This is a genomic window from Streptomyces broussonetiae, assembly GCF_009796285.1.
Taxonomy (GTDB): domain Bacteria; phylum Actinomycetota; class Actinomycetes; order Streptomycetales; family Streptomycetaceae; genus Streptomyces; species Streptomyces broussonetiae.
This window is the reverse complement of record NZ_CP047020.1, coordinates 5,397,734-5,513,076: the sequence shown is the minus strand read 5'-3', so window position 1 is coordinate 5,513,076 and position 115,343 is coordinate 5,397,734. Positions and strand designations below refer to the sequence as shown.

Here is a 115,343-nt window from a genome sequence, read left to right as displayed (position 1 = left end):
TCCGAAGAAGAGGTGGTCACCGGTCGACGCCTCCCATCACGGGGTCGATGGACGCGACGGCGACGATCACGTCGGCGACCTGGCCGCCTTCGCACATCGCCGCCATGGCCTGCAGGTTGGTGAAGGACGGGTCGCGGAAGTGGACCCGGTAGGGGCGGGTGCCGCCGTCGGAGACGGCGTGCACGCCGAGTTCGCCCTTGGGGGACTCGACGGCCGCGTACGTCTGTCCCGGGGGGACACGGAAGCCCTCGGTGACGAGTTTGAAGTGGTGGATCAGGGCCTCCATGGAGGTGCCCATGATCTTCTTGATGTGGTCCAGGGAGTTGCCGAGTCCGTCCGGTCCCAGGGCGAGCTGGGCGGGCCAGGCGATCTTCTTGTCGGCGACCATGACCGGTCCGGGCTGGAGCCGGTCCAGGCACTGTTCGACGATGCCGAGCGACTGGCGCATCTCCTCCAGGCGGACCAGGAAGCGGCCGTAGGCGTCGCAGGTGTCGGCGGTCGGGATCTCGAAGTCGTAGGTCTCGTAGCCGCAGTACGGCTGTGCCTTGCGCAGGTCGTGCGGCAGGCCGGCGGAGCGCAGGATCGGGCCGGTGGCGCCGAGGGCCATGCAGCCGGCCAGGTCCAGGTAGCCGATGTCCTGCATGCGGGCCTTGAAGATGGGGTTCCCGGTGGCGAGCTTGTCGTACTCCGGGAGGTTCTTCTTCATCTTCTTCACGAACTCGCGGATCTGGTCCACCGCGCCGGGCGGCAGGTCCTGGGCGAGTCCGCCGGGGCGGATGTACGCGTGGTTCATCCTCAGGCCCGTGATCAGCTCGTAGAGATCGAGAATCATTTCACGATCACGGAATCCGTAGATCATGATGGTGGTGGCGCCCAGCTCCATACCGCCGGTGGCGATGCACACCAGGTGGGAGGAGAGCCGGTTCAGCTCCATCAGAAGCACCCGGATGATCTTGGCGCGTTCGCTGATCTGGTCCTCGATGCCGAGGAGCTTCTCCACGGCGAGACAGTAGGCCGTCTCGTTGAAGAAGGACGTCAGGTAGTCCATGCGCGTGACGAAGGTGGTCCCCTGCGTCCACGTACGGAACTCGAGGTTCTTCTCGATGCCGGTGTGCAGATAGCCGATGCCGCAGCGGGCCTCGGTGACCGTCTCGCCCTCGATCTCCAGGATGAGGCGGAGCACTCCATGGGTGGACGGGTGCTGGGGACCCATGTTGACGACGATGCGTTCGTCGTCGGCGCGGGTCGCGGACTGGACGATCTCGTCCCAGTCGCCACCGGTGACCGTATATACGGTGCCCTCGGTGGTCTCGCGCGCCGATGCGGCGTCGGCCGCGGATGCTTCCTGCGTGCTCACGAGTACGACCTCCGCTGGTCCGGAGCCGGGATCTGGGCGCCCTTGTACTCGACGGGGATGCCGCCGAGGGGGTAGTCCTTGCGCTGCGGGTGGCCCTGCCAGTCGTCGGGCATCATGATCCGGGTCAGGGCCGGGTGCCCGTCGAAGACGATGCCGAAGAAGTCGTAGGTCTCGCGCTCGTGCCAGTCGTTGGTCGGGTAGACGCCGACCAGCGACGGGATGTGCGGGTCGGCGTCCGGGGCGCTGACTTCGAGGCGGATCAGCCGGTTGTGGGTGATCGAGCGCAGGTGGTAGACGGCGTGCAGCTCGCGACCCTTGTCGTGGAGATAGTGGACGCCGCTGACGCCGGTGCACAGCTCGAAGCGCAGGGCCGGGTCGTCGCGCAGGGTGCGGGCGACGCGGACCAGGTGCTCGCGCTCGACATGGAAGGTCAGCTCGTCGCGGTCGACGACCGTCTTCTCGATGGCGTTGTCCGGGAGGAGCCCCTGCTCCTCCAGGGCGCCCTCGAGTTCGTCGGCGACCTCGTCGAACCAGCCGCCGTAGGGCCGGCTCGCCGGTCCCGGGAGGCGGACCGAGCGGACGAGTCCGCCGTAGCCGGAGGTGTCGCCGCCGTTGACGGCGCCGAACATGCCGTGCTGGACGCGGATCTCCTCACCGCCCTGGCCGCGCCGGCCGGGGAGGTTGGAGGCCGAGAGGTCCTTCTCGGGGTTGACGCCGTTGGCGTTGCCGTTCGCGTCGGTCACCGCAGCAGCCCCTTCATCTCGATCGTGGGCAGGGCCTTGAGCGCGGCCTCCTCCGCCTCGCGGGCGGCCTCCTTGGCGTTCACGCCGAGCTTGGAGGTCTGGATCTTCTGGTGGAGCTTGAGGATCGCGTCCATCAGCATCTCGGGGCGCGGCGGGCAGCCCGGGAGGTAGATGTCGACCGGGACGATGTGGTCGACGCCCTGGACGATGGCGTAGTTGTTGAACATGCCGCCCGAGGAGGCGCAGACGCCCATGGAGATCACCCACTTGGGGTTGGGCATCTGGTCGTAGACCTGCCGGAGCACCGGCGCCATCTTCTGGCTGACCCGGCCGGCGACGATCATCAGGTCGGCCTGGCGCGGTGAGCCGCGGAAGACCTCCATGCCGAAGCGCGCCAGGTCGTAACGGCCGGCGCCGGTGGTCATCATCTCGATGGCACAGCAGGCCAGGCCGAAGGTGGCGGGGAAGACGGACGCCTTGCGCACCCAGCCCGCGGCCTGCTCGACGGTGGTCAGCAGGAAGCCGCTCGGCAGCTTTTCTTCGAGTCCCATGTCTATAAGCCCCTCAGTCCCATTCCAGGCCGCCGCGCCGCCATACGTACGCGTACGCGACGAAGACGGTGAGCACGAAGAGCAGCATCTCCACGAGCCCGAAGATCCCCAGGGCGTCGAAGGTGACGGCCCAGGGGTAGAGGAAGACGATCTCGATGTCGAAGACGATGAAGAGCATCGCCGTCAGGTAGTACTTGATGGGGAAGCGCCCGCCGCCGGCCGGCGTGGGGGTCGGCTCGATGCCGCACTCGTAGGCCTCGAGCTTGGCGCGGTTGTACCGCTTCGGACCGATCAGCGTGGCCATGACCACGGAGAAGATCGCAAAGCCTGCCCCGAGGGCTCCCAGTACGAGGATGGGCGCATACGCGTTCACCGCTCCTCGCTCCTCTCAGTCGGCGCTGACTGCTGGCGGTTGCACAGGGCCCACACCCGCCTCACCGGTCCCACGAGCCCCGCTCGTCCCGGGCGAAGATCGAGAACATGTGAAGCAGGTCACAAGCCCAACTGCCTCGCATCTTATGCCCGCCGCTCTGTGATCTGCGACACGGGGTATTCCACAAGCTTTGTGATCTCCACCACCTGACGAAGGATCATGAAGTCGGATGATGAGTGATCTTCATACGCGAAGCGTTCAGTTGATCACCAGAAGTGACATTCTGGCTCGTCGTCGCAGGCCGGAAGGGTCGTCTCAATATCAAGAGACTTCGCTTGCATGCAAATTGGCACTGGGCGCCAGTCCCTGATAGTGGGACGCATTCACACATCAGAGGGAGCACGGAGCGGGATGTGGACGCGGGACCGGACGCGTGCACGCGTTCACTAGCTCCGCGAGCGCAGGACGCGGGCCTTCCGGTAACCGTTCCGTGACCTCCGCCACACTGGCGAGAGGCCTCCGGGAACCGGGCTTGGCCAATCATCCCAACCAGTGGTAGGTCGGGGGCAATTCGGGCGTAATGATCAAAGAGCGTGATCAAGGGCTTGATCGCGACCGTCCGCAATGTCCGTTACGGCGTCAATAAAGAGCGACACGCCCGGGTTTCTCGGTCTCGATTGAGCAACTGTGGCGCAGCACACGTTTCTTGAAGATATGAAGGAGCCCCTGATACCGGTTGTTCCCATGTCCCACACCGCTCACATACGCAGCCACCGGAAGCCCCGCCGCAGCGCGTCGACCCTCGCGATGCGGGCCGGAGTTGCCGGTGGCGTCCTCGGCACCCTGGCAGTCGCCGGTGCGTCCGGCTCGGCGAACGCGGCCGAGCCGGTGACGCAGACCCTCGAACTGCCCACCCTCACGGCCGACCTGGCCGCCCAGGCGGCTCAGTCCGCCGACGCCACGCAGCAGGCCGCCGCGAACTACCAACTGCAGGCCGAGCGTGACGCCGCCGCCGCGAATGCCGCAAAGCAGGCCAAGGCGGACCTCGCCGAGGCGAAGCAGAAGGCTGCCGACGCCAAGAAGCAGGCCGACGAGGCCGCTCGCAAGGAGGCCGCCGCGCGCGCCTCGCGCAACGCGGAGCGCACGACCCTCTCCGCGTCGTCGAGCACCGGCTCCTCCTCCACCTCCACCGGCTCCTCCACGGCGACCGGTTCGGCCGCGGCCGTGATCAGCTTTGTGGAGGCGCAGATCGGCAAGGCGTACGTCTCCGGTGCCACCGGGCCGTCCGCCTACGACTGCTCCGGGCTGGTGCAGACGGCCTTCAAGCAGGTGGGCGTCAGCCTGCCGCGCGTCTCCCAGGACCAGTCGACGGCGGGCACCCAGGTCTCGCTGAGCAACCTCCAGCCGGGCGACATCCTGTACTGGGGCAGCGCGGGCAGCGCGTACCACGTCGCGGTGTACGTGGGCGACGGCATGTTCGTCGGCGCGCAGAACCCCTCCAGCGGCGTCGGGGAGCACCCGCTGTCGTACGACCCGCCGACCGGCGCCGTGCGGGTGCTCTGAGCGCACCACGCACCACTCACGCGTACAGGGCCGCAGCCACTCGAGGGCAGCGGCCCTTGCGCCGTTTCCGGCCCGGCGGGCCGGTCCCTCCTGACATGCTCGGTTCGGGCCGTCGAACGGCGGTCCGTACACGAGTGAAGGAGACCGCGCGATGCCACGCGTGTTCGTCCAGGGAAGTCCCGCCGACCGCTACCCGCGCTACGCCCCCGAGTCCGGGCGTGGCGCGCTGCGCCGGATCACCGAGGTCGGTGAAGAGGTGCTGCACAAGCCGTGCCGGGACGTCACGGAGTTCGGGCCCGACCTCGCCGCGCTCATCGACGACATGTTCCGCACCATGTACGTCGCCGAGGGGGCGGGGCTGGCGGCCAACCAAGTGGGCGTCGATCTGCGCCTGTTCGTGTACGACTGCCCCGATGACGAGGGAATCCGACATGTCGGACACATCGTCAATCCCGTGCTGGAGTCGCTTGCGGTGGTCGGGCGTCGGCTGATCGACGAGGGCGAGGGCTGCCTGTCGGTGCCGGGCGCCGTGATGGCCGTACCGCGGCTGGACCGGGCCGTCGTGCGCGGGCAGGACAAGGACGGCAATCCGCTCGTCATCCGGGGAACGGGATACTTCGCCCGGTGTCTGGCCCACGAGACCGACCACACCCACGGGTACATCTACCTGGACCGGCTCTCCAAGCGGGAGAAGAAGGCCGCGCTGCGGCAGATGGCGGACCGGCGGGACGAGGTCTTCGCCCGCCGGTCCGAGCGAGCCGAGGAACTGAGCCGCTACTAGAGAGGGCTACGCCTTGGGGGCCACCTTGCTCAGGCCGTTGATGATGCGGTCCATCGCGTCGCCGCCCGTGGGGTCGGTGAGGTTCGCGAGGAGCTTGAGGGTGAACTTCATCAGCAGCGGGTGCGTGAGGCCGCGCTCGGCGGCGATCTTCATGACCTTGGGGTTGCCGATGAGCTTCACGAAGGCGCGGCCGAGGGTGTAGTAGCCGCCGTAGGTGTCCTTGAGGACGCGCGGGTAGCGCTGCAGGGCGATCTCGCGCTGGGCGGGCGTGGCCCGCGCGTGGGCCTGGACGATGACGTCGGCGGCGATCTGCCCGGACTCCATGGCGTAGGCGATGCCTTCGCCGTTGAAGGGGTTCACCAGGCCGCCGGCGTCACCGACGAGCAGCAGCCCGCGCGTGTAGTGCGGCTGGCGGTTGAAGGCCATGGGCAGGGCGGCGCCACGGATCGGGCCGGTCATGTTCTCGGGGGTGTAGCCCCAGTCCTCGGGCATGGAGGCGCACCAGGCCTTGAGAACCTCGCGCCAGTCCAGGTCCTTGAAGGAGGCGGAGGTGTTGAGCACGCCGAGGCCGACGTTGGACGTGCCGTCACCCATGCCGAAGATCCAGCCGTAGCCGGGCAGCAGACGGTCCTGCGGGCCGCGGCGGTCCCACAGTTCCAGCCAGGACTCCAGGTAGTCGTCGTCGTGACGGGGGGAGGTGAAGTAGGTGCGCACCGCGACGCCCATGGGGCGGTCCTCGCGGCGGTGCAGGCCCATCGCGAGGGAGAGCCGGGTGGAGTTGCCGTCGGCGGCGACGACGAGCGGAGCGTGGAAGGTGACCTCGCGCTTCTCCTCGCCGAGCTTGGCGGTGACGCCGGTGATACGGCCGGTGCGGTCGTCGATGACCGGACCGCTCACGTTGCAGCGCTCGTAGAGGCGGGCGCCGGCCTTCTGGGCGTTGTGGGCGAGCTGCTCGTCGAAGTCGTCGCGCTTGCGGACCAGTCCGTAGTTCGGGTACGCGGCGAGATCCGGCCAGTCCAGCTGGAGGCGGGTGCCGCCGGCGATGATGCGCAGACCCTTGTTGCGCAGCCAGCCGGCCTCCTCGGAGATGTCGATGCCCATGGCCACGAGCTGCTTCACCGCGCGCGGTGTCAGGCCGTCGCCGCAGACCTTCTCGCGCGGGAACTCGGTCTTCTCCAGCAGCAGGACATCGAGACCGGCCTTGGCGAGGTGGTACGCGGTCGTGGAGCCGGCTGGCCCCGCGCCGACGACGATCACGTCGGCGGTGTTCTCGGCGAGGGGCTCCTTCACGACGGTCACGGCGGGATCTCCCCAAGTTCGAATTCTGCGTGCCGACCGGCACTGGACATGGGCAGTCTATTCAGCAGAATTGATCACCCGGCTGAAGGGCTGCCCTGTGAACCGACCTCTCCCCGCGGTACGGCTGCGCGTCCCCACGCACGAGGACGCGGTCGCCTGGCACCGGGTCTTCGACGATCCCGAGGTCATGGAGTTCTACGGCGGCAGACGGGCCGCCCTGTCCGTCTACGAGGAACTCACCGCGAGGCAGCGGCGGCACGACGCCGAGCACGGCTTCTGCCTGTGGACGCTGCTGGACGAGGCCGGCGAGGTCATCGGTTTCACCGGCGCCCAGCCCTGGCGGCCGGACTGGGGCCCGGTCGGGGAGGTCGAGATCGGCTGGCGGCTCGGCCGGGCGCACTGGGGCAGGGGGTACGTCACCGCGGCCGCGCGCGAGACGCTGACGCGGGTGCGGGCGGCCGGGGTGCCGGAGGTGGTGGCGATGGTCCGGCCGGGCAACGAGCGGTCGATCGCGGTGACCCGGCGGCTCGGCATGCGGCCGGCGGAGACCTATCCGCACCCGACCCTGGACGAGCCGGCGCTCTGCTTCCGGCTCTCCCTCGGCTCCCGCCCCGGCGACCTCACCCTGGCGGCCACTGACGCAGAGTAGTCGTCTACTACAGAAAGACACCGGCGCCTTCCGGGTGGGGCAGGCAGGGGGTTACCCTTCCAGTACCGCTGGGGGTGACATCTGTGCGCATAACACCCAAAACACCTGAAGTGCGTGTACCACGGCTGGTCGGACTGATGGCCGTGGACGCGCGCGAAACGGCCCAGGCGCGGGGCCTGTTCCTCAACGCGCCGGACCGCCCCGACTTCCACCTCGCCGTCGTCGACTACGTCGTACGCCAGTATCCGCAGCCCGGTGCCGAGGTGCCGCCGGACTCGATGGTGTACGTGTGGTTCGACTTCGGCGAGGGCGAGGGCGGCGGAGGCGTGCGAGAGCCACGCATCCCGCGCCCGCCGAGCGGCGGGATGCAGCGTGAACTCGGCGAGCCGGGCGACACCTTCGAGATGATCGACCGCTAGGTCAGCTCTCCTTGAAGCCCCGGTGCAGCGCGACCACGCCGCCGGTGAGGTTGCGGTACGCCACCTTCGACCAGCCCGCCTTGCGCAGCCGTTCGGCAAGGGCGGGCTGATCGGGCCAGGCACGGATGGACTCGGCGAGGTAGACGTAGGCGTCCGGGTTCGAGGAGACCGCGCGCGCGACCGGCGGCAACGCCCGCATCAGGTACTCGGTGTAGACGGTGCGGAACGGCGCCCAGGTCGGGGTCGAGAACTCGCAGATCACCACGCGACCACCGGGCCGGGTCACCCGGTACATCTCGCGCAGGGCCGCGTCGAAGTCCTGGACGTTGCGCAGCCCGAAGGAGATCGTGACGGCGTCGAAGGTGTCGTCCTTGAACGGCAGCTTCGTCGCGTCCCCGGCCGTGAACGGCAGCCAGGTGTGCTTGTTCTTGCCGACCTGGAGCATCCCGACCGAGAAGTCGCAGGGGACGACGTACGCGCCGGTCCGGGCGAAGGGCAGCGAGGAGGTGGCCGTACCGGCCGCGAGGTCGAGGACCTTCTGCGCGGGACGTGCGTCGACCGCCCTCGCCACCTCCTTGCGCCAGCGCCGGTCCTGGCCGAGCGAGAGCACGGCGTTCGTCAGGTCGTACCGTTCCGCCACGTCGTCGAACATCGAGGCGACTTCGTGCGGCTGCTTGTTCAGGGAAGCGCGGGTCACCCACCCATTGTTGCAGCCCGGTCCCACGGGAAAGGCCGGGGCTTCCTGCGTGCCGCCGCGTCCTCCACCCAGCCGGGTTCGGGGGCGTTCGGGCAGAGGTGCTCCGGTCGAGCCCCGTCAGCGGCTCCGGTACACCAGCCGGCCGCCCAGTACGGTCGCCACGCAGGTCACCGCGCCGCGCTCCTTCAGGGCCGACTCGTCGGGCACGTCGAACACGGCCAGGTCGGCCCGGCCGCCGACGGTCAGGGGGCCGTGGACCGTGCCGGCGAGGTCGTGCCCCTCGGCGAACGGGTCGAGGTCGGGACGCTCGCCCAGCAGCATGCCGGGGGCACCCCGGACACCGACGACGGCCAGCCCGGACCGGGCGACGGCCGTGGCCACCAGCGGATCGGCGAAGCGTGCCCCCGGGGACGCGACCGCCGTCGTGCCGTACCGCAGCATCCGCTGCACACCGCGCCGGACACTGCCCGCCCAGCGGGTCTCGGTGAGGTCGCCCAGGGCGGTCAACCGCTCGCCCCACAGCGGCAGTTCGCCCAGCTCGTCGGCTTCGCGCGGGTCGGGGTGGTAACAGCGGCGCAGCAGCCACAGCGCGTGCCACTGGCGCAGGCCCGGTGTGAGCACACCCGGCCACCGCCGCACCCTGGCTTCCGGCGCCGCGGCGACGGCCACCTCGTACGGCCCGACGGCCGTGATCCGGTCGCCGTCCACCACGACGGCCCCGTCCGCGACGGGTGCCGCGCCCACCGGGAGTACCAGCGGGGCGGCGTGAATCGTCAGCACCGGCCGCTCAGTTGGACGTCAGCAGCTTCAGCTCGGGGTGGGCGGTGCCGCCCTCGATGGCCGTGGAGGAGATGTGGGAGACGACGCGGTCGTCGACGGGGTCGTTCGCCGGGTCGTCGTGCACGACGAGGTGCTCGTACGTCGTGGCGCGCTGCGCCGGGACGCGGCCCGCCTTGCGGATCAGGTCGATGATCTCCAGACGGTTGGAACGGTGCCTGGCACCGGCCGAGGAGACCACGTTCTCCTCCAGCATGATCGAGCCCAGGTCGTCCGCGCCGTAGTGCAGCGACAGCTGGCCGACCTCCTTGCCCGTGGTCAGCCACGAGCCCTGGATGTGCCGGACGTTGTCCAGGAACAGCCGGGCGATCGCGATCATCCGCAGGTACTCGAACAGCGTCGCCTGCGTACGGCCCTTGAGGTGGTTGTTCTCGGGCTGGTACGTGTACGGGATGAACGCCCGGAAACCGCCCGTGCGGTCCTGCACGTCCCGGATCATCCGCAGGTGCTCGATCCGCTCCGCGTTCGTCTCGCCGGTGCCCATCAGCATCGTGGAGGTCGACTCCACGCCCAGCCGGTGCGCGGCCTCCATGATCTCCAGCCAGCGCTCACCGGACTCCTTCAGCGGCGCGATCGCCTTGCGGGGCCGCTCGGGGAGCAACTCCGCGCCGGCGCCCGCGAAGGAATCGAGACCGGCCTCGTGGATCCGGGTGATGGCCTCCTCGACCGACACCCCGCTGATCCGGGCCATGTGCTCGACCTCGGACGCGCCCAGCGAGTGGATCACCAGCTGCGGGAAGGCGTCCTTGATGGCCTTGAAGTGCTTCTCGTAGTACTCCACGCCGTAGTCCGGGTGGTGGCCGCCCTGGAACATGATCTGGGTACCGCCCAGCTCGACCGTCTCCGCGCACCGGCGCAGGATGTCGTCCAGATCGCGGGTCCAGCCCTTCGCGGTGTCCTTGGGCGCCGCGTAGAAGGCACAGAACTTGCACGCCGTGACACACACGTTCGTGTAGTTGATGTTCCGCTCGATGATGTACGTCGCGATGTGCTCGCTGCCCGCGTACAGACGACGGCGCACCGCGTCCGCCGCCGCGCCCAGCGCATGCAACGGCGCGTCCCGGTAGAGGACGAGGGCTTCCTCGGGCGTGATGCGTCCGCCCGCTGCGGCACGGTCGAGCACGGCTGTGACATCAAAAGAGACGAGGTCGGCCTTCTCGGTCACCGGGCTCCCTTTCCTCAAGGGGTGTGGACGGACCGAACCAGCCTACGCCAGGCGTTTCGCCCGGCGGACGTCAGGCCGCGTGCGCACCGAGCAGCAGCCCGAGGAGGGCACCGGACAGCAGGAACGGACCGAACGGGATCGCCGATCTGCGCCCGGCCCGCCGGGTCAGCACCAGCGCTGCGCCGTACAGCGCGCCCAGCAGGAAACCGGCGAAGGCACCGAACAGCACGGTGGACCAGCCGTACCAGCCGAGTACGGCGCCCATGCCGACCGCCAGTTTCACATCGCCGAAGCCCATGCCGGCCGGGTTGATGCGGTACAGCGCGTAGTAGCCGGCGCCGAGCGCGAGGGCGCCGTAGAGCGCGGTGGGCCAGTGGCCGGCATGGCCGGGCAGCAGGGCGGCGAGGCCCAGCAGGGCGAGGGCGGCAGGGGCGAGCGGCAGGGTCAGTGGGTCGGGCAGCCGCCGCACCCGGACGTCCACCACGGCCAGCAGCACCCCGACGGGCGCGAGCAGCAGCCAGACCGCCAGTTCGGGACGGGCGCCGGTGGCGGCGCCGAGCACGGCACAGGTCAGGGCGGTGGCGAGCACGGCAGGCAGGAGCCCGGCACGCTGTCCCGCTCCCCCGCACGCGCCGCATCCGGTACGGCCGACCCAGCCCCGGACCGGGTGGCCGGCCGGGCACCGCTCCCGCCAGGGCTCGCCGGACGGTACGGCGAAACGGTAGGCGGCGCGGGGCAGCAGGGCCCCGGCCGGCCCGCCCCACAGCGCGGCGAGCGCCGCCGAGTCCACCGCGCTCACCCGGTCACGCTCCCCACCCCCGTCGACGCCCCTGACGGACGTGACGCACGCATCGCACCATGCCGGGTCCCTACCCCGCTCGGACGGCCGGCATGGCGTGGATCCCCGGCCCGCACCACCCACGCCACCCACGCCACGCGGACGAGGGCAGGGTGCCCGGTTCCGCTACGGCGTCAGCAGCTCCACCTTCACGTCCGCCGGGAAACCGGTCGACGGGCCGACCCGGCGGGCGAACTCGGCCACGGCCGTCAGCTGCGAGGCGCCGAAGCTGAAGTCGAGAGTGGTGAAGTACTGCGCCAGGGTCGCCTCGTCGAAGGTCTCCCAGCGGGCCGCCTGTTCGGCGACCTTGGTGACCTCCTCGAGGGAGACGTTGCGGGAGTCGAGGAAGGCCTCATGGACCTTGCGGGTGATGTGGGGTTCACGCTCGAGGTAGTCCCGGCGGGCGGCCCAGACCGCGAAGACGAACGGCAGGCCGGTCCACTCCTTCCACATCTGGCCGAGGTCGTGCACGGTGAGGCCGTAGCGCGGGCCGTCGTGCAGGTTGGCGCGCAGTGCCGCGTCCCCGATCAGCACGGCCGCCTCGGCCTCCTGCATCATCAGGCTGAGGTCGGGCGGGCAGGTGTAGTAGTCGGGCTGGACGCCGTAGCGCTCGGCGAGCAGGAGCTGGGCGAGCCGGACCGAGGTGCGCGAGGTCGAGCCGAGGGCGACCCGGGCGCCGTCCAGGCGGTCCAGGGGGACCTGCGAGACGATCACACAGGACATGACGGGGCCGTCGCAGCCGACGGCGATGTCGGGGAAGGCGACGAGGTCGTCGGCGTGCTTCAGATACTCGACGAGGGTGATGGGCCCGATGTCGAGGTCGCCGCGCACCAGCTTCTCGTTGAGCTTGTCGGGGGTGTCCTTGGTCAGCTCGAGGTCGAGGAGCGTGCCGGTTCGTGCGAGCCCCCAGTAAAGGGGCAGGCAGTTCAGGAACTGGATGTGGCCGACGCGCGGCCGGGTGCGGGAATTGTCCACATCGCGACAGTAGACCCCGTGCGGTACGGTGCTGAGACCGACCCACCCGTCGAACGGACCAGCAGAGGTTCAAACATCCGGGTGAAGTGATCTTGACCTCTATTGCATTCGGCTGCCTGCATGCTAGGCTCGCCGCAAGTTGCAGTTTGGTTTCCCTTGCAGTACAGAGCCTGCGGAGCATGTGACCGCGGGCTCTCGTCGTTTTCAGACGAATGCAGTTGTGCAGCACCGTTTCGCACGTGCAGGTTCTGGAGCAGGGCAACCCTTTTGAGCCCAAGGAGGGCTTATGGCTACCGGAACCGTTAAGTGGTTCAACGCCGAAAAGGGCTTTGGCTTCATCGCCCAGGAGGGCGGCGGCCCCGACGTCTTCGTTCACTACTCCGCGATCAACGCGCAGGGCTTCCGCTCGCTCGAGGAGAACCAGCAGGTCTCCTTCGACGTGACGCAGGGCCCGAAGGGTCCGCAGGCGGAGAACGTCACCCCCGTCTGATCACTGCCTGATCGCAGAACCTGAGTGCAGTACCCAAGGAGTCCCGCGCCGCAAGGCGACGGGACTCCTGCCTTTTCCGGCCGCAGCGCCGGCCGTGGGGTCCACCGTGGCGCCCGGTGAATTCCTGACGAATTCCCTACGTGTGCTGCATGATCAGAACGAACGTCGTGTCCGGTGCCAACGCCTGGTAGGAGTGGGCGACATCCCCCCGGTACGTCATGTAATCGCCGGGAGCCAGCTCGGCCTCTTCTCCGGAAGGGCCCGCCTTCACCCGCCCCGTGCCGACGATCAGATGCTCCACCGTGCCCGGGATGTGCGGCTCCGCCTCGCGGGCCGAACCCGGTTCCGCGCGGATCTGGAAGATGTCCCGCCGGGCCCCGGGCGGGCACGCCGACAGCAGCGTGCCGACGAAGCTGGCCTGTTCGGAGGCGACGCCCGGGCCCTCGCCGGCGCGGATCACCTGGACGCTCTGCGTCGGCGGCTCCACCAGCGTGCCGAACGGGACGCCCAGCGCGACGCCCAGCGCCCAGATCGTCTCCACGCTCGGGTTCCCGCTCCCGGCCTCCAGCTGGGACAGCGTGGACTTGGCGATCCCCGCGCGCTTGGCCAGTTCGGACAGGGACAGCCCGGCACGGGCGCGCTCGCGCTTGAGGGACGCGGCGATCCACTCCATCGGGAGCCGGTCGGGGGTCCGGGCGGGCGACTCGGTCATGATCGTTCGCTCCATCAGTACGATCGTTCGCCTTGACGAACAAGGGGTGTGCTGTCCATTGTAGGAAACATGCGTTCGGTACAACGAACATCGGGGGAACCCGGCACGCCCGACGACCGCGGCGGCGCCCGCGCCGGCGACCGTGCCGGCGCGCGCTCCTTCGGCCGGTCCCCCGACCGGTCCCTGCTCCGCGACAGCTCGCTCGTCTGGCTGGCCAGCGGCATCGTCGGCGTCTCCTTCGGCGCCGTCTCCGTCGCGGGCGGCCTGCCGCTGTGGGTGCCGGTACTGATGTCCCTGGTGGTGTACGCCGGCTCGGCCCAGTTCAGCGCGGTCGGTGTGCTGCTCGCCGGGGGCGGTCCGTTCGCGGCCGTGGCCACCGGGCTGCTGCTCAACACCCGCACGGCCGCGTTCAGCCTGGCCGTGGCGGAGATCCTCGGCACGGGCCGCGCGGCCCGCTTCCTGGGCGCGCACCTCGTCACGGACGAGACGGTCGCCTTCGCCCTCGCCCAGAGTGATCCGGTACGGCAGCGGCGGGCGTTCTGGATCTCGGGGCTCGGGCTGTTCGCCGTGTGGAACATCGGCGTACTGGCCGGAGCGCTGGCGGGCGGAGCGCTCGGTGACACCGCGCGCTACGGGCTGGACGCCGCCTTCCCGGCCGTCCTGGTGGCCCTGGTCCTGCCCGCGCTGCGCGCGGACGCGAGGGTACGGCGCTGCGCCCTGCTCGGCGCCGCCCTCGCCCTGGCGATCACGCCCGCCGTGCCGGCCGGGGTGCCGGTGCTGCTGGCGCTGGCCGGACTGTTCCTCCATCGCCGTCCGGCCCGGAAGGAGGCTGCCGTATGAACACCACGGTCGTCGTGATCCTGGCGCTCGCCGCCGGCACGTACGCCTTCCGGCTGGTGGGGCCGGTGCTGCATGGCCGGGTGACGGTCCCGCCGCGCATGCAGGAGCTGGCCTCGGCCGGGGCGGTGGTCCTGCTCGTCGCCCTGCTGGCCACGGGGGCGCTGACCGAGGGCGGCGGCTTCGCGGGGTGGGCCCGGCCGGCCGGGGTGCTGGTGGCGGGCCTGCTGGCGTGGCGGAGAGCACCGTTCGTCGTGGTGGTCGTGGGGGCGGCTGCGACGACGGCGCTGCTGCGGGTGGCCGGGGTCGCCTGACCTCTGCCCGCCCACCCGGCCAAGCCTGTCGACGACCGGGCAGGTTGACGGCCCGGCAGGTTGTCAGTGGGCCCCACTACGGTCCCTGCTCATGACCGACACCCAGGACTTCCTGACCTCCACGCGCACCTTCTACGACGCCATCGCCGACGACTACGCCGACCATTTCCAGGGGGAGTTGACGCACCGGCCGCTGGAGCGCACCCTGCTCGGGCTGTATGCCGAGCTGGTGGGGCCGGGCGGCGCGGTGGCCGACCTCGGCTGCGGTCCCGGCCGGACCACCGCGCGGCTCGCCTCGCTCGGACTCGACGTCTTCGGGCTCGACCTGTCCGCGTCCATGCTGGCGGTCGCCCGGCGCGAGAACCCCGGACTGCGGTTCGAGCAGGGCTCGATGCTGGAACTCGACCTGCCGGACGGCGCGCTCGCCGGGGTTCTGTCCTGGTACTCGTCGATCCACACCCCGACGGATCAACTCCCGGCTCTCTTCGCGGAGTTCCACCGGGTCCTCGCCCCCGGCGGCCTGCTGCTGCTCGCGTTCCAGGCCGGCCGGGAGCCGCTGCGCCTGGAGCGCCCCTTCGGCCACCCGGTGACCCTGGACTTCCTGCGCCGCCGCCCCGACGACATGGCCGAGCTGCTCACGGCCGCCGGCTTCACCCTCGTGTCCCGCACGGTCCGCGAGCCGGAGGAGCGCCTAGCCGAGAAGGTTCCCCAGGCCTTCCTGTTCGCCCGGAAAGCCGCCTAGCAGGGAGTCCGCGAAAGCCCGGGCCGGCGGGCTGAGCGCGTCCCAGCGGCGCACTGCCCAGCCGACCGGGAGCGGTCGCAGTCCCGGGAGCGGGATCAGGCGCAGGGGGCCCTCGCCGGGGACGGGCAGGCCGGGCACGGCGGGGACGACCGCCCGGCCCGCGCCCAGTTCGGCCAGCAGCAGCGCGGTGTCCCAGTCGGCCACCGAGGCGTCGTAGCCGAAGCGGACGCCCGACTCGGCGCAGGCGGCGTCCAGATGGGCGGCGGAGGCGGAGTTCGGCGGCAGCCGGATGAGCGGGACGTCGGCCAGGTCGCCGGGGTCCAGCCGGGACCGCGCGGCCAGCGGGTCGTCGGCCGGGACGGCGAGCACCCACGGCAGCTCGACCACGGCCCGCTGCTCGATGCCCCGCACCGGCGGGCCGAGGGTGATCCAGGCGAGGTCGAGGGTGCCGTCGGCGAGCGCGTCGAAGGTGCCCCGGCCCGAACTGACGGTCCGGAACTCCAGGTTGACCTTGGGATGGCGGCGGCGGAAGGCCACGACCGCGTCGGACATGAAGTGCCGCACGGTGGTGGCGCCGGTGGCCACGCGGACGTGCCCGCTGTGTCCGTCGAGCAGATCGCGCAGCTGCCGTACGGCGAGATCGAGCCCGGAGATGCCCTCGGCCGCCGCGGCCTCCAGGATCCGCCCGGCCTGCGTCGGCACGACCCCGCGCGGCTGGCGCTCCAGCAGGGTCACCGCGGTCTCCCGTTCCAGCCGCTTCACGTGCTGGCTGACGGCGGACTGGGTACAGCCGAGGTCACGGGCGACCGCGCTGAGGCTGCCCGCGCGGCACACGGCCACGAACACACGCAGGTCGTCGAGAGTCACAACACCCAAGCTAGCACTTGGGTTTGTTGAGGAAACCCAAGGATTGACTGGGCTCGAAGCCCGTACGAGGATCCATGGCGGGCCGCAACCGACCCAGGCGGCAACCCGCTCCCGCATCACGCCATGCGTCCGGACCGAGGCGTGAACCGGGCGAGGAGCGGGTGCCGACCCTTCGGCACACCGGCCGGTCAGCCCCCGTACAGCCCCTCCACCTCCGGTGCGAAGTCCCGCATGATCTGCTCGCGGCGCAGCTTCATCGAGGGGGTGAGGTGGCCCTCGTACTCGGTGAAGTCCCTCGGCAGTACGGCGAAACGGCGGATGGACTCGGGGCGCGAGACCAGTTTGTTGGCCTCGTCCATCGCGCGTTGCAGCACCGCTTCCAACTCCGGGTCCCCGACCAGCAGTTCCGGTGGCACCGGGTGCTTGCCGATCATCTGGCGCCAGTGGGTGACGCCATCGGGGTCGAGGGTGATCAGCGCGGAGACGAACGGACGGCCGTCGCCGACCAGCATGACCTGGGAGATCAGCGGGTGCTGGCGCAGCCAGTTCTCCAGCGGGGCCGGAGCCACCGACTTGCCGCCCGCCGTGATCAGCAGCTCCTTCTTGCGGCCGGTGATGGTGAGGTAGCCCTCGTCGTCCAGCTCGCCGATGTCGCCGGTCGCCAGCCAGCCGTCGCGGGTCGCGGGCACGACACCGCCGGCCTGCGGATCCCAGTAGCCGCGCAGGACGTGGTCGCCTGCGACGAGGATCTCGCCGTCGGCGGCGATCCGCACCCGGGTGCCGGGCAGCGGCCAGCCGACCGTGCCGAGGCGCGGCTTGAGCGGCGGGGTGACGGTCGTGGCGGCGGTGGTCTCGGTCAGCCCGTACCCCTCGAAGATCTCGATGCCGGCGCCTGCGTAGAACGCGGCGAGGCGCCGGCCGAGCGGGGAGCCGCCGCAGATGACGTGCCGGACGCGACCGCCCATGGCGGAGCGGATCTTGCGGTAGACGAGCGGGTCGTAGAAGCCGCGGGCCGTCTTCAGCGAGCGGCTCGGGCCGGCGCCGGCGCCGGTCTGCCGGGCTTCCAGCGCCTCGCCGTAGCGCAGGGCGACGGCCTCCGCCCGGTCGAAGACGGCGACCCGGCCGCCCGACTCGGCCTTCGCGCGGGCCGAGTTGTAGACCTTCTCCAGCATGTACGGAATGGTCAGCAGCGCGGTCGGCCGGAAGGCCGCCAGGTCCGGCAGCAGGTCGTCGGCGGCGAGGCTCGGGGCGTGCCCGAGGCGCACGCGGGCCCGCACGCAGGCGATGGCGACCATGCGCCCGAACACATGGGACATCGGCAGGAACAGCAGCACCGACGGGCTCTCGTCCTGCGCCTTGAAGACCGGGTGGAGCAGCTCGATGGCGTTGTCGACCTCGGCGAAGAAGTTGCCGTGCGACAGGGCGCAGCCCTTGGGGCGGCCGGTGGTGCCGGAGGTGTAGATGAGTGTGGCGAGGGTGGCCGGGCCCAGCATGCCGCGCCGAACGGCGACTTCACCGTCCGGCACCTGCACGCCCGCTTCCGCCAGCCGGGTCACGTGCTCCTTGTCCATCACCCACACATGGCGCAGGTCGGGCAGGTGCTGCAGCTCGGGTCCGATGGCGGCGGCCTCGGCGGCGGTCTCGGTGATCAGGGCGACGGCGCCGGAGTCGTGCAGGATCCAGCGGGTCTGGAAGACGGAGGACGTCGGATAGACGGGCACGGTGACGAGCCCGGCCGCCCAGGCGGCGAAGTCCAGCAGCGTCCATTCGTAGCGCGTGCGGGCCATGACGGCGATGCGGTCGCCCGATACCAGCCCCTCGGCGATCAGCCCCTTGGCCACCGCGAGCACCTGCGCTGCGAAGTCCGCGGCCGTCACGTCCGCCCAACGGCCGTCGGGCAGACGGCGGCTGAGCACGACGGAGGCCGGGGCGCTCTCGGCGTTCTCGAACGGCAGGTCCGCGAGGGAGCCATGGGTGACCGCCGGCGCGAACGGCGGTACGTGCACCTCCCGTACGACGCCGTCCAGCCGCTGCACCCAGGGTTCCACGAGGACCGGGCGGCCGTCGTAGTCGGTGGCGGAGACGGGCGCGGCGGAGGAGACGGGGGCGTTCGGGAACGGGCTGGACACGGGCGGCTCCTCTTGCGTGCGGCGGCGCGCTGCCGACTGCATGACGTACGTGCCTCACACGCCGACGCGTTCACCGGCGGCAGGCCGCAGAAGGGGGTTACCGACGGTCAGGCCAGGTGATCGTACGGGCCCACCGTGAGGGCCTTGTGTGGGTTCGGGAATGGTCCGGGGCCGGGGATGTGCAACCTCGTGGGTTTTATGACAGGGGCTCACGTTAGGTGGGTCACAACCCCTCCCTCCACCGTGTGACGTAGACTTACCGCCGGTAACCTTACTTCAGGGTAAGCAGCGGGGGCAGGCCATGGACGTCACAGGATCCGTCGCCCTCACCGGCGCGCCCGCGCTCGCACCCCTGCTGGCCCGCGGCGCCCTGCGCTCGCCGTTCAAGCATCCCAGCGCCGACGCGCCGTTCCCGCGCACCCGGCTGGTACTGCCCGGACTCCGCGTCGACCTGGCACGCCTGGCCGCCTACGAGCGGGTGTGCGGCTTCCCCACCGGCGAGACCGCCCTGCCCGTGACCTACCCGCACGTCCTGGGCTTCCCGCTGGCCATGCGGCTGATGAGCGCCCGCGACTTCCCGCTGCCGCTGCTGGGCCTGGTGCACACCTCGATCGGCATCGTCCGCCGCACCGCCCTGCCCGCCACCGCCGTCTACACCCTCGCCGTGCGCGTCGTGGGCCTGGCCCCGCACCGGCGCGGCACCGAGGCCACGGTGGTGACCGAACTGGTCCTGGGGGACGAGCCCGCCTGGGAGTCCCGCAGTACCTACCTCGCCCGGCACCGCACCGAAGGCACCGGCGAACCAGGGCAGGAGCACCGCCGGGAAGCACCCCTCCCGCTGCCCGTGCTGGCCGAGTGGCGGCTCGCCGGGGACGTCGGCCGGCGTTACGGCGCGGCCTCGGGCGACCGCAACCCCATCCACCTGCACCCGCTCGCCGCCCGCCTCTTCGGCTTCCCACGGGCCATCGCACACGGCATGTGGACGGTGGCCCGCTGCCTGGCCGCCCACGGCACCCCCGGCGCAGCCCTGGTCCGGGCCCGGTTCCAGGCACCCCTGCTGCTGCCGGGGACGGTGGCGTACGGCGCGGACGGCTCCGGCCGCTTCGAACTGCGCGGCGGCGGCGACCGGCTGCACATGACCGGCGAGGTACGTCCGCTGCCCGACGACACCCACCGACCGAATCCCTGGTGAACACCCGGCGCATCAAGATTCCTCGGACGGGCGTCCGTTGCCGGTGGCGCCTGTGGCGCGTGGAGGCATGCGGACGGTGGTCCGGCGGGCCGCCGGGCGAGGAGGGGAAGAGGCTGTAGGGGTGGGACGGACGCGGGTTGCACCCGCACTGCGAAAGCGGGGAGCCGCGGGCCGGGCGCCGTAGGCGGTTCCCGCCGTTGCCGGGCGCTGGTGGATCACGGCCGGTCGCACCCACGCGGCGCAGCCGCACAGCGATACGGCCCCGCGCCCCTCAGGCGTCCTGCTCCGACGGAGTCCAGTGGTGGCCCTGCATCAGGTTCCCCAGCCCCGCCCATGCGAAGTTCATCAGCGTGGCCGCCGCCTGCCGGGCCGTGACCCCCGGCGTGGCGTTGGCCCACGCGGCCAGGGACTCCGCCGCTCCCACCAGGGCCTGCGCCAGACCCGCGACCTCGTCCTCCGTCAGGTCGGGGTCGTGGTGGGCCTCGCGGGCGGCCACCGCGACCAGCCGGTTCACGAACGCGACGATCTCCGCGCGCATCGCCGCGACCTCGGCCGCGAAGGGCTCGCCGTGTGTACGGGCCTGCAGGTGCAGCACGGACCAGGCGTCGGGGTGCTCGGAGGTGTGCGCGAAGAAGGCCAGCAGGCCGTCCCACAGCTGGCGGTCGGCGGGCAGCTCCGTGCGCACCCCGGCACGCACCGCCTCGCTCAGCGCGGCGGCCTCCCGCCGGATGCAGGCGGTGAAGAGGTCTTCCTTGGAGTTCAGGTACAGATAGACCAACGGCTTGGAGACGCCCGCGAGTTCGGCTATCTCGTCCATCGAGGCGGCCATGTAGCCGCGCCGGCCGAAGATCTGCACGGCGGCGTCGAGCATCTGCTGCTCCCGCACCGCGCGCGGCATCCGCTTGGTCCTCGCCCCACCCATGGGGGCAAGACTAGTTGGACGCGGCGGCCTCGCCCTGCGCCCGGGCGGTGTCGTCGGCGATGTCCTCCTGGCTGCGGTTGGCCTCCAGGTTGGCCTTCATCCGGTCGACCCTGCCCACGATCTGCACCGAGGCCCGCTCACGCTCCCGGCGCAGCACCACCCAGCTGATCGGCGCCGACAGCACCAGCGCGAGCAGCAGCACCCAGAGGAAGTTGGAGTCGCCGAAACCGCGCGGGAAGATGCCGGAGTAGACGGCTCCCCAGACGACCACGAGGCAGCCGGCGAAGACGCCGAGGCGCATCAGCGTGTAGCGGAGCATCTCAATCCACTCGTCCGATTCCAAAAGGGTCAGCGTCCAGTGAAGCACGGGCGGGAGGAGATCTTGAAGGGGGGTCAGTCCAGTGGCCGCAGCATGATCACGTCATCGCGGTCGTCGCCGGGCGCGACCCGGATGGCGCCGGGTATCCGGCCGACCTCCTTGTAGCCGCAGGAGCCGTAGAACCGCTCCAGGCCGAGGCCGCCCCGGCAGGTGAGGCGGATCGCCCCGATGCCGTCGAAGGTGCGGGCGGCGTCCTCGGCGGCCGCCAGCAGGTCACGGCCGTACCCCTGGCCCTGGTGCCGGGGGTGGACCATCACCGTGTACAGCCACACCCAGTGCTTCTGGAGCCGGTGCGTGATGTGGGCGAAGAACGCGGTCGCGGCCGGCGCGCCCGTCTCGTCGCACCCGAGGAGCAGCCGGTGCCGGCCCTCGGCCATGGCCACGAGGTGCGTCACCAGGTCCGCCCGGACGTCCTCCCGGGTCACGGGCGGTACGAAGCCCACGGCGCCGCCCGCGTTCGAGACGTCCGTCCACAGGTCCAGGATGCCGTCGCGCAGCGCCGGGCTGATGGCCGGGTCCAGCGTAAAGGTAAGTGGCATGACGGCACCCTATCCATTACCCGAAGGTGCCGTCCGCCGTCAGCCGGCCGCCGGCCCTCAGACCCGCATGGGCTGCGGGGAGTCGCGGCGGGCCGGGTCGGGGCCGTCGTACTCGCGGATGATCTCGTAGCGCGTGTTGCGCTCCACCGGACGGAAACCGGCGTCCCGGATCAGGTCCAGCAGGTCCTCGCGGGTCAGCTTGTTCGGGGTGCCGTAGTTGTCCGCGTCATGCGTGATCTTGTACTCGACGACCGAGCCGTCCATGTCGTCCGCACCGTGCTGCAGCGCCAGCTGCGCGGTCTGCACACCGTGCATCACCCAGAACACCTTGACGTGCGGGACGTTGTCGAAGAGGAGACGGGAGACCGCGAACGTCCTGAGCGCCTCCGCACCCGTCGCCATCTGCGTACGCGCCTGAAGACGGTTACGGACCTTGCCGTCCTTCATGTCCACGAAGTCGTGCTGGTAACGCAGCGGGATGAAGACCTGGAAGCCGTTCGTCTCGTCCTGCAGCTCCCGCAGCCGCAGCACGTGGTCCACCCGGTGCCTCGGCTCCTCGATGTGCCCGTAGAGCATCGTGCACGGGGTCCTGAGACCCTTCTCGTGCGCCAGGCGGTGGATCCGCGACCAGTCCTCCCAGTGCGTGGCATGGTCCACGATGTGCTGCCGGACCTCCCAGTCGAAGATCTCCGCACCACCGCCGGTCAACGACTCCAGACCCGCGTCGATCAGCTCGTCCAGGATCTCCGACGCCGACAGCCCCGAGATCGACTCGAAGTGGTGGATCTCCGTGGCCGTGAACGCCTTGAGCGACACCTGCGGCAACGCGGCCTTCAGCTCCCGCAGCGAACGCGGGTAGTAACGCCACGGCAGGTTCGGATGCAGACCGTTGACGATGTGCAGCTCGGTCAGGCTCTCCGACTCCATCGCCCGGGCGAGCTTGACGGCCTCCTCGATCCGCATCGTGTACGCGTCCTTCTCACCCGGCTTGCGCTGGAACGAGCAGTACGCACACGAGGCCGTGCACACGTTCGTCATGTTCAGATGCCGGTTGACGTTGAAGTGGACGACGTCACCGTTCTTCCGCGTCCGCACCTCGTGCGCCAGACCACCCAGCCACGCCAGATCGTCCGACTCGTACAGCGCGATGCCGTCCTCACGGGTCAGCCGCTCACCGGAACGGACCTTCTCCTCCAGCTCGCGCTTGAGCCCGACGTCCATGCCCACACCTTTCTACGACAGCTCCCCCACGGTATCCCTAGACCTCTTCGGGCAGCTCTCCGACCCGGTTCTCCCACTTCGTGGAGAGCACGATGGTGGTGCGGGTCCGGGAGACGCCCTTGGTCCCGCTGAGCCGACGGATGGTCCGCTCCAGGCCGTCGACGTCCGATGAGCGCACCTTGAGCATGTAGGAGTCGTCACCGGCGATGAACCAGCAGTCCTCGATCTCCGGCAGGTCCCGCAGCCGCTGGGCGACGTCCTCGTGGTCGGCGGCGTCGGAGAGCGAGATGCCGATCAGCGCGGTGACGCCGAGGCCGAGGGAGGCCGCGTTCACCGTGGCGCGATAGCCGGTGATCACGCCGGCCGCCTCCAGCCGGTTGATGCGGTCGGTGACGCTGGGTCCCGACAGCCCGACGAGGCGCCCCAGCTCCGCGTACGAGGCCCGGCCGTTCTCCCTCAGGGCCTGGATGAGCTGCCTGTCCACCGCGTCCATGCGATCGAAGCCTTCCGCTGAAGAGTTCCTGAGTGATGAGAGGTACTGCGACCTGCCCGGCAGGTCCGCCGTCTGCTGCCGATCCGTCAGTCCACTGCCCCGCCGCCCAGCTCGCCGCGCCACCGCCGGTACAGGCCGTGCTCGACGCCCGCCGCGTCCAGCACCCGCCCGGCGACGAAGTCCACCAGATCCTGGATGTGGGTGGCGCCCGCGTAGAAGGCGGGCGAGGCCGGTACGACGGTGGCCCCGGCGTCGTCCAGCGCCACGAGATGACGCAGCGTCTGGCCGTTCAGCGGGGCCTCCCGTACGGCCACGACCAGCGTGCGGCGTTCCTTGAGGGTGACGCTCGCCGTGCGCTGGAGCAGGTCCTTGGACAGTCCGAGCGCCACACCCGCCACGCAGGCCGTGGAGGCGGGCACGATGAGCATGCCCTTTGCCGGGTACGACCCCGAGGACGGCCCGGCGGCGAGGTCCCCCGCGCTCCAGTGCCGCACCCCGCCGAGGTCCACGTCGAAGGTCCCCGGCTTGCCGTCGGCCCCCCGGGTCAGCCATTCGCGCAGGTCGTCCTGCCAGTGCGCGTCCCGGAACGAGATCCCCGTCTCGTCCAGCAGCGTCAGCCGCGAGGCCCGGCTGACGACCAGGTCGACCGCCTCCCCCGCCGCCAGCAGCGCCCGCAGCACGGCCGCCGCATAGGGCGTCCCGGAAGCTCCGGACACCCCCACGATCCAAGGCTCGCGCTGCGTTTCTCCTGCGTTCACACCTTGAGCGTACCGGTGGGTCGGGGAGTGTTCAGGACGGGCCGGACACCTCGGGGTCCCCGGCGGGCCGGCCCGCGGCGACCTGCGCACTCGATGGCAGGTCGCACCGTGGTCAGGCGGTCAGGCCCCGAACCAGCAGATCCAGCAGGGCACACACGAACAGGGCAATGCCGATGAAGCCGTTGACCGAGAAGAACGCCCTGTTCAGGCGGGACAGGTCATGGGGGCGGACGATGCGGTGCTCGTAGAGGAAGGCACCCGCGACGATCACCAGGCCCAGCCAGAAGAAGGCGCCCGCGTGGGTGGCCAGGGCGTACCAGACGAACAGGGCCGTCGTGATGGTGTGGCACACCCGCGCGCCCCAGATCGCGGCCGGGATGCCGAAGCGGGCCGGGACCGACAGCACGCCGATCCGGCGGTCGGTCTCGACGTCCTGGCAGGCGTAGATCAGGTCGAAGCCACCGATCCAGACGCCGACCGCGAGACCGAGGATCACCGCGTCCCAGGACCAGGAGCCCGAGATGGCGAGCCAGCCGCCGATCGGGCCCATGGACTGGGCGAGGCCGAGGATGGCCTGCGGGAAGTTCGTGAACCGCTTCCCGTAGGGGTAGACCACCATCGGGATCACCGCGACGGGGGCGAGGGCCAGGCACAGGGGGTTCAGCAGGGCCGCCGCGCCGAGGAAGACCACCAAGGCGATCAGGGCACCCGTCCAGGCGTGCCGGACCGACATCGCGCCGGTCACCAGCTCGCGGTGCGCGGTGCGCGGGTTACGGGCGTCGATCTCGCGGTCGATGATCCGGTTGACCGCCATCGCGAACGTGCGCAGGCCGACCATGCAGATCGTGACCAGCAGCAGCCGGCCCCAGTGGATGTTCTTGTCCCACTGGTACATCGCCGTCAAAGACGCGATGTAGGCGAAGGGCAGCGCGAAGATCGAGTGCTCGATCATCACCAGCCGCAGGAAGGCCTTCGTGCGTCCCGGCTGAGGGATCGCGGCAGAGGCGCTGCTCACAGGCCGTACTCCTTCCAGCGGCGGTCGACCAGCGCCGCCGTATCCGGGTCCGACAGGACCATGTCGGGCCAGCCCCCGTCTCGGGTGTAGCCCTCCTCCGGCCATTTCCTCGTCGCGTCGATCCCCGCCTTGCCGCCCCAGAACTGCTGGTAGGAGGCGTGGTCGAGGTGGTCGACGGGGCCTTCCACGACCGTGAGGTCACGGGCGTAGTCGGTGTTGCCGAGGGCGCGCCAGGCGACCTCGTGCAGATCGTGGACGTCGCAGTCGGAGTCCACGACCACGATCAGCTTGGTGAGGGACATCATGTGGGCCCCCCAGATCGCGTGCATCACCTTCTGCGCGTGCTTGGGGTACTTCTTGTCGATCGAGACGATCGCGCAGTTGTGGAAGCCGCCGGCCTCGGGCAGGTGGTAGTCCACGATGTCCGGCACGATGATCTTCAGCAGCGGGAGGAAGAAGCGTTCCGTCGCCCGGCCCAGCGGGCCGTCCTCCGTCGGCGGGCGGCCGACCACGATCGACTGCAGCAGCGGGCGCTTGCGCATCGTCACGCAGTCGATCTTGAGCGCGGGGAACGGCTCCTGCGGGGTGTAGAAGCCGGTGTGGTCGCCGAAGGGGCCCTCGGGCAGCATCTCGCCCGGCTCCAGCCAGCCCTCCAGGACGACCTCGGCGTTCGCGGGCACCTGGAGCGGCACCGTCTTGCAGTCGACCATCTCGATCCGCTTGCCCGCGATGAACCCGGCGAAGAGGTACTCGTCGATGTCGCCGGGCAGCGGGGCGGTGGAGGCGTACGTCACGGCGGGCGGACAGCCGAAGGCGATGGCGACGGGCAGTCGCTCCCCGCGCCGCGCGGCGACCTGGTAGTGGTTGCGGCTGTCCTTGTGGATCTGCCAGTGCATGCCGATGGTGCGCTTGTCGTGGCGCTGCAGGCGGTACAGCCCGAGGTTGCGGATGCCGCTCTCGGGGTCCTTGGTGTGGGTCAGGCCCAGGTTGAAGAAGGAGCCGCCGTCCTTGGGCCAGGTGAACAGGGCCGGAAGACGGTCCAGATCCACCTCGTCGCCATGCAGGACGACCTCCTGCACCGGAGCCTCTTTGATCTTCCTCGGCGGGACATGGGCCATCGCGCCGAGCTTGCCGAAGGCCTCGCGCACACCGACGAAGCCGTGCGGCAGTTCGGGGCGCAGCAGGCCGCCGATCTTCTCGGAGATCTCGCCGTACGACTTCAGGCCCAGCGCCTTGAGCAGGCGGCGGTCGGTGCCGAAGACGTTCATCGCGAGGGGCATCGCCGAGCCCTTGACGTTCTCGAAGAGCAGCGCCGGGCCGCCGGACTTCTGCACCCGGTCGACGATCTCTCCGACTTCCAGACAGGGGTCCACCTCGGCCTTGATGCGCTTGAGGTCTCCCTCGCGCTCCAGCGCCCGCAGCAGGGAGCGAAGATCGTCGTAAGCCATGCGTCCCAGTATCCGGCACGGGGGCCTGAGGCCGGTTCACCGGGGGCGCCGTGCAGTTCTCCGCGCCGCTTGGGACGCTTGCGGTCCAGCCCGCTAATCTGGCTCGGTCGTCGGGGTCGTCTCAGTGTCGTCGGGGGATCGCACCATGCTCAGGTATCTGCCGTTCCTGCTGGTCCTGGCGTTGTGGATCTATGCCTTCGTGGACTGCCTGAACACCCCCGAGGAAGAGGTGCGCCATCTGCCGAAGGTGGTGTGGGTGATCATCATCCTGCTCTTCGGCGAGGTGCTGGTGGGACCGGTGGCCTGGCTGATCACCGGCCGGGTGCGGCGGTCGGTCTCCGGCGGGGCGGCGCCCTTCGAGCGGCAGCGGGACACGGCCGCGCGGTGGATCGCGCCCGACGACAACCCCGAGTTCCTCAAGTCCCTCGACAAGGACGACCCCAAGGGCGGGTGACTGCCCCACAAGGACTTGCCATCCCCCAACTGACCTGTGGTTAATGGTCGTTGCGAGCCACGAGTAATCACCTGACCTCTGGGGGACACAGACATGCAGCCGGCCCAGGAGCCGCGGACCTCACCACCCTCCGCTCCACCACCCGCTCCGCCCGCGCCACCCGCCCCGCCCGCCTCCGCGCCGTACATGCCGGACGTGCCCGCGCCACCCCGGCAGCCGGCCCCCGTCGCCGTCGAGCTGCGGGTCAGCAAGCGGATCCTGTGGATCGGCGCGGCGGTGTACCCGCTGCACAACATCGCCCGCGTCTACACCTTCGTGATGCGTCCCAAGCGCAAGGAGGCGGTGCTGCGGTACCTGCGCAACACCGTCGGACTGCTGATCATCGGGCTCCTCGCGATGCTGCCCGGTCTGCTCGCGGGTACCGGCGGCGGGGAGAACTCCGGCGCGGCCGGATACGTCGCATTCGTCTGGACCGCGGTCGTCGGCCTCGAGATCTACTTCCTCGTCGAACTGTTCTCGGTCCTGCTGGCCTCCGACCACCACGTCCTTGCGATCGAGACCTCGGGCGCTTCCACGGCACTGGTGACCAGCCGGAACCCGCAGTATCTGGACCAGGTCGTCGGCCAGATCTCGTACGCCATCGACCATCCGGACGTCGAGTTCAAGGTGACGGTGGAGAGCCTGAGCTTCTCGCCCAAGAACTACTACTTCGGCGACAACGTCAACATGTACGGCGGCAGCGGAAACGTGGGGATCAGCGGATGACGAGCAACTACTACTACGGCGACAACGTGAACATGCACGGCGGCCGGGGCAACACGGGCATCGTCAAGAACTACGCGGCCGCCGGCCCCGGACAGCAGGACCCTGCGCTGGTCGCGGCCCTCGCCGAACTGAACCGGCTGGTCGGCGAGTTGCGCGCCCAGGTGGCGGCGCCCGACGCCCAGCTGCTGGACGACTCGCTGCCCGCCCTCAGCCCCGACGCCGACGTGCCCGCTCAGCAGCGGCGGGGCGCACTGATGGCGATCGCCGGGATCGCGAGCACCGTCGGCGCGGTCGGCCGGCCGGTCGCCGAGGCGGTGCGCGCGATCGTCGGCATGATCAGCGGCTAGCGGTCCTCACGAGGCCGGGGTCACGTCCTCGCCCAGCTCTGCGAGGACGCTCCCGACGCGCAGTTCGCCTCGGCCACGCCGCCACCGAAGGCGAGGTCGAGGCAGCCGCCGTCGAAGACCGTGCGCAGAAAGCCGCCGGAGCCCGCCGTCCACCGCAGATTGCTGCCGCCCTGCGCACAGTCGCCGACGAACACGGCCTGGCCGTTGCCGTTGGCGCTCAGGCAGGCGCCGGTCGAGACGTTGACGACCTTGACGCCGCCGCCGGCGGCACTGCGGAAGGTCCAGCGGGCGGTCGGGGCCGAGCAGGAGCCGAGGCCCGTGGAGCCGTAGACCTGGGTCAGGCACTTGCCGTTCTCGCCGTTCTGCAGGTGGAAGGACCCCGAGCCGGACCCGCCACTCCCGCCGCCCGGACCGCCCGAGCCGCTGGACCCACCGGAGCCGCCGGATCCACCGGGACTGCCGCCGGAGCTGCTCGAACCGCCCGGTCCGGAACCGGAGCCGCCGCTGCCCGTGGCACCGGTCGCCCCGCCCGAGGCGGAGCCGTGCGTCCCGGTCCGGTGTTCGCGGTCGCCCGCCGGTGGCTGTCCGGCATCGAGGACGTGGACCTGGCCGAGGCCACGGTGGGCCTGCCGGACAGGATCTGGCAGCCGGTCAGCGCAGAGCCGAAGTGAACGCGACCCAGGCGGAACGGGGGATCATCAGCACCGGGCCGTCGGGGCTCTTGCTGTCACGGACGGGGACGAGGGTGGATGTGAACCCGGGGGCGAATTCGAGGCAGTCGCCGCCGTTCGCTCCGCTGTAGCTGCTCTTGACCCAGGTCGCCGCGCTCAGCTCGTGGCTGTACATGATGTGCGTACCCTTCCATCAAGTCCCTGATCAGAGCGGCAGATTCGGGGGCCGACAGCACGTCCGCCCTCAGCACATCATAGGTCTGGGCATGGCGCGCGAGGACGGCCGGCTGGTTGCTGAAGTGGCCCAGATCCAGCGACTCCGAGTACACCCACCGCCGGCCGTCGGGCAGCTCGATCAACGTCAGGGAGGTGTCGGGGCGGTCGATATCGGGGCGATCCAACGGGGCCACCTGGACACGGAGGTTGGGAAGGCGGCCCACGCTCAGCAGATGTGCGCACTGGTCCCGCATGATCATCGAGCTTCCCACCATGTGGCGCAGGCAGGTCTCGTCCAGTACGACGACGTAAAGCGGGCCGTCATCGGCGTAGAAGCGCCGCTGACGACTCAGACGCGCGCGGACTCGCTCCTCGACATCATCCGGACTCGGGAGTCGGCGAGCGAAGAGCGCAGCGGCATAGTCGGGTGTCTGCAGTAACCCCGGCATCACCTGCGTCTGGTACGCCCGCACCGCGATGGCTTCCTCATCCATCTCCGCCCTGCGCTCGAACCAGTCCGGATGCTCCACCTGTCCGTACCAATCAATCTTCCCCCACAACCTCCCCAACGCCCCGCCCGTGCCCAGCACTTCGTCGCATCCCTTGGCGAACGCCTCCGCCGGCACCCGCCTCCCCGCCTCCACCTTGGCCACCAAGGACCGGTCGCAGTGGAGTTGCCTGGCCAGCCCTTCCTGCGTGAGCAGCGCGACCTCGCGGTAATGGCGGAGCATCTCCCCGAAAAGCACGGCATTGGTGGTCATGGGCCGTCGTCCCCCTCTGCGTCGATACCGATGTCCTCCTGCCACAACACCGGGTTGGCCTCGATGAACCCACGCATCAGCGCCACGCACTCCGGGTCGTCCAGCACAACGACCTCCACACCGTGCCCGGCGAGCCAGTCGTGGGCGCCGTGGAAGGTGGCGGCCTCCCCGATCACCACCCGTGGGATGCCGAACTGGCGGACCAGACCGGAGCAGTACCAGCACGGCGAGAGCGTGGTCACCATGGTCGTACCGGCGTAGGTGCGCCGTCGGCCCGCCGCGCGGAACGCCGCCGTCTCCGCGTGCAGGGTGGGGTCGCCGTCCTGGACCCGGCGGTTGCGGCCCTTCCCCAGGAGGGTGCCGTCGGGGCCGTAGAGCGCGGCGCCGACCGGGACACCGCCCTCGGCGAGTCCGGCTCGGGCCTCGGCGACTGCGGTGGCGAGCCAGCCACCGACCTGCTCCCTGTCCATGCCACCAGTGTCGCCCCGGTCACCCTCGGTTAATCAATTCGCCGTTCACCCCACCACCCGATCCGCTGAAATGCCCCGGACACGCATGTCCCCGCCCCGCCTCTCGGCATTGCCTTGAAGGGGGCCCACAACCAGGGCCCCCTTCTGTGATGGGAGACGCGTGCGAATCACTGACATCCAGCGCTGCGAGGTCCGGCCGGGACGGCTCGTCGAATGGACGCTGAGCCCGGCGACCGTCGCGGCGGCGACGGCGCTCCCGGAGGACACCCGGCCCCCCGCCTACATCCAGGAGTCGCACATCCGGACGGCCAAGGGTGTCCGGGAGGACGGGCTGTTCGTGCCGACCTGGCTCGGGACCGCCTTCGACATCCCGGGGCGGGTCGACCTCGATGCGCTCCAGGAGGCGCTGCGCGCCTGGACCGTCCGGCACGAGACGCTGCGCAGCGGCTTCCGCTGGGCCGGTGACGAGCTGCGCCGCTTCACCCTCGACGCCGACGACGTGTCGCTGCACCGGGAGGATGCCGGCGACTTCCCGGACGCCGACCGGCTCGTGAAGCACCTGCAGGGGCGCTTCGACTCCGTCGCGGACGCGCTGCGCTGGCCCAACCTCATCTACACCGCCGTCGTACGGCCCGACGGGGCCAGCGTGTACCTGGCCTTCGACCACAGCAACGTCGACGCCTACTCCCTGCACCGCATCCCCGCCGAGGTGCACGAGCTGTACACGGCGGGCCTGGCCGGTGCCGAGCCCGCCTCCGCCGGACCGGTCGCCAGTTACGTCGACTTCTGCGAGATCGAGCGGGCGGACGCCGACGGCATCGACGCCCGGCACGCGATCGTCGACCGCTGGCGCGAGTTCATCCACCGCTGCGACGGCGTGCTGCCGGGCTTCCCCGTCGATCTGGGGGTGGAGCCGGGCGGGCCGCTGCCGCGCCAGCGGATGCTGTGCGAGCCGCTGGCGGACGCGGCCGGGGCGGCGGCGTTCGAGGCGTACTGCCGGCCCTACGGCGGCAGCCAGGTCGGCCTGCTGGCCGCGACCGGGCTGATCGTGCACGAGCTGGGCGGGCAGTCGGTGTACCGGACGGTGGTGCCGTTCCACACCCGGGTGAAGTCGCGGTGGAGCGACTCGGTGGGCTGGTACGTCGGCGGCGCCCCGATCGAGGTGCCGGTCGGCCCTACGACGGAGTTCCGGGACGTCATGCGGGCGGTGCGCGACGAGCTGCGCGCCGGCCGGCCGCTGTCCAGGATGCCGCTGGCCCGGGTGCTGAGCCTGCTCGGCGCGGACTTCCGGCCGACCTCGCCGGACCTGTACTCGATCGTCTCCTACTGCGACGCCCGCACCATCCTGGGCGCCGAGCACTGGGCCGAACAGCGGGCGCACGGACTGATCCGGGTGTCCTACGGCGACCAGGTGTGCGTATGGGTGAACCGGCTGCACGAGGGGCTGTGGCTGGCCAGCCGGTACCCGGACACGGACGTGGCGGCGAAGAACCTGCGGCTGTACGTGGAGCGGCTGCGCGATCGGATCGCCTCCGTCGCCCAGGGCAGCCTCACTGCGGTCTCCTGACCCGGAACAGACATCGCCGCTTTTCGTAACCCAACGGACACCACTGGCCCTGGCCCGAAGCAACTCCCCCTTCTTACACTGCTGTTGAGGGGGCGGTCGTTGAGGGGGGCGATCGGGTGGGCAGACGGTTGCACGGACGCGGGGCGCTGTTCGACGTGGAACCCGCCGGTCTCGCCCCACGGCTGATCGGCCTGCGCCCCCACCACCACCGGGCCGGCCTCCTGGAGCACCCGGCCGAGCCGCCCTTCGTCGTGCTGACCGGCGCCCGGGGCCTGGGCAAGAGCGCGGTACTCGGCGAACTGCGCGACGCCTACCAGGGACACACCCCGGTCGCGCTGGCCGACTGTGCGGAGGAGCAGTTCGCCCGGCCGCCCGTGGACCGGCCCGCCGAGTCCTGGTCACCGCTCACCCAGGCGCTGCTGGTGATCGCCGAGCAGCTCGCGGAGCCCGTGACCGGCGCCCGCCGGATCACCTTCCCGCGGCTGATGGCGGGTCTGGTCGCGGTGGCGGCAGGCGGCTGGGGCGACGCCGACTCGGAACGGATCCGCCGGGAGGTGGAGCGGATCCTGCTGCTGAACGAGAGCGGCTCGCGGTTCGGCGGGTTCGCCGGGCGCTGGGCCGGCAAGGTGGCGGCCAAGGTGGTCTCCGCGGCCACCGGCACCGGCCCGCTGGTGTCGGGCGCGATCGAGGCGACCCTGGAGTCGATCGCCGAGGGGTTCACCGGCCGGCGCCACCAGAAGGCGTCCGAGTGGTACCGGACGTACCCGAACGCGGGCGGACACGCGCAGCGCGGACTGATCCTGCTCTCCCGGCACTTCCGCGAGGGCGGTCCCGCCCGGGAGCACGCCGAGCGGTATCTGGTGCGGGCACTGCTGGCCGACCTGACGGAGGCCTACACCGGGGTGCTGCCGCGGATGCAGCGCCTGGGCCGCCCGCTGGTGCTGCTCGACAACGCGCAGTCGGCGCCCGGCCCGGGACTCGTGGCCGCCGTGCTGCGCGACCGGGCCGAGGGCCTGTCCGACCAGGTGGCGTTCGTCGCGGCCCGGCGCGGCGAGGGCCGCGAGGAGCTGCGCAGCGCGGCCCGGCGGGAGCTGGCGGAGGTGACCCGGCGCACGGACTGGACGCCGAACGCGGCGCCCTCCTCGCGGGCGCTGCTGGTGGCGCTGGCGCCGCTGAGCGCGGACGACACCCTGCACATCGTCGGCTCGGTGTGCGGGGACCTGCCGGTGCCACCCCATCTGCCGCACGCCGTACACCGGTTGACCGGCGGCAACCCACTGGGCATCGCGCTGCTCGCCGAGTCGGCCGCGCAGAACCTGCCCGGGGCGTCCTCGCTGGGCGAGCTGCTCACCGCACCGGTACGGCCCGCCGAGGACCTGCCCGCCGTGCCCGCCTACGAGGCGCTGCTGGACCGGCTGGTGCCGGCCGAGCACCTCGCGGAGCTGACCGTACTGGCCGCCGCCCACGACCACGGCTCGGCCAGCGCGCTGGCCGCGGCGCTGCTGCCGGACACCTTCGGACCGGCGAGCGTACGGGAGCTGCGGACGCTGCTGGCCGCTGAGGGGCTGCCGGCCGTGCCGGGCCGGTTCGTCGGGGACCGGTTCGTCCGCACCCTGCTGCTGCTCCGGCTGCATCTCCTCGACGCCGATCACGCGTCCTGGCGTACGGCGCACGAGACGATGGTCGCCCACTACACCGCGCCCGAACACGCCCGCTACCGGCTGCACCACGAACTCGCCCTCGGCGACTCACAGTCCGCGGTCACCGAACTGCGCGACACCTTCGCCACCGCGGACACCCGCGCCTGGCTGCGCACCCTGCGCTTCGTGGCGTCCGCACCCTACTTCCACGCGCACGACGCCGAGGGCCGTGACTTCACCGGCCGCGGCGACCGGCGCACGGCGGTGGCCCTCGGCCGCACGGACGCCGCGCACGCCGTACCGGAGGGCGTGGACGCCGTCCTGCACCTACGGATACGGCGGTTGCTGCACGCGGTGTGGCAGCTGGCGGATCCGCTGGTGCTGCCCGATCCGCAGGTGTGCGACCGGCTCCGCTTCGAGCTGGAGCAGCTGTCCAACCTGCGGCCGGCGGCGGGCGCGCTGCTGTGGCGGGCCTCCCGGGACTGGCCGGCGGCGGCGCTCGCCGGGCGTCCGCTGACCGGCCCCGAGGACTCCGACGACCCCGGCGCCCCTGACGACGGCACCGGCGACAGCGACGACGGCCCGGGCGACGGGAGCGGGGAGGCGTGATGGCGCGCAGGGGGATGGGCACGTGGTTGCGCGAGGGCGTGTGGGAGATCCCGCTGCGCCGCTATCTGGCCCTGCTGCTGACGGCGGCCCTGGTGACCGGCCTGGTGTTCGCGGTGCGCACCCTCACCCACGACAACCGCTCCTGCGCGCCCGGGGTGTCCCGGCCGCAGGGCAGCGCCGAGTGCGTGGGCGTGGCGAGCGGACCGGGGCCGTACGACTTCGGGCAGGAGCGGCTGGCCGACGCCGTGCAGGCGATCGCGCGGGAGAACGCCCGTCTGAAGCCCGGGAGTTATGTGACGGTCGCGCTGATGCTGCCGTACACCTCCACCTCCGAGACGATGCTCAACGACATCCAGCACCAGCTCCAGGGCGCCTATCTGGCGCAGTACCAGGCCAACCACGACGCCAACGGCCAGACGCCGCAGATCCGGCTGGTGCTCGCCAACCCCGGGGCGACCGGCACGTACTGGCAGCAGACGGTGGACCAGCTGGACCGGATGACGACGACCGCGGACACGCTGCGCGCGGTCGCCGGCATCGGGCAGAGCACCGATGCCAACAAGGCGGCCGTCGCCGCCCTGACCAGGCTGCACATCCCGGTGATCGGCTCCTCCATCACCGCCGACGACCTCGCCAACGGCCAGGGCGGCAAGAACCCCGACCCCTACCCCGGGCTGGCCCGGGTGGCGCCGACCAACACCGACGAGGCCCGCGCCATCACCAAGTTCGCGCAGCTGAAGCAGGGCAGGGCGCTGCTGGTGTACGACAAGCCCGGCGACCCGTACACGCTCACGCTCCAGCAGTCGTTCTCGGCGCTGCTCAAGGGCTCGCGGTACGAGCCGCAGCCGTTCACCCCGCCGGACGACCGCAGCCAGGAGGGCACGACCCCGAACACCTTCCGGCAGATCACGAACCTGGTGTGCGACACCGACCCGGGGACCGACACGATCCTGTTCGCGGGTCGGCACGTGCAGCTCCGGCAGTTCATCAACGCGCTCGGCGCCCGCGGCTGCCAGGACCGGAAGTTCACCGTGCTCACCGGCGACGAGGCCTCCTACCTGACCTACGAGAAGGACCTGAACCGCGACGCCCTGCGGCACAACCTCTCCGTGCTCTACACCTCCCTCGCCCACCCGGACGCCTGGGTGAGGAACAACCCGCCGGCGACGGGCGGCTCGGCGGCGGACTTCGCCACGCTGCAGACCCTGCTGACGACCGCCTCGCGGGCGCCGGTTGGCCCGATCGGCTCGATCGCCCTGGACGACGGACAGCTGATCATCGGCTACGACGCCCTGCGGCTGGCCGTGCACGGCATCCGCGAGGCGGTGCCGCCCGGCAGGACGATTCCGGCGCTGGCGGACGTGGGACTGCAGTGGCCGCAGGTCAAGGGGAAGTCACTGCGGGTCAACGGGGCGAGCGGCTGGATCTGCCTGGACGCGCACGGCAACCCGTACGACAAGGCCGTGCCGATCGTCGAGCTGACCCCGCAGGGCGGCTCGCGCTTCGTGCGGATCGCCTGGCCGGAGGGGAAGCCGCCGTCGCAGGAGTGTCTGCCGCCGGCCTAGGAATGCCGCCCTATGTATTCGATCAGTCGCTCGAATCTGGTGCGCCAGCCGGACTCCGACTCGGCCTCGCCCCGGAACTCCCGGGTGAAGCGCAGCACGCTCGCCGCGTCCCCGTCCCGCTCCAGATGGAACCGGATCCGCCCGCCGCCCTCGAGGGAGTACTCGGCGACCCGGTCCACGTCCCAGGCCGTGACCCGCCCGGAGCCCAGCTCCCGCAGGACGACCACGCCGTCGAGGCGGGGCTGCAGCACCTCGACGGCGGTGCACCACGCGCCGAGCCCCTCGGGGGTGGCCACCGCCGGCCAGACGTCTTCCATGGACCGCGGGAGCCGCACCAGGAAGTGGAGTATGTGCGCGTTCCCCCGGGTCCGGCCGGTGCCCTGTGCGATGGAACCGCTCATGACACCAGCCTGCTCCCCCGCCCGGGGAAACGCACCCGGTCACGGCCGCCGACCGGCTCCTCGCGGGGAAGGACGAAGGCCGGTTCCCATGACCCGTGTCACAGGAACCGGCCTTTGCGGCGACGGTACTTACACGCCCGCGTAGGAGTGCTTGCCGCTGACGAAGATGTTGACGCCGTAGTAGTTGAACAGCCAGCAGCCGAAGGCGATCATCGCCAGGTAGGCGGCCTTGCGGCCCTTCCAGCCGGCCGTCGCGCGCGCGTGCAGGTAGCAGGCGTAGGCCACCCAGGTGATGAAGGACCAGGTCTCCTTGGGGTCCCAGTTCCAGTAGCGGCCCCAGGCGTCGCCCGCCCAGATCGCGCCCGCGATGATCGTGAACGTCCACAGCGGGAAGACGGCCGCGTTGATCCGGTAGGCGAACTTGTCCAGCGAGGCCGAGGCGGGCAGGCGCTCCAGGACCGAGGTCGCGAAGGCGCCCGGCTTGCCGCCGCTCTGGAGCTTGGTCTCGTAGGAGTCCTTGAAGAGGTACAGGATCGTGGTGACCGCGCCCACGTAGAAGACCGCGCCGCAGAAGATGGCGGTGGAGACGTGGATGTAGAGCCAGTACGAGTGCAGCGCCGGGACCAGCTGGTCGCTCGCCGTGTACAGGACGGTGACCGCGAGGCCGAGGTCGAGCAGGACCGCGGTGACCAGGAACAGCCCGAGCCAGCGCACGTTCTTCTTCAGCGCCAGCAGCCCGAGGTACACCCCGATGGCGACGGTGGAGAAGGTGATGTTGAACTCGTACATGTTGCCCCACGGGGCACGCTCCACGGAGGCCGCGCGGGCGACGACGCCGCCCAGCTCCACCAGGAACGCGACCACCGTGAGGGAGACGGCGATCCGGCCGAACAGGTCGCCCTGGGCGTCACCGCCGTGCGCGCCGGGGCCGTCCGGCACGTCCCGGGCGCCGGACGCCGAGCGCACGACGACCTTCGGCCGCTCCAGTACGGCGGTGCCGCCGGCCTGCTTGACGGCGACGGCGGGAGCGCTCGCCTTCGCCTCGCCGCCGGCGGTCAGCGCGTTGGCCGTACGGGCGACCTTGCTGCGGCTGCCGAAGATCCATTCGAGGATGTAGGTGAAGAAGGCCAGGGTGTAGACGGCCATGGACGAGTAGATCAGTGTGTTGCTGATACTCGCCAGGTGTTCGTTGGTTGCGGCGGCGAGAGTCACTTCTCAGCCCCTTCGGCAGGTACGACGGAAGATTCGGTGGATTCGTCGTCGGCGTCGGGGGTCCCCGGCGCCTGGTCGTAGAGGGTTCCGGCGAGGTCGCCCAGTTCATCGGGCACCTTGGCGGACTCGCTGCGCCCGAGCCCGGCCATCTCGACGACCGTCACGCCGTCGGCGCCGCGCACCGCGCGGACCCACACCCGGCGCCGCTGGATGAACAGGGACGCGGCCAGACCGAAGATCGCCGTGACGGCACCGCCGAGCGCCCAGGCGCTGCCGGGCTCCTGGACGATCTCGAAGCCGGCCCACTGCTTGACGTCCTTCTCGAAGGTGACCGACCCGGCGCCGTTCGGCAGCGTGAGGGTGTCGCCCGGCTGCAGGAGCTTCTTCAGCAGCTGGCCCTTGCCGTCCTTGAACGCCTGCATGTGCGTCTTGTCGAGCTGGTACACGCTCTGCGGGATGCCCGAGTCCACGCCGAGGTCGCCGTGGTACGCGTTCACCGCGAGCAGCGGGTTCAGCAGCGCCGGGAACGCGGAGAGCATCGTGCCGCTCTTCGGGTCGAAGGTCGGCACGAAGAAGGCCTGGAAGCCGAGCTGCTCCGACTTGCCCTGCGCGTTCTTGTAGCCGTCCATCACCTTGATCACGCCGTTGGAGGTGACGTTGCCGTCGAGCGGCAGCAGCGGCACGGCGTCGTGGTAGACCACGTTGCCCTTGCCGTCGCGGACGGTGATGACGGGCGCGTAGCCGTGGCTGACGAGGTAGACCTTGGCGTCGCCGATGTGCAGCGGCTCGTTGACCTTGATGGTGGTCGGCGTGTCCTTGCCGAACGCACCCTGGCTGTAGTCGATCTTCGCCTGGTAGGTGCGCGGTGTGCCCTTGTTGGGGCCGGTCAGCTCGTAGGTCCCCCTGAACTGCTTCAGGTTGAAGCTGAACGGCACCAGGTCGTCGTTGCTGAACAGGCTGCCGGACTTGAAGTCGTCGTACTGCAGGATCGAGTTGGAGAATCCGTCGCCCTCGACCACCAGCTTGGTGCCGTCGGACTTGTACAGCTGGCCCCAGGCGAAGGAGATCAGCAGCACGATCAGGGCGAGGTGGAAGGCCAGGTTGCCCAGTTCGCGCAGATAGCCCTTCTCCGCGGCGACGGCGTCACCGGCGACGTGCGCGCGAAAGCGGCGCTTCTTCAGCAGCGCCAGCGCGGCCTCGCGCACCTGCTCCGGGTCGGCCTCCGTGCGCCACGTGGTGTACGCGGGCAGCCGGGTCAGCCGCTTGGGCGCGGCCGGCGGGCGACCGCGCAGCTGGCCGACGAACTGCCAGGTGCGCGGGATGATGCAGCCGATGAGGGAGACGAACAGCAGGATGTAGATCGCGGAGAACCACACCGAGCTGTAGACGTGGAACAGGCCGAGCTTGTCGTAGACCGGCGCGAGCGTGGTGTGCGCCTTGCGGAAGTCGTCGACCTTGTTGATGTCGGCGCCGCTCTGCGGGATCAGCGAGCCCGGGATCGCGCCGAGCGAGAGCAGCAGGAGCAGCAGCAGCGCGACCCGCATGGACGTCAGCTGCCGCCAGAACCAGCGGATCCAGCCGATGACGCCGAGGCCGGGCAGGCTCGCCAGTTCCTCCTTGGGCGCGGTGGACAGCTGAGAGCCGGCCTCGCCGAGGTCCTCCTGGTCCTGGCTCGTGTCGGTTGCGGTCTTGGTCATCGATCAGATCCCCACAGTGAAGCCGTTGGACCAGGTCTGCATCTGCTGCACAAGGCTGTCCCAGGCGCCGGTCAGCAGGAGCACGCCGGTCACGATCATCATCGTGCCGCCGATGCGCATCACCCACACATAGTGGCCCTTGACCCAGCCGAAGGCACCGAGCGCCTTGCGGAAGGCGACCGCGGTGAGGACGAAGGGGACGCCGAGGCCGAGGCAGTACACGACCGTCAGCAGGGCGCCGCGCCCGGCACTCGACTCGTTCCAGGCAAGGAGGTTCACCGACGACAGGGTCGGGCCGAGACAGGGGGTCCAGCCGATGCCGAAGAGGGCGCCTATGACGGGCGCGCCCGCCAGGCCGGTGCTGGGCCGCTTGTGGAAGCGGAACTCGCGCTGGGTGAGCCAGGGCATCAGTCCCATGAAGAACACGCCCATGAGGACCATGAGTACGCCGAGCACCTTGGACAGGACGTCCTTGTACTCCTGCAGGGTCGAGCCGAAGTAGCCGAACAGCGCCCCGCTGGAGATGAACACGGCACTGAAGCCGAGCACGAACAGGGAGGCACCGGCGACCATCCGTCCCCGCCGGGCCTCGGCCAGGTCGGTGCCCGCCACGCCGGTGACGTAGGAGAGATAGCCGGGGACCAGCGGCAGCACGCACGGGGAGAAGAAGGAGATGAGACCGCCGAGCAGGGCCACCGGCGCGGCGACGAGCAACGCGCCGTGCAGCACGGTCTGGTTCTGGCCCGTCGCGGCCAGCGTCACGAGGGCGCTCACGTCACTTCTCCGCGAGGACCGGCTTGAGCATCTTGAGCAGGGCGGTGTCGTCGAGCGCCTCCAGAGCCCGCGCGGCGACCTTTCCCTGCCTGTCGATGACGAGCGTGGAGGGGATCAGCTGCGGGTTGAGCGTGCCCTTCTTGAAGCGGAGCATCAGCTTGCCCGTCGGGTCGTACAGGCTCGGGTAGCTGATCCCGTGCTCCTTCTCGAAGTTCACCGCGGGCGTGGTGCTGGTGTCGCGGGTGTTGATCCCGACGAACTGCACGCCCTTGCCCTCGTACTGCTGGGCCACCTTCGCGAAGTACTGAGCCTCTTCCCGGCACGGGCTGCACCACGAGCCCCAGACGTTGACGACGACGACCTGGCCCTTGAAGGAGGCGACGTCGAGGGTCTTGCCGTCGATGGTCTTGCCGGACAGGACCGGAGCGGCCTCGCGCCTGCCCTCGGGCGCGGTGTCGATGCCGTTGTGGCCGGTGACGAAGTTGGTGTTGCCACCGCCGCCGGAGGTGCCGCCCTTACCGCACGCGGACAGGGTCAGGGCCGCGACGGCGGCCACGGCACTGAGCAGGACGGCGCGGCTACGGGTACTCATGTGAAAAGTTTCGCATGCCGGTTCCGGGGATCTCGCGCACCCCCCTGCCGGGCGGAAAACCGCATTTCAGGGCGTATTTACACGGGACATTTCCGGCAAGGGGGCGCGCGTACGGGGCTGGGCCGGGCACCTAGGCGAGGAATGTCTTCCAGCCGCCGACGGGCGCCTGCCCGGGGGCCAGGGTGCGCAGCTTGGCGAGCACCTCGGGCTTCTGCACGTCGATCCAGTCGGCGAACTGCCGGAAGGAGACGAGCCGTACGTCGGCACCCTTCTCCTTCGCCTGCGCGATGTGCTTGAAGGCCTTCTCGACGGCGTCCATGTAGATGCCGCCGTTCCAGTGCTCGAAGTGGTTGCCGATGAAGAACGGCGCCCGGTTCGAGAAGTATGCCCGCTTGAATCCGGCGATGTAGGCCCCGGCCGCCTGCTCGCGCCAGCCCGGGTAGTTGTAGGCCGGCGCCTTGGTCGTGTTCTGCGACTGGTTGAACATCATGTTGTAGTCCATCGAGAGGACCTGGAACTTCTTGCCGGGGAACGGGATCTCCTGGAGCGGGAAGTCCCACAGCCCATGCTTCTTCACCGGCCACATCTGCAGACCGCCGGGCGAGGAGGCGTCGTAGCGCCAGCCCAGCTCACGGGCGGTGGGCAGCAGGTTCTCCTGGTTCAGCAGGCAGGGCGTACGGCCACCGACGAGTTCCTTCTCGTAGTCGAACGGCAGGGCCGGCATGTCCGTGAAGCCGGTGTTGGTCTTCCAGTTCTTCACGAAGGACTTGGCCTGGTCGATCTCGCTGCGCCACTGCTGCGGGGTCCACCACTTGACCGAGGTGTGCGCGTCGCCGCAGAAGTGGCCGTTGAAGTGGGTGCCGATCTCGTGACCCTCGAGCCAGGCCCGGCGGACGTTGGTCAGCGTCGCCTTGACGTGCTCGTCGTTGAGGTAGCCGATGTCGGAGGCGCCGATCCTGTTGTTCGGCGGGTTGTACATGCGCTTCTTCGACTCGGGCAGCAGGTAGAGCCCCGAGAGGAAGAAGGTCATGCTCGCGCCGTGCTCCTTGGCGAGATCCAGGAAGCGCGGGAAGAGCCCGTTGCCGACCTCGCCGGCGCCGTCCCAGGAGAAGATGACGAACTGCGGCGGGGTCTGGCCCGGCTCCAGCGGCACGGGCGCGTCGGGCTGGTGCGGCTGCTTGCCGGTGAAGGAGGTGGAGCCGTCACCGATGAGCTTGCCCTGGGGCGCGCCGCCCGCGTCGCCGCCCTGCCCGTTCTTTCCGTCGCCGGAACCGCCCGAGCCGCCGGCACCGTCGGATGAGGAGTGGCTCCCGCAGCCGGCGAGGGTGGCGGCAGCGGCCGCGCCCGCGCCGAGGCCGAGTATTCCCCTGCGGGAGAGGGAGCGGGAGACGGTGCGCATGGAAGATCCCCGATTCGTCGCGCCTGGTGGCTGTTCACCCAGACAGAGGGCACGAGGATCGGGGAGGTTCCGATGATTCTTATGTTTTTCGCAATAGTTGTGGCAATAGCGATCTAAGACCGGTCAAACAGACTGTCAGAAACGGTGCTCAGACGGTCTGCAATGGGCCTGCAGTCGGTCTTTGATCGGTATCCAGTCGGTCTTCGAGCGGTCCGCAGCCGGCCTTCGGCCGTTTGCCGGTCGGTCTTCGGCTGTTTGCCGGTCGGTCCCGGCCGGCCGTCAGGCCCCGAAGGCCTTCCCCTGAGCGGCGTTCTTGCCCTTCTGCGGCTTGGCCCCGGCCCGCAGATGAGCCGGGACGAGATCGATGGCGGGCTCGCTGTAGCCGACCGACACGATCTTGTCGCCGAGGTAGGTGAACGACGTCAAGGAGGCGAGAGTGCACTGCCGCTTGCGCGGATCGTGCCACAGTCGCCGCCGCTCCACATAGGACCGCACGATCCAGATCGGCAGCTGATGACTGACCAGCACCGCCTCGTGCCCACGCGCGGCGTCCTTGGCCGAGTTCAGCGCGCCCATCATCCGCACGACCTGGTCGACGTACGGCTCGCCCCAGGACGGCCTGAACGGGTTGACGAGGTGCTTCCAGTTCTCGGGCCGCTGCAGTGCCCCGTCCCCCACCCCGAAGGTCTTGCCCTGGAAGACGTTGTCGGCCTCGATGAGCCGCTCGTCGGTGTCCAGGTCGAGACCCTGCGCCTTGGCGATCGGGGTGGCCGTCTCCTGGGCCCGCTCCAGCGGCGAGGCGCAGACGTAGGTGATGTCCCGGGGCGCGAGGTGCTCGGCGACCCGGTCGGCCATCTGCCGCCCCAGCTCGGACAGGTGGTAACCGGGCAGCCGCCCGTAGAGAATCCCGGTCGGGTTCTCCACCTCACCGTGCCGCATGAGATGGACGACGGTGACGTCCTTGTCCCTGCTGGTCTCGCTGATGCTCACGCGGTGGCCTCCGCAGCCGCTCGGGCCGCCGCCGGAAGGGCGTCGGCGATCTTCTGGATGGCCCGCTCGTCGTGGGCCGTGGACACGAACCAGGACTCGAAGGACGACGGCGGCAGGTAGACACCGTTCGACAGCAGCGAGTGGAAGAACGCGGTGAAGCGGTACGACTCCTGCCGCTTGGCATCCTCGTAGTTGCTGACCCGGCGGTCGGTGAAGAACACCGAGAACATGTTGGAGGCGGTCTGCAGCCGGTGCGCGACGCCCTCCTTGTTCAGTGCCTCGGTGACGAGGGCCTGGATCTGCGCGGACACGGCGTCGACGGTGGCGTACGCGGCGTCGTCGAGCAGCCGCAGCTGGGCGAGGCCGGCGGCGGTGGCGACGGGGTTCCCGGACAGGGTCCCGGCCTGGTACACGGGACCGGCGGGCGCGAGGTGAGCCATGACATCGGCGCGCCCCCCGAAGGCGGCGGCGGGGAACCCGCCGCCCATGACCTTCCCGAAGGTCATGAGGTCGGGCTTGACACCGTCGATCCCGTACCAGCCGCTCCTGCTGGTACGGAAGCCGGTCATGACCTCGTCGGAGATGAAGAGGGCGCCGTTCTTCCGGCAGGCGTCCCTGAGTCCCTGGTTGAACCCGGGGTCCGGCGGCACGACACCCATGTTCCCGGGCGAGGCCTCGGTGATCACACAGGCGATCTCACCGGGGTGCCGGTGGAAGGCCTCCTGCACGGACTCGAGGTCGTTGTACGGCAGCACGATCGTGTCGCCGGCCTGGGCGCCGGTGACACCGGGGGTGTCGGGCAGCGCGAAGGTCGCGAGCCCGGACCCGGCGGAGGCGAGAAGGGAATCGACGTGCCCGTGGTAGCAGCCGGCGAACTTGATCACCTTGGGCCGCTGGGTGAACCCGCGGGCGAGCCGGATCGCGGACATGGTCGCCTCGGTCCCGCTGCTGACCAGCCGCACCTGCTCCACCGGCTCGATCCGGGCGACGATCTCCTCGGCGAGCGCGACCTCGCCCTCACCGGGCGTGCCGAAGGACGTACCACGCCCGACTGCCTCCTGGACGGCGGCGATGACCTCGGGGTGCGAGTGCCCCAGGATCATGGGCCCCCAGGAGCACACGAGGTCGACGTACTCGCGCCCGTCGGCGTCCGTGAGGTACGGGCCGCGTCCGGACACCATGAACCGGGGCGTGCCGCCGACGGCGCGGAAGGCGCGCACCGGGGAGTTCACACCGCCGGGCGTGACGACGCAGGCGCGGTCGAAGAGCGCCTGGGAGGCGGGCGCATCATAGGGATATGGGGTTTCGCTCAGGGCACTCATGACGTGCGACTTCTCCGACTTCTCGGACTCCGGTTGCGTGGTGACCTCCTCAGGGTAGGCCGCGGCGCACGAGAAGCGCGGCCCGCCTCGTGATCGACCACTGCCGGCCACCGTCGCCGTCCTCCATCGCCATCCGCCATCTGCGAGACTGAGACCTGATACACACAGCTCATTCGCACGTAATGATCAGAGGCCGGAAAGAACCCGTGGACTGTTGTTCCACCGCACGTTTCGGCGGGCGGCCGTGGGGGAGGTCACTGACACGATGATCGGGTTGCGCGGCGGGGGCCACGCGTCCTAGAAAAGCAGTCGGGTGGAGATATGCATCGCGGTGGCGGACTGGGCGAGGGGACTGATGACCTGGGTCCTCGACGTGCCCGGCGGGGAAGGCACCGGCGCGACGCGGAGGAAGCCGCCGAAGCACGTCAGACACAGGGAGTACCGGGCGAGCCCGAGCGGTACGACCGGCAGATCGACCGCCGGCTCGACCACCGGGCCGACCGCCTCAGGGCGGGGAGCAGGAATGGTGGTCGGGTGGGGGTGACGTACAAATACTTCGGCGCGCCGGACGGCGCGACCGCGGCCCGCGTCCCCATCTCGATGCGCCCCGAGGAACTCGGCGGCGACGAGCTGGGCATGAACGGCATGTTCACCAAGATCAAGCCGGAGACGATGGCCGCGATGGTCCTGACCGGCATCGAGGGCGTCCCCCTGCACAAGGTCCCGCCTCTGGAACTGGTCGTCCTGCACCCCGACTACGCGGTCGTCAAACTCCCCATGACGGTCGTCGACCCCCTGCGCGGCATCGGCGAGGAGGCGGTCGGCGCGGCAGCCTTCATCTGGTCGACGGTCCCGGACCGGGGCGGCCCGCGCGATGCGTTCAATGTGTATCAACTGCTGCACGAGTGGCAGGACTTCAGCCACCGGCTGCATGAGGCGGGGCATCAGCCTTATTGCCTTGTCTGGCCCTGAGCCGGGATTTCGTGGAGTTCGGACGGGACGTTCGGGCTCCGCCCCCGCCAGTGCCGTTTCGGGCTGCGTTGGCCCTACTCACGAGAACTTTGAGGAACTTGTCGGCGCCATTCTTGTCGTCCTCGACCCGCCGCGCAGCACTCGGTGCATGACCCAGGCCTGCGCGGCTGCGCCGCACCTGTCTTCGGCGGGCGTCAGCGCTTGATCGCACCGGCGACGAGTGCCTGCAGCTGCTCGGCGGTGCGGTCAGCGGCTCGGTGCTGGGTTTGGCCATCGAGGAGCCCCCGGCCGACGGCGGCACACCGAGAGACCGCTGCACACCTCCCTCACCAACCCACCGGTCACCGGTACCGCGGAGCTGGAACACCAGAAGGCGGCCATCGCGAAGCACCGTCCGACAACTACGCCGGCGACCACATATCGAAGTCCGATATCGGCCCCCGTAGGATGGCACCGAGTTCTGATTCTCCCCGGGGAGCCCGTGATGAGCAGACCGTCGGAGCCGGCCGCGGGCCCGGATGAGCTGGAGCGGCGGCTGGGTGTGCCGGACGCCGTGGTGATCGGGCTGGGGGCGATGATCGGCGCGGGGATCTTCGTCGCGCTCGCGCCCGCCGCACGCGCGGCCGGCTCCGGGCTTCTGCTCGGTCTCGGGGTGGCGGCCGTGGTGGCGTACTGCAACGCGACGTCCTCGGCACGGCTCGCGGCCCGCTACCCGGCCTCCGGCGGTACCTACGTCTACGGCCGTGAACGGCTCGGCGTGTTCTGGGGCTACCTCGCCGGGTGGGGCTTCGTGGTGGGCAAGACCGCCTCCTGCGCGGCGATGGCGCTCACCGTGGGCGCGTACGTCTGGCCCGGACAGGCGCACGTGGTGGCGGTCGCGGCCGTCGTCGCGCTGACCGCGGTGAACTACGCCGGGGTGCAGAAGGCGGCATGGCTGACCCGCGTGATCGTCGCCGTGGTGCTCGCCGTTCTCGCCGCGGCCGTCGTCGCCGCCCTCACCTCCCCGGCGGCGGACCCGGCCCGGCTCGGCATCGGTGCGGACGCCTCCGTCGGCGGGGTGCTGCAAGCCGCCGGCCTGCTGTTCTTCGCGTTCGCCGGATACGCGCGCATCGCCACCCTGGGCGAGGAGGTGCGCGACCCCGCCCGGACCATCCCCCGGGCCGTCCCGCTGGCCCTGGGCATCACCCTGGTCGTGTACGCGGTGGTGGCCGTCTCCGCGTTGACGGTGCTGGGCGCGCACCGGCTGGCCGGTGCCGGCGCACCGCTGTCCGACATGGTCCGGGCGGCAGGGGTGAGCGCACTGGCGCCCGTCGTGCGGACGGGGGCGGCCGTGGCGGCGCTCGGCTCCCTGCTCGCGCTGATCCTGGGGGTCTCCCGCACCACCCTGGCCATGGCCCGTGACCGGCACCTCCCGCACGTCCTGTCCACCGTGCATCCCCGCTTCAAGGTGCCGCACCGCGCGGAACTCCTGGTCGGCGCGGTCGTCGCGGTGCTGGCGGCGACCGTGGACGTGCGCGGCGCGATCGGCTTCTCGTCCTTCGGGGTGCTGGTCTACTACGCCGTCGCCAACGCCTCGGCCTGGACGCTGACACCGCAGGAGAACCGGCTGCCGCGCGCCGTCCCGGCCGTCGGCCTGGTCGGTTGCCTGCTGCTGGCCTTGACCCTGCCCGTGACGTCCGTGGCATGGGGTGCGGCCGTACTGGCGCTGGGGGCGGCGGCGTACGTGGTGCGCCGCGCGGCGACCGCACGCCGCACGTCGTAGCGGTCCGGTGCGGAAGGAGATCCCGGCCGTGCCGGCAGGGCCGCCCGGCAGGGGCGCCCCGGCGGAGACGTCGCGGTCAGTCCGCCTTGCGCGGGATGTCGGCACCGAGGACCTCGCGGGCCAGTTCGGCCAGTGCCCTGCGGTCCTCGGCCAGCGCCTCGCGGCCCGCTTGTGTGGCCGTGTAGACGCGCCGGGCACGGCCGTCGACGACGCGCTGTTCGGAGACCAGCAGTCCGTCGGCCTCCAGCCGGTGCAGCGTCGGATACAGCGTGCCGGGACTGATCCGGTAGCCGTGGTGTGCCAGTTCCTCCGTCATCCACGCGCCGTGGATCTCCCCTTCGGCGGCGTGGTGCAGGATGTGCAGCCGTACTGCGCCGCGCTGGAATTCACGCACCGTCCACCTCCACCCGGTCCGCACCGGGCCCACCCGGCGGTGACGGAACCGATATCGGCCGTCGAGTCTACGCACCGGGCAGGCCCGGGGTTCGGTCACGGTCGTCCGCTCCGCTGCCGGAGCACACGAACTCGCTGGAGCGAATCGGATGTGCATAGGGTGACTTACGCGTATATGTAGCCGCCCCGAGCCCAGCGGGGCCGCCCCGGGGCAACGGGGAACGGAGCAGAGCCGTGCACCTCTCTCGTCGCGACGCCCTCGCACTGGCCGGTGTGTCCCTGCTGGCCGGAGCGGGAGCCGGCGCGGTCACCGGCTGTGACTCCCGGGCGGCCACGAGCGCGGCCCTTCCCCCGGACAGGGCGGACTACACGCTGCGGATCGCGACCGGACGCGTCGAGACGGCGCCGGGCACGACCGTCTCGACCACGACGTACAACGGACAGTTCCCCGGGCCGCTGCTGCGGTTCACCGAAGGCCGCCCGGTCGTGGTCGACGTCCACAACGACACCGGCACCCCCGAACTGCTGCACTGGCACGGCCAGCGGGTCCCCGCCGACGTGGACGGATCGACCGAGGAGGGCACCCCGTACATCCCCGCGCACGGGATGCGGCGCCTGTCGTTCACCCCCGGGCCGGCCGGTTTCCGCTTCTACCACACCCATGTGCCGGCACTCGGTGACCTGGCCCGCGGCACGTACACCGGTCAGGCCGGCCCGGTCTACATCGAGCCCAAGGACAACCCCGGCGCCTACGACCAGGAAGTGTTCCTGACACTGAAGGAGTTCGGGCCCTCCCTCAGCCACGGCGGGGACGTGGTCCAGCGCTTCCTGGCCGGCTCCCCGGTGCCGGACCTCAAGCGCAGGGGCGAGCAGGCGATGGCCGACTCGCTGGCCCGGGGCATGCCGCGCGGCTACGAAGTCGGCTACCGCGTCTTCAGCGTCAACGGCCGCAAGCTGGGCCACGGCCCGCCGATCCGGGTCAGGTCGGGACAGCGCGTGCTGTTCCACGTCCTCAACGCCAGCGCCACCGAGATCCGCAGCCTCCACCTGCCCGGGCACACCTTCACCGTGGTCGCGCTCGACGGCAACCCGGTGCCCCGCCAGGCCGACGTGCCGGTGCTGTGGATCGGCACCGCCGAACGTGTCTCGGCCCTGGTGGAGATGGACCATCCGGGCGTGTGGGTGCTCGGAGACACCTCGGACGACGACCGCAACGCCGGCATGGGCACGGTGGTGGAGTACGCCGGCCGCAGCGGCTCCCCCCGGTGGAACGCACCGCCCGCATTCACGTGGGACTACCGCGCCTTCGCCGACCCGGGCTCCACGAACCGGCAGCCCGACCACACCATCGACCTGCTGGTGGAGAAGCGCAACGCCGCCGACAAGGGATTCAACGTCTGGCCCCTCAACGGCGTCCCCTTCTCCCTCGACACCGACAAGCCGGTACTGGACGTCGAGCGCGGCAAGCGGTACCGGATGCGGCTGCGCAACGCCAGCGACGACATCCACCCCCTCCACCTGCACCGTCACACCTTCGAGGTCACCCACATCGCCGGCACCCCCACCCACGGCCTGCGCAAGGACGTCGTCATGCTCGGCGGCTACCAGAGCCTCGACTTCGACTTCACCCCCGACCAGCCGGGGCTGTCCCTGTTCCACTGCCACCAACAGCTCCACATGGACTACGGGTTCATGGTCCTGCTGCGCTGTCCCTGACGTGCCGGGGGAGGCGGCCTCCCGCGCGCCGCCCCGTGGAACTCTCTTCGAGCCGCCCTAGGAGGAAGGGCAGGACTCCCCGTTCCAGAAGGGCCAGTTCCCATTCCTCACGGGCCCGCGCCGCGTCCGGCACCGGGACGTCCGGCGGGTCGGCCCGATCAGCCCGACCGACCTGATCGGCCCGGCCAACCTGATCGGCCGACCTGTTGCGGGCCGCCGCCACGATCAGGTACACGAGGTCACCGATGCCCACTGCGACGGCCACGGCCGCGGCGATCAGCCCTGACGTGACCAGTGCGTCGCTGACGCGGGGGCGCCCGCCGAGAGCCGACAGGGCGAACCCGACCGCCAGGAAGACGGCCGCGGCGACGGCGGCCAGGCCCGGGACGAGCACGGCCAGCACCGGCAGCAGGCCGCCGCCCCGGCTCGACGTACGCGGCTCGGCCCCGGCACTCGTGCCGTCGTCTCCTGCCGCTCCGTTCCGGTCGGCTCTGGCCTCGACCAACTGGCGGTACTCGACGGCCGCGGTGGCGGCGATGTCGTCGCGCGCCTGGAGCGCCCGGATGCGCAGCTGCGTACGGTCGAGGCTTCCGCCGGAACGGCGCAGCGCGTCCGTCACCTGCTCGGAGCGCAGCCCCTCCTCCAGCACCCGCTCGAACGTCGCATGGACCTCTGCCTCAGGCAGTTCCGGCGCCTGCATCTGTCCCCCGAGCCTCGAAGCCCCACTCGTGCGCACGGCGTACGGTCGGCCGCACGCGTACCGTCAGGAGTGGCGAGTCTATAGTTCCCCAATTGCGCAAGCTTTAAATTCAGGCGTCGGAATCGGGCGTGTCCTTCGCCGCCGCGTACGCCTGCGCCGGTGTCATCGACACCCCGTTGAGGTTCACCGTCCGGTACTGGCTGACCTGGGCACAGCTCTTGGCCTCGTCGGCGGTGGAGGCGTGCGCGTTGGAGACCGCGGCGTGCGTGTCGGCGGGCGCCGGCGAAGAGGTACCGGCCGGGAAACCGGTGCCGCTCGGCCAGTCGGCGCCGATCACCAGAGTCAGGCCCGTACCGGTGCCCTGCTTCAGCTGCGAGGAGGACAGGCCGAGCGCCTTGGCGACCGTCTGCGCCTGCGCCTGCCGGCCGGTGCCGTACGTCAGCGTGGTGGTGGTCGCGGGGCTCGGGGCGTTGGCCGTGGTCGTCGCGGAGCTGAAGCCCTGGTCGGTCAGGGTGGTCGCGATGTCCGAGGCCCGGCCGATGACGGTGGTGCCGTTCTCCACCGTCACGGCGATCTGCGAGGCGGGCACCGCAGGGGCGGTGGGCTTCGCCGAGGCGGTGGGCTTCGCGGTCGCCGAGGCCGCCGCCGACTTCCCGCCCGAACCGGTCGTCAGCGACTGGTCGTTGGCGATGGTGGAGAACAGCGTCCTGGCTCCCGCCCCTACGACCACGTGGTCGCTGTCGGAGGGGTCGGGTGCCGTCTGCATCGTCGTGAACGTCATCCGCTTCGCCGGCACCTTGTTCACGTCCGAGGCGAGCGAGATCAGCTTCTTCACCGTCCCCAGACCGTCGTCCACCGTCAGCGCCTTGGTGGCCGCGTCGGCCAGGCCGTAGACCGCCGTCGGGTCGGTCAGCGTGCCCGCGCTCTTGAACTTGCGGATCATCGCGCTGAGGAAGATGTGCTGGGTCGTGGTGCGGCCGAGGTCGCTGCCGTCGCCGAAGCCGTGCCGGGAGCGGACGAACTCCAGCGCCGCCTGCCCCTGGAGGGTGTGGTCGCCCTTGGACAGCTTCAGGTGCGAGTAGGTGTCGTAGACGTTGTCGCTGACGCAGACGGAGACACCGCCGACCGCGTCCGACATCTTCACCACGCCGGAGAAGTCGAGCTTGACGAAGTGGTCGATGGGGATGCCGGTGAGCTGGTGGACGGTGGCCACCTGGCAGGCGGGGCCGTATGCCAGGGCGCTGTTGATCTGGCCGTAGTAGCCGGGCGTGGACTGGGCGGAGGCGGCGTCCGTGCAGGCCGGGACCCTGGTCATGGTGTCCCGGGGGATGCTCATCACCGTGGCGTTGGAGCGGTCGGCGGAGATGTGCACCACCATCTCGACGTCCGCGTTCCCGTTGCCGGTCTGCACGCCCGTCCTGGAGCAGCCGCCGCCGAGCTTGCAGTCCTCCGCGCTGGTACGGCCGTCCGAGCCCATCACGAGGATGTTGATCGGAGTGCGGCCGAAGGCGTCGGCCTTCTCGGTGCCGCCCTTGCCGTCCAGCGAGACGCTGTGGATGTTGCCGTTCAGGTGCTCGTAGAACCACCAGCCCACACCGGACGTGACCAGGATGAGCGCCGACAGGGATATGCCGAGGATCTTCAGCACGCGCCTGCCGCGCCGCACCGGAAGGGGCCGCCGCGTCCCGCTGTCACCGCGCGAGCCGGGGGCCGCGCCGGACGCGGTCCGGCCGCCCCGAGGACGCACGGCGTCGCTCCCGGCCGGACGCTGTCCCGGCACCTGGGCTCCGCTGCGCGTCGCCTGGCGGCCTGGGCCGTCCCACGGGTCGCTCATCTCCCACTCCCACGAACGGTCGGGCCCGTCGGTTCCGGCCGTCGAAGGTACGACCGGACACGCGCGACGGGCGTACAGACAGACGCAGCACCGCGCCCGAACGGTTGCACAGTTGCGCAATCTAGCAAAAGCCTGGCTCTCATCGTCCTGCTCGGACGCGGGGCAATGATTGCAGCTACCGCCTGCGATCCCCCCGTGGCATCAGACGCACTACGGGCGGCTGCCGTTCTGTCGCACTCCACGGAGCGCGTTCTTCGCGTTCGCCTCCACGTCACCTCCACATTCACCTTCCCGGTTGCGGTCATGGCAGTCGGCGGCCTCCACGGCGTCGCCGATCCGCCCGGTCCGCGCCGCGGAGACGGCACCGGCGGTCGGCCAACTCGCCGTGTTCCGGCTCGTGTTCGTCCCGGGCGCGGATACGCCGGTCCACTGCGCAGCACACGAGGCGGGAGGCCGCCTCGACGCGCCGTGGCCGGGAACGGGCGACGGCTGCGCCCTGCGCCCGACGACGGCCCGGGAGCCGGTCGGCACCGCTGCCCGTGTCTCCGGGCACCGAGCCCCGCCCCGGCCGTCGCCCCGGCTCCCTCGTACGTCGGGGCCGGTCCCCGCGTACTCGCTGGTAAGTCGCGTTCTCCCGCCCGTTGGGAACCGGCCGGAGTGGGGCTATCGTCGGAATCCTGGGGCCAGGAGGAGGAGGACGGCCGGTGATGCCGCAGGACGAGGCCGTGATCGGCTGCACGGGCAAGGTGCTGATCGGGACACGCGGAACCGCGGGGCCCGGCGAGGTCCTGGTGCGGGTCAGAGGCGGCTCCGAGACCTTCCTGGCCTGGTCCGAGGATCCCTTGCCCGCGGGCGCCACGGTCCTCGTGATCGAATCACGGGGATGCCGCGAGGTCGGCGTCATCGAGTGGGTGGATCCATTGGACGCGCTCGGCGGAGAGGCCGCCGGCGCAAGCTGAGGAGTACAGGCATGTTCGGATACCGCGTTCCCGCTCCCGACGAGGCGATGCTGATCTCGGGTGGCAGGCGGGGACTGGGGGGCGCTCCGTTCCGCGTGGTCACGGGCCATGGCAAGTTCGTGCTTCCGGTCCTTCGCAAGGTCCGCTTCCTGACGCTGTCGATGTGCGAGGCGGAAGTCACCGAGACCTGCGTGACCAAGCAGGGCATCTCCCTGCACGTCCGCGCGGTCATCGCCTTCAAGGTCGGCAACGACCAGGAGAGCATCATCAACGCCGGCCAGCGCTTCCTGTCCGACCAGGAGCAGATGTCGGTGCTCACCGGCCGGATCTTCGCCGGCCACCTGCGTGCCATCATCGGCTCGATGACGGTCGAGGAGATCGTCACCGAGCGCCAGAAGCTCGCCGCCGAGGTCCTCGACACCTCGAAGGTGGAGATGGCGAAGATCGGCCTGATCGTCGACTCGCTGCAGATCCAGTCGATCGACGACGGCGACACCGGTTACATCGCCGCGATGTCCGCCCCGCACAAGGCGGCCATCCAGCGTCAGGCCCAGATCGCCCAGGCGCAGGCCACCCAGGCCGCGGTCGAGGCGGAGCAGGCGGCGGCCCGCAAGCAGGCCGAGTACGCCCGGCAGACCGCCGTCGTCAAGGCCGAGTACTCCGCCGAGGTGGACCGCGCCCAGGCCCAGGCCGCACAGGCCGGACCGCTGGCGCAGGCCCACGCCCAGCAGGAGGTGCTGGACGCCCAGACGGAACTGGCCCAGCGTCAGGCACTGTTGCGCCAGCAGCAGTTGGTGGCCGAGGTCGTCAAGCCCGCCGAGGCCGAGGCCGAGCGGGTCAGGATCCTCGCCTCCGCCGAGGCCCAGCGCATGAAGATCCAGGCGGAGGCCGCCGCCTCCTACGACCGGGTCGCGCTCGACCGGATGCTCATCGACCAGCTCCCGCAGATCGTGAAGGAGGCCGCCGGCGGTCTGGCCGGTGCCAACGTCAACGTCCTCAACGGCGCGGACGGCCTCGGCGAGATCGCCGCCGGCCTGGTCTCCCAGGGCCTGACGATCCTCGACTCGGTCCGGCAGAACCTGGGAGGCCAGGACAAGGACGTCAAGAACACCGGCAGCAGCAGCCTGCTCCAGCTGCACTCGGGCAAGGAGCGCCGCTCGGACGACGACGGTCCGGTCGACGTGGACTAAGTCGCCCCAGGGCGGCGGCCGGCCTCGGCGAGCGTGAAGTGCCGCTCGGGGCCCGGGGTTTCGAGCGCGTCCAGCACGGCCACGGCCAGGTCCCCGGCGCTGACGCGGGACCGGCCGTCGGCGCCGGTCGGCAGGGTTGCGGTGCCGCGCAGGCAGCCGCCGGACGCCTGCGGGGCCCGCGGGCCCGGACAGACCCGGGCGGCACCAGTGAGGCCCGGCAGACGCGCAGCTGGGCGACCTGGGCGGCACCGGTGGAGCCCGGCAGACGCACAGCTGGGCGACCTGGGCGCACGCCACACCGCGCCCGACACCCGGTACGCACGCAGGGTTCCCGGCGACGAGCGGCTCCCGATCGGCAGGGTTGCGGTGCCGCGCAGGCAGCCGCCGGACGCCTGCGGGGCCCGCGGGCCCGGACAGACCCGGGCGGCACCAGTGAGGCCCGGCAGACGCGCAGCTGGGCGACCTGGGCGGCACCGGTGGAGCCCGGCAGACGCACAGCTGGGCGACCTGGGCGCACGCCACACCGCGCCGGACACCCGGTACGCACACGGGGTTCCCGGCGACGAGCGGCTCCCGGCCGCCGGGGCTGCGCAGGGCACCGGTGCCGCCGACCACGAGCACCCGGATGCCGAGCGGCGCGGCGAAGTCCAGCACCGTACGGGTGGCGCCGACCAGGAACTCCCGGTCGGCAGGGAACGTCCGCAGGGTCGGGACGACGGCGTGCGTCGGCGCCGCAGGGCGCACGCGCCCCGGCCGACGCCTCCCCCCACGGCGCGCGGGTCACTTACGACGGCGCGCGGGCGCTCATGTCGACGGCGAGCGGTGCCACGCCCGGGTGTCGTCACCCGCCGGCCTCCGGGACAGCACCGGCACCCGGTGTCCGCGCGCGCTCGCCTCGTGGACCACCCGGCCGCCGGTCGGCTCCCGGTCGCGCAGACCGGGAGCCGACCGGTCCCGCGGAACCACAGCGCGTACGCGAAAAGCCCGCCCACGCTGCCGAGCCGGAGGTGGCCGCCTGCGGCGCCCGCGTCGATCCGCCCGGGGATCCCCTCGGGCGCGGACGTGGGCGGGAGCGTCAGCAGGCCGCCGGAGATCGGTTGCCGCCGGCCGGGGCCGGCGGCCCCACACCCGCCGGGGCGCGCCGGACCGTCACGGTCCCCGCGCGCCGGGCCGCCGCCGGGGTCAGTCCAGCTCGAGCCGGTCCGCCGGGCCCGCCTCCTCGAACGCCGTCACCACGTGCTCGCCGCCCTCCGTGAAGTGGGCCCAGCTGTCGCAGTGGGCCGTGATCACCCGGCGGGCGCCGAGCAGCGCGGCGGCGGTGGCCGCGCCCCTGCCGTCGAGGACGAGGAGGGCGTCGTCGAGGACCGGTAGCCGGGGCGCGCCGGCGAAGAGGACGGCCGTGTCGACGGGGCCGTTCCGGTCGGCGATCTCCCGGACCAGGTCCAGGGAGGCGTTGTCGCCGCTGACGTGGAGAGCGGGCAGGTCGGCCGAGTCGGCAGGAAGCCGGTGACCTCACGGAAAGAAGGGGTTCATCCGTGAGAGACAGTTCGCCTTTCTCACGAATTTCCACAAGAATTACCGTGATACACCGTAATACGCCGTGATACGCCGTGATGCACGGCACGGCCGCCCCGCCCGGCGGTGCACGGTAAGAACTTGCCGGGCAGCGCCCCGGCTCATACGGGCGGCTTACTCGCGCGGGCGGCCCGGAAACGAGGATCCACACCCACCGGTGACATCCCGGCCCGGCGGCAGCACTCGGAAACCCTACGTATTGTAGGTTCCCAACCGCCAGCGGCCACACGTCTGTTCAACGGGGGACCCATGCAGGACACCGGGACGAAAGTCGGCGGGGAGGCCCGCGCGCGCAGTCTCGCGCCGACGCTGACCCTGCTGGTCGTCAGCCTCGTCATCGCCGCCGTGGGCGTCTACGAGCTGTGCGGCTTCGGCCTGCACAGCCTCGACCGGCGCCCGCATCTGTTCAGCGACGGCCTCGCGACCGGCGGGGTGATCGTCGCCGCGGTGGCGGCCGGCGCGGCGGTGGGCAACCTGGCCTGGCATCTGGCCACGGCCCGGCGCGACACGGGAAGGACCGGGTAAGACCCGCACAGGAAGACCACAGCGAGGGGTTCGCGGGAACGCCCGGTTCAGGGAACATGAGGAGGCCCGGGTAAGAACGGATGCCGGTACGCTCCCGATGAGCCCCGGCGCCCGTACCATTCCCCTCCGCTCCGTATGAATCCGGTGAATGCCACGGCATCGGTGCCCGCGCACACGCGCACCACGCTTACCTTACGGACTGTAGGGTCGGCGTTTGCCCTGTCCCTCCCCACCACCCAAGGTGACCAGTCACCATGCCCGCACAGCAGTCGACCGTGACCTCCGCGCAGGTCCCCGGCCAGCGCGGTACGCGCCGCTCGCTCCAGTTGCCCGCGCCCAGCCCACGGGTGCGCGCGGTGGCAGCCTCGGCCACCGTGTGGTACCTGCGGATGGCCGCCGTCTTCAACATCATCGCGGTGATGTCGCTGCCGTTCCGCAGAGAGGTGCAGGAACACAACGACGGCAAGATCTTCACCGCCCGCCACGTCCACGCGCACACGCACCACGCCGGCCAGTTCTTCACCCCGTACCTGGCCACCGCGGGCCTGGCCTCGGCCGCGGCGGCGATCTTCCTGGCCCTGGTGATGCGGCGCGGCAAGCGGGCCGCCTGGGTGGTCAACATCCTGCTCGCCGGGCCCCTGTTCGTGCTCTACGTCCTCGCCCTCACCCAGCACCCGTTCCGCGACCACGCCTTCAACTGGGTCTCCACGGCCCTCACCGGTCTCTTCGTGGCCGCACTGCTGATCGGCCGCCGTGAGTTCAACGCCGTCGGCGACCCCTCCAACCCCAGGCTCGCGCTGGCCGTCGGCGCCGGCGGGGTCCTGCTGACCGGTGGCCTCGGCACCCTGCTCGTGCACGCCACCAACAAACTGCCGCACGCGCCGCTCCTCGAGGAACTGGCCTACACCCTGCTGCGCGGCATCAGCGTCGGCCCGCTCGCCGACCGCGTCGACTCCGTGCACGCGCCCCGCTGGGCCGACATCATCATCAACCTCCTGCTCGCCGCCGCCTTCTGCCTGGTCCTGTACGCCTGCTTCCGCTCCCCGCGCGGACGCCGGCTGCTCACCGGCGAGGACGAGGAGAAACTGCGCGCCCTGCTCGACAAGCACGGCGCCCGCGACTCCCTCGGCTACTTCGCGCTGCGCCGCGACAAGGCCGTCGTCTTCTCCCCCACCGGCAAGGCGGCCGTCACCTACCGCGTCATCGGCGCGGTCTCCCTCGCCTCCGGCGACCCGATCGGCGACCCGGAGGCCTGGCCCGGCGCCATCGACGCCTGGCTCGCCGAGGCCCGCCGCCACGCCTGGACCCCGGCCGTCATGGGTGCGAGCGAGGAGGCCGGCACGATCTACGCCCGCCACGGCCTGGACGCCCTCGAACTCGGTGACGAGGCGATCGTCGACATCGCCGACTTCACCCTCGAGGGCCGTGCGATGCGCGTGGTCCGCCAGGCCCACAACCGGGTCAAGCGGGCCGGATACACGGTCCGTATCCGCCGCCACGAGGACATCCCCGCCGACGAGATGGCGGTCCTCGTCCAGCGCGCCGACGACTGGCGCGACGGCGCCACCGAACGCGGCTTCTCCATGGCCCTCGGCCGGCTCGGCGACCCGGCGGACGGCCGCTGCGTCATGCTGGAGTGCCGCGACGCGAACGACGAACCGCGCGCCCTGCTCAGCTTCGTCCCCTGGGGCGAGCACGGCCTCTCCCTGGACCTGATGCGCCGCGACCGCGACTGCGAGAACGGCCTGATGGAGTACATGGTCGTGGAACTGCTCCTGCAGGCGAAGGAGTTGGGCGTCCAGCGGGTCTCCCTGAACTTCGCCATGTTCCGCGCCGTCTTCGAACGCGGCGCCCGCCTCGGCGCGGGCCCCGTCCTGCGCCTGTGGCGCTCCGTCCTCACCTTCTTCTCCCGCTGGTGGCAGATCGAGTCCCTCTACCGCGCCAACGCCAAGTACCGCCCGGTGTGGGAGCCGCGCTTCCTGCTCTTCGCCAAGTCCAGCGACATTCCCCGCATCGGTCTGGCTTCGGCACGGGCGGAGGGGTTCCTCACGTTGCCGGGGATGGGCGGGAAGTCGTAGGAGCCGTCTGTGGCGCGTCGTCCCCGGGTGCCATGACCAGCCCGGGGACGTACGGGAGGGCGGCGCGGACGGCTGCGGCCACCTTCGGGAGGTCGACGCCCAGGCGGGTGAGGGAGGGCAGCAGCTCTTCGAGGGGGACTCCGGACTCGCGGGCGATGGTCAGGTAGTCGTCGATCGGGTCGCCCAGCCGGAGGGGAAGTTCCGTGCGATCCCGGCCGAAACCGTCCCGGCACAGGTCCAGGTCCTCGTCCGTCAGCTCGTCCAGTGCCTGCGTGGGTACCTGCAGCCCGAACTCGACCAGACGCCCGATGACGGCGTCCCGCTCCATCAGGAGCGCGGGCGCGACGGTGACCAGGTGGAACGGCGGCACCGGGCGGTCCCAGGAGACATGGTCGATGCCGAGCCCGACGCCGACGAGTTCGGAGTCGTGCCTGCCCGGCCTGGTGGGTGCCGTGGCGTGCGAGGTCCGCACGCCGTAGCGGTGGAGGCAGTCGATCACGGCCTGCGGCGACAGGCGGTTCCTCTCCGCCGTCTGCAGCACCGTGAGCATGGGCACGATCGACGAGGTCAGGGACCCTCCGCCCCGCTGTAGGCTCCTGGCGACGTCGATGAGCACCTTGGCGTCGTCCGCAGCCATGTGGTCCGGGAGGACGGCGTCCTGCGGACACAGACCATAGGCACGCATGCGTGCGGCCGCCGCCGCCAGGGACAGCCCGCTGTCGGCGGCACGGTCGACCAGCGCCTCCAGCGGAACCTCCCGGCCGTTGGCGAAGTCCAGGAGCGGCGCGTCCGCGTCCTCGACCCGGTCGGGCAGACTGCCGACGCAGAACCCCAGCTCCTCCATCCGGCGCGCGACATCGGCGAGCGCCGTGCCCGACCTTCGGCAGGCCATGACGAGGGGGCCGGGCGGAACGGGCTCGTGCACATCGAGCCGGCGCAGCACCTTGTCGTTCCATCCCCACTCGGCGCTCAGCCTCAGCACCTCCCGCGCCGACCGCTCGTCCAGTGCGCCCACTTCCGGACGCAGTCCGTAGTCCGTCAACCGCTCGACGATCTCCCCCAGCGGACGGCGGAGCCGGCGCACGGCGTCCAGCACCCGCCCCGCAACGACCCTCTGGTGCGGCTGCAGCCAGGGAAACTCACCGTCGAGGTCTTCACTGAGCAGGAGCGGCACCCAGTCCTCGGGAGTCTCCGCCCGCATACCCGTCTCGGGCACGGGGAAGCCCAGCGTCCTGAGACGGCCGACCACGTCCTCGATGCGGATGTTCAGCATGAGATGTGCCTTGACGATGTGCCCCGGGGGCACGTGGTCCGCCGTGGAGAGCCAACGGTACGCATCGAAGTCCCCCTGCGGCCCGCGCAGTTCCTTGTCCAGCAACGTCACCGTGGTGGAGTCGGCGGCGACCTTGGCGCCGGAGCGCTCCGGCACGGGCAGGCGCAGCAGTTCCATGCGGGCCAGCACCTCGTCGTACGACGCCCCGCAGGCCATGGCCGCCGACACCGCATGCGCCGGGGAGGCGGATCCCTCGAGGTCATCATGGGTGATCCAGGCCCGTGAGCCGGCGCTGTCGTAGGAGCGCAGCAGCAGGTCCGACGGCCTTGCCGGCAGTACGTCGGTGATCCGGGCCAGCTCCGGGACGATTCCGGTCAGAGCCGTGAGTTCGGGGTTCGGCCGGTGGGCGAGCAACCGCCACAGCAAGGTGACGGCGTCGGGCCTGCGGCCGGCGCCCCGGACGTAGTCGGCCCAGTAGGCCGTCCTGGGAACACGGTGCACAAGATCGACGTCCGGCGGGAAGAACCCCACCGTCGCCACCGGCGTGGCGTGCCCGTTCGCCTCGAGCAGGACGCCCTCCTTCCCCGCCGCCTCGGTCACGATGTCCGCGAGGCGCGGGCTGCTCACCGCCACGTCGGCCAGCCAGTCGCTGGTCAGCAGGGGCGGGTCCGCGGCGAGCAGGGCCGGCAGCGCTTGCGTGACCAGCTTCTCGACCACCTGGTCCACGTCCTGGTCCAGGATCTCCGAGCGGTCCACGGACAGGTCCTTGGGCCGGGTCCCGCCCGCCAGGTTCACCACAGCCCCGCGCAGCCGCCCGTCCTGCCCGGGCCCGGCCAGCACCCCGTGCCGTACCCGTGGCTCGATGAGGATGCCGTCGGCGAGGATGCCCCCGCCCTGCTCGCACCACACCACCTGCCCGTCCACGCACCGGACGTCACCCTCGGGCGGCCAGGAGACCGTGCGCCCGTGCGCGACGATGCCGGCCGCCCGTTCCCCCGTGGCCTGCCGGGTCTCCAGCGCTCCGGGTTTCCAGGCGGCCTTGAGCGACTTGCCGTGGAAGGCCTCGGTGTGGAACTCGGCGATCCCCAGCAGCCTGCGCAACTCCCGTACACAGGAAGGAGCGTTGTCCTCCCGGAGATAGAGGCGGACCCTGGTGCCGATCTCGCCCGACTGCGGCTCGGTGCGTGACACGCGGAAGTAGTGCCCCGGGCCGGTGATCAGCACGGTCAGCTCCGCCGACTGCACGCCGTCCATGGGCATGTGCCGCGTCGTCACCCTGATCTCGTCCGCGAGCATGAAGTAGCTGAGCACGCCGATGCCGAACCTGCTGTTCGGCCGGACCTTGATCCCGTCGTCGCCCGCCGGCGTCCGCTCCTTGCGGGAACGGGCGTGATCGCTGAAACGGACCCCGGCCCGCGAGAACACCTCGGCCAGCACGGTCTCGTCCATGCCGATGCCGTTGTCCCGGCACTCCAGGTAGTACCTCCCGTCGTCGTCGCGGCCCTGCTCGAACGTGATCTTCCCTGGGAACGTGTCCCCTCCGTTGTGCTGGTACTCGATCGCACGCCGGTACCGGCAGGCGTCCAGGGCGTTCTGGTACAGCTCCCGGATGGCGAGGCTGCGGTCGCGGTACAGGTTCTCGCCCATGAGGAGTTCCTGGACCCGCTCCTCGTCCAGCCGGAACCGGATCACCTCGCCGGTCTGCCGGGGCGCCCCCCGGTCATCCACCTCCCGCACCCCGTCGGCATGCGCGTACACCGGCAGGGCGGCGAACTCCGGGACCGCGGGCCGGGCCCGGTGGGTCTCACGCAGCAGGGCGTCGACGTGCCGGGTGTGCTCGGTCAGCGCGGCCACGACCGCGGGGTGTTCGCAGTCGGCACTGAGGGCCACGGTGTCCTCGACCGACCTCCAGTCGGCCTCCTTGAGCGTCCTCAGCAACCGTTCGGGATCGACCGGCTGCGGAATCCCCACGTGCTTGACCACCACCGACGGCAGTTCCGTCGCCTCGACCGCCATGGCGTGGGCGATCGCGAACAGGGGGCCCACCAGGCGTTCGCGCACCTCCTGGGTGTCCTGTCCGGGGAAACGCACCTCGAACGAGTTGACGTCCAGCGCCTCTTCCTGTTTCGTGCCGAACAGCTCGCGCGGCCTGCGGTGCGCGCAGGACAGCAGCCGGCCGAGCAGCGACGGGGCCAGCACGGGCCGCATGACGTCCGCCACGACACCCAGGGCGTCGAGCACGTCGTCCAGCCTGCCCGGCTGCCTCGTCTGCGGTCGTACCCACTGGTGGAACAGCCACCAGCCGGCCTCCTGCCGCCCGTCGCTCCGGTCCGGCAGGCTGTCACCGCGCCGCGCCTGCCGGATGAGCTGTTTGTGGTCGCGCAGGACGGCGGCGTAGCCGCTGCGCTCCGTGTCCCCCGGCCTCACCCGGTCGTCCAGGTCCGTCGGATCGACATGGTGAAGCTGGTCCACGGTCCAGGCGAGCCGCACCTGGTACAGGAACGGCAGCAGCACGATCAGCGCGGCCTCGGCAGGCGCCAGCGTCCCGTCCAGACGCAGCTTGATGCGTTCCAGCGGGCGATCGGCGCGCACCAGGGTGCGGACGGGAAGGTACGGGTCGTACCAGGGGTCCCTCAGGAGCATCTCCCCTTTGGTGTCGAGCAGTTCGGCGAGCCCGTTCACCACCTCGAGTGTGTGGTCGCGCAGCGCTCCTGCCTGGTCCGCCCACTCGGGAGCGACACGTTTCCAGGCCTGCGACCCCTCGGCCGCGCGCAGCCAGTCCCGCTGCACACCGGTGCGTGCCGTCTCCTCGGGCACCCTGCGCCGCCCCTGCAGCCGCCGTCGCGCGTCCTCGAGCAGCCCTTCCCACTCGGACCGGGACAGCGGCCGCTCCCCCGCCAAGGACTCCAGTTCCTGGAGGAACTGCTGCACCCGGTGCGACCACCGCGGTACGACCCGGCAGCCGAGCCAGGCGTCGATGGTGCGCGCAGGCGCCTCCACCCGGCCGCTCAGCGACTGCCCGGAAGGCTCCCCGGCCGCCCCCGCCAACCGCCGCAGATACTCCTCGTACTGCACTGCCCCCGTCATCACACCCGTGCCCTCCCGCCCAGCTCACTTCACCCCGGTCGTCCGCATCACCGTAACCACCAACGCCCGTGCCACACATGCCACTTCACGCAGCGACACCCACTCGCCCGCACTGTGCGCCACCCGCACGTCCCCCGGCCCGTACTCACCTCGGCAGTCAGACGGCGCCGCTCTTCACGATCCCGCCGCCCACGGTGAACCCGATGACCACGCCGCCGCCTTCCCGCCGGAAGGCGAACGGCGCTCCGCCGTGGGCCATGGCGACCTCGCGCACGATGGACAGCCCGAGGCCGGACCCCGGCAGGGAGCGGGCGTCGGCGGCCCGGTAGAAGCGGTCGAAGATACGGATGAGATCGCCCTCGGCGATGCCCGGCCCCCGGTCCAGCACCTCGACCCGCACGGTCCCCGGCCGGGCCGGCCCGGTGACGTTGATCTCGATGGGCCCCCTGCCCTCCCGGTCGAACTTGGCCGCGTTCTCCACCAGGTTGGACATCGCCCGCTGGAGCATCCCGGGCCGCCCGTCGGTGGTCGTGTCACCGCTGGTGTGCAGCACGATCTGGCGACCGGTACGGCGCTTGGCCAGCCCCACCACCTCCTCGGCGATGTCCGCGAGGTCCACGCGCTGCGGCGGCTCGGTGTCGGACTGCCCGGCGGCGAGGTCGACCAGCTCGTTGACCAGGTCGGTCAGTTCGCGGGCCTCCTGGCTGAGGTCGGCGACCAGTTCCTCCCGGGTCGCGGGCGGCAGCTCGTCGATGCGCCGCAGCAGGGAGATGTTGGTCCGCAGGGACGTCAGCGGGGTGCGCAGCTCGTGCCCCGCGTCCTGGACCAGTCGCCGCTGGTCCTCCTCGGACTGCGCGAGCCGGCCCAGCATCCGGTCGAAGGCCCGCCCGAGCCGGCCCACCTCGTCCAGCCCGGCGACCGGCACCTCGATTCCCAGCTGACGGGTGCGGGCCACGTCCTCGGCGGCGGAGGTGAGGATCACCAGGCGCCGGGTGATCCGCCGGGCCAGCCACCACCCGAACAGACCGGCCGCCACCACGACCGCCGCCATCAGGATCAGCGTGCGCTGCTGGAGCGTGCGCAGCAGGTCCTCGGTGTCGCTGAACTCCTGCGCGACCTGGACCGCGCCCCGCCCGTCGCCGAGCGAGACGGTGGCGACCCGGAACAGGTCCGAGTCCACCAGTACGTCCTTGTGCTGGACCACCTTCCCGGCGGTCTGCGCGAGCGCCATCGCCTTGTCGTGGGAGGTGACGGGCAGCACCGGGTTGCCGTGGTCCACGATCTGGCCCTGCGCGCCCAGCACCTGCACATCGGTGCGGGCCGGCCGGACCAGGTCATGGCCGGGCCGGGACGACGAGAAGTCCTCGGGGACCATCTCGTGCTGCCGTACCTCGTCCCGTACGTCCTGCACGACCTGCGAGAACACCGACTGCTGGTCGACACGGACCAGCCGCGCGGCGGAGCTGTACGACAGGATGCCGACGAGGATCGTGACGGCGGCGGTGACGGCCGCGAAGGAGACGACGAAGGTGGTGCGCAGGGAGACGAGCTTGGGCCGGCGCCGGGCCAGCAACCGCCGGAGCCGCCCGAGGCGGCCCACTCAGTCCTCCCGCAGCACGTAACCCACGCCCCGGACGGTGTGGATCAGCTGCGGCGCGCCGGGCTCGTCCAGCTTGCGGCGCAGGTAGCCGACGTACACGGCGAGGTTCTTCGATCCCGGCCCGAAGTCGTAGCCCCAGATGCGGTCGTAGATGGTGGAGTGGTCGAGCACGATGCCCGCGTTGCGCACGAGCAGCTCGAGCAGCTCGAACTCGGTCCGGGTCAGCTCCAGCTCGCGCTTGCCGCGCCAGGCCCGGCGGGCCTGCAGGTCCATGCGGATACCGGCGGCCTCCACCTGACGGTCGGAGATCTGCACGTCGGCCCGTACGGAGTCGCTCGGGCCGCCGTTGCCGTTCGTGGCGGCGGGTACCGGGCTGGTACGGCGCAGCAGGGCGCGCAGCCGCGCGAAGACCTCTTCCACGTCGAAGGGCTTGACCACGTAGTCGTCGGCGCCGGCGTCCAGGCCCGCGATGCGGTCGGCGGTCTCCACGAGGGCGGTGAGCATGAGGATCGGGGTGCGGTCGCCCTCGGCGCGCAGCACCCGGCAGACCTGGAGACCGTCGATGCCGGGCATCATCACATCGAGCAGGAGGATGTCCGGCGGGGTCTTGTGGGCCTGGGCCAGGGCTTCCACACCATCGGCGACGGCCGTCACCTCGTACCCTTCCAGCGTCAGGGCACGCTCAAGGGCATGACGGATGGCACGGTCGTCTTCGGCGAGCAGCACAGTCTGGGGCACGCCCCCAGTCTGCCAAGGCCTGCGGCGGTTCGGTCGGGACGGGCGGGCCTACGATCACCCTTTTTACCGCCCTCTCACCGTCACAGCGGAACCCGGCCTCGCCCCCTACCGTCCTCTCACCGTCGCGCGGGGCCCGGCGAGGAAGGACGGTCCACGGACATCCCGGACTTCAAGGGGCAGAGCCTTCTCGGCGCCAAGCCCCACCCGCCCGAGACGGCGGCCCCTTTGCCGCGCGAGCCGGGCGGGTGGGCGAAAATGGGGCTACTGGAGAGCGGCGAGCTGATCGGCGAAGGGAACCACGGCCGGCCCCTCCCGCCGCACCGCCAGCGGCATCAGCGCGGCCAGCTCCTGCGCCGCCCGCTCGATCCGCTCGGCGAGCCCTTCGGCGCCCCAGTCCTCCGAGGCGGCGTACACCCCCGTCGGCACGACCACGGCCCGCAGGTAGGCGAACAGCGGTCGCAGCGCATGCTCCAGCACCAGCGAGTGCCGTCCCGTACCCCCGGTCGCGGCGATCAGCACCGGCTTGCCGACCAGCGCCTCCTTGTCCAGCACGTCGAAGAACGACTTGAACAGCCCGCTGTACGAGGCACTGAACACCGGTGTGACGACGATCAGCCCGTCGGCCCCCGCCACCGCGTCCTGCGCGGCGGCGAGCTTCTTGCCGGGGAACCCGTTGGTGAGGTTGTGCGCGATCTCGACGGCGAGGTCCCGCACCTCGACGACCTCCACGTCCACCGGCGCCGACGCCTGCCGCTGCACCGCGGCGGCCAGCCGGTCGGCCAGCAGCCGGGTGGACGACGGGACGCTCAGTCCCGCGGACACGACGACGAGCCTCATGCGACGGCCTCCTTCTTGTCCTCGGCCTTCTTGCCCTCGGCCTTCTTCTCCCCGGCCTTGCGCGCGGCGGTGAGCAGGGACTGGTGGGTGGGCGCCTCGGGCACACCGGCCGGCCGCCCCTTCGCGAACTCCTCGCGCAGCACCGGTACGACCTCCTCGCCCAGCAGGTCGAGCTGCTCCAGCACGGTCTTGAGCGGCAGCCCCGCGTGGTCCATGAGGAACAGCTGGCGCTGGTAGTCGCCGGCGTACTCGCGGAACGACAGGGTCTTCTCGATCACCTGCTGCGGCGAGCCCACGGTCAGCGGGGTCTGCTCGGTGAAGTCCTCGAGGGAGGGCCCGTGGCCGTAGACCGGCGCGTTGTCGAAGTACGGCCGGAACTCACGCACCGCGTCCTGCGAGTTCTTGCGCATGAACACCTGGCCGCCGAGCCCGACGATCGCCTGCTCCGGGGTGCCGTGCCCGTAGTGGGCGTACCGCTTCCGGTAGAACTCGACCATCCGCTTGGTGTGGTCGGCCGGCCAGAAGATGTTGTTGTGGAAGAAGCCGTCGCCGTAGTACGCCGCCTGCTCGGCGATCTCCGGCGAGCGGATCGAGCCGTGCCAGACGAACGGCGGGACACCGTCCAGCGGTCGCGGCGTGGACGTGAAGCCCTGCAGCGGCGTGCGGAACTTGCCCTCCCAGTCGACGACGTCCTCGCGCCACAGCCGGCGCAGCAGGGCGTAGTTCTCGATGGCGAGGTTGATGCCCTCGCGGATGTCCTGGCCGAACCACGGATACACCGGCCCGGTGTTGCCGCGGCCCATCATCAGGTCCACCCGGCCGTCGGCCAGGTGCTGCAGCATCGCGTAGTCCTCCGCGATCTTCACCGGGTCGTTGGTGGTGATCAGCGTGGTGGACGTGGACAGGATCAGGCTCTCCGTCCGCGCCGCGACGTAGCCGAGCATCGTGGTCGGCGACGAGGGGACGAACGGCGGGTTGTGGTGCTCACCGGTCGCGAAGACGTCCAGGCCGATCTCCTCGGCCTTCTGGGCGATGGCGACCATGGCCTTGATCCGCTCGCCCTCGGTCGGGGTCCGCCCCGTGGTGGGGTCCGGCGTGACGTCGCCGACCGTGAAGATCCCGAACTGCATGGTCGCTCACCCTCCAGGTTGTTGACCGTTCAACTATAACCCTCCAACGGTCACCCGCCCCCGGGTATTCCAGCCGGCCGGACGAGATCCCGCGCACCGTGTCGATCCGCAGCACGACCCGCGACGTCCGCTGCTTCGGCCGTACCGGCACCCGCACAGCCGTACCGGCACCCGCAGCCGCTCCCCCCACCGCGTCCAGCGGTCCGGCGCCGGCCACCCGCCGTTGCGCGGCGTCAGCCGCACCACACCGGCACGGGCCACCGCTCAGGCGCCCTCCGGCAGGTGACAGGCTGGGCGCATGCCGATCCTCCGCTCCGCCGCCCTGTTCGTCGTCGCCGCGCTGTTCGAGATCGGCGGTGCCTGGCTGGTCTGGCAAGGCGTACGCGAACACCGCGGCTGGCTGTGGGTGGCCGGCGGAGTCCTCTCCCTCGGCGCGTACGGCTTCGTGGCCACCTTCCAGCCCGACGCCCACTTCGGCCGCATCCTGGCGGCGTACGGCGGGATCTTCGTGGCGGGCTCGCTGCTGTGGGGCGCGGTCGCGGACGGCTACCGCCCCGACCGCTGGGACGTGATCGGCGCGCTGATCTGCCTGACCGGCATGGCCGTGATCATGTGGGCGCCGAGAAACAGCGGTTGAGCCTCACTTAGGCTGGACGAAGCCACCACCACCAGACCGACCGAGCACAGGAGCTACGCATGGCCCCCGCCTCCCGCATCGCCGTCGTCACCGGTGCGAGCAGCGGCATCGGAGCCGCCACCGCCCGGCAGCTCGCCGAGGCCGGCTACCGCGTCGTCCTCACCGCCCGCCGCAAGGACCGCATCGAGGCACTGGCCGAGGAGCTGACGCGGGCGGGCCACTCGGCGACCGCGTACCCGCTGGACGTGACGGACCGCGCGGCGGTGGACGAGTTCGCGACGGCCTTCACCTCGATCGCCGTCCTGGTCAACAACGCGGGCGGCGCGCTCGGCGCGGACCCGGTGGCCACCGGCGACCCGGCCGAGTGGCGCACGATGTACGAGACGAACGTCATCGGCACCCTGAACGTCACCCAGGCCCTGCTCCCCAAGCTGGAGGCGAGCGGCGACGGCGTGATCGTGGTCGTGTCCTCCACCGCGGGACACGGCACCTACGAGGGCGGCGGGGGCTATGTAGCCGCCAAGCACGGCGAGCACGTCCTCGCCGAGACCCTCCGCCTGGAGATCGTCGGCCGGCCGGTCCGCGTCATCGAGATCGCCCCCGGCATGGTCAAGACCGACGAGTTCGCCCTGACCCGTTTCGCCGGCGACAAGGAGAAGGCGGAGAAGGTCTACGCGGGCGTCGCCGAGCCCCTCACGGCGGACGACGTGGCCGAGACGATCACCTGGGCGGTCACCCGCCCCAGCCACGTCAACGTCGACCTCCTGGTCCTGCGCCCCCGCGCCCAGGCCTCCAACACCAAGGTCCACCGGGAACCGTGATGCCCGAGGCCGACTCCCCCGACGCCCTCGAGTCCCTCGAGCGCTCCCTCGAAAAGCGCCGCCTGGCCCAGGAGACCAAGGACGCACGCAAGGTCTGGTACTACCTGGGCTACTTCCTCTTCGGCATCCACATCGTGGCGTTCGTGATGATCTACGCGGTGCGGCACGGGAAGTGAACCGGCGTACGGGCGTCAGCCCTTCACGCACACCACCTGCTTGAGCTTCGCGACGACCTCGACCAGATCCTGCTGCTGGTCGATGACCTGGTCGATCGACTTGTAGGCGCCCGGGATCTCGTCCACGACGCCGGAGTCCTTGCGGCACTCCACGCCCCGGGTCTGCTCCTCGAGATCCTTCGTCGAGAACCGCTTCTTCGCGGCGTTGCGGCTCATCCGCCGACCCGCACCGTGGGAGGCCGAGTTGAAGGCCTTCTCGTTGCCGAGCCCCTTCACGATGTACGACCCGGTACCCATGGAGCCCGGGATGATCCCGTACTCGCCGGAGCCGGCCCGGATCGCGCCCTTGCGGGTGACGAGCAGGTCCATGCCCTCGTAACGCTCCTCCGCCACGTAGTTGTGGTGGCAGGAGATCTCCGGCTCGAAGGTCGGCTTGGCCTTCTTGAACTCCTTGCGGATCACGTCCTTCAGGAGCGCCATCATCAGCGTGCGGTTGTGCCTGGCGTACTCCTGCGCCCAGAACAGGTCGTTGCGGTAGGCCGCCATCTGCGGGGTGTCCGAAACGAAGACCGCCAAGTCCCGGTCGACAAGCCCCTGGTTGTGCGGGAGCTTCTGGGCCACGCCGATGTGGTGCTCGGCGAGTTCCTTGCCGATGTTCCGGGAACCGGAGTGCAGCATGAGCCACACCGCGCCGGTGGTGTCCGCGCAGACCTCGACGAAGTGGTTTCCACTTCCGAGCGTCCCCATCTGCTGGTGCGCCCGCCCCTGGCGGAACTTGACCGCGTCGGCGACCCCGTCGAACCGCCCCCAGAAGTCGTCCCAGCCGGCCGTGGCCAGCCCATGGAAGTCCCCCGGCTCCACCGGGTCGTCATGCATCCCCCGGCCCACCGGAATCGCCTGCTCGATCTTCGAGCGCAGCCGCGACAGGTCCCCCGGCAGGTCATTGGCCGTCAGGGACGTCTTCACCGCCGACATTCCGCAGCCGATGTCCACCCCGACCGCCGCCGGGCACACCGCGCCCCGCATGGCGATCACCGAGCCGACCGTCGCGCCCTTGCCGTAGTGCACGTCCGGCATGACCGCCAGGCCCTTGATCCACGGCAGCGTCGCCACGTTCTGCAGCTGGCGCAGGGCCACGTCCTCGACCGTCGCGGGGTCCGTCCACATCCTGATCGGGACCTTCGCGCCCGGCATCTCCACGTACGACATACGTTCCTCATCCCCCGAGTACGACAACAAAAGGCTTAAAAGCAGCAAAACGCAAAAGCGGGGCCAGAGTCGACGGAAAAGGACAGGAGACCGGCATCCACCGCGGTGCGTGCGATACACATTGTCTCCAGGGGGCTCCCCGCTGCGGCAAGCGAATAACCGGCGGGGACACTGGAGCAGCAAGCGCGCACATCCGAGAGGAGCCCGACCGTGCAGCGGAAGGCGTACGTATCCGGCACCGCCGCCCTCCTCGCGGCGCTGCTGGCCGGCTGCACGAGCGGCTCGGGCGGCGACAGCCCGACGGACAACGCCAACCCCGGCAACCGCGGCAGGACGACGGTCGCCGCACAGCCGGGCAAGTACCGCACGCTCCCCGAGCCGTGCGGCGCGGTCGGCCACGACACCCTCGACTCGATGCTGCCGGGCATCAAACAGATCGCCGATCCCGGCCAGCGCGACAAGGCGTACCAGGGCGAGGCCGCGCTGACCTACGACACCGACCGCAAGGTCGGCTGCCGTTGGAAGGTCGACTCCGACGACGCCACCGACCGCCTCTCCATCGACTTCGAGCGCGTGGTGTCGTACGACAACACCGTCAGCGACGACGACCAGGCGAAGAAGCTGTTCGAGGAGCAGCAGACCGCCGCCAACCTGCCCGAGCCGAGCAGTTCGGCCTCAACCTCGGCCTCGGCCTCGACGTCGGCGAGCCAGACGTCGTCCCCCTCACCCGGCGCCGCATCCCCGTCCGGTTCCGCGAGCGGTGCCGCCTCCGCCCCCTCCGGCTCGCCCTCGCAGTCCGCGTCCGGCTCCGCCTCGCCCTCCGGCGGCACGCCGGCCGATCTGCAGCCGCGGGTGCTGACCGACCTCGGTGACGACGCGTATCTGGACGACCAACTCGCCACGTCCGGTTCGACGGCCGCACAGCGGACGGTGACTGTGGTCTTCCGCACGTCCAACGTCCTCGTCACCATCGAGTACGCGGAGCAGCCGATGGCGATGGGAACGGTCCCGGACAGCAAGGAAATGCAGGACAGGGCCCGTAATCTCGCCTCTCAACTGGCCGACGCGCTGGGCGGCTGACGGCCGTCGCAGTCCCGTGTTCGCCCATTCGCAAAGAACGCGAACGGAAACCGCACAGCTCCTTCACCGCGTACGGTGGCCCCGCAGGAACCCGCACGAACACCGAGCGTAGTGAAGGAACCATGCAGCGAGCAGCCCAGCGAGACGACCGTGCCCAGCAAGGAAGGCGTGGCAAGCGCCTGAGCCGTGTGCTTGTCTGCGCGGCAGCCGTTCCCGCGGTGCTGATCACCGCCGCCTGCTCGTCTGACTCGGGCGACGCCAAGAGCAAGGGCGGCGACAGCAGCACGAAGCAGTCCGCCGACGGCGCGCAGACGCCCTCGTCGGCGAGCGCGTCCCCGACCGTGCAGGCGGCGGCGTACAAGACGCTTCCCGACGCGTGCGGGGTGCTGTCGAAGAAGACCCTGACGGATCTGGTACCCAAGGACACATCAGGCAAGAAGGGCAGTTCGGACGACAGTGCGTCCCGCGCGTCCTGTTCCTGGAGCAGCCTGGACAACAACGGCGTGAAGGGTTCGCAGTTCCGCTGGCTGAACGTCTCGCTGCTGCGCTTCGACTCGGACGCGACGCGCGGCACCGGTGAGGCCCAGGCCCACACGTACTTCGCGGAGCAGGTCAAGGACGCCAAGGCGGTGGACGGCGCGAAGAACACCAAGGAGGTGCCGCTGTCCGGCACGGGTTCGGAGGCGACGACCGTGCGCTACGACCTGCAGAAGAAGGAAGGCCTCTTCAAGCAGCAGACCGTGGTCGCCCGGGTCGAGAACGTGGTCGTCACGCTGGACTACAACGGTGCCGGTCTCGCGGGCGACTCGACCCCGAACGCCGACGATCTGACGCAGTCCGCCGAGAAGGCGGTCAAGGAGGCGCTGACGGCGGTCACCGCCGCCAACAACGGTTCCTCGTCCTCCGGTTCGTCGTCCTCGGCGTCCCCGTCGGCCGCCTCGTCCAAGCCGGCGTCGAAGTCGCCGTCCAAGTCCCCCTCTTCCAGTACATCTCCGTCCAAGTCGGCGGACAAGAAGGGCTGATCCCCGGCCGCTTCCGGTGGGGCGCCCGGACGTTCGCCGAGGGTCGGGCATCACTCGTTGCCTGACCGATGCCACGTTCGCCGTATGCGTGTGCCACCCTGTTGCGCGCAACAACTGGCAAGGGGAGGGGAGTACGAGTGGCCGCGCCACCGCAGCTGACTCGGATGCACCGCATACTCATCGGCGTGGTCGTGGGCGGCGCCCTGATCATCGCCGGCATCGGCTTCGCCGGCTCGTACGCGGCCGTCCGTGAGCTGGCCATCAAGAAGGGCTTCGGGAACTTCTCCTATGTGTTCCCGGTCGGCATCGACGCGGGTATCTGTGTCCTGCTGGCCCTGGACCTGCTGCTGACCTGGATCCGTATCCCCTTCCCTCTGCTGCGCCAGACGGCGTGGCTGCTGACGGTGGCCACGATCGCGTTCAACGGTGCCGCCGCCTGGCCGGACCCGCTGGGCGTCGGGATGCACGCGGTGATCCCGATCCTGTTCGTGGTCGCGGTCGAGGCCGCCCGCCACGCGATCGGCCGGATCGCCGACATCACGGCGGACAAGCACATGGAGGGCGTCCGCATCACCCGCTGGCTGCTCTCCCCGCTCCCGACGTTCCTGTTGTGGCGCCGGATGAAGCTGTGGGAGCTGCGGTCCTACGACCAGGTCATCAAGCTGGAACAGGAACGTCTCGTCTACCAGGCCAGGCTCCGCTCCCGCTTCGGCCGCGCCTGGCGCCGCAAGGCCCCGGTGGAGTCCCTGATGCCGCTGAGGCTGGCGCGCTACGGCGTCCCGCTGGCGGAGACGGCCCCCTCGGGGCTCGCGGCGGCGGGCATCGAGCCGGTCCTGCTCCCGCCGGCTCCCCAGCCGCAGCCGCAGCTGCCGGTGGCCGCCGCCGTCCCGGGCGGTCGTCCCGTCCAGCAGGCGCCCGTCCCGCAGCAGGGCGTACCTCAGGGCGTGCCTCAGGGCATGCAGCACCCCGAACACCCTGCCGAGGCGGACGAGCAGAGTCCCTGGTTCCAGGGCCGGCAGCAGGCCGAGTACCACGGCGGCTACGACCCCACCTACAACCTGCCTCCCGAGCCGCAGTACGTCCCGGAGGAGGAGTACGGGGACTGGTACGAGGAGCAGCAGCCGGAGGACTTCCAGCAGCCCTCCCCGGAGGAGACCGGCAGCTTCCCCATCCCGGTGGGCCCGAACCGCACCCGCGAACTGGGCGGGGGCGGCGGCAGCGAACCCGACGAGGAGGCCTTCTACCAGGTCTTCCGCCAGTCGATCAACGGCAGCTACCCCACCCCCGGCCAGTTCAGCGACAACGTGGAGGCCGAGTTCGGCATCAGCCTCGCGGACCCGGAGGCCAAGCGCATGGTCAGCAACTTCACCATCCGCCACACCGCGGAACTGGAAGAGGACCACATCGCCTGACGGCACGGAAAAGATCGCCTGACGGCACAAAAAAGGGGCCCTCCGAAAAGGAGGGCCCCTCTTTTTCTTACGCGGATTCTTCCGTGCTCTTACTCCCCGAGCAGCTTGCGGACCCGCTCCTGCCCCACCGCGAGCAGCAGCGTGGGCAGCCGGGGCCCGGTGTCGCGGCCGACGAGCAGGTGGTAGAGCAGGGCGAAGAAGGTCCGCTGGGCGGTCTTGATCTCCGGCGGCAGCTCCTTGGGCGTGGCGTCGGCCGAGAACCCGGCCTGCACCTTGGGCACGCCGTACACGAGGTGGGTCAGCCCGTCGAGCGACCAGTGCTCGGCGAGCCCGTCCAGCAGCAGTCGTACGGACTGCTGGGAGGCCTCGTCGAGGGACTTGAGCAGCTCGGCGTCGGGCTCCTCGCGCACGATGGTCCGCTGGTCGGCGGGGACGTGCGTGTTGATCCAGGCCTCGGCCCTGTCGTACCGGGGCCGGGCCTCGTCCAGGGCGGCCAGCGGCTGCTCCGGGTCCAGCTCGGAGAGGATCCGCAGGGCCTGGTCCTCGTGGCCGGCGGTGATGTCGGCGACGGAGGCGAGCGTGCGGTACGGCAGCGGGCGCGGCGTCTTCGGCAGCTCACCGGCGGCGGTGCCGACAGCGCGCGTGTGGGCGGCGACGTCGGCCGGCAGAGCGGATCCGTCGGCGACCTTGCCCGCGAGCTTGTCCCACTCGTCGTAGAGCCGCTGGATCTCCTGGTCGAAGGCGATCTTGAAGGACTGGTTGGGCCGGCGGCGGGCGTAGAGCCAGCGCAGGATCTGCGGCTCCATGATCTTCAGCGCGTCGGCGGGCGTGGGCACGCCACCGCGCGAGGAGGACATCTTCGCCATGCCGGAGATGCCGACGAACGCGTACATCGGGCCGATCGGCTGCTTGCCGCCGAAGATCCCGACGATCTGCCCGCCGACCTGGAACGACGACCCGGGGGACGAGTGGTCCACACCGCTCGGCTCGAAGATCACGCCCTCGTACGCCCAGCGCATCGGCCAGTCGACCTTCCAGACCAGCTTGCCGCGGTTGAACTCGGCGAGCCGGACGGTCTCGGTGAAACCGCAGGCGTTGCAGACGTACGCCAGCTCGGTGGTGGCGTCGTCGTACGACGTGACGGTCGTCAGGTCCTTCTCGCAGGTGCCGCAGTACGGCTTGTACGGGAAGTACCCGGCGGAGCCGGAGCTGCCGTCGTCCTCGGACGCGGCGCCCGAGCCCTCCTCGGCCTCCAGCTCGGCCTCGTCCACGGCCTTCTGCTGCTGCTTCTTGGCGGGATTCGTCTTGGTCCGGTACTGGGCGAGGACCGCGTCGATGTCGCCCCGGTGCTTCATGGCGTGCAGGATCTGCTCGCGGTAGACACCGGAGGTGTACTGCGCGGTCTGGCTGATGCCGTCGAACTCGACACCCAGCTCGGCCAGCGAGGCGATCATCGCGGCCTTGAAGTGCTCGGCCCAGTTCGGGTACGACGAACCCTCCGGCGCCGGGACCGAGGTCAGCGGCTTGCCGATGTGCTCGGCCCAGGAGTCGTCGACCCCCGCGATGCCGGCCGGCACCTTCCGGTACCGGTCGAAGTCGTCCCAGGAGATCAGGTGCCGGACCTGATACCCACGGCGGCGGATCTCGTCCGCGACCAGGTGCGGGGTCATGACCTCGCGGAGATTGCCCAGGTGAATGGGCCCGGAGGGGGACAGGCCGGACGCGACGACGACCGGTTTGCCCGGGGCCCGGCGCTCCGACTCCTCGATGACCTCATCCGCGAAACGGGAGACCCAGTCGGTGGTCTCGGTGCTCTGAGCCACGATCGGCACGTCCTTCTTTCTGAACGGGGTGGCACAACAGGGTGACGCTCCATTCTCACAGACCGGGTCGCGCCCGCGAAAACCGCTTTACCCACCATGGGATACTGGCCGGGACTATCCATCCCCACGAGGAGAACGGCACCCATTCCTATGGCCTCGGTCACGTCCCTCAGCGATTCCGTCCAGCAGCACCTCGCGTCCGCCCTCTCGGCCACCCTGCCCGAGGCCGCCGGCGCGGACCCGCTGCTGCGACGAAGCGACCGGGCCGACTTCCAGGCCAACGGGATCCTGGCCCTGGCCAAGAAGGCGAAGGCGAACCCCCGGGAGCTGGCGGCACAGGTCGTCTCCCAGGTGGTCACGGGTGACGTGATCAAGGACGTCGAGGTCTCCGGACCCGGCTTCCTGAACATCACGATCGCGGACAAGGCGATCACCGGGAACCTGGCCGCGCGGTACGCGGACGAGGCGGGCCGCCTCGGCGTGCCGCTCGCCGCGGCGCCGGGCACGACGGTGATCGACTACGCGCAGCCGAACGTGGCGAAGGAGATGCACGTAGGCCACCTGCGCAGCGCCGTCATCGGTGACTCGGTGGTCCAGCTCCTGGAGTTCACCGGCGAGAACGTGATCCGCCGCCACCACATCGGCGACTGGGGCACCCAGTTCGGCATGCTCATCCAGTACCTGGACGAGCACCCGCACGAGCTGGACCACAAGGCGTCCGCGAAGGACACCGCGGCCTCGGGCGAGGAGGCGATGTCGAACCTCGACCGCCTCTACAAGGCCGCGCGGAAGAAGTTCGACTCCGACGAGGAGTTCAAGACGCGGGCGCGCCGCCGGGTGGTGGACCTCCAGGCGGGCGATCCCAGGACCCTCGCCATCTGGCAGAAGTTCGTGGACGAGTCGAAGATCTACTTCTTCTCCGTCTTCGAGAAGCTGGACATGGAGATCCGGGACGAGGACATCGTCGGCGAGTCGGGCTACAACGACATGCTGGCCGAGACCTGCCGGCTCCTGGAGGAGTCGGGCGTGGCGGTCCGCTCCGAGGGCGCCCTGTGCGTCTTCTTCGACGACATCAAGGGCCCGGACGGCAACCCGGTGCCGCTGATCGTGCAGAAGTCGGACGGCGGCTACGGCTACGCGGCGACGGACCTGTCGGCGATCCGCGACCGGGTCTTCAACCTGAAGGCGAACACGATGGTCTACGTCGTGGACGCCCGCCAGGCCCTGCACTTCAAGATGGTCTTCGAGACGGCGCGCCGGGCCGGCTGGCTGAACGAGGACGTGACGGCGGCGCAGCTGGCGTTCGGCACGGTCCTCGGCAAGGACGGCAAGCCGTTCAAGACCCGTGAGGGCGAGACGGTCCGCCTGGTCGACCTGCTGGACGAGGCGGTCGAGCGCGCGTCCGCGGTCGTCCGGGAAAAGGCCCAGGACCTGTCCGAGGAGGAGATCGCCGAGCGGGGTGCCCAGGTGGGCATCGGCGCGGTGAAGTACGCGGACCTGTCGACGTCGGCGAACCGGGACTACAAGTTCGACCTGGACCAGATGGTCTCGCTCAACGGCGACACGTCCGTCTACCTCCAGTACGCCTACGCCCGGATCCGGTCCATCCTGCGCAAGGCCGGCGAGGTCCGCCCGGTCGCCCACCCGGAGCTGGAACTGGCCGCGGCGGAGCGGGCGTTGGGCCTGCACGCGGACGCGTTCGCCGAGACGGTGGCCGAGTCGGCCGGCGAGTACGCCCCGCACAAGCTGGCGGCGTACCTGTACCAGCTGGCGTCCCTGTACACGACGTTCTACGACAAGTGCCCGGTCCTCAAGGCCGAGACCCCGGCCCAGGTGGAGAACCGCCTCTTCCTGTGCGACGTCACGGCCCGCACGCTGCACCAGGGCATGGCCCTGCTGGGCATCAGGACGCCGGAGAAGCTCTGACCGTATGCACACGGCAGGATGCTCCGCCCTCGGCATTTGCCCGGGCGCGGAGCATCCACCCGGCCGGGAACTTCGGGCAGGGCAACCACACATCCAGATCGTGACAACTCACCCTTCTTTCAGTACGGTTGACTCCCCGCCCGGAGACTTCGACAGTTACGGGGGCGGTGACATCGGGGGTGCTCATTGGCCGTAGTGATCTCGCCTGAGTTATGTTCCGTTCATGCTGGCGCATCCGTTTCCGGTACCGGTGGCACTAGAAGCGGATTACCGCGGTGATGACCACTCAGGCGTCGCCGACCGCCGAGAGCCTGTATGGGCAGGGTGATGAAGCGACCGCCCTGTGGCGTGCCAGACCGGTCAATGCAGACGGCAATCCTCACCTCGAGGAACACGCGGTGGTGCTCGAGACCGCGGCGCAGACAGCCGCTGCCCTGTTGCCCACGCCACCCGGACTCCACAACCTTCCTGCCGCCAAGGACAGTCCGATCGGCCGAACGGACGCTCTGGAGGGGCTCCGTGATTCGCTGACATCCGGTGCAGGGGTGATCTCACAAGCCGCCGCCGTTCATGGCCTCGGCGGTGTCGGCAAGACGACACTGGCTCTCCACTACGCCCACACACATCTCACCGACTACTCGATGGCATGGTGGATCACCGCCGAGAGCGAGGAGCAGATCGCTTCGGCCCTTGCTGATCTGGCAGTCCGAATCCATCCGGCCTGGGCGCTGGATGCCAGTGCCAGGGAGCGCACCGAATGGGCCGTAAGGTGGCTCCAGGCCCATCCCGGCTGGCTGATCATCTATGACAACGTCACCGATCCGCTCCACGTCAACCCGTACCTCAGCCGGCTCTTCGGGCACGGCCATCAGCTCGTCACGAGCCGTAAGCGAACTGGGTGGCGTGCCGGAACCCAGGTGGTGAGCCTCGATGTGCTGTCCCCGCGTCTGGCCGTCGACCTCCTGTGCAAGGTGGCGTTCCCTGTTCGTCTCTCGACTGCGGCGGAGCGGAGGCAAGCGGGCCTCCTCGCGTCGGACCTGGGGCATCTCCCTCTGGCCCTGGCACAGGCCGCGGCTTACGTACGCGAGACAGGCACGTCTTTCTCCACCTACCGGTCGAAGTTGTCCGCCGCCGGCGACGCGCTGGAGTCGACGGCGCAGTCCGAGAAGATCGACCTGGCCATCACACAGATCTGGCTGACCAGTTCGCGAGCCATCGGTGAGCGCTGCCCTATCGCTGTGGACCTGTTGATGTCACTGGCCTGGTTCGCACCCGAAGCACTTCCGGTGAAAGTGCTTCTGTCGTTGACGCCGAGCGAGGCCGAGGCACGGACCGCTGTCGATACGCTGGCCGACTACAACCTGGTCAGTCTGGGACAGGGCTCCGTTTCACTGCACCGCCTCATGCAGAAGACCCTCCGCGCTGCGGCCTCCGTCACTGCGACCGGCATCCGCAACCGTGCGGAACAGGCTCTGGCCAGGGCACTCCCCGACATGTCCGCCATGGCGGGCGAGGCGGAGCGGCGCATGTGGCAGCAGTGGCTCCCGCACATTCAGGCGCTGGCGAGCACCGGGCCGTCAAGCACCCCTCGTCACGAGGTGACGGCGATGTACCGGCGTGCGGCCGACGAACTCGTTGCCCGTGAGCAGCATGTGCTTGCCATCCCCCTGATTGAGTGTGTTGTCGGCAACCAGTTGCAGCTACTGGGCATGGACGACAGTGCCACCCTCGCCGATCAGGACCGCCTGGCCGAGCTGCATGCGAAGGCCGGTGACCCCGCCAAAGCCGTGCGTTTGTGCCAGGACGCCTTCCTGGACCGCTTGCAGCTGTCGGGCAAGGATGCGGAATCGACGCTGGCCAGCAGGCACAGGCTCGCCTACTCGCTCAGGAAGGCCGGCGACGTGCTGGCCGCCGTGCGCGAGTTCGCCGCCGTGGTCGCCGACCGCCGACGCGTCCTCGGCGACGACCACCCCGACACCCTCACCAGCCGCAACGACCTTGCCTACGCACGTCAGATGGCAGGCCAGTACCGGGTGGCGGTCGAGGAGTTCGAGACCGTGGTCGCCGACCGCCGACGCGTCCTCGGCGACGACCACCCCGACACCCTCACCAGCCGCAACGGCCTTGCCTACGCACATCGCGGGGCCGGGAACCACCAACTGGCCCTGCGGCTGTACGAGCAGGCGGTGGCCGACCGGGAGCGGGTCCTCGGTGCCGACCATCCCGACACCCTGACGAGCAGAGGATGGCTGGCCTCGGCCCATGAGGCGGCGGGCAACCGACAGCAGGCCATCTCCCTGTACACGGCCTTGCAAGCCGATCGCACCCGTATCCAGGGCAAAGACCATCCGGAAACACTCCGGACTCGCCAGAGCCTGGCCTACGCCGTGACGGACACGACGGGCCCTGCCACGGCACTCGTGGAGTTCGAGTCGCTGGCGGAGGACAGCGAACGGTGCCAGGGCCCCGACCATCCCGACACGCTCGACTACCGCGACGACATCGCCTATGCCCATCGGACCCGCAAGGACTATGCACAAGCGATCGCGGCGTATGAGGAGCTGGTCGAGGACTACTCCAGGATCCGGGGTACTGAGCATCCGCAGACCCTGCGTGTGCGCAACGCTCTCGCCTACACCAGGCAACTGGCCGGGGACCACCGCAGGGCGATCGCGGAACTCAAAGCCCTTCTGGACGACCGGACGCGCATCCAGGGTGGTAATCACCCCGCCACGTTGTCCGCTGTCGAGAATCTCGCTTTCGCATACAAGGCGGCTGCCGATCACAGCCAGGCCATCGCTTCGTACGAGCAGGCGCTGCGTGACCGGATCCGATGTATGGGTGAGGACCACCCGCAGGTCCTCGACACACGCAAGCATCTCGCTCATGCCCGTCAGCTGGCCGGCTACCAGAAGCGGGCGGTTTCCGAGTTCCGCGCCCTGGTGGCGGACGTGGCCCGTGTTCTGGGCCCCGGTCACCCGGACGTGTACTTTGCTCGCCGGGCGCTGGGCGGAGCGCACACCGCCGCCCAGGAACACTCGGCGGCCATCGGCCTGTACGAGCAGCTCATCGAAGAGATGACGCAGGCGCTGGGGCCGGATCACCGGGACGTTCTCGATACAAGAGGCTGGCTCGCCGAGGCATATCGGTTGGCCGGTGAGTACGGCCGTTCCGTCTCTGCGTGGGACGCACTGGTCGCAGATCGCCTACACGTCCAGGGCGGCGATCACCCCAGCCTCCTGGTGGCGAGGAACCAGCTGGCCTGGTCACTTCGGTCGGCCGGCGAGTACGGGCGCGCGATCGAGATCTACGAGGACCTCCTGACGGACTGTGAACGCCTCCAGGGCGCGAGCAGCCGGGGCACGATGGCCCAACGCAACGAGAGGGCCCTCTGCCTCAGCCACGCGGGTCAGCACCAGCACGCAATCAGCGAGTTCACACTTCTCGAGTCCGATTACCGGCGGGTTTGGGGGGACGATCACCCGGACACCCTCGTCGTCCGTGCGAACCTCGCCTATGCGTACGCGGCCGCCGAGCGCCACGAAGAGGCCAGGTCTCTGTTCGAGGATGCGGTCAGCGGATGGATCCGTCTCGGGGGAGAAGATCACCCGCGGACGCTGGACGCCCGCCGAGATCTAGCGCTGTCGTACAAGTCCGCCGAGAAGCATCAGCTCGCCCTGGCTGGGCTCGAAGCAGTCCTGACCGACCGATCACGGTTGAACGGAGCCCATCACCCCGACACCCTCGCCGCCCGCGACGATCTGGCCGCCGCCTGCCGGGACGCAGGCGACTACCGGCGTGCAGCGCTTCTCTCCCGGCAAAGCGTCGACGACTGGGGACGGTTACAGCATCCGGACCACCCCAGCACGCTGCTCGCACGCAATTGGCTGGCCTTCGCGCACCAACTGGCAGAGGAACACAGCTGCGCGCTTGCCGAGTTCGAAGCACTCCTGGCGGACCGCGAACGCATCCAGGGTCCGGTTCACCTGGCCACCATTACCGCCGGCGAGAATCTCGCGTACGCACACCGAAGCGCTTTGAATCACGAACGGGCCATCCAGGTCTACGAGCACTGGCTGGAACGGCGGATCAAGGTCCAGGGGCGGGATCACCCCCAGGTGCTCACTACACGGCGTGCGCTGGCGCTCGCCCGACTCGACGCCGATGACCTTGTCGGCGCCCAGCGCGACATCGTGGCGCTGGTGGCGGACCGGGAACGAACGCTGGGGGCATCCCACCGCGACACACTCAGTGCTCGTCACGCCCTCTCCCTGGTCCATCAACGGGCGGGCAAGACCGTAAAGGCCATCAGCCTCACCGAGCGACTGATCGCCGACTGTACCCGCTTTCTGGGGCCGGACCACCCCCTCACGTTCACCGCACGTGGCCGCCTCGCATTCGCTCACCGCGAGGCCGGGCACTTCGCACAGTCTGTCCGGCTCCAGCGGGAACGGCTGGCCGATCTCGTACAGGCACGGGGCGCGGACCACCCCAGAGTCCTCAGCGCACGCGCTGCCCTCACCAGAGCCCTTCGGCTTTCAGGTGCCTACAAGGACGCCGTGAGCGCATTGGACTCGCTGGTTGCCGACGGCCTCCGGCTGCACAGTCCCCTTCACCCTCTCACCATCGAGTGGCGAGTGGACCTGGCCTTCGCCTGCCGAGACGCGGGTGACCACTGGCGCGCGATCGTGGTCATGGAGGAGCTGCTTCGCGACTGTCGCACCGTCCTGGACCAGGATCACCCGACGACCCTGCGCGTCCGCGCCTATCTGGCGCTGCTGGCCACCGAGTTCGGGCCTCCCAAGCGACCGGTGTCCCAGCTCGAACGACTCGTCGAGGACGCTACGCGGCTGTTCGGTCCCTGCCATCGGGTACCGCTGTGGCTACGGGACAACCTGGCCTACGCGCTGCTGCAGGCGGACGAACCCGAGAGAGCGCTGTCCGCCTACCAGGCGTCGCTCGTCGATCGTGCCCGGCTGCTGGAATGGTCCGGTTTCCCCGGGACTCCCGAGGACGTCATCGAGTTTCACCGGCAAGCGGCGGACGTAAGCGCTGACGACCGCCTCGGCGCGGTCGTCAGGATGTGTGCGAGGCGTCCCGGAGACGGCTATCCCACGTGGGCGGACAGCCTGGCGCACGCGATGGCCGAAGCGGGCGATCCCGCTGCAGCTGTACGGCTTCTGCGGGCGGTGCGGGCCGGCCGCGAACGCATCCTCGGCTCCGGCCATCCGGACACGCTGGACAGCCTGACGACGCTGGCCTTCGTCTGCGCCGACGCGGGACAGCACGACGAAGCACCCTCCCACGAGGATGTACTGACGCGCTGGGAGCAGTTACTCGGGCCGGAACACCCCCGCATGAGGGCGCTGCGCGCGCAGCTCGCACGGTCGAAGCCGGCCTGGGTGCCCCGCATGACCCTTCTGGGCGAGGCGGGCGTCGGCACCGGAGCAGCCATCGAGGTGTGGCTGGAACGCTCCGGGGGCGGTGTGACGCCCGACCTGCCACCGCTCCTGTTGGTGGCGGGGGCCCGTACAGCCGCGGTGATCGAACCAGCCGCGCAGGAGTACCTGCCCGGAGCCGCGCCGGCTCGGTTCAGCTTCACAGCCAAGCAGCCTGGCCCGCATCGGCTCCGGTTCACCGTCTACGACCAGGACTACGGCGCCGTGCTGCAGGACCTGGAGGCAACCGTCCAGGTCCCTGCGCCAACCACCCCAGACTCCCCGGGGAGAGACTGACCGACCATGCCCCAGGACCTGACCGTCGACATACGTCACAACCCCTCCCTCGACTACACGGTGCTGCCGCGGCAGCGAACGGGCTCGGAGAGCAGCCAGTCGCACGGCGAACCGCCGGACCTCAACGTCGTGTTGCGCCACAACGGCGAGGACGAGCTGGGCATCCTGATCTGGGGACAGGCTGTGAGCCCACTGCGCACCCGATCACCTCGCGCCTCGCTGACCGTCCCGGCCTCGACCCTGGTGCAGAAGGCGGCCAGGTTGCGGTCGATCTGGCGGGATCGCGTGGTGCGCCACGCGCAAACGATCGACGGCGAGGATCGCTTTCCGCTTGCCGAGACCGCGAATCTCTCCGCGCACGCCGAGCTGATGGACCGGCTGACGGGCGAAATGGCCGAGGAAGGTGCCTACCTGCTGGACTGTCTGCTCGGTGGCGACAGCCATGAGGAGCGCTCGCTGCGGGCGGTGTTCATGGCCGCGCTGAGCGGGGAACGGTCACTGCGGATCAGCTTCGACTCGGAGCTGTATCTCCCCTGGCCCATGCTGTCCCTGGATCCGACGGAACACGGCGGGCCATGGCGCTCATTTCTCGGATACCGGCATCAGATCGAACAGACCGGCGGCCCGTGGCCGATACCCGACTTCGGGTGGGGCTCGCGCGCCCAGGCAATCACCAGCCTCAACACCGATACCCAGCTCGACGCGGTCGGCAGAGCGCCCGATGTACGCAAACTGCTGGAAGAGCGCTCCCGGCTCACCGTGCGCACTGAGGCCGCTCCGCTCCTCGAGGCGCTGTCCGGACCGGAGTTCGACGAAGACCTCATGTATTTCTGGTGCCACGGCCATTTCGTCGACAACGGATCACCCCATCCGCACCTGGTGCTTCGGCTCTCCGACGAGCAGCACATCGATGCCGACAGTGTCGAACTCAGGCGCAGCCGCATCAAGTCGCCCACACGCGCTCGCTTCAAGCCTTTCGTCCTGCTCAACGCCTGCCATGCCGGACAGGCGGCGGCGGCCCCCCAGTTGGAGCACCTCGGCCGGGCGCTCATCAAGTTCGGCGCCGACGGAGTGCTGGGACCGCAGATCGAGATACCCCAGGACTTCGCGAGCGAGTACGCGTACGAATTCCTCCACCTCTACCTGGCCGGAGAACACACGGCCGGCGAGATCAGTCGTGCACTGGTACGTCGTTTTGCCAAGGACTTCCACAACCCCCTTGCCCTCACGTACTCATTGCACTGCGGCCTCGACAGCAAACTGGACCTCTCGTCGTGACCCGAGCATCCATCACCGCGCCGTCTTCGCCCCGACCTGCCGAAGTCGACCTGGACGAACAGGGCAGGATCCTGGTGCCGGACACCTGTACCCCGGTGCCGCCTCAGAGGATCCGCGAACACCTGGAACGCCATCTACGCATCCCTGCATGGGCAAGCGACATATACGTGTATGTCCACGGCTGGCGGACTCCACCCAGCACCGCTACACAGACCGCAGCCCGGCTGCTCCGGCAGGCTCTTGACCTACGGTCTGCTCGACCAGCACGGTATCCAGGCGTGACCGCCGGCTATCGGCCCTGGTCCGTCGTGGTCCGCTGGCCGTCCTCCAGCCTGCCCTCTCTGAAGGGCTATCGCAGGATCCGAGACCGGGCCCATGCGATGAGCGCCCCGGGCGTCGGTCAGGCGCCCTACGTTCTCGCCCACCTTCTCGGCTATCTGGACGACCGGCGGGCCAATCCGGCCAGCCCCTCGGTGCTGGCCAACCGCTCAGGGCAGTATCTGCACCTCATGGGGCATTCCTTCGGGGGCCGCTTCCTCTGCGAGGCGGTGCAGCGGGCGGCCGAACGACCCCCGCGTCCCCCTGTGCTCGGGTGGAGCACCCCTCGGGACCCTCGGCAGCCATTCACCGTCGACAGCATGCTGATCTTCCAAATGGCTGCTCCCCGTGACGCATTCACCCGGCACTTCCCCACGCTCTTCCCCTGCGAGGAGAACCCGGGCGCGCCGCTTCGGGGACCTCTCGTCCTGACGCATTCCCGCTGGGACCGAGCCACGGGCTTTTGGCATCTGCGCGCCGAAGGAGCCACCGGCATCGGGCACTCCGGCGTCGGTGCCGCTCCCGTACCCCAGTTCACCACCCGGCTGCTGCCCACGGAGGCCGTATATCCGCAGCAGGCGCTGGACCACCGCATCGTGAACGTGGATGCCGGTTGGCTCTACAGAGGCGGCCGTCATACCCGCTTGGCTCCCGCAGGCGCGCACTCCGACTTCCAGCGAGCCGAATCCGCCCACCTGTTGCTGACACTGGCGGAACGCTCTCGCTAGCGTTCGATTAGACCTGAGCAGCGTTCTCAGCCGCGATTTCCAGCGCATGGCGCGCCAGAATCTGCCGTACGGAGGTTGGGGAGAGGACCCGCAACGGCGTCCCCAGGCCCAGCAGATAGCGGGCCAGGCCGTCCGGGTCGGGGCCGCCGATGTCGACGGTCGTCGCGTCCGGGCCGTCGGGGTGGTGGGTGCCGATCGTGGGCGGGACGATGCGCAGGGCTTCCTGGAGGGGGACGGGCAGGCGGATGGTCGCCGTCAGCGGGTAGGGGCCGCTGGTGATGTTGCGGGAGACGAGCCGGGCCGGGTCCGGGGGGTCGGTGAGGTCCGCCGGGTGGCCGGTGGGCTGCAGGCGGTCGACCCGGTCGGCGCGGAAGGTGCGCCACTGGCCCCGGGTCACGTCCCGCGCGACGAAGTACCAGCGCCGGCCGGTGTGGACCAGGCGGTAGGGATCGATCTCCCGGACGGTCGTACGGCTCTCCCCGTCCGTGTACGTCAGGCGGGCGCGTTCACCGCGCCGGCAGGCCGCGGCCAGCTCCAGCAGCAGGCCGGGGCGGTTCTGGGGCACGCCGGTGCCCGGGAGGCGTACGAAGGCGTCGTCCAGCTCGCCGAGGCGGGCCGCGATGCGTGGCGGCAGGACCTGGCGCAGTTTGAGCATGGCGGACAGGGCCGCCTGGTCGCCGCCCAGCGCCGCCCCGCCCAGCCCCACCGCCACGGCCAGCGCCTCCTCGTCGTCGAGGATCAGCGGCGGCAGGTGGGCGCCCGCACGGAGGCGGTAGCCGCCCCAGGGGCCGGCCTCGGAGTCCACGGTGTAGCCGAGTTCACGCAGCCGCGCCACGTCCCGGCGGACCGTGCGGTCCGTGACCTCCATGCGCTCGGCCAGTTCGGCGCAGGTCCAGGAGGGGCGGGAGGACAGCAGGGACAGCAGCCGCAGCAGGCGGGCGGACGCGGCGATCACGGCGGAAGTCTGGCACACGGTTCCGTACGACCAGGACCGGAACTGTCCTGGTCATGTCCTAACGTCCCCCTCATGACCGCAGACGCCACTTCCGCACCCGCGTTCCGCTACGCCGCCGTCACCTTCGACTGTGCCGACCCCGCCGAACTCGCCTGCTTCTACGGCGATTTGCTCGGCTACGCGACCCTGTACTCCTCCGACGACTTCGTCTTCCTCGGCAAGGAGGGCGCGACCGGCCTCGGCTTCAACCGTCTCGCCGACTACCGCCCGCCGACCTGGCCGGACCCGGCGCAGGAGAAGCAGGCGCACATCGAACTCGGCGTGGACGACCTGGACACCGCCGAGAAGCACCTGCTCGGACTGGGCGCCACCAAGCCCGAGCACCAGCCGCAGCCGGACCGCTGGCGGGTGCTGCTGGACCCGGCCGGGCACCCGTTCTGCATCACCACGCTGGTCTGAGCCCACCACACACCGACGACGACCACCGCAACCTGCTCCGGATCGGTCCGCTCCGGGCCGGTCCATCCCGGGCCGGTCCAACCCGGGCCGGTCCAACCCGGGCCGGTCCAACCCGGGCCGGTCCAACCCTGTCCGACACATTCCGTACCGGTCTGTCCCAGTTCGGTTCGATCCGGCCAGGCCTCAGCGAACGGCCCCTCTCACGGCGGGGTCCTGCAGCTCGTTCTCCTCGTCCGCATCCGCGCCGCGTCCCCTTCGGCCCCGTCTCCCCCGTGGCGTTCGCTGTGGCCACAGCAGCACATACGCCGCCGAGCCCATGCAGAAGGCCAGCCGGATCAGGCCGCGGGTGGAGTCCGAGGGGATCAGCAGGACGCTGCCGTAGAGGGCTATGAGGGCGATCCAGCTGACCCAGGGGACCAGGCGGCGCTGGCCGATGGAGTCCCAGATGAGCGTGCCCAGGAGGACCGAGGCGTTGTAGTACGTGTACACGCTCGGGTCCAGCATGATGCGGGCGTCGGCGGCGAGGAAGATCACCGCCGGCCAGCGCTTGCGGCGTACCGCGAGTGCGCCCAGGGCCACGCCCAGGGCCATCTGGGCGGGCCGGTCCCACGATGGTGTCTCGGGGTCGTTCACGCCGAACCAGCGCAGGGCCGACGCCGGCTGGTTGGGGATGGCGAAACGGGCCGCGGCGAAGGTGTCCAGGTGGGACAGGTAGAACGGCAGCCAGGCCACCGCCACCAGGCCGAAGGCCCAGGCCGCCGAGCGCAGCCGGGCCGGGCGGGGCACCGCCAGCAGCAGGGGCAGGAAGCCCACCGCCCAGGGTTTGGAGTCGACCGCCAGCGCCAGGAAGACGCCCACCGCCGTCGCGTTGCCACGGACCAGCGCGCGGACCGCCAGCGTCGTGAAGAACAGAGCCAGGACGTCGTCGAGATGGGCGAAGCGGACCGAGACCTCCACCCACATGGGGATGAAGGCGGCACCGGCGATCAGGACCCGCTGCTGGAGGCGTTTGTGGTTGAGGCCCGTGCCCCGGTTGTAGTCGGCCGCGGCCCTGCCGACCAGGACCAGCATGTACAGGCCGAGGCCCGACATGAACGCGTCGGCGAGCTTCTCGCCCACGGCGAGGGGGAACGGCGCGAAGAGCCCGGCGACCAGGAAACTGACCGGGCCGATCTGCAGCTCGGGGTGGTTGGCGTACAGGGCCAGACCACCGCCCGGGGTCTGGTTGAAGAGCAGTTGCTCGCCCTGGCGCAGGTAGTGCCAGGACACAGCCGCGTGGCGCTCGGCGAGGACGAACCAGCCGGCCGTCCACAGGGTGAGCAGCACGATGTGCCACCGCACCGGGTACCGCCCGATCCGCACGTTCCGCTTCCGTCCTTCCGGTGACCGCACTATCGGTTAAGAGGGCCAGCGAGGGCCATGGGTTCATCGGCAGGTACTGACAACGGAATTGTCAGTGGGGCCCTTTACAGTCACCGGCATGGCGACTCTTCCCAATCCGCTGCCCACGCTGGCCACCGACCCTAGCGGGCGTTCCCTGGGGCTGCGGCTTCCCCCCGGCCGACTGGTCGATGCGACGGACGACGGCCCCTGGCCCGAGCCCCTGCTGTGGCACGCTCAGAAGCCGGCCGCGCCCGGCACCTGGAAAGCCCTGGGCGCACCCGGCGCCCGGGTCGGTCTGCTGCCCGTGCTGGTGGACCTGGGCGGCTCCCGGGGCGGCCCGGAGGACTGGGGCCTGCTGCCCGGCGAGACCTCGTATCCGGGCGATCACGACGCCGAGGAGGTCCTCGCGGAGTACTGGGAGGAGGAGACGGCGGAGCTGGAGGACACCGGGGAGACGGCGCCCTTCGGGTACGAGTGGCCCGGTCTCGCCCCCGCCACCCAGCTCGCCGCCGATCCGGACACCCGCGCCGCCCAGATCGCCGACGCCCTGGACAGTGGCCGGGACGCGGTGATCGAGGAGGCGCATCTCGCCCTGGTCCCGGCCCGCCGGTCCGCCGACATACCGGCGGCGATCGGCTGGACCGGCCCGGTGAACTACGACACCGACGTGGCCCGGATCTGCGCGGTCCTGCGTTCCTGGGAGGACCGCTTCGGCATCCGGGTCGTGGCCCTCGGGCTGGACACCCTCGTCGTGTCCGTCGCGGCCCCGCCGACCACCCGCGAGGAGGCCGAGGCGGTGGCGGCGGAGCACTTCGCGTTCTGCCCGGACGCCGTCACCCAGGGCGAGGAGGGCACGGACGGCCTGCGCGGGTACGCCAAGACCCTGCTCGGCGAGCCGGTGTGGACCTTCTGGTGGGACTGAGCCCGCTCGGGGTTCAGCCGCCGAGCCCGCGTCCCAGCCTGCGCAGCCCCTCCGCGATCTCCTGCGGTGTCCGGGTGACGAAGCACACGCGCAGGGTGGCGGGGTCGGGGGTGCCCGCGTAGAAGGGCGCGCCGGGGACGTCCGCCACGTCGTGCCCGACCACGCGCGGGAGCAGGGCGACCGTGTCGTACGCCTCCGGCAGCCGGACCCACAGGAACATGCCGCCCTCGGGCCGGCTCCACCGCGAGCCGGCCGGGAGGGCGCCGGGCAGGCCCGCCGGCATGGCGTCCCTGCGTGCGCCGTACACGGAGCGCAGCCGCTGCACATGCGCGGGGAAGGTATGTGCCCTCTACACCGGTAATTCCGCGATACGGACGCCCGCGCGGGCTTGGTCCCGGGACTCTCAGTTCCCTGCCTGAGCCGCCGGTTTCCAGGCGTTGCCGCCCAGCGGAAAGGCGTACGCGGGCCGTCCGTTGTTGCCGCTGGTGCGCAGCGGCCGGCCGTTGTCGTCGATCACCAGCGTGCCGTGCCGTGTCCCGCTGGACCACGCCAGCTCGAGGTACCAGCTGACGTCGTACGCGGAGGCGTCGGCCGTGACATAGAAGACCTCGGGGTCCGAACGGCTCACCTTGAACGGGAAGTTCTGGTGCCCGGACTCCGGCACGACCTGGGGGCGCAGGGCGTCGAGCGCGACCGTGAAGGAACGGGTCGGCACGCCCCCGCCGCAGCCCACGCCCGGATAGCCCATGGCGTAGTCGTTCCAGGCAAGCGGCGCCCGCCGGCCGACCATGCGCACGGACAGCCCCTCGAGGACGACGGTGTCGTCGCCGGTGCCCTGCACGGTGAACGTGACGAACTGCTCCCCCGCCGACACCGCCCTGTGCACGGCCACCCAGGCGGGCGCGTCCTGCTCCAGCGGGGGCGGCGGGACGTCGCCCGACGCCCGGTCGATCAGATAGTGCTGGGAGCAGGGGCTCTCCCAGGAGTACGGGTGGGTGGTGACCGCGAGGGGCGTGGCGGCGGTGTCCGTGCCGCCGGGGGCGCCGGCGGCGGAGTGCGGGGCGCTCGGCCCGCCGTCGGACGGGGCGCCGGAGGACGAGGAGCCGGAGGACGGGGAGGCGGACGCCGAGCGGCCGTCGTCCGTCGCCCGCGGAGCACCGGCCGTGGGCGCGTGCCCCGCGGGGCCGGAGCCCGTGGCGGCCGGAGCCCCCGCGCCCTTGCCGTCCGCCTCCGCCCCGCCGGAGGTGAGGGCGAGTGCCGCCGTACCGAGCAGCGCGGTGACGGCGAGGGCGGCGGCGAGCACGGTCCGGGTACGGCGCCGGGGGCGCGGCCGGTCGCCGGGCACCGGCCCGGAACCCTCCGGCACCGGCGGCACCGGCTCCTGGACGGGCACCGCCTCCGCAGCCGCATCCGGCGCCTCCTTGGGTGCCGCGGGCGCCGGTGCCGTCGGCTCCTTCCTGCCCCGCCGCGCGTCCGCCAGCACCCACCTGCGGTGCAGCTCCACCAGTTCCTCGGGCGTGGCCCTGCACAGCCGGGCGAGGCGTTCGACGGGGGCGTAGTCGGTCGGTACGGCGTCCCCGTTGCAGTAGCGGTGGAGTGTCGACGTACTCATGTGGAGCCGCCCCGCGAGCGTGCCGTAGCTGTGTCCGGAGCGGTTCTTCAACTCCCGCAGAAGCTCCGCGAAACCGCTCTGCATGGCGCCGTCCACCACCGTCTCCCCCTCCCCCACGTCCCATCCCGGCATTCCAGGGAGGAACTGTTTTCGCAGACCAACACCTGTGCCGGCGTTCCAGCGTCCCTGATTGGCCGTGGTCTGTGGCCGTCGGGACGGGTCTGCGTACAGGCTGTGGCTCATCCAAACACGCCAACAGGCCCAGCCCGAAAGAGGACTTGCCATGCGTTTGCGCCACATTCGTCTGTACGCGGTGACCGGTACCGCCCTGACCGCGCTCGCCCTCACGGCGTGCGCGGGCGGCGGAACCGGCACGAAGGACGAGGGCGCTGCCGGGCCGCGGCCCACCACGGCGGCCACGGCTACGGCGGACAGGACCGCCACGCCCGGCGTGCCCGGCGGCGCACCCGGTGCGACGAACACCGCCGGTGCACCCAAGGCCACCACCGTCTCCGCCCGCACCTCCGCCACGAAGCCCGGCAAGCACGCGGCCGCCGCGCTCCAGCCGTGCAACGGCTCGAACACGAAGGTGACGGCCACGCCGGTGTCCCGCCCGCTCAACCACCTGCTGCTCACCGCCACGAACGTCAGCGGCAGGCGCTGCGACCTGATGTACTGGCCGACCCCGCGCTTCGACGATGCGCAGTGGGCGCCGGAAGTGATCAAGGACAGCGAACCGCAGGCCGTGGTGTCCCTGGAGCCGGGCCAGTCCGGGTACGCGGGCGTGCGGCTGTCGGCGGCCGACGGCAGCGGCGAGAACGGCACCACCGCCCACAAGCTGGAGGTGCTCTTCCTGGGCCGCACGCCGGACACCGACAGCGGCCCCTCCGCGCACCCCGTGCTGCCCGCCAAGGGTGTGTACTACGACTCCACGCTGGCGATGACGTACTGGCAGCAGGACAGGTCGGACGCGCTCAGCTGGTAGGACCCTCGAACTGCCGCAGCCGCTGGGCCACTTCGGTCGCCCAGTAGGTGAGGATGTTGCGCGCGCCGGCCCGCTTGATGCCCGTCAGGGTCTCCACGATGGCCCGGTCCCGGTCGATCCAGCCCTTCTCGGCGGCGGCCTCGATCATCGCGTACTCACCGGAGATCTGGTAGGCGGCGACGGGCACGTCCACGCTGTCGGCGACCCGGGCGAGGATGTCGAGGTACGGCCCGGCCGGCTTGACCATGACCATGTCGGCGCCCTCGGCCAGGTCCAGCTCCAGCTCCCGCAGGGACTCGCGCCAGTTGGCGGGATCCTGCTGGTAGGTCTTGCGGTCGCCCTGGAGCGAGGAGGCGACGGCCTCGCGGAAGGGGCCGTAGAACGCGGAGGAGTACTTGGCGGTGTAGGCGAGGATGGCGACGTCCTCGCGCCCGATCTGGTCGAGCGCGTCACGGACGACGCCGATCTGGCCGTCCATCATCCCGCTGGGGCCCACGACATGGGCTCCGGCGTCGGCCTGCACCTGGGCCATCTCGGCGTACCGCTCGAGGGTGGCGTCGTTGTCGACACGGCCCCCGGCGTCCAGCACACCGCAGTGCCCGTGGTCGGTGGTCTCGTCCAGGCACAGGTCGGACATGACGAGCAGGTCGTCGCCGACCTCGGCGCGCACGTCCCGGATCGCGACCTGGAGGATCCCGTCCGGGTCGGTGCCGGGGGTACCGAGGGCGTCCTTCTTGTCCTCCTCCGGCACGCCGAACAGCATGATCCCGGAGATCCCGGCCTGCACGGCCTGGAGCGCGGCCTTCTTCAGGCTGTCGCGGGTGTGCTGGACGACCCCGGGCATGGCGGCGATCGGCACGGGCTCGCTCACGCCCTCCCGGACGAACGCCGGGAGGATGAAGTCGGCCGGGTGCAGGCGCGTTTCGGCGACCATCCGGCGCATGACGGGCGAGGTCCGCAGCCGCCGGGGACGCGTACCGGGAAAAGATCCGTACTTCGTCATGGCTTCTACGCTACGCCCGCCCGGACCGCACCTTTGCCGACGGCCTGTCGGACCGGACCGCAGCCCATGGCGAGCCCACAGAGAGCCCATTCACGGGCATAGCGGCGCCCGCATACGAAGACTTTGCGCTCCCCTGCCCATCCTTGGGGCCACGCGCCTCCCGGGCGTTCTACGCGCGTGGTGTCATGCACGCGACATCGCTCGCGAGCTCACCCCAGGAGTCACGCATGCTGTGGAAGGCCCTCACCCGCGCAGGTACAGCCCTGGCGGCCGGCGCCGCGGTCGTCGCCACCGCCGTACCCGCGAACGCCGCAAGCTACTCGGCGTTCGCCTTCTCCCAGACCACGAGCCAGCCCCAGATCTACGACTTCATCAACTCGGCCACCAGCTCGCTCGACATGACGATGTACGAGCTGGAGGACACCACCGCCGTCAACGACCTCATCGCCCTCGAGAACAAGGGCGTGACGGTCCGGGTCGTCCTCGACCGCCAGCACAAGACCGCCAACAACTCGGCGTACACGTCCCTGACGAACGCGGGCGTGGGCGTGGTCTGGTCGTCCTCCTCCTTCACCTACACCCACCAGAAGACCATCACGGTCGACGGCACCAAGTCCCTGGTCCTGACCGGGAACCTGACCTCGCAGTACTACACGACCGGCCGTGACTACGGCGTCTTCACCGACGACGCCCGCGACGTGGCCGCGATCGAGAAGGTCTTCAACGCCGACTACGCCGGCACCTCGGTCACCCCCACCGACGGCGACCACCTGCTGTGGTCCCCCACGGACGCACGCAGCCGCCTGGTGTCCTTCATCAACTCCGCGACCAAGACCCTCGACGTGGAGGAGCTGGAGTTCAGCGACAGCACGGTCGTCAACGCGATCGTGGCCCGCGCCAACGCCGGCGTGAAGGTCCGCGTGGTCCTGGAGAGCCCCTCCAGCTACTCCAGCGAGGTCTCCGAGATCAAGGCCGCGGGCGGCACGGTCGTCGGCTACTCCGACCCCAACGGCTTCTACATCCACGCCAAGGCGATGGTCGCCGACTACGGCCTGTCCACCCAGGAGGTCGAGGCCGGCTCGATGAACATCAGCAGCAACTCCCTCAGCAACAACCGGGAGCTGGGCATCATCCTCACCGGCACGGGCGTGGCCCAGCCGGTCGCCCAGACGATCGAGACGACGTTCGCGAGCGACTACGCGGGCGGTACGGCGGCCTGACCGGCACGCGCGGCAGGCGGGCCGCTGCCCGCACCCGCCTGCCGCTCAGCCTTCACCGAGGCCCACGAGGATGCGATCGACCAGCTCGACCCGGTCGGGTGCGTGCCGCATCCGGGAACGGCAGTCCTCCAGGCGGCGCACCACACCGAAGGGAACACGTCCCGCTCCCGCGTCCTCCACGCCTCTTTCCACGGCCCGCAGCCCCCAGTACTGGTTGAAGGGCAGTGGTTCGCCGGTCACCGCGTCCACCAGCGCGTCCAGTGCCTCCGCCTCGGGCAGCGCGTACAGGCGTGCGTAGGCGGCCAGGCGCAGTCCGGCGTCCGGGGAGCCGAGCAACGCGCCGGCGTCGAAGTCCCGCACACGCTGGGTCGCGCGCACCAGGCGGGCGAAGATCTGGTCCATCCGGTGGGAGCGCGCCCGGCCGCCGGGCAGTTCGAGACGCACCTTCACGTACTCGGCGGCCAGTTCCCTGACCGCGTCCCGGGCCGCGGTGTCGTCCGCGGCCCCGCCCTCGGGGCCGTCCCCGACGAGAGCCGCGTTCGCCGTGCGCTGGACGGCCTCGATCCTGCGCTCGATCTCCCGGAACTCGATCCGCCCGAGCCCCGGCACCTCGATGCTGCGGAACAACTCCCCGAGCCACGGCACCACGGCCACCGCCAGCAGCATCACCGTGACGCCGTCGATCTTGAGACCCGGTGCCAGCACGTGCAGGACGGCGGCTCCCACCCCGAAGCACGTCAGCACCACCGCAGCAGCACGCCGCCGCAACCAGCGGGCCGCACCGTCACGTCGTCGCTCTGCCCCACCCATGCCGGTCAGCATCGCAGACGCGCAGCGGCCAGAAGAGCGATTCGGTCACCCACGCAGGCGGACGGGACATCCCCGGCCAGATCCCATTCCGCTACGCCTGCGCGCTGAAGGCCCGCGGAAACGACAGGGGCGGAGTGCCCGCCAGGAGCACTCCGCCGTACCTCACGTCGTGGACCGGCGCCTGCGCGCCCCCGGCCGCCGCTCGCTGGGCCGCGTCACCGGGTCCCCGGCCTCCAGCGCGGCAGCGCGCCGCTTGAGGCCGAAGTCGGCCAGCGCCTCCGCCAGCTTGTGCACCGACGGCTCCGGAGCCATGACGTCGACCCGCAGCCCGTGCTCCTCGGCGGTCTTGGCGGTCGCCGGGCCGATGCAGGCGATCACCGTCACGTTGTGCGGCTTGCCCGCGATGCCCACCAGGTTCCGCACGGTGGACGAGGACGTGAAGAGCACGGCGTCGAAGCCGCCGCCCTTGATCGCCTCCCGTGTGTCCGCCGGCGGCGGCGAGGCCCGCACGGTCCGGTAGGCCGTGACGTCGTCGACCTCCCAGCCCAGCTCGATCAGCCCGGCGACCAGGGTCTCCGTGGCGATGTCGGCCCGCGGCAGGAAGACGCGGTCGATCGGGTCGAAGACCGGGTCGTACGGCGGCCAGTCCTCCAGCAGACCGGCGGCCGACTGCTCACCGCTCGGCACCAGGTCCGGCTTCACACCGAAGGCGACCAGCGCCCTGGCGGTCTGCTCGCCCACCGCGGCCACCTTGATGCCCGCGAAGGCACGCGCGTCGAGGCCGTACTCCTCGAACTTCTCCCGGACCGCCTTCACCGCGTTGACCGACGTGAACGCGATCCACTCGTAGCGGCCCGTCACCAGGCCCTTGACCGCCCGCTCCATCTGCTGCGGGGTGCGCGGCGGTTCCACCGCGATCGTCGGGACCTCGTGCGGCACCGCGCCGTAGGACCGCAGCTGGTCGGAGAGCGAAGCCGCCTGCTCCTTCGTGCGCGGCACGAGCACCTTCCAGCCGAACAGCGGCTTGGACTCGAACCACGACAACTGGTCGCGCTGGGCGGCGGCGGAACGCTCACCGACCACGGCTATCACCGGCCGGCCGCCGTCCGGCGACGGCAGCACCTTCGCCTGCTTCAGCGTCTGCGCGATCGTGCCGAGGGTGGCGGTCCAGGTGCGCTGGCGGGTCGTCGTACCGGCGACGGTGACCGTCAGCGGGGTGTCCGGCTTGCGGCCGGCGGAGACCAGTTCGCCGGCCGCCGCGGCCACCGAGTCGAGGGTCGTGGAGACGACCACCGTGCCGTCGGAGGCACCCACCTCCGTCCAGCAGCGGTCGGAGGCGGTCCGGGCGTCCACGAACCGGACGTCCGCGCCCTGCGCGTCGCGCAGCGGCACACCGGCGTACGCCGGCACGCCGACCGCGGCCGCCACACCCGGCACGACCTCGAAGGGCACACCGGCGGCGGCGCAGGCGAGCATTTCCTCGGCCGCGTACGTATCAAGTCCCGGGTCCCCGGACACCGCACGGACGACCCGCCTGCCGGAGCGCGCGGCCTCCATGACAAGATGAGCGGCATCCCGGGCAGGGGACGGGACAGCGGCGGTTGTTGACGTGCCGTCAACGACCGTGAGCTGCGGTGTGCCCGTGCCCGGTGGCGACACCGAGGAGGGGTCGGCGTCCGTCCACACGACGGAGACGCCCTGCCGCGCGTGCGTCCGGATCACGTCGAGCACCTCGTGCTCGGCGATCAGGACGTCCGCGTGCGACAGCGCCTCCACGGCGCGCAGAGTCAGCAGTCCCGGATCCCCGGGTCCGGCACCGAGGAAGGTGACGTGCCCGTGTTCGAGGCCGGCGGGAAGGGTGGTGGGGCTCACTGTGCTCGCTCCCCCATCAGACCGGCCGCGCCCTGGGCGAGCATCTCGGTGGCGAGGTCGCGACCGAGTGCCGACGCCTGGGTCTCCGTCTGGGGCACGGGACCGGTGGTGGACAGCTGCACCATGCGCGTGCCGTCGGTCGTGCCGACGACGCCACGCAGGCGCATTTCCTTGACAATCTGCCCGTCGGCCAGAAGGTCGGCCAGCGCGCCCACAGGTGCGCTGCAACCGGCCTCCAGGGCGGCGAGCAGTGAGCGCTCGGCAGTGACGGCGACCCGCGTGAACGGGTCGTCCAGTGCGCCGAGCGCGGCGATCAGTGCAGCATCTTCGGCGGTGTTCCCCGCCCTGCACTCGATCGCCAGGGCCCCCTGGCCGGGGGCGGGCAAAACCGTGTCGACCGACAGGAAGTCGGTCACTTCGTCGCCGCGGCCGATCCGGTTCAGTCCGGCGGCGGCCAGCACCACGGCGTCCAGTTCACCGTCGCGGACGTACCGGATGCGGGTGTCGACGTTGCCGCGGATCGGGACCGTCTCGATGTCCAGGCCGTGGGCGCGGGCGTACGCGTTCAGCTGGGCCATGCGGCGCGGCGAGCCGGTGCCTATGCGGGCGCCGCGCGGCAGGTCCGTGAACTTGAGCGCGTCCCGGGCGACGATCACGTCCCGCGGGTCCTCGCGCTCCGGCACGGCGGCGAGGACGAGTTCGGCGGGCTGCGCCGTCGGGAGGTCCTTGAGCGAATGAACCGCGAAGTCGACCTCGCCCCGCACCAGCGCGTCGCGCAGCGCCGTGACGAAGACGCCGGTGCCGCCGATCTGTGCGAGGTGCTCGCGGGAGGTGTCGCCGTAGGTGGTGATCTCGACCAGCTCCACGGGCCGCCCGGTCACCCGGCGGACGGCCTCCGCCACCTGCCCGGACTGGGCCATGGCGAGCTTGCTGCGCCTGGTCCCCAGCCTCAGTGCCTTGTCACTCATGCCGGTCGGTCCTTCGTCTCTGTGCTGTCCTCGGCCCGAAAGACGGAGGCGACCGTCTCGGGGTCGAGGTCGAACAGGGTGCGCAGTGCGTCCGCGTACCCGGCGCCGCCGGGCTCGGCCGCGAGCTGCTTGACTCGTACGGTCGGCGCGTGCAGCAGCTTGTCCACGACCCGGTGCACCGCCTGGCGGATCTCCCCGCGCTGGCGGTCGTCCAGGCCGGGCAGCCGCCCGTCGAGCCGCGCGATCTCACTCGCCACGACATCCGCGGCCATGGTGCGCAGCGCGACCACGGTCGGCGTGATGTGCGCCGCCCGCTGTGCCGCGCCGAAGGCCGCGACCTCGTCGGAGACGATACGCCGGACCTGGTCCACGTCGGCCGCCATCGGCGCGTCCGCGGAGGCCTCGGCGAGGGACTCGATGTCCACCAGGCGCACCCCGGCCAGCCGGTGCACGGCCGCGTCGATGTCGCGGGGCATGGCCAGGTCGAGGAGGAAGAAGAAGGGCTCGGGCCGCTCGGCCGGCGGTTCCGGCCTGCGCCGCTCGGGGATCCGGCCGACCGTGGCGGCGGTCGCGGCGAGCGCGGTGATCAGCTCGGCGTCCGCCTCGGGCGTACGGCGGCCCTGGCGGTCGACGGCCCCTCCCGCGACCCAGGCCGCGTGCTGCTCCAGGGTGGCCGCGTTCATGCCGGCCACGGCCGCCTCGCCCATGACGGAGAAGCCGGTCTGCGCGGCGGCCAGGTCCAGCGGGCAGTTCTCGTCGCTGCCGACGCTGGTGGGCGGCAGCGGGGCCGGTACGGCCGCGGGCCGGGTGGGGGCGGCGACGGCCGGCTGCCCGGTGCGGCCCTCGACCGCCTGCGCGACCGCTTCCGCCGTGAGGACCAGGCCCGTCGCCCCGGTACAGGAGACGACGACGTCGGCACGTGTCAGTTCGTCGGACACGGCGGTCATCTCGACCGCGCGCGCGGTGACTGAGTTGTCGTCGGCGTCGGTGAGGATCTGTGCGAGGCGCTCGGCGCGCTCGAAGGTGCGGTTGGCGACGACGACCTCGGTGACTCCGGCCCGCGCCAGCGTGGCGGCGGCCAGCGAGGACATCGACCCGGCGCCGATGACCAGCGCCTTCTTGCCACCGGCCCAGGCGGGCACGTCCGCGCCGGCGGCCAGCTGCTCGAGGCCGAAGGTGACCAGGGACTGCCCGGCGCGGTCGATCCCGGTCTCGGAGTGCGCGCGCTTGCCGACCCTCAGGGCCTGCTGGAACAGGTCGTTCAGCAGCCGGCCGGCGGTGTGCAGGTCCTGCGCCTTGGCCAGGGAGTCCTTGATCTGGCCGAGGATCTGCCCCTCGCCGACGACCATCGAGTCCAGTCCGCAGGCCACCGAGAACAGCTGGTGGACGGCCCGGTCCTCGTAGTGCACGTAGAGGTAGGGGGTCAGTTCCTCCAGGCCGACGCCGCTGTGCTGGGCGAGCAGCGTGGACAGCTCGGCGACGCCCGCGTGGAACTTGTCCACGTCGGCGTACAGCTCGATGCGGTTGCAGGTGGCGAGCACCGCGGCCTCGGCGGCGGGCTCGGCGGCGACCGTGTCCTGGAGCAGCTTGATCTGGGCGTCCGTGCTCAGCGCGGCCCGCTCCAGCACGCTCACCGGCGCGCTGCGGTGGCTCAGTCCGACGACGAGGAGACTCATGCCGGCATCACGGCGGGTACGTCCCCGTCGGGCCCCTGGTCGGCGGAGTCGTCAGCGGCTGCGACACGCGGAGTGGAGGCGGGCAGGCTGCCTATGTCTCCGGCCGCGGTCTCCTCACCGGCCTTGCGCTGCTCGTGGAAGGCGAGGATCTGCAGTTCGATGGAGAGGTCGACCTTGCGCACGTCGACGCCGTCGGGGACGGACAGCACGGTCGGCGCGAAGTTCAGGATCGAGGTGACCCCGGCGCTCACCAGCCGGTCGCAGACCTGCTGGGCGGCGCCCGCGGGGGTGGCGATGACGCCGATGGAGACCCCGTTGTCCTTGATGATCTTCTCGAGGTCGTCCGTGTGCTGCACCGGAATACCGGCGACGGGCTTTCCGGCCATGGCGGGGTCGGCGTCGATCAGCGCGGCCACCCGGAAGCCACGGGAGGCGAACCCGCCGTAGTTGGCCAGGGCGGCGCCGAGGTTACCGATACCGACGATGACGACGGGCCAGTCCTGGGTCAGGCCGAGTTCACGGGAGATCTGGTAGACGAGATACTCCACGTCGTAGCCGACACCGCGCGTTCCGTAGGAGCCCAGGTACGAGAAATCCTTGCGCAGCTTGGCGGAGTTGACCCCCGCCGCGGCCGCCAGCTCCTCGGAGGAGACCGTGGGTACCGAGCGCTCCGACAGTGCGGTCAGGGCTCGGAGGTACAGCGGAAGCCGGGCGACGGTGGCCTCGGGAATCCCTCGGCTGCGGGTCGCCGGTCGATGTGTTCGGCCAGTTGCCACGGTGCTCCTGCGGGTAGAGCGGGGCTGCAGGCGGTCATACGTCCCCAGACCGCCCCGTCGACAGCAGGCTATGTCTTTGTGAACGCGTGCACAAAGACAGTGTCCGATTTGCCCGGCGGAAGTGACCGGGGTCACGCGACTGCGGCGCCCTTGACGGGAACCGGCGCACCCCCCTGCGCGTTCCTTCGTTACTAGGGGCAAAACTGCACACTCTCCTCGCAAATCCCGCCCCCGAGACCAAACCGCCGTCGATCCTAAGCGACTTTCGGGCCGGTTTGGACTAGTCGGTCAGTGCCCGGCGCAGTCGCTCCTCGTTCACCCGCCAGAAGGTGTGCTGTTCACCGTCGACGAGTACGACCGGAATCTGCTCCCAGTACTGGTCGTGCAGCGCCCGGTCCTCGGTGATGTCCTTGAGCTCGACGGGCACGCCCAGCTCGCCGCAGACCTTCTCGATCACCAGCTGCGCGTCGTCGCACAGGTGGCAGCCGGGCTTGCGGACGAGGGTGACCAGCCGCTCCTGCGGGGCGGCCTTGCGTCGGAAGAAAGGGCTCATGCAGGCCATTCTCGCGCCTGCTTAACGACCCGGTAGTGGAGAGTTCACACCCTTCCAACCTCTCGACTCCGGAAGCTCCGAACAAACTGGCTATGCTCACCGCATGGCCGCTCTCGGATGGCTCACTCCCCGTAGGCGCTCCGCCACGGCGCGGAGCGTGTTGGCAGGCGAGGCCTCGGCGGAGGCCGCCCGCAAGTCCTCGCAGGAAGCGCAGGAGACCGCACCGCCCGCCCAGGAGGAACCGGAGTTCCCGGTCATCGGCGACACCAGGGCTGCCGCCTTCTTCGACCTCGACAACACCGTGATGCAGGGCGCCGCGCTGTTCCACTTCGGCCGCGGCCTGTACAAGCGGAAGTTCTTCGAGACCCGCGACCTCGCCCGGTTCGCCTGGCAGCAGGCGTGGTTCCGGCTGGCCGGCGTCGAGGATCCGGAACACATGCAGGACGCCCGCGACTCGGCACTGTCGATCGTCAAGGGCCACCGGGTCGCCGAGCTGGAGTCGATCGGCGAGGAGATCTACGACGAGTACATGGCCGACCGCATCTGGCCCGGCACCCGGGCCCTGGCCCAGGCCCACCTGGACGCGGGCCAGAAGGTGTGGCTGGTCACGGCGGCCCCGGTGGAGATCGCCCAGGTCATCGCCCGCCGCCTCGGCCTGACCGGCGCCCTCGGCACGGTCGCGGAGTCGGTCGACGGCGTCTACACCGGCAAGCTGGTCGGCGAGCCGCTGCACGGCCCGGCGAAGGCCGAGGCGGTCCGCGCCCTGGCCGCCGCGGAGGGCCTGGACCTCTCCCGCTGCGCGGCCTACAGCGACAGCCACAACGACATCCCGATGCTCTCCCTGGTCGGCCACCCCTACGCCATCAACCCGGACGCCAAGCTCCGCAAACACGCCCGGGAAAAGGACTGGCGCCTGCGCGACTACCGCACGGGCCGCAAGGCGGCGAAGGTCGGCATTCCGGCGGCGGCGGGCGTGGGAGCCGTCGCCGGCGGCACCGCGGCCGCGATCGCGCTGAGCCGACGGCGCCGATAGGCGCACCGCCGCCCCGAACCTCCACCCGATCCACCCCAGGCCGCGCGCGCCCGAATTATGCCGCGGCCATTTCAACACGCCCCGTACCTCACCGAAACAGGCCTGATTTCGATCAACAACCGATCAAGATACGGCACTTGATGGGGCGCCAATCGGTAACAGAAGCGACGCAATCGATGATTTGAGCAACTCGGTGTAGCAGTGCCTGCACGAAGCGTTATTCTCCTCAGACGCAAACCGGTACCCCTCCGTCGCTACGACGGGTGAAAGGTCCCGCACTGCACGTGATGGAAGCTCTGCCTCTGGGAGTCCCGTGTACCCACACGTCGGGGTTGACGCCTCGGGCCTGGCTACGCTGCGCGCAACAGTCGCAACGGTCAAAGAGACGCTGCGCGGCCTCGTCCCGACCGCGTACGCCGTCCCCGCCTTCGCCACCGCCGCGCCCGTCGGTCCGTGCTACGCACTGGCCGACGGCAGCGCCGCGGTGGGCAGACGCGGCCGCGCCACCGGCGCAGCCACCGCCCGCCGCCCGGCCGCCGACAGCGACAGCGCCCGGATGATGGATCTGGTCGAACGTGCCCAGGCCGGCGAGGCCGAGGCCTTCGGCCGGCTGTACGACCAGTACAGCGACACGGTCTACCGCTACATCTACTACCGCGTCGGCGGCCGGGCGACGGCCGAGGACCTCACCAGTGAGACCTTTCTGCGGGCGCTGCGCAGGATCGGCACCTTCACCTGGCAGGGCCGCGACTTCGGCGCCTGGCTGGTGACGATCGCCCGCAACCTGGTCGCCGACCACTTCAAGTCCAGCCGTTTCCGTCTGGAGGTCACCACCGGCGAGATGCTCGACGCCAACGAGGTCGAGCGCTCCCCGGAGGACTCCGTCCTGGAGTCACTGTCGAACGCCGCACTGCTCGACGCCGTCCGCCGACTCAATCCCCAGCAGCAGGAGTGCGTGACGCTCCGCTTCCTCCAGGGCCTCTCGGTCGCCGAGACCGCCCGTGTCATGGGCAAGAACGAGGGCGCCATCAAGACCCTCCAGTACCGCGCCGTCCGCACCCTCGCCCGGCTGCTGCCGGACGACGCACGCTGAACCGGGGTGGCACTCCGGGCGACTGTCAACTCACGTTCCGTGAAAGCCGGTTGCCTTCCTGACCCGATCATCCGCCGTCCGTAACCCAAGTGCCGCGCCAGTCGTTGTGCGGGATACAGGCTCCCTGTGGTCACGTCCTGGCCGACCCTGATCACTCGATCGTGTGGATCGGTCACGGGCGTGCAACCCTCAGGACCCCCTGGGGAGTCGACCGTCATGACGAGAGGAGGTGCCGCCAGTGATCGCGAACGTATCGGCGCACCGGCGGGCGAACGCCTTCGCCCAGGCCCTGGACGAGCAATCCGACCGGGACACGGCGGCCGAGCGGTCAGTATCGGCGGAATCCCCGCCGGCCGCCGAGGACCAGTCCGAGCGGGGCGAGCTGCTGGCCCTGGCGACCGGCCTCGGCGCGCTGCCCAAACCGCAGCTCGACCCCGAGGTCAAGGTCGTCCAGCGTGCCCAGCTGGTGGCCGCGATGGAGGCGATGCTCCGGGAGGGCACCGCAGCGGCGGATGCGTCGGTACCGGAGCAGCGCTCTTCCCGGTCGAGAGGCGCACACCGGGCGAGCCCACTGAGCAAGCTCCGGCCACGTACACGGCTGACCAAGGGGCTCGCCGCGGGCGGGCTCAGCGTGGGCGTGGCCGCGGGAGCCTTCGGCGGAGTCGCCGCCGCCAGTTCGGACGCCCTGCCCGGTGACTCCCTCTACGGCCTCAAACGCGGCATCGAGGACTTCAAGCTCAACTACCTGACCGACGGCGACGACGCACGCGGCCAGACCTACCTCGACCAGGCCTCCACCCGGCTCAGCGAGGCCCGTCGGCTGCTGGAACGCGGCCGCAGCGGCCACCTCGACCACGAGTCCATCGGCGAGATCCGCCGCACGCTCTCCGGCATGCAGCGCGACGTCACCGAGGGCCACCGCCTGCTCCACGAGGCCTATGAGGCCGATCCCGGCTCACTGGGCCCCATCCAGGCCCTGTCCAGCTTCTCGCGGTCCCACCGCGAGGCCTGGAGCGCGCTCAGCCACAAGCTGCCCGTGCAGCTCGGGGACGTCAAAAAGCAGGTGTCGTCGGTCTTCGACGCCATAGACCAGGAGGTCGCCCCGCTGCAGTCCCTGCTCCCGCAGTCGTCGGCCCACACGGGCGACGGCAAACGGCAGGGCTCCGGCCAGGCAGCCACCGGCTCCGCCGGCAGCCACCGCTCGACCACGCCCAGCTCCTCCGGCAGCACCCCGTCCAGCGGTCGGCACGCCCGCTCGGGCGACCCGAGCGGGCCGGCCGCCGGCGACACCGGCGACGGCCTCCTCGGCGGCAGCACGGGCGGCCTGCTCGACCCGCCCAAGACGGGCACGGGCAGCACCACCCCGCCCACCACCAAGCCCCCGACCACCACCCCCGACGTCACTCTCCCGCCGCTGCTCCCGGGCCTTCTGCCGGGGCTGGGCATCGAGGGCGAGGACGCGAACTAGACCGATACGGCAGTACGGCAACGGGGGCGCCCCACCCGAGCGGGGCGCCCCCGTTGCCGTACCAGAACTCAGAAGAACACCGACCGCCGCTGCACCAACAACTTGTACAGCGTGTGCTGAATCTGCTCCCTCACCTGGTCGGTCAGGTTGAACATCAGCATCGGGTCCTCGGCGGCCTCCGGCGGATACCCATCCGTGGGAATCGGCTCACCGAACTGAATCGTCCACTTCGTCGGCAACGGAACCGCGCCCAACGGCCCCAGCCAGGGAAACGTCGGCGTCAACGGGAAATACGGAAAGCCCAACAGCCGAGCCAGCGTCTTCGCGTTGCCGATCATCGGGTAGATCTCCTCCGCCCCGACGATCGAGCAGGGAATGATCGGCGCCCCCTGCCGCAGCGCAGTGGAGACGAAACCACCCCGGCCGAACCGCTGGAGCTTGTACCGCTCGCCGAAGGGCTTCCCGATCCCCTTGAAGCCCTCCGGCATCACCCCGACCAGCTCGCCCTGCGCCAGCAGCCGTTCGGCGTCCTCCGCGCACGCCAGCGTGTGCCCGAGCTTGCGCGCCAGCTCGTTCACCACCGGCAGCACGAAGACCAGGTCGGCAGCGAGCAGCCGCAGATGACGACCGGCCGGATGATGGTCGTGCACGGCGACCTGCATCATCAGCCCGTCCAGCGGCAGCGTCCCGGAGTGGTTGGCGACGATCAACGCCCCGCCCTCGGCCGGGATGTTCTCGATGCCCTTCACCTCGACCCGGAAGTACTTCTCGTACACCGGCCGCAGCAGCGACATCAGGACCTGGTCGGTCAGCTCCTCGTCGTAGCCGAAGTCGTCGACGTCGTAGTCCCCGGTCAGCCGGCGCCGCAGGAAGGCCAGCCCGGCCGCCACCCGCCGCTCCAGTCCGGCGCCCGGCCCGCCGGCATCCGGCCGCCGCTGCGCCCGCTCACCCTGTCCCTCCGGCTCCTCCGTACGGCTCACGGGCCCATCCTCCCGCGCCCGGGCCCGGCCCGGCAGCGGCTGGACCTCGCCCAGCTCACCCGGCTCGCCGAGGGCGCCGCGCCGGCTGCCCGCGCTCCTGCGCCGCGCCGGGCGCTGCACGGCGCCCCCGCGGGACCGGTCGTCGTCGAACGGAATGACCTTGGCGTCCGCCATCGTTGCCGCTCTCCTCAGTTGGCGCTGTGCGTCGTGGGCCGGCCGCCGGCCTTGGCAGCCAGCTCGGCGATGCGGTCGACGGCCCCCGCGAGGGCCTCCGGGGGCAGCAGCCCGGCGCCCTGGCCGCGTACGAAGTCCGCGAACGTCTCCGCTGTCGTGTACCGGGGCGTGAAGCCGAGCGTCTCGCGCATCTGGACGGTGTCCACGACCCGCCCGTGCGTGAGCAGCCGGATCTGCTCCGGTGAGAAGTCCGTCATACCGAGCGTACGCACCAGGGAACCGGCCCAGGTGACCGCGGGCAGCAGCAGCGGCACGGTGGGCCGCCCGAGCCGCCGCGAGCACTGCGAGAGCAGCAGCACCCCGTCCCCTGCGATGTTGAAGGTGCCGCTGTTGAGGGTGCCCCGGCGCGGCTCGTGCGAGGCGATCCTGAGCACCTCGACGACGTCGTCCTCGTGCACGAACTGCAGCCGCGGGTCGTAGCCGAGCACCGTCGGCAGGACGGGCAGCGCGAAGTACGAGGCGAGCGGGGTGTCCGCGGCCGGGCCCAGGATGTTGGCGAACCGCAGCACGCACACCGCGACGTCGGGCCGCCGCCGGGCGAACCCGCGCACGTACCCCTCGACCTCGACGGTGTCCTTCGCGAAGCCGCCGCTCGGCAGCGACTTCGCCGCGGTCGTCTCGGTGAACACGGCCGGATCGCGCGACGCGGAGCCGTAGACGTTGGTGCTGGACTTCACCACCAGCCGCCTGACGGCCGGCGACTTCTGGCAGGCGCCGAGCAGCTGCATGGTGCCGATGACGTTGGTCTCCTTGACCGTGGCCCGGTTGCCGCCGCCCAGCGGCGTCGCCGTCACGTCCAGGTGGACGACCGTGTCCGCGCCCGTCTCGGCGAGCACCCTGGCTATCGTCGGCAGCCGGATGTCGGCCTGGATGAAGTCCGCCCCGCCCAGATGGTGCGCCGGTGGCACCGCGTCCACGGCGATCACCCGGTCGACCTCCGGATCCCGTTGGATCCGCCGTACGAACCGGCCGCCCAGTTGCCGGGCCACTCCGGTGACGAGCACGACCTTCCCCAAGATCAGCGCCTTCCCTCGTACGTTGTGCGTGCGGCCAACTTAGCGGGTCGATGTTGCGCTGTGATGACCCCCCGATGCACGAAGTGACGGAATTTCACTGATCGGAACGGATCGGATATGCCTGTGGCCTCCCACCACTGGAGATGGGAGGCCACAGGGACACGCTTCTCGCGCGCCGTCGCTTACTTCTTGTTGCGACGCTGAACGCGCGTGCGCTTGAGCAGCTTGCGGTGCTTCTTCTTGGCCATCCGCTTGCGCCGCTTCTTGATAACAGAGCCCACGACTACCCTCGCTCACTTCTCATCACTCGGTTGTTTGGGCGCCATGGGCCCACACGACCTACGAGGGGCTAGCCTACCCAACCGGGCGCTGAGGTCGTAATCGAGGGTCCTCCGGATCTTCCCGGAAGCGTTGTCAGGCCGTTTCCACCCCCACATAGCTGTCGCGAAGGTACTCGTGTACCGCTTGCTCCGGGACACGGAAGGACCGCCCCACCCGGATCGCGGGCAGATGACCGCTGTGCACCAACCGGTACACGGTCATCTTCGACACTCGCATCACCGAGGCGACCTCCGCCACGGTAAGGAACTGAACCTCGTTCAGAGGCCTCTCGCCAGCTGCAGCCATGACACACCTGAACCTTCCGCACTCGACGGCCACCGGCTTCCCCTTCCGGTGACTCTTCGTCGCTGCGTGCTCACTCCCCAATGTAGGGGCGGGTGATGCGAGTGGGGAAGAGGTGCACCCATCGCAGGCCTACTGTGACAGACACGCTCGTTTGAGTACGTAGCGGGTAAGCGGGCGGTAGTACGCGGACCGCACCCCGTCATCAACCGGAACGACGACGGACACGCGCCCCTCCGCCTCCCCCACGAACAGCGCCGGATCATCGGTGTCGGCCAGCCCGATCGCCTCGAACCCCAGCTGACCTGCACCGCAGACCCAGCCATGATCCCCGACGACCAACTCGGGCAGCGGCCCGCCACACTCCGCGGCGGCCTCCAGCACGACCCGAACCGGCAGTGGTGAATGACTGTGGAGGCCCGGCTCACAACCGGGGCGCCCGTCGGCGGTTTCCCGCACCAACCCGACCCCTCGTACGTAGGCAAGATGATGAGTGCGTAGGCCGAACCGGGTCAATATGTCGACACAGCGACCCTGCGCAGGGGTGAGCACCTCACACCCCACCGCCGAGAGCGCGTCCGCCAAGCCGGCGTAGAACCCGAGCAACCGCCGTGGATGCCCGGTCCCGAACAGCACGGGCGCGCCCCGCCGGGCAACCGCCCGGATCCGCTCGGCGAAGGCATCCAGCGCCGCCAGCGTCAGCTCCGGGTCGATCACATCAGGTCCGGAAGTGTGCCGAGGATCGGCCGAAACCCCACACCTTCGTGCCATCAGAGCCAGCAATTCCCGCTGCTTCCAGGCTCCTTCGGGATCGATCCCGATCAGCACCCGGGGATCCCGCGCCGCGAACAACCGATAACTGCGCAGGCTGTCCTCCCGGGACGTCGCCACCTCCCCGGCAAGCCGAACAGCCAGCAGATGCGCACGCAGAGCACGAGCGTTCACCACGCCAGCGATGCTCGCGCATCACGGGCGGGGCCGGACCGGGAACACGCAAAGAGGGCACAGTTGGCGTAATCGGCGAGCAGCCCGCCCGCCCTTTCGGCCTACGGCAACAGCCCCCGCAGCGGAAACGCCGCCCGTCGCGTCGCCAGCACGGCCTGGTCCAGCCGGTCGGCGGGGTCGTAACCCGCCTCCCACGACGCGAAACCCACCGGCCACCGCCCGTCGGTCATCCGCTGCGGCGCCAACTGCCGGGTCCGGGCGAACACCTCCTGCCGCCACCCTTCGGGGATCACCGTCTCCGGAGCCACCGGCCGACCCGCCGCGATCCCCACCAGATGCGTCCACGACCGCGGCACCACGTCCACCACCGCATAGCCGCCTCCGCCCAACGCGACCCACTTCCCCCCGGCGTGCTCGTGCGCCAGCTCATGGCAGGCCACCTGCACGGCCCGCTGAGCGTCCAGCGAAACGGCCAGATGGGCCAGCGGATCCTCGAAGTGCGTGTCGGCCCCGTGCTGCGAGACGAGGACCTGGGGCCGGAACTCGGCCAGCAGCTCCGGCACCACCGCGTGAAACGCCCGCACCCACCCCGCGTCCCCGGTGCCCGCCGGCAGCGCCACATTCACGGCGGCCCCCTCGCCCGCCCCCGCACCGGTCTCCTGCGGCCACCCGGTCTGCGGGAACAACGTACGAGGATGCTCGTGCAGCGAGATCGTCAGCACCCGTGGGTCGTCCCAGAACGCGGCCTGCACCCCGTCCCCGTGATGCACGTCCACATCCACGTAGGCGACCCGCTCGGCCCCCAGCTCCAGCAGCCGGGCAATGGCCAGGGAGGCGTCGTTGTAGACACAGAACCCCGAGGCACCGCCCGGCATCGCGTGGTGCAGCCCGCCCGCGAAGTTCACGGCATGATCGGCGTCCCCCCGCCACACCGCCTCCGCAGCCCCCACCGACTGCCCGGCGATCAGCGCGGACACCTCGTGCATCCCGGCGAAGGCGGGATCGTCGACCGTACCCAGCCCGTACGAACCGTCGGCCCCCGCCGGATCGGCGGACGCGGCCTTCACCGCCTCGATGTAGTCCTCTCGATGGACCAGTTGCAGCGTCGACTCCCCGGCCGGCTTCGCCGCGACGACCTCCAGCTCCCGGTCGAGCCCGAAGGCTCCCACCAGGCTCCGGGTCAGTGCGAGCCGGACCGGATCCATCGGGTGGTCCGGGCCGAAGTCATAGCCCGTTACTGCTTCGTCCCACATCAGCTGTGCGCGGCCGCTCATGCCCGCCACCGTATCGGCCCGGCCCCGTGGCGAACGATCTGGCGTACACCAGCGTCACCAGCACCAACACCATCGGCACCAGCATGGCCCCGCGATAACTCCACGCATCGCCCAAGGCTCCCACCAACGGCGAACCAATCAGAAAACCCACGTAATTGAAAATATTCAGGCGCGCGACGGCCGCATCCGAAGCCGAGGGAAACAGCCGCCCCGCCGCCGCGAACGTCTGCGGCACCAGCACACACAACCCCAGCCCCAGCAGCGTGAACCCGAGCATCCCCACCCACGCCCCGGGCGCCGAGGCCACCACCACGAACCCGCCGGCCGCCACCAGCGCCCCGAGCCGTACGACCGCCACGGCCCCGAACCGCCGCACCCCGACGTCCCCGATGGCCCGCCCCACCAGCGTGGTCACCATGTACACGTTGTACGGCACGGTCGCCAGCTGCTCGCTGCTGCCCAGCACGTCCTTCAGATACTTCGCGCTCCAGTTGGAGACGGTCGAGTCCCCGATGTAGGCGAAGGTCATCACCAGGCACAGCGGCAGCAGCAGCTTGAACACCACGCCCGTGCCCTGGCCCTGTTCCTCACCCGGGGGTGCCGGATCCCCGTCGACGTACCACCGGCTCCCCACGAACGTCGCCGGCAGCAGCACGGCCACCACCGGCAGATACGACACCCACAGCGCAAGATGCCAGTGCGCCCCGACCCAGGCCAGCGAGGCGCCCAGGATCCCGCCCAGGCTGTACGCGGCATGGAAACTGAGCATGATGCTGCGCCCGTACGACCGCTGCAGGCTCACCCCGAGCATGTTCATCGAGGCGTCCAGCGCGCCCACGGCCAGCCCGAACACGCCCAGTGCCACGGCCAGTTCCGCGATCCGGCCGCCGGCCCCGGCACCGAGCAGGGCCAGCAGCACCACGGGCTGGGAACAGCGCAGCAGGCGGCTTGGCCGTATGCGCTTCACCAGCTGCTCGGTGGTCACACTGCCCACCCCGGCCAGGATCGGTACGGCGGCCAGGAAGACCGGCAGCAGCGCGTCGGAGACGCCGTACCGGTCCTGGATGGCCGGGATACGCGTCACCAGCAGAGCAAAGGTGACACCCTGAGCGAAGAAGCTGAACGCCAGCGAGGCCCTACCGCGCCGCAGCACATCAGTCATGGCGGCGAGCGTAGGGCCCCGGGCTACCTGTGGGTAGATCCAGCCAAAGATGAGTTTTCTTCAGCTTCATGTGGCGGGTCCGAGCGGGAGGGTCAGACCGCGGCGGGCGCCGCGGTCCCGGCCTCGCCGGTCGCGGTCGCGGCCTCCGTCTCGGCCTTGAGTATCTTCTCCATCGGCTCGACGGCCAGGCCACCGCCGACGACCATGCCGATCCCGATCGCGCTGACCAGGAAGACCGTGCCGAGCCAGACCATGGTGTCCACAGGGACCGTGTAGGCGCCCACGATCCGTGCGACACACTCGGCCAGCAGCGCGACGCCCCAGATGACCGAGTAGATCCGCTCCTTGCGCAGGAAGGCCTCGGACCGGGGCGCCGCACCGGACGTCAGCCGCTCCCAGGCGGCCTCCTTGGCCGCATCGGCCTTGACCAGGAAGGGCTTGAGGCCCGCGGTCATCATCGGCCTGCCCAGCCGCACGGAGAGCAGGATGCCGATCCCGACGGTGCTGCTGACCGCACCGTCCTTGGCGAGCATCAGCCGCGGGTCACCGGAGACGAAGGTCAGCACCAGCGAGACGACGTTGACGACCAGGATCAGCCCGGCCAGCCCGTTCGCCTTCCGCTCCTTCACCAGGCTCCATACGGTCCGCAGGGCCGGCACCACGCTGCTCCAGGCGAGCGCCGCGAAGGTGCTCATCCCGAAGGCGCTCTTGAGGAGGTAGTACGAGCCGAGCGGCACCGCCACGTCCACAAGCAGCGGCAGGAAGTTGTCCAGCGCGCTCGGCTTCTGCTTCTGCTGCTCGGTCCGGCCCCGGGCCCCCGTGTTCTTCGTCATGCCCTCAGCTTCGCCCCCGCGAGGGGTTCCCCTGTAGGAACGAACGTCCGGAGGTCCGCATGACAATTGTCAGGCCCGGCCCGATGCCTCCGTCATACCAGCAGGTCAGCCAACTCCCCCATGGTGGAGAAGAGTTCATCGGCCCCTGTCAGCCGGGCCGCCGGGGTCATCGCGGTGAACCCGTAGACGGCCATCCCGGCCGCCACCGCCGCCTGCACACCCAGCGGAGAGTCCTCCACCACCAGGCACCGTCCGGGCGTCACTCCCATCCGCTCCGCGGCGTACAGGAAGAGGTCGGGTGCCGGTTTGCCCCGTCCGACGTCCTCGGAGCTGAAGATCCGCTCCTGCGTGAACCACCGGTCGAGCCCGGTCGTCCGATGCCCCACGCGGATCCGTGCATGGCTCCCGGAGGAGGCGACACAGTACGGCACCCCGTCCGCGGCAAGCTTCTCCAGTACGCCGGCCACTCCGGGCACGGGCTCCAGCTCCCGCTCGAACGCGGCGAACACCCGCGCGTGGAAGACGTCGTCGAAGTCGTCGGGCAGCCGCTGCCCCGTCCGCTCCAGCACCAGTTCGTGAACCCGGTGCATCGCCGAGCCCATGTAGTCCCGTACGGAGTCCTCGTACGAGGTCGGGTGCCCCAACTCGGTCAGATGGGCGGCGAGATGCCGGTTGGAGATGGGCTCGCTGTCGACGAGCACCCCGTCGTTGTCGAAGATGACCAGGTCATACCGCATACCTGCGAGCATAAACGCAGAAAGGCCCACGCCGGATGGCGTGGGCCTTTCTCAAAATTTGTTCGGCGGCGTCCTACTCTCCCACAGGGTCCCCCCTGCAGTACCATCGGCGCTGTGAGGCTTAGCTTCCGGGTTCGGAATGTAACCGGGCGTTTCCCTCACGCTATGACCACCGAAACACTATGAAACTGTCGAACCATGCCACACCACGCTCTGTGAAACGTGGGGCTGTTCGTGGTTTCAGAACCAACACAGTGGACGCGAGCAACTGAGGACAAGCCCTCGGCCTATTAGTACCGGTCACCTCCACCAGTTACCTGGCTTCCAGATCCGGCCTATCAACCCAGTCGTCTACTGGGAGCCTTACCCCATCAAGTGGGTGGGAGTCCTCATCTCGAAGCAGGCTTCCCGCTTAGATGCTTTCAGCGGTTATCCCTCCCGAACGTAGCCAACCAGCCATGCCCTTGGCAGAACAACTGGCACACCAGAGGTTCGTCCGTCCCGGTCCTCTCGTACTAGGGACAGCCCTTCTCAAGACTCCTACGCGCACAGCGGATAGGGACCGAACTGTCTCACGACGTTCTAAACCCAGCTCGCGTACCGCTTTAATGGGCGAACAGCCCAACCCTTGGGACCGACTCCAGCCCCAGGATGCGACGAGCCGACATCGAGGTGCCAAACCATCCCGTCGATATGGACTCTTGGGGAAGATCAGCCTGTTATCCCCGGGGTACCTTTTATCCGTTGAGCGACGGCGCTTCCACAAGCCACCGCCGGATCACTAGTCCCGACTTTCGTCCCTGCTCGACCCGTCGGTCTCACAGTCAAGCTCCCTTGTGCACTTACACTCAACACCTGATTGCCAACCAGGCTGAGGGAACCTTTGGGCGCCTCCGTTACTCTTTAGGAGGCAACCGCCCCAGTTAAACTACCCATCAGACACTGTCCCTGATCCGGATCACGGACCCAGGTTAGACATCCAGCACGACCAGACTGGTATTTCAACGACGACTCCACAAACACTGGCGTGCCTGCTTCAAAGTCTCCCAGCTATCCTACACAAGCCGAACCGAACACCAATATCAAACTGTAGTAAAGGTCCCGGGGTCTTTCCGTCCTGCTGCGCGAAACGAGCATCTTTACTCGTAGTGCAATTTCACCGGGCCTATGGTTGAGACAGTCGAGAAGTCGTTACGCCATTCGTGCAGGTCGGAACTTACCCGACAAGGAATTTCGCTACCTTAGGATGGTTATAGTTACCACCGCCGTTTACTGGCGCTTAAGTTCTCAGCTTCGCCTGGACGAATCCAAGCTAACCGGTCCCCTTAACGTTCCAGCACCGGGCAGGCGTCAGTCCGTATACATCGCCTTACGGCTTCGCACGGACCTGTGTTTTTAGTAAACAGTCGCTTCTCGCTGGTCTCTGCGGCCACCCCCAGCTCGAACAGCAAGTGTTCTCACCAGGCGTGGCCCCCCTTCTCCCGAAGTTACGGGGGCATTTTGCCGAGTTCCTTAACCATAGTTCACCCGAACGCCTCGGTATTCTCTACCTGACCACCTGAGTCGGTTTAGGGTACGGGCCGCCATGAAACTCGCTAGAGGCTTTTCTCGACAGCATAGGATCATCCACTTCACCACAATCGGCTCGGCATCAGGTCTCAGCCACAAGGTGTGCGGATTTGCCTACACACCGGCCTACACCCTTACCCCGGGACAACCACCGCCCGGGATGGACTACCTTCCTGCGTCACCCCATCACTCACCTACTAACCGCTTGGTCCGGCGGCTCCACCACTCCCCTCAACTCCGAAGAGATCAGGGCGGCTTCACGGCCTTAGCATCACGATGCTCGATGTTTGACGCTTCACAGCGGGTACCGGAATATCAACCGGTTATCCATCGACTACGCCTGTCGGCCTCGCCTTAGGTCCCGACTTACCCTGGGCAGATCAGCTTGACCCAGGAACCCTTAGTCAATCGGCGCACACGTTTCTCACGTGTGAATCGCTACTCATGCCTGCATTCTCACTCGTCAACCGTCCACGACTACCTTCCAGTGCCGCTTCACCCGGCAGACGACGCTCCCCTACCCATCAACACACCCGTTGGGGCTATATATGTCAATGACACGACTTCGGCGGTACGCTTGAGCCCCGCTACATTGTCGGCGCGGAATCACTAGACCAGTGAGCTATTACGCACTCTTTCAAGGGTGGCTGCTTCTAAGCCAACCTCCTGGTTGTCTGTGCGACTCCACATCCTTTCCCACTTAGCGTACGCTTAGGGGCCTTAGTCGATGCTCTGGGCTGTTTCCCTCTCGACCATGGAGCTTATCCCCCACAGTCTCACTGCCGCGCTCTCACTTACCGGCATTCGGAGTTTGGCTAAGGTCAGTAACCCGGTAGGGCCCATCGCCTATCCAGTGCTCTACCTCCGGCAAGAAACACACGACGCTGCACCTAAATGCATTTCGGGGAGAACCAGCTATCACGGAGTTTGATTGGCCTTTCACCCCTAACCACAGGTCATCCCCCAGGTTTTCAACCCTGGTGGGTTCGGTCCTCCACGAAGTCTTACCTCCGCTTCAACCTGCCCATGGCTAGATCACTCCGCTTCGGGTCTTGAGCGTGCTACTCCAACGCCCTATTCGGACTCGCTTTCGCTACGGCTTCCCCACACGGGTTAACCTCGCAACACACCGCAAACTCGCAGGCTCATTCTTCAAAAGGCACGCAGTCACACCAAAGTGCTCCCACGGCTTGTAGGCACACGGTTTCAGGTACTATTTCACTCCCCTCCCGGGGTACTTTTCACCATTCCCTCACGGTACTATCCGCTATCGGTCACCAGGGAATATTTAGGCTTAGCGGGTGGTCCCGCCAGATTCACACGGGATTTCTCGGGCCCCGTGCTACTTGGGTGTCTCTCAAACGAGCCGCTGATGTTTCGACTACGGGGGTCTTACCCTCTACGCCGGACCTTTCGCATGTCCTTCGCCTACATCAACGGTTTCTGACTCGTCCTGTCGCCGGCAGACAACAGAAGAGAGATCCCACAACCCCGTATACGCAACCCCTGCCGGGTCTCACACGCATACGGTTTGGCCTCATCCGGTTTCGCTCGCCACTACTCCCGGAATCACGGTTGTTTTCTCTTCCTGAGGGTACTGAGATGTTTCACTTCCCCTCGTTCCCTCCACACTGCCTATGTGTTCAGCAGCGGGTGACAGCCCATGACGACTGCCGGGTTTCCCCATTCGGAAACCCCCGGATCAAAGCCTGGTTGACGACTCCCCGGGGACTATCGTGGCCTCCCACGTCCTTCATCGGTTCCTGGTGCCAAGGCATCCACCGTGCGCCCTTAAAAACTTGGCCACAGATGCTCGCGTCCACTGTGCAGTTCTCAAACAACGACCAGCCACCCATCACCCCACCAGACAAACCGGTGAGTTCACTGGGGCCGGCGACCGAGAGACAGACCATACGGCCGTGCCCTCAGACACCCAACAGCGTGCCCGGCCCACTCCCGTCCGGAGATCATGCGTTCCACGCTCTGACGAGCAGTACTAGCAGCCCCCGACCCGAGGTCTGGACCGAATAGTCAACGTTCCACCCATGAGCAACCAGCATCGGACATCCGCCGATGTACTGGCCTCTGACCAACCGGAGTTGGTAAGAAGTGCTCCTTAGAAAGGAGGTGATCCAGCCGCACCTTCCGGTACGGCTACCTTGTTACGACTTCGTCCCAATCGCCAGTCCCACCTTCGACAGCTCCCTCCCACAAGGGGTTGGGCCACCGGCTTCGGGTGTTACCGACTTTCGTGACGTGACGGGCGGTGTGTACAAGGCCCGGGAACGTATTCACCGCAGCAATGCTGATCTGCGATTACTAGCGACTCCGACTTCATGGGGTCGAGTTGCAGACCCCAATCCGAACTGAGACCGGCTTTTTGAGATTCGCTCCACCTCACGGTATCGCAGCTCATTGTACCGGCCATTGTAGCACGTGTGCAGCCCAAGACATAAGGGGCATGATGACTTGACGTCGTCCCCACCTTCCTCCGAGTTGACCCCGGCGGTCTCCTGTGAGTCCCCATCACCCCGAAGGGCATGCTGGCAACACAGAACAAGGGTTGCGCTCGTTGCGGGACTTAACCCAACATCTCACGACACGAGCTGACGACAGCCATGCACCACCTGTACACCGACCACAAGGGGGGCACTATCTCTAATGCTTTCCGGTGTATGTCAAGCCTTGGTAAGGTTCTTCGCGTTGCGTCGAATTAAGCCACATGCTCCGCCGCTTGTGCGGGCCCCCGTCAATTCCTTTGAGTTTTAGCCTTGCGGCCGTACTCCCCAGGCGGGGAACTTAATGCGTTAGCTGCGGCACCGACGACGTGGAATGTCGCCAACACCTAGTTCCCACCGTTTACGGCGTGGACTACCAGGGTATCTAATCC

At 70.1% G+C, this 115,343-nt stretch carries 101 protein-coding genes, 3 rRNA genes and 4 pseudogenes (2 of these 108 running past the window's edge); 40 read left to right on the top strand and 68 right to left on the bottom strand.

Features of this window, described 5'->3' with window-relative positions:
• The 5 genes in view from nuoE to GQF42_RS25530 are tightly spaced (at most 13 nt apart) and all read right to left on the bottom strand, a layout consistent with a single transcriptional unit that may run on beyond the window.
• Positions 1–20: the 5' portion of an NADH-quinone oxidoreductase subunit NuoE gene (gene nuoE, locus GQF42_RS25550; RefSeq protein ID WP_158923617.1), read on the bottom strand. The gene continues 763 nt to the left of window position 1, outside the view; the window shows 20 of its 783 coding nt (coding positions 1–20); it begins with the start codon at positions 18–20; its stop codon lies off the left edge, out of view.
• Positions 17–1,357, bottom strand: a complete 1,341-nt coding sequence (locus tag GQF42_RS25545; RefSeq protein ID WP_158923615.1) for an NADH-quinone oxidoreductase subunit D — start codon at positions 1,355–1,357, stop codon at positions 17–19. Before GQF42_RS25545 ends, nuoE begins: the two co-directional genes overlap by 4 nt.
• Positions 1,354–2,100, bottom strand: a complete 747-nt coding sequence (locus tag GQF42_RS25540; protein ID WP_158923613.1) for an NADH-quinone oxidoreductase subunit C — start codon at positions 2,098–2,100, stop codon at positions 1,354–1,356. Before GQF42_RS25540 ends, GQF42_RS25545 begins: the two co-directional genes overlap by 4 nt.
• Positions 2,097–2,651, bottom strand: coding sequence for a NuoB/complex I 20 kDa subunit family protein (locus GQF42_RS25535; protein ID WP_053654534.1), 555 nt, complete (start codon positions 2,649–2,651; stop codon positions 2,097–2,099). The genes GQF42_RS25540 and GQF42_RS25535 overlap by 4 nt, the downstream gene beginning before the upstream one ends.
• Positions 2,652–2,664: 13 nt before the next feature.
• Entirely contained in the window at positions 2,665–3,024 is a 360-nt protein-coding gene (locus tag GQF42_RS25530; protein ID WP_003992243.1) for an NADH-quinone oxidoreductase subunit A, read from the bottom strand.
• 744 nt (positions 3,025–3,768) lie between these two features.
• On the opposite strand from GQF42_RS25530, the gene GQF42_RS25525 reads away from it, so the two are divergent.
• Positions 3,769–4,587 (top strand): C40 family peptidase, encoded by an 819-nt coding sequence (locus tag GQF42_RS25525; RefSeq protein ID WP_158923611.1) that lies wholly within the window; start codon positions 3,769–3,771, stop codon positions 4,585–4,587.
• A gap of 151 nt (positions 4,588–4,738) precedes the next feature.
• The gene (gene def, locus GQF42_RS25520; RefSeq protein ID WP_158923609.1) at positions 4,739–5,368 is read left to right on the top strand and encodes a peptide deformylase; all 630 of its coding nucleotides are present in this window, start codon (positions 4,739–4,741) and stop codon (positions 5,366–5,368) included.
• Positions 5,369–5,374: 6 nt separating this feature from the next.
• On the opposite strand, the gene GQF42_RS25515 is transcribed toward def, so the two are convergent.
• Entirely contained in the window at positions 5,375–6,667 is a 1,293-nt protein-coding gene (locus tag GQF42_RS25515; RefSeq protein WP_158923607.1) for a geranylgeranyl reductase family protein, read from the bottom strand.
• A gap of 97 nt (positions 6,668–6,764) precedes the next feature.
• Here GQF42_RS25515 and GQF42_RS25510 point away from each other — a divergent pair, with 97 nt between their 5' ends.
• The gene (locus GQF42_RS25510) at positions 6,765–7,316 is read left to right on the top strand and encodes a GNAT family N-acetyltransferase (protein WP_158923605.1); all 552 of its coding nucleotides are present in this window, start codon (positions 6,765–6,767) and stop codon (positions 7,314–7,316) included.
• A 110-nt stretch (positions 7,317–7,426) separates the two neighbouring features.
• Entirely contained in the window at positions 7,427–7,735 is a 309-nt protein-coding gene (locus tag GQF42_RS25505) for a PASTA domain-containing protein (protein ID WP_158923603.1), read from the top strand.
• 1 nt (position 7,736) lies between these two features.
• On the opposite strand, the gene GQF42_RS25500 is transcribed toward GQF42_RS25505, so the two are convergent.
• From GQF42_RS25500 to GQF42_RS25480, 5 genes are all read right to left on the bottom strand, one after another.
• The gene (locus tag GQF42_RS25500) at positions 7,737–8,432 is read right to left on the bottom strand and encodes a demethylmenaquinone methyltransferase (protein WP_158923601.1); all 696 of its coding nucleotides are present in this window, start codon (positions 8,430–8,432) and stop codon (positions 7,737–7,739) included.
• A gap of 117 nt (positions 8,433–8,549) precedes the next feature.
• Positions 8,550–9,212, bottom strand: coding sequence for an imidazolonepropionase-like domain-containing protein (locus GQF42_RS25495; RefSeq protein WP_158923599.1), 663 nt, complete (start codon positions 9,210–9,212; stop codon positions 8,550–8,552).
• A 7-nt stretch (positions 9,213–9,219) separates the two neighbouring features.
• Entirely contained in the window at positions 9,220–10,434 is a 1,215-nt protein-coding gene (mqnC, locus tag GQF42_RS25490) for a cyclic dehypoxanthinyl futalosine synthase (RefSeq protein ID WP_158923597.1), read from the bottom strand.
• A gap of 70 nt (positions 10,435–10,504) precedes the next feature.
• Positions 10,505–11,233 (bottom strand): prepilin peptidase, encoded by a 729-nt coding sequence (locus GQF42_RS25485; protein ID WP_158923595.1) that lies wholly within the window; start codon positions 11,231–11,233, stop codon positions 10,505–10,507.
• Positions 11,234–11,398: 165 nt separating this feature from the next.
• The gene (locus tag GQF42_RS25480; RefSeq protein ID WP_158923594.1) at positions 11,399–12,247 is read right to left on the bottom strand and encodes a menaquinone biosynthetic enzyme MqnA/MqnD family protein; all 849 of its coding nucleotides are present in this window, start codon (positions 12,245–12,247) and stop codon (positions 11,399–11,401) included.
• Between the two features lie 286 nt (positions 12,248–12,533).
• Here GQF42_RS25480 and GQF42_RS25475 point away from each other — a divergent pair, with 286 nt between their 5' ends.
• Positions 12,534–12,737 carry a cold-shock protein gene (locus GQF42_RS25475; protein WP_003974443.1) on the top strand — a complete coding sequence of 68 codons (204 nt, stop codon included), beginning with the start codon at positions 12,534–12,536 and terminating at the stop codon, positions 12,735–12,737.
• Between the two features lie 136 nt (positions 12,738–12,873).
• On the opposite strand, the gene GQF42_RS25470 is transcribed toward GQF42_RS25475, so the two are convergent.
• Complete coding sequence (locus GQF42_RS25470) at positions 12,874–13,449, bottom strand: helix-turn-helix domain-containing protein (protein WP_158923592.1); 576 nt, start codon at positions 13,447–13,449, stop codon at positions 12,874–12,876.
• A 69-nt stretch (positions 13,450–13,518) separates the two neighbouring features.
• Between GQF42_RS25470 and GQF42_RS25465 the strand changes: the two genes are divergently transcribed.
• From GQF42_RS25465 to GQF42_RS25455, 3 genes are all read left to right on the top strand, one after another.
• Positions 13,519–14,289, top strand: coding sequence for an AzlC family ABC transporter permease (locus tag GQF42_RS25465; RefSeq protein ID WP_233273461.1), 771 nt, complete (start codon positions 13,519–13,521; stop codon positions 14,287–14,289).
• Positions 14,286–14,600: an AzlD domain-containing protein gene (locus tag GQF42_RS25460; protein ID WP_158923590.1), complete on the top strand. Its 315-nt coding sequence runs from the start codon at positions 14,286–14,288 to the stop codon at positions 14,598–14,600. Before GQF42_RS25465 ends, GQF42_RS25460 begins: the two co-directional genes overlap by 4 nt.
• A 91-nt stretch (positions 14,601–14,691) precedes the next feature.
• Entirely contained in the window at positions 14,692–15,342 is a 651-nt protein-coding gene (locus tag GQF42_RS25455; protein WP_158923588.1) for a class I SAM-dependent methyltransferase, read from the top strand.
• On the opposite strand, the gene GQF42_RS25450 is transcribed toward GQF42_RS25455, so the two are convergent.
• Complete coding sequence (locus tag GQF42_RS25450; RefSeq protein ID WP_199272794.1) at positions 15,292–16,209, bottom strand: LysR family transcriptional regulator; 918 nt, start codon at positions 16,207–16,209, stop codon at positions 15,292–15,294. The two genes, GQF42_RS25455 and GQF42_RS25450, sit on opposite strands and share 51 nt — an antisense overlap.
• Before the next feature lie 188 nt (positions 16,210–16,397).
• A complete protein-coding gene (locus GQF42_RS25445) occupies positions 16,398–18,257 on the bottom strand; it encodes an AMP-dependent synthetase/ligase (RefSeq protein ID WP_375994955.1) in 1,860 nt (619 codons plus the stop codon).
• A 382-nt stretch (positions 18,258–18,639) separates the two neighbouring features.
• On the opposite strand from GQF42_RS25445, the gene GQF42_RS25440 reads away from it, so the two are divergent.
• Positions 18,640–19,530, top strand: coding sequence for a MaoC family dehydratase (locus GQF42_RS25440; protein ID WP_158923584.1), 891 nt, complete (start codon positions 18,640–18,642; stop codon positions 19,528–19,530).
• 271 nt (positions 19,531–19,801) lie between these two features.
• Here GQF42_RS25440 and GQF42_RS25435 read toward each other — a convergent pair whose 3' ends face one another.
• The 8 genes from GQF42_RS25435 to GQF42_RS25400 all read right to left on the bottom strand — a co-directional run bounded on the left by GQF42_RS25435 (position 19,802) and on the right by GQF42_RS25400 (position 26,305).
• A complete protein-coding gene (locus GQF42_RS25435; protein ID WP_199272793.1) occupies positions 19,802–20,452 on the bottom strand; it encodes a TetR/AcrR family transcriptional regulator in 651 nt (216 codons plus the stop codon).
• A gap of 10 nt (positions 20,453–20,462) precedes the next feature.
• Complete coding sequence (locus tag GQF42_RS25430; protein ID WP_158930581.1) at positions 20,463–20,771, bottom strand: DUF4229 domain-containing protein; 309 nt, start codon at positions 20,769–20,771, stop codon at positions 20,463–20,465.
• A gap of 74 nt (positions 20,772–20,845) precedes the next feature.
• Entirely contained in the window at positions 20,846–21,370 is a 525-nt protein-coding gene (locus GQF42_RS25425) for a GNAT family N-acetyltransferase (RefSeq protein ID WP_158923582.1), read from the bottom strand.
• A 57-nt stretch (positions 21,371–21,427) separates the two neighbouring features.
• Entirely contained in the window at positions 21,428–22,591 is a 1,164-nt protein-coding gene (mqnE, locus tag GQF42_RS25420; protein ID WP_158923580.1) for an aminofutalosine synthase MqnE, read from the bottom strand.
• 37 nt (positions 22,592–22,628) lie between these two features.
• Positions 22,629–23,084 carry an Lrp/AsnC family transcriptional regulator gene (locus GQF42_RS25415; RefSeq protein WP_031166822.1) on the bottom strand — a complete coding sequence of 152 codons (456 nt, stop codon included), beginning with the start codon at positions 23,082–23,084 and terminating at the stop codon, positions 22,629–22,631.
• Between the two features lie 86 nt (positions 23,085–23,170).
• Positions 23,171–23,842: a UbiX family flavin prenyltransferase gene (locus GQF42_RS25410; RefSeq protein ID WP_158923578.1), complete on the bottom strand. Its 672-nt coding sequence runs from the start codon at positions 23,840–23,842 to the stop codon at positions 23,171–23,173.
• 112 nt (positions 23,843–23,954) lie between these two features.
• On the bottom strand, positions 23,955–24,857 hold the full coding sequence (gene mqnP, locus GQF42_RS25405) for a menaquinone biosynthesis prenyltransferase MqnP (protein WP_158923576.1): 903 nt from the start codon (positions 24,855–24,857) through the stop codon (positions 23,955–23,957).
• A complete protein-coding gene (locus tag GQF42_RS25400; RefSeq protein WP_158923574.1) occupies positions 24,854–26,305 on the bottom strand; it encodes a menaquinone biosynthesis decarboxylase in 1,452 nt (483 codons plus the stop codon). Before GQF42_RS25400 ends, mqnP begins: the two co-directional genes overlap by 4 nt.
• Positions 26,306–26,450: 145 nt before the next feature.
• Between GQF42_RS25400 and GQF42_RS25395 the strand changes: the two genes are divergently transcribed.
• From GQF42_RS25395 to GQF42_RS25385, 3 genes are all read left to right on the top strand, one after another.
• The gene (locus GQF42_RS25395; protein WP_158923572.1) at positions 26,451–26,759 is read left to right on the top strand and encodes a PLD nuclease N-terminal domain-containing protein; all 309 of its coding nucleotides are present in this window, start codon (positions 26,451–26,453) and stop codon (positions 26,757–26,759) included.
• A gap of 186 nt (positions 26,760–26,945) precedes the next feature.
• Positions 26,946–27,524 carry a DUF6232 family protein gene (locus tag GQF42_RS25390; RefSeq protein WP_158930579.1) on the top strand — a complete coding sequence of 193 codons (579 nt, stop codon included), beginning with the start codon at positions 26,946–26,948 and terminating at the stop codon, positions 27,522–27,524.
• The gene (locus GQF42_RS25385; protein WP_158923570.1) at positions 27,521–27,871 is read left to right on the top strand and encodes a hypothetical protein; all 351 of its coding nucleotides are present in this window, start codon (positions 27,521–27,523) and stop codon (positions 27,869–27,871) included. The genes GQF42_RS25390 and GQF42_RS25385 overlap by 4 nt, the downstream gene beginning before the upstream one ends.
• 20 nt (positions 27,872–27,891) lie before the next feature.
• On the opposite strand, the pseudogene GQF42_RS46070 reads toward GQF42_RS25385, so the two are convergent.
• Positions 27,892–28,245: pseudogene (locus GQF42_RS46070) on the bottom strand (RICIN domain-containing protein); the annotation flags it as partial.
• 168 nt (positions 28,246–28,413) lie between these two features.
• On the opposite strand from GQF42_RS46070, the gene GQF42_RS46065 reads away from it, so the two are divergent.
• On the top strand, positions 28,414–28,542 hold the full coding sequence (locus GQF42_RS46065; RefSeq protein WP_325100348.1) for a hypothetical protein: 129 nt from the start codon (positions 28,414–28,416) through the stop codon (positions 28,540–28,542).
• Here the strand turns inward: GQF42_RS46065 and GQF42_RS46060 are convergent.
• The 3 genes and pseudogenes from GQF42_RS46060 to GQF42_RS25365 form a co-directional block, all read right to left on the bottom strand.
• Positions 28,523–28,633: pseudogene (locus GQF42_RS46060) on the bottom strand (DUF397 domain-containing protein); the annotation flags it as partial. The gene GQF42_RS46065 and the pseudogene GQF42_RS46060 sit on opposite strands and share 20 nt — an antisense overlap.
• A complete protein-coding gene (locus GQF42_RS25370; protein WP_158923566.1) occupies positions 28,599–29,519 on the bottom strand; it encodes a helix-turn-helix domain-containing protein in 921 nt (306 codons plus the stop codon). The pseudogene GQF42_RS46060 and the gene GQF42_RS25370, both read right to left, overlap by 35 nt.
• The gene (locus GQF42_RS25365) at positions 29,516–29,989 is read right to left on the bottom strand and encodes a nucleoside deaminase (RefSeq protein ID WP_158923564.1); all 474 of its coding nucleotides are present in this window, start codon (positions 29,987–29,989) and stop codon (positions 29,516–29,518) included. The genes GQF42_RS25370 and GQF42_RS25365 overlap by 4 nt, the downstream gene beginning before the upstream one ends.
• A 160-nt stretch (positions 29,990–30,149) precedes the next feature.
• Between GQF42_RS25365 and GQF42_RS25360 the strand changes: the two genes are divergently transcribed.
• The 3 genes from GQF42_RS25360 (at position 30,150) to GQF42_RS25350 (ending at position 35,370) form a co-directional block, all read left to right on the top strand.
• Positions 30,150–31,556, top strand: a complete 1,407-nt coding sequence (locus GQF42_RS25360) for a condensation domain-containing protein (protein ID WP_158923562.1) — start codon at positions 30,150–30,152, stop codon at positions 31,554–31,556.
• Between the two features lie 116 nt (positions 31,557–31,672).
• Positions 31,673–33,805, top strand: coding sequence for a hypothetical protein (locus GQF42_RS25355; RefSeq protein ID WP_158923560.1), 2,133 nt, complete (start codon positions 31,673–31,675; stop codon positions 33,803–33,805).
• A complete protein-coding gene (locus GQF42_RS25350; RefSeq protein ID WP_158923558.1) occupies positions 33,805–35,370 on the top strand; it encodes an ABC transporter substrate-binding protein in 1,566 nt (521 codons plus the stop codon). Before GQF42_RS25355 ends, GQF42_RS25350 begins: the two co-directional genes overlap by 1 nt.
• Here GQF42_RS25350 and GQF42_RS25345 read toward each other — a convergent pair.
• The 8 genes from GQF42_RS25345 to hemL form a co-directional block, all read right to left on the bottom strand.
• Positions 35,367–35,771 carry an SRPBCC family protein gene (locus GQF42_RS25345; RefSeq protein ID WP_158923556.1) on the bottom strand — a complete coding sequence of 135 codons (405 nt, stop codon included), beginning with the start codon at positions 35,769–35,771 and terminating at the stop codon, positions 35,367–35,369. The two genes, GQF42_RS25350 and GQF42_RS25345, sit on opposite strands and share 4 nt — an antisense overlap.
• 129 nt (positions 35,772–35,900) lie before the next feature.
• Positions 35,901–36,983 carry a c-type cytochrome biogenesis protein CcsB gene (gene ccsB / locus GQF42_RS25340; protein WP_233273458.1) on the bottom strand — a complete coding sequence of 361 codons (1,083 nt, stop codon included), beginning with the start codon at positions 36,981–36,983 and terminating at the stop codon, positions 35,901–35,903.
• Positions 36,980–38,680 carry a cytochrome c biogenesis protein ResB gene (gene resB, locus GQF42_RS25335; protein WP_158923554.1) on the bottom strand — a complete coding sequence of 567 codons (1,701 nt, stop codon included), beginning with the start codon at positions 38,678–38,680 and terminating at the stop codon, positions 36,980–36,982. Before resB ends, ccsB begins: the two co-directional genes overlap by 4 nt.
• A 3-nt stretch (positions 38,681–38,683) precedes the next feature.
• Positions 38,684–39,454 (bottom strand): cytochrome c biogenesis CcdA family protein, encoded by a 771-nt coding sequence (locus tag GQF42_RS25330; protein WP_158923552.1) that lies wholly within the window; start codon positions 39,452–39,454, stop codon positions 38,684–38,686.
• Between the two features lies 1 nt (position 39,455).
• Positions 39,456–40,046, bottom strand: coding sequence for a TlpA family protein disulfide reductase (locus GQF42_RS25325; protein ID WP_199272792.1), 591 nt, complete (start codon positions 40,044–40,046; stop codon positions 39,456–39,458).
• Positions 40,047–40,176: 130 nt separating this feature from the next.
• Positions 40,177–41,445 carry a polysaccharide deacetylase family protein gene (locus tag GQF42_RS25320; protein WP_158923550.1) on the bottom strand — a complete coding sequence of 423 codons (1,269 nt, stop codon included), beginning with the start codon at positions 41,443–41,445 and terminating at the stop codon, positions 40,177–40,179.
• A gap of 279 nt (positions 41,446–41,724) precedes the next feature.
• The gene (locus GQF42_RS25315) at positions 41,725–42,384 is read right to left on the bottom strand and encodes a histidine phosphatase family protein (protein WP_158930571.1); all 660 of its coding nucleotides are present in this window, start codon (positions 42,382–42,384) and stop codon (positions 41,725–41,727) included.
• A gap of 47 nt (positions 42,385–42,431) precedes the next feature.
• Positions 42,432–43,748 carry a glutamate-1-semialdehyde 2,1-aminomutase gene (gene hemL, locus GQF42_RS25310; protein WP_158930569.1) on the bottom strand — a complete coding sequence of 439 codons (1,317 nt, stop codon included), beginning with the start codon at positions 43,746–43,748 and terminating at the stop codon, positions 42,432–42,434.
• Between the two features lie 543 nt (positions 43,749–44,291).
• Here hemL and GQF42_RS25300 point away from each other — a divergent pair.
• Both GQF42_RS25300 and GQF42_RS25295 read left to right on the top strand, forming a co-directional pair.
• Positions 44,292–44,729: a hypothetical protein gene (locus GQF42_RS25300; protein WP_003974483.1), complete on the top strand. Its 438-nt coding sequence runs from the start codon at positions 44,292–44,294 to the stop codon at positions 44,727–44,729.
• A 484-nt stretch (positions 44,730–45,213) separates the two neighbouring features.
• Positions 45,214–46,491: an APC family permease gene (locus GQF42_RS25295; protein WP_158923546.1), complete on the top strand. Its 1,278-nt coding sequence runs from the start codon at positions 45,214–45,216 to the stop codon at positions 46,489–46,491.
• Positions 46,492–46,567: 76 nt separating this feature from the next.
• Here GQF42_RS25295 and GQF42_RS25290 read toward each other — a convergent pair whose 3' ends face one another.
• Positions 46,568–46,885, bottom strand: coding sequence for a PadR family transcriptional regulator (locus tag GQF42_RS25290; RefSeq protein WP_158923544.1), 318 nt, complete (start codon positions 46,883–46,885; stop codon positions 46,568–46,570).
• 233 nt (positions 46,886–47,118) lie between these two features.
• Between GQF42_RS25290 and GQF42_RS25285 the strand changes: the two genes are divergently transcribed.
• Positions 47,119–48,600, top strand: coding sequence for a multicopper oxidase family protein (locus GQF42_RS25285; protein ID WP_158923542.1), 1,482 nt, complete (start codon positions 47,119–47,121; stop codon positions 48,598–48,600).
• Here GQF42_RS25285 and GQF42_RS25280 read toward each other — a convergent pair.
• Positions 48,575–49,300, bottom strand: a complete 726-nt coding sequence (locus GQF42_RS25280) for a hypothetical protein (protein ID WP_158923541.1) — start codon at positions 49,298–49,300, stop codon at positions 48,575–48,577. The two genes, GQF42_RS25285 and GQF42_RS25280, sit on opposite strands and share 26 nt — an antisense overlap.
• A gap of 109 nt (positions 49,301–49,409) precedes the next feature.
• The gene (locus GQF42_RS25275) at positions 49,410–51,134 is read right to left on the bottom strand and encodes an LCP family protein (protein ID WP_199272791.1); all 1,725 of its coding nucleotides are present in this window, start codon (positions 51,132–51,134) and stop codon (positions 49,410–49,412) included.
• Positions 51,135–51,841: 707 nt separating this feature from the next.
• Here GQF42_RS25275 and GQF42_RS25270 point away from each other — a divergent pair.
• Entirely contained in the window at positions 51,842–52,093 is a 252-nt protein-coding gene (locus GQF42_RS25270) for a hypothetical protein (protein WP_158923539.1), read from the top strand.
• Between the two features lie 11 nt (positions 52,094–52,104).
• Positions 52,105–53,283, top strand: a complete 1,179-nt coding sequence (locus GQF42_RS25265) for an SPFH domain-containing protein (protein ID WP_158923537.1) — start codon at positions 52,105–52,107, stop codon at positions 53,281–53,283.
• 1,182 nt (positions 53,284–54,465) lie between these two features.
• On the opposite strand, the pseudogene GQF42_RS46055 reads toward GQF42_RS25265, so the two are convergent.
• Positions 54,466–54,765 (bottom strand): annotated as a pseudogene (locus tag GQF42_RS46055) (MBL fold metallo-hydrolase); the annotation flags it as partial.
• A gap of 342 nt (positions 54,766–55,107) precedes the next feature.
• Between GQF42_RS46055 and GQF42_RS25260 the strand changes: the two are divergent.
• On the top strand, positions 55,108–55,383 hold the full coding sequence (locus GQF42_RS25260; RefSeq protein WP_158923535.1) for a hypothetical protein: 276 nt from the start codon (positions 55,108–55,110) through the stop codon (positions 55,381–55,383).
• 254 nt (positions 55,384–55,637) lie between these two features.
• Positions 55,638–57,461: a phosphatidylglycerol lysyltransferase domain-containing protein gene (locus GQF42_RS25255; RefSeq protein ID WP_158923533.1), complete on the top strand. Its 1,824-nt coding sequence runs from the start codon at positions 55,638–55,640 to the stop codon at positions 57,459–57,461.
• Here the strand turns inward: GQF42_RS25255 and GQF42_RS25250 are convergent.
• The 5 genes from GQF42_RS25250 to GQF42_RS25230 form a co-directional block, all read right to left on the bottom strand.
• Positions 57,430–61,821 carry a wHTH domain-containing protein gene (locus tag GQF42_RS25250; protein ID WP_158923531.1) on the bottom strand — a complete coding sequence of 1,464 codons (4,392 nt, stop codon included), beginning with the start codon at positions 61,819–61,821 and terminating at the stop codon, positions 57,430–57,432. The two genes, GQF42_RS25255 and GQF42_RS25250, sit on opposite strands and share 32 nt — an antisense overlap.
• A gap of 157 nt (positions 61,822–61,978) precedes the next feature.
• Positions 61,979–63,421: a sensor histidine kinase gene (locus GQF42_RS25245; protein ID WP_158923529.1), complete on the bottom strand. Its 1,443-nt coding sequence runs from the start codon at positions 63,419–63,421 to the stop codon at positions 61,979–61,981.
• Positions 63,422–64,159: a response regulator transcription factor gene (locus GQF42_RS25240; RefSeq protein ID WP_158923527.1), complete on the bottom strand. Its 738-nt coding sequence runs from the start codon at positions 64,157–64,159 to the stop codon at positions 63,422–63,424. It lies immediately after the preceding gene.
• Between the two features lie 261 nt (positions 64,160–64,420).
• Complete coding sequence (locus tag GQF42_RS25235) at positions 64,421–64,996, bottom strand: CE1759 family FMN reductase (RefSeq protein WP_158923525.1); 576 nt, start codon at positions 64,994–64,996, stop codon at positions 64,421–64,423.
• Complete coding sequence (locus tag GQF42_RS25230) at positions 64,993–66,126, bottom strand: LLM class flavin-dependent oxidoreductase (RefSeq protein ID WP_158923523.1); 1,134 nt, start codon at positions 66,124–66,126, stop codon at positions 64,993–64,995. Before GQF42_RS25230 ends, GQF42_RS25235 begins: the two co-directional genes overlap by 4 nt.
• A 298-nt stretch (positions 66,127–66,424) precedes the next feature.
• On the opposite strand from GQF42_RS25230, the gene GQF42_RS25225 reads away from it, so the two are divergent.
• Genes GQF42_RS25225 through GQF42_RS45020 form a run of 3 tightly spaced genes read left to right on the top strand, consistent with a single transcriptional unit; the run spans position 66,425 to position 67,760 of the window.
• Positions 66,425–66,763, top strand: a complete 339-nt coding sequence (locus GQF42_RS25225) for a YnfA family protein (RefSeq protein WP_158923522.1) — start codon at positions 66,425–66,427, stop codon at positions 66,761–66,763.
• 59 nt (positions 66,764–66,822) lie between these two features.
• Complete coding sequence (locus GQF42_RS25220; protein ID WP_158923521.1) at positions 66,823–67,584, top strand: SDR family NAD(P)-dependent oxidoreductase; 762 nt, start codon at positions 66,823–66,825, stop codon at positions 67,582–67,584.
• Positions 67,584–67,760: a hypothetical protein gene (locus GQF42_RS45020; RefSeq protein ID WP_199272790.1), complete on the top strand. Its 177-nt coding sequence runs from the start codon at positions 67,584–67,586 to the stop codon at positions 67,758–67,760. Before GQF42_RS25220 ends, GQF42_RS45020 begins: the two co-directional genes overlap by 1 nt.
• Before the next feature lie 15 nt (positions 67,761–67,775).
• Here GQF42_RS45020 and GQF42_RS25215 read toward each other — a convergent pair whose 3' ends face one another.
• Positions 67,776–68,969, bottom strand: coding sequence for an RtcB family protein (locus tag GQF42_RS25215; RefSeq protein ID WP_158923519.1), 1,194 nt, complete (start codon positions 68,967–68,969; stop codon positions 67,776–67,778).
• A 210-nt stretch (positions 68,970–69,179) separates the two neighbouring features.
• Between GQF42_RS25215 and GQF42_RS25210 the strand changes: the two genes are divergently transcribed.
• The 3 genes from GQF42_RS25210 (at position 69,180) to GQF42_RS25200 (ending at position 72,483) form a co-directional block, all read left to right on the top strand.
• The gene (locus GQF42_RS25210) at positions 69,180–70,049 is read left to right on the top strand and encodes a DUF3558 domain-containing protein (protein ID WP_158923517.1); all 870 of its coding nucleotides are present in this window, start codon (positions 69,180–69,182) and stop codon (positions 70,047–70,049) included.
• 122 nt (positions 70,050–70,171) lie between these two features.
• Positions 70,172–71,071, top strand: coding sequence for a DUF3558 family protein (locus tag GQF42_RS25205; protein WP_199272789.1), 900 nt, complete (start codon positions 70,172–70,174; stop codon positions 71,069–71,071).
• A 164-nt stretch (positions 71,072–71,235) separates the two neighbouring features.
• Entirely contained in the window at positions 71,236–72,483 is a 1,248-nt protein-coding gene (locus GQF42_RS25200) for a DUF2637 domain-containing protein (protein ID WP_199272788.1), read from the top strand.
• An 89-nt stretch (positions 72,484–72,572) separates the two neighbouring features.
• Here the strand turns inward: GQF42_RS25200 and lysS are convergent, their stop codons facing one another.
• Positions 72,573–74,315, bottom strand: coding sequence for a lysine--tRNA ligase (gene lysS, locus GQF42_RS25195; RefSeq protein ID WP_158923515.1), 1,743 nt, complete (start codon positions 74,313–74,315; stop codon positions 72,573–72,575).
• A gap of 141 nt (positions 74,316–74,456) precedes the next feature.
• On the opposite strand from lysS, the gene argS reads away from it, so the two are divergent.
• From argS to GQF42_RS25175, 4 genes are all read left to right on the top strand, one after another.
• Positions 74,457–76,232: an arginine--tRNA ligase gene (argS, locus tag GQF42_RS25190; RefSeq protein WP_158923513.1), complete on the top strand. Its 1,776-nt coding sequence runs from the start codon at positions 74,457–74,459 to the stop codon at positions 76,230–76,232.
• 278 nt (positions 76,233–76,510) lie between these two features.
• The gene (gene fxsT, locus GQF42_RS25185; RefSeq protein WP_233273457.1) at positions 76,511–81,967 is read left to right on the top strand and encodes an FxSxx-COOH system tetratricopeptide repeat protein; all 5,457 of its coding nucleotides are present in this window, start codon (positions 76,511–76,513) and stop codon (positions 81,965–81,967) included.
• Positions 81,968–81,973: 6 nt separating this feature from the next.
• Complete coding sequence (locus GQF42_RS25180; RefSeq protein ID WP_158923511.1) at positions 81,974–83,245, top strand: CHAT domain-containing protein; 1,272 nt, start codon at positions 81,974–81,976, stop codon at positions 83,243–83,245.
• Between the two features lie 278 nt (positions 83,246–83,523).
• Complete coding sequence (locus tag GQF42_RS25175; protein ID WP_233273456.1) at positions 83,524–84,291, top strand: hypothetical protein; 768 nt, start codon at positions 83,524–83,526, stop codon at positions 84,289–84,291.
• Positions 84,292–84,298: 7 nt separating this feature from the next.
• Here the strand turns inward: GQF42_RS25175 and GQF42_RS25170 are convergent, their stop codons facing one another.
• Positions 84,299–85,246: a helix-turn-helix transcriptional regulator gene (locus tag GQF42_RS25170; RefSeq protein WP_158923508.1), complete on the bottom strand. Its 948-nt coding sequence runs from the start codon at positions 85,244–85,246 to the stop codon at positions 84,299–84,301.
• A gap of 72 nt (positions 85,247–85,318) precedes the next feature.
• Between GQF42_RS25170 and GQF42_RS25165 the strand changes: the two genes are divergently transcribed.
• Entirely contained in the window at positions 85,319–85,705 is a 387-nt protein-coding gene (locus GQF42_RS25165) for a VOC family protein (protein WP_158923506.1), read from the top strand.
• A 183-nt stretch (positions 85,706–85,888) separates the two neighbouring features.
• Here GQF42_RS25165 and GQF42_RS25160 read toward each other — a convergent pair whose 3' ends face one another.
• Positions 85,889–87,067: a hypothetical protein gene (locus tag GQF42_RS25160; protein WP_233273455.1), complete on the bottom strand. Its 1,179-nt coding sequence runs from the start codon at positions 87,065–87,067 to the stop codon at positions 85,889–85,891.
• Between the two features lie 118 nt (positions 87,068–87,185).
• Between GQF42_RS25160 and GQF42_RS25155 the strand changes: the two genes are divergently transcribed.
• Complete coding sequence (locus GQF42_RS25155; RefSeq protein ID WP_158923504.1) at positions 87,186–88,010, top strand: DUF4253 domain-containing protein; 825 nt, start codon at positions 87,186–87,188, stop codon at positions 88,008–88,010.
• A 13-nt stretch (positions 88,011–88,023) separates the two neighbouring features.
• Here GQF42_RS25155 and GQF42_RS25150 read toward each other — a convergent pair.
• Together GQF42_RS25150 and GQF42_RS25145 are read right to left on the bottom strand one after the other, a co-directional pair.
• Positions 88,024–88,341: pseudogene (locus tag GQF42_RS25150) on the bottom strand (aminotransferase class I/II-fold pyridoxal phosphate-dependent enzyme); the annotation flags it as partial.
• A 72-nt stretch (positions 88,342–88,413) separates the two neighbouring features.
• On the bottom strand, positions 88,414–89,754 hold the full coding sequence (locus tag GQF42_RS25145; protein ID WP_375988889.1) for a transcriptional regulator: 1,341 nt from the start codon (positions 89,752–89,754) through the stop codon (positions 88,414–88,416).
• A 151-nt stretch (positions 89,755–89,905) separates the two neighbouring features.
• On the opposite strand from GQF42_RS25145, the gene GQF42_RS25140 reads away from it, so the two are divergent.
• Positions 89,906–90,607 (top strand): DUF4232 domain-containing protein, encoded by a 702-nt coding sequence (locus GQF42_RS25140; protein WP_199272787.1) that lies wholly within the window; start codon positions 89,906–89,908, stop codon positions 90,605–90,607.
• Here the strand turns inward: GQF42_RS25140 and hemB are convergent.
• Positions 90,597–91,610 carry a porphobilinogen synthase gene (gene hemB / locus GQF42_RS25135; protein ID WP_158923502.1) on the bottom strand — a complete coding sequence of 338 codons (1,014 nt, stop codon included), beginning with the start codon at positions 91,608–91,610 and terminating at the stop codon, positions 90,597–90,599. The two genes, GQF42_RS25140 and hemB, sit on opposite strands and share 11 nt — an antisense overlap.
• A 227-nt stretch (positions 91,611–91,837) precedes the next feature.
• On the opposite strand from hemB, the gene GQF42_RS25130 reads away from it, so the two are divergent.
• On the top strand, positions 91,838–92,830 hold the full coding sequence (locus GQF42_RS25130) for a phospholipase D-like domain-containing protein (RefSeq protein ID WP_158923500.1): 993 nt from the start codon (positions 91,838–91,840) through the stop codon (positions 92,828–92,830).
• A gap of 45 nt (positions 92,831–92,875) precedes the next feature.
• Here GQF42_RS25130 and GQF42_RS25125 read toward each other — a convergent pair whose 3' ends face one another.
• The 6 genes from GQF42_RS25125 to GQF42_RS25100 form a co-directional block, all read right to left on the bottom strand.
• On the bottom strand, positions 92,876–93,640 hold the full coding sequence (locus tag GQF42_RS25125) for a hypothetical protein (protein WP_158923498.1): 765 nt from the start codon (positions 93,638–93,640) through the stop codon (positions 92,876–92,878).
• 162 nt (positions 93,641–93,802) lie between these two features.
• Entirely contained in the window at positions 93,803–95,512 is a 1,710-nt protein-coding gene (locus tag GQF42_RS25120; RefSeq protein WP_158923496.1) for a bifunctional uroporphyrinogen-III C-methyltransferase/uroporphyrinogen-III synthase, read from the bottom strand.
• Complete coding sequence (hemC, locus tag GQF42_RS25115; protein WP_158923494.1) at positions 95,509–96,480, bottom strand: hydroxymethylbilane synthase; 972 nt, start codon at positions 96,478–96,480, stop codon at positions 95,509–95,511. Before hemC ends, GQF42_RS25120 begins: the two co-directional genes overlap by 4 nt.
• Positions 96,477–98,156, bottom strand: a complete 1,680-nt coding sequence (locus GQF42_RS25110) for a glutamyl-tRNA reductase (protein WP_158923492.1) — start codon at positions 98,154–98,156, stop codon at positions 96,477–96,479. The genes hemC and GQF42_RS25110 overlap by 4 nt, the downstream gene beginning before the upstream one ends.
• On the bottom strand, positions 98,153–98,932 hold the full coding sequence (locus GQF42_RS25105) for a redox-sensing transcriptional repressor Rex (RefSeq protein WP_158923490.1): 780 nt from the start codon (positions 98,930–98,932) through the stop codon (positions 98,153–98,155). The genes GQF42_RS25110 and GQF42_RS25105 overlap by 4 nt, the downstream gene beginning before the upstream one ends.
• Positions 98,933–99,212: 280 nt before the next feature.
• A complete protein-coding gene (locus tag GQF42_RS25100; RefSeq protein ID WP_158923488.1) occupies positions 99,213–99,494 on the bottom strand; it encodes a glutaredoxin family protein in 282 nt (93 codons plus the stop codon).
• A gap of 94 nt (positions 99,495–99,588) precedes the next feature.
• On the opposite strand from GQF42_RS25100, the gene GQF42_RS25095 reads away from it, so the two are divergent.
• The 3 genes from GQF42_RS25095 (at position 99,589) to GQF42_RS25085 (ending at position 103,079) form a co-directional block, all read left to right on the top strand.
• Positions 99,589–100,518: an HAD family hydrolase gene (locus tag GQF42_RS25095; protein ID WP_158923486.1), complete on the top strand. Its 930-nt coding sequence runs from the start codon at positions 99,589–99,591 to the stop codon at positions 100,516–100,518.
• 313 nt (positions 100,519–100,831) lie between these two features.
• Positions 100,832–101,611 (top strand): ECF subfamily RNA polymerase sigma factor, BldN family, encoded by a 780-nt coding sequence (locus GQF42_RS25090; RefSeq protein WP_158923484.1) that lies wholly within the window; start codon positions 100,832–100,834, stop codon positions 101,609–101,611.
• 238 nt (positions 101,612–101,849) lie between these two features.
• Positions 101,850–103,079, top strand: a complete 1,230-nt coding sequence (locus tag GQF42_RS25085) for a DUF5667 domain-containing protein (protein WP_158923482.1) — start codon at positions 101,850–101,852, stop codon at positions 103,077–103,079.
• A gap of 68 nt (positions 103,080–103,147) precedes the next feature.
• Here GQF42_RS25085 and GQF42_RS25080 read toward each other — a convergent pair whose 3' ends face one another.
• The 12 genes from GQF42_RS25080 to GQF42_RS25025 form a co-directional block, all read right to left on the bottom strand.
• On the bottom strand, positions 103,148–104,233 hold the full coding sequence (locus tag GQF42_RS25080; protein ID WP_158923480.1) for a lysophospholipid acyltransferase family protein: 1,086 nt from the start codon (positions 104,231–104,233) through the stop codon (positions 103,148–103,150).
• Between the two features lie 14 nt (positions 104,234–104,247).
• Positions 104,248–105,309 (bottom strand): NAD-dependent epimerase/dehydratase family protein, encoded by a 1,062-nt coding sequence (locus tag GQF42_RS25075; RefSeq protein WP_158923478.1) that lies wholly within the window; start codon positions 105,307–105,309, stop codon positions 104,248–104,250.
• A 182-nt stretch (positions 105,310–105,491) separates the two neighbouring features.
• Positions 105,492–105,590, bottom strand: a complete 99-nt coding sequence (locus GQF42_RS25070) for a 30S ribosomal protein bS22 (protein WP_003948845.1) — start codon at positions 105,588–105,590, stop codon at positions 105,492–105,494.
• A gap of 133 nt (positions 105,591–105,723) precedes the next feature.
• Positions 105,724–105,936 (bottom strand): helix-turn-helix domain-containing protein, encoded by a 213-nt coding sequence (locus GQF42_RS25065; RefSeq protein WP_121791081.1) that lies wholly within the window; start codon positions 105,934–105,936, stop codon positions 105,724–105,726.
• A gap of 129 nt (positions 105,937–106,065) precedes the next feature.
• Entirely contained in the window at positions 106,066–106,881 is an 816-nt protein-coding gene (locus GQF42_RS25060) for a phosphatase (RefSeq protein ID WP_158923476.1), read from the bottom strand.
• A 98-nt stretch (positions 106,882–106,979) separates the two neighbouring features.
• Complete coding sequence (locus tag GQF42_RS25055; RefSeq protein WP_158923474.1) at positions 106,980–108,152, bottom strand: acetoin utilization protein AcuC; 1,173 nt, start codon at positions 108,150–108,152, stop codon at positions 106,980–106,982.
• On the bottom strand, positions 108,103–109,314 hold the full coding sequence (locus GQF42_RS25050) for an MFS transporter (RefSeq protein ID WP_158923472.1): 1,212 nt from the start codon (positions 109,312–109,314) through the stop codon (positions 108,103–108,105). The genes GQF42_RS25055 and GQF42_RS25050 overlap by 50 nt, the downstream gene beginning before the upstream one ends.
• Before the next feature lie 92 nt (positions 109,315–109,406).
• The gene (locus tag GQF42_RS25045; RefSeq protein ID WP_158923457.1) at positions 109,407–110,147 is read right to left on the bottom strand and encodes a VC0807 family protein; all 741 of its coding nucleotides are present in this window, start codon (positions 110,145–110,147) and stop codon (positions 109,407–109,409) included.
• Between the two features lie 92 nt (positions 110,148–110,239).
• Positions 110,240–110,884 carry an HAD family hydrolase gene (locus GQF42_RS25040; protein ID WP_158923455.1) on the bottom strand — a complete coding sequence of 215 codons (645 nt, stop codon included), beginning with the start codon at positions 110,882–110,884 and terminating at the stop codon, positions 110,240–110,242.
• A 60-nt stretch (positions 110,885–110,944) separates the two neighbouring features.
• Positions 110,945–111,061: ribosomal RNA gene (rrf, locus tag GQF42_RS25035) — 5S ribosomal RNA — on the bottom strand.
• Positions 111,062–111,154: 93 nt separating this feature from the next.
• Positions 111,155–114,258 (bottom strand): 23S ribosomal RNA (locus GQF42_RS25030).
• Between the two features lie 315 nt (positions 114,259–114,573).
• A 16S ribosomal RNA gene (locus GQF42_RS25025) occupies positions 114,574–115,343 on the bottom strand (it continues 756 nt past the right edge of the window).
• Together the 16S, 23S and 5S rRNA genes form the textbook arrangement of a ribosomal RNA operon.

Coding starts and splice junctions, on each gene's coding strand:
- GQF42_RS25535 (WP_053654534.1), bottom strand. CDS start 2,651: ATGGGACTCGAAGAAAAGCTGCCGAGCGGCTTCCTGCTGACCACCGTC.
- GQF42_RS25525 (WP_158923611.1), top strand. CDS start 3,769: ATGTCCCACACCGCTCACATACGCAGCCACCGGAAGCCCCGCCGCAGC.
- def (WP_158923609.1), top strand. CDS start 4,739: ATGCCACGCGTGTTCGTCCAGGGAAGTCCCGCCGACCGCTACCCGCGC.
- GQF42_RS25475 (WP_003974443.1), top strand. CDS start 12,534: ATGGCTACCGGAACCGTTAAGTGGTTCAACGCCGAAAAGGGCTTTGGC.
- GQF42_RS25470 (WP_158923592.1), bottom strand. CDS start 13,449: ATGACCGAGTCGCCCGCCCGGACCCCCGACCGGCTCCCGATGGAGTGG.
- GQF42_RS25465 (WP_233273461.1), top strand. CDS start 13,519: ATGCGTTCGGTACAACGAACATCGGGGGAACCCGGCACGCCCGACGAC.
- GQF42_RS25460 (WP_158923590.1), top strand. CDS start 14,286: ATGAACACCACGGTCGTCGTGATCCTGGCGCTCGCCGCCGGCACGTAC.
- GQF42_RS25455 (WP_158923588.1), top strand. CDS start 14,692: ATGACCGACACCCAGGACTTCCTGACCTCCACGCGCACCTTCTACGAC.
- GQF42_RS25440 (WP_158923584.1), top strand. CDS start 18,640: ATGGACGTCACAGGATCCGTCGCCCTCACCGGCGCGCCCGCGCTCGCA.
- GQF42_RS25435 (WP_199272793.1), bottom strand. CDS start 20,452: ATGGGTGGGGCGAGGACCAAGCGGATGCCGCGCGCGGTGCGGGAGCAG.
- GQF42_RS25430 (WP_158930581.1), bottom strand. CDS start 20,771: ATGCTCCGCTACACGCTGATGCGCCTCGGCGTCTTCGCCGGCTGCCTC.
- GQF42_RS25425 (WP_158923582.1), bottom strand. CDS start 21,370: ATGCCACTTACCTTTACGCTGGACCCGGCCATCAGCCCGGCGCTGCGC.
- mqnE (WP_158923580.1), bottom strand. CDS start 22,591: ATGGACGTCGGGCTCAAGCGCGAGCTGGAGGAGAAGGTCCGTTCCGGT.
- GQF42_RS25415 (WP_031166822.1), bottom strand. CDS start 23,084: ATGGACGCGGTGGACAGGCAGCTCATCCAGGCCCTGAGGGAGAACGGC.
- GQF42_RS25400 (WP_158923574.1), bottom strand. CDS start 26,305: ATGGCTTACGACGATCTTCGCTCCCTGCTGCGGGCGCTGGAGCGCGAG.
- GQF42_RS25395 (WP_158923572.1), top strand. CDS start 26,451: ATGCTCAGGTATCTGCCGTTCCTGCTGGTCCTGGCGTTGTGGATCTAT.
- GQF42_RS25390 (WP_158930579.1), top strand. CDS start 26,946: ATGCCGGACGTGCCCGCGCCACCCCGGCAGCCGGCCCCCGTCGCCGTC.
- GQF42_RS25385 (WP_158923570.1), top strand. CDS start 27,521: ATGACGAGCAACTACTACTACGGCGACAACGTGAACATGCACGGCGGC.
- GQF42_RS25370 (WP_158923566.1), bottom strand. CDS start 29,519: ATGACCACCAATGCCGTGCTTTTCGGGGAGATGCTCCGCCATTACCGC.
- GQF42_RS25365 (WP_158923564.1), bottom strand. CDS start 29,989: ATGGACAGGGAGCAGGTCGGTGGCTGGCTCGCCACCGCAGTCGCCGAG.
- GQF42_RS25350 (WP_158923558.1), top strand. CDS start 33,805: ATGGCGCGCAGGGGGATGGGCACGTGGTTGCGCGAGGGCGTGTGGGAG.
- GQF42_RS25345 (WP_158923556.1), bottom strand. CDS start 35,771: ATGAGCGGTTCCATCGCACAGGGCACCGGCCGGACCCGGGGGAACGCG.
- resB (WP_158923554.1), bottom strand. CDS start 38,680: ATGACCAAGACCGCAACCGACACGAGCCAGGACCAGGAGGACCTCGGC.
- GQF42_RS25325 (WP_199272792.1), bottom strand. CDS start 40,046: ATGAGTACCCGTAGCCGCGCCGTCCTGCTCAGTGCCGTGGCCGCCGTC.
- GQF42_RS25320 (WP_158923550.1), bottom strand. CDS start 41,445: ATGCGCACCGTCTCCCGCTCCCTCTCCCGCAGGGGAATACTCGGCCTC.
- GQF42_RS25315 (WP_158930571.1), bottom strand. CDS start 42,384: ATGCGGCACGGTGAGGTGGAGAACCCGACCGGGATTCTCTACGGGCGG.
- GQF42_RS25295 (WP_158923546.1), top strand. CDS start 45,214: ATGAGCAGACCGTCGGAGCCGGCCGCGGGCCCGGATGAGCTGGAGCGG.
- GQF42_RS25280 (WP_158923541.1), bottom strand. CDS start 49,300: ATGCAGGCGCCGGAACTGCCTGAGGCAGAGGTCCATGCGACGTTCGAG.
- GQF42_RS25275 (WP_199272791.1), bottom strand. CDS start 51,134: ATGAGCGACCCGTGGGACGGCCCAGGCCGCCAGGCGACGCGCAGCGGA.
- GQF42_RS25270 (WP_158923539.1), top strand. CDS start 51,842: ATGCCGCAGGACGAGGCCGTGATCGGCTGCACGGGCAAGGTGCTGATC.
- GQF42_RS25265 (WP_158923537.1), top strand. CDS start 52,105: ATGTTCGGATACCGCGTTCCCGCTCCCGACGAGGCGATGCTGATCTCG.
- GQF42_RS25260 (WP_158923535.1), top strand. CDS start 55,108: ATGCAGGACACCGGGACGAAAGTCGGCGGGGAGGCCCGCGCGCGCAGT.
- GQF42_RS25255 (WP_158923533.1), top strand. CDS start 55,638: ATGCCCGCACAGCAGTCGACCGTGACCTCCGCGCAGGTCCCCGGCCAG.
- GQF42_RS25250 (WP_158923531.1), bottom strand. CDS start 61,821: ATGACGGGGGCAGTGCAGTACGAGGAGTATCTGCGGCGGTTGGCGGGG.
- GQF42_RS25235 (WP_158923525.1), bottom strand. CDS start 64,996: ATGAGGCTCGTCGTCGTGTCCGCGGGACTGAGCGTCCCGTCGTCCACC.
- GQF42_RS25230 (WP_158923523.1), bottom strand. CDS start 66,126: ATGCAGTTCGGGATCTTCACGGTCGGCGACGTCACGCCGGACCCCACC.
- GQF42_RS25225 (WP_158923522.1), top strand. CDS start 66,425: ATGCCGATCCTCCGCTCCGCCGCCCTGTTCGTCGTCGCCGCGCTGTTC.
- GQF42_RS25220 (WP_158923521.1), top strand. CDS start 66,823: ATGGCCCCCGCCTCCCGCATCGCCGTCGTCACCGGTGCGAGCAGCGGC.
- GQF42_RS45020 (WP_199272790.1), top strand. CDS start 67,584: ATGCCCGAGGCCGACTCCCCCGACGCCCTCGAGTCCCTCGAGCGCTCC.
- GQF42_RS25215 (WP_158923519.1), bottom strand. CDS start 68,969: ATGTCGTACGTGGAGATGCCGGGCGCGAAGGTCCCGATCAGGATGTGG.
- GQF42_RS25205 (WP_199272789.1), top strand. CDS start 70,172: ATGCAGCGAGCAGCCCAGCGAGACGACCGTGCCCAGCAAGGAAGGCGT.
- GQF42_RS25200 (WP_199272788.1), top strand. CDS start 71,236: ATGCACCGCATACTCATCGGCGTGGTCGTGGGCGGCGCCCTGATCATC.
- argS (WP_158923513.1), top strand. CDS start 74,457: ATGGCCTCGGTCACGTCCCTCAGCGATTCCGTCCAGCAGCACCTCGCG.
- fxsT (WP_233273457.1), top strand. CDS start 76,511: ATGACCACTCAGGCGTCGCCGACCGCCGAGAGCCTGTATGGGCAGGGT.
- GQF42_RS25180 (WP_158923511.1), top strand. CDS start 81,974: ATGCCCCAGGACCTGACCGTCGACATACGTCACAACCCCTCCCTCGAC.
- GQF42_RS25165 (WP_158923506.1), top strand. CDS start 85,319: ATGACCGCAGACGCCACTTCCGCACCCGCGTTCCGCTACGCCGCCGTC.
- GQF42_RS25155 (WP_158923504.1), top strand. CDS start 87,186: ATGGCGACTCTTCCCAATCCGCTGCCCACGCTGGCCACCGACCCTAGC.
- GQF42_RS25145 (WP_375988889.1), bottom strand. CDS start 89,754: ATGCCGGGATGGGACGTGGGGGAGGGGGAGACGGTGGTGGACGGCGCC.
- GQF42_RS25140 (WP_199272787.1), top strand. CDS start 89,906: ATGCGTTTGCGCCACATTCGTCTGTACGCGGTGACCGGTACCGCCCTG.
- hemB (WP_158923502.1), bottom strand. CDS start 91,610: ATGACGAAGTACGGATCTTTTCCCGGTACGCGTCCCCGGCGGCTGCGG.
- GQF42_RS25130 (WP_158923500.1), top strand. CDS start 91,838: ATGCTGTGGAAGGCCCTCACCCGCGCAGGTACAGCCCTGGCGGCCGGC.
- GQF42_RS25125 (WP_158923498.1), bottom strand. CDS start 93,640: ATGGGTGGGGCAGAGCGACGACGTGACGGTGCGGCCCGCTGGTTGCGG.
- hemC (WP_158923494.1), bottom strand. CDS start 96,480: ATGAGTGACAAGGCACTGAGGCTGGGGACCAGGCGCAGCAAGCTCGCC.
- GQF42_RS25110 (WP_158923492.1), bottom strand. CDS start 98,156: ATGAGTCTCCTCGTCGTCGGACTGAGCCACCGCAGCGCGCCGGTGAGC.
- GQF42_RS25100 (WP_158923488.1), bottom strand. CDS start 99,494: ATGGCCTGCATGAGCCCTTTCTTCCGACGCAAGGCCGCCCCGCAGGAG.
- GQF42_RS25095 (WP_158923486.1), top strand. CDS start 99,589: ATGGCCGCTCTCGGATGGCTCACTCCCCGTAGGCGCTCCGCCACGGCG.
- GQF42_RS25080 (WP_158923480.1), bottom strand. CDS start 104,233: ATGGCGGACGCCAAGGTCATTCCGTTCGACGACGACCGGTCCCGCGGG.
- GQF42_RS25065 (WP_121791081.1), bottom strand. CDS start 105,936: ATGGCTGCAGCTGGCGAGAGGCCTCTGAACGAGGTTCAGTTCCTTACC.
- GQF42_RS25055 (WP_158923474.1), bottom strand. CDS start 108,152: ATGAGCGGCCGCGCACAGCTGATGTGGGACGAAGCAGTAACGGGCTAT.
- GQF42_RS25050 (WP_158923472.1), bottom strand. CDS start 109,314: ATGACTGATGTGCTGCGGCGCGGTAGGGCCTCGCTGGCGTTCAGCTTC.
- GQF42_RS25045 (WP_158923457.1), bottom strand. CDS start 110,147: ATGACGAAGAACACGGGGGCCCGGGGCCGGACCGAGCAGCAGAAGCAG.
- GQF42_RS25040 (WP_158923455.1), bottom strand. CDS start 110,884: ATGCGGTATGACCTGGTCATCTTCGACAACGACGGGGTGCTCGTCGAC.